Origin of the sequence: Nocardia sp. NPDC004860, from assembly GCF_040609015.1 — a bacterium.
Taxonomy (GTDB): Bacteria; Actinomycetota; Actinomycetes; order Mycobacteriales; family Mycobacteriaceae; genus Nocardia.
Map to the genome: position 1 here is coordinate 1 of NZ_JBEXJI010000016.1, position 115343 is coordinate 115343.

Below are 115343 nucleotides of genomic sequence, written 5' to 3' on the forward strand. Positions count from 1 at the left end.
GCACCGCGATCCGCGAATGGGCGCGCGCTCAGGGGCACCAGGTTTCCTCGCGCGGCCGTATCCCGGCCGAGATCGTCGACGCTTACCAGCGCGCCGAGAATTAACCAGCGCAAATCAGGGCGCTGGAAATTCGCTGGGAGCCGAGAGTCCGCGGGCATCGGCTCTAAGCGCGGGGAGATGGAGCGACATTTCAGGCCAATGGCTCGATCCGGATTTCTCGTGCATCAGGCCGCGCGCAGTAGTGCGGCGCCGCACTCGGGAAGTTCGGCTCGAATCCTTTCCAGTAGGCGTTCGGCGCGTTCGCGATGCGCAGCGGCCGCCTCGGCATCGCCCTGGGCGGCGGCCAGCGCCGCCAGGATCGAGTCCATCGGGCCGAACTCGGTCATCCCCGTCTCGAGGCCGATCAGGGTGCCGCTGTGCGGTGCCAGGTATATGTAGAGCCGCTGAATTGCTGGAGTGTCGCCGAGTTCGATGGCGGCGACCGCCCGCAATGCCGACATGAGGACCGGATAGAAGCCCGCCGCAATCGGATCCGAGTCCTCGTACACGCCGCGTGCGCGCTCGCGCTGTCCGCTCTGCAGCAGCGCGAGCGTGTAGGCCGGGGCGGCGGCCGCCGGCAGGGCCGCATAGGCGTTCGCGAGCCGATCCGTCAGGCTCCCCAGTTCACCCCGCGCCCATCCGGTCGAGAGGGCGCAGAACAACTCCGCCTCCGCGTGATTGGCGACGCCGGAAAGCCGGGTGCGGGTGGTGAACCGCTGGTACAGCTCATCGGCCGCGTCGATGTTCCCGCGCAGCAGTTCCATGGTCCCGGCGAAACAGCTGACCATATCCAGTAGCGGCTGCAGCTGGCCCTCGTCGGCGAACTCCACCGCGGCTGTCGCCCGCCGCCCCGCCTCCCGCAGATCCGCCCGGGCCACCGCCGCCCGGTATCCCAGATAATGCGCCAGCGCCCGGTACTCGGCCAGTCCGGCGGCGGTCGCCAGCCCCTCCAGTTCCTCGACCAGTGCCGAGAACTCCGTGTCGTACTCGAATGCGAGATAGGTCACCGCATTGATGGCGGCACACAGTAATTCGGGATCGCCGGTGCGCCGCGCCGTCTCGAGGGCCAGCCGCGCCAGTCGCCGCCCGGCGGCCGACTCCACCAGTCCCGTCTCGAAGGTCGCCGCGACCAGCAGGCGTACCAGATCGGCATCTGTCGCATCGTTCGAATCAGTCTGTGCCGCAACGGCATTCGAGACGTCATGGGTCGGCGCCGCGGGGCCGGGGGCGTCGCTCACCAGCAGGGCCAGGGTGGACGCGCCGATGCCGTACCGGGTCAGGGCGCCCGCCAGCGCCCGCCGCATGTGCTGATCGGGCCTGCGCCAGTTGCGAATCGCCCAGATGATCGGGGCGCGCCAGCAGGTCAATGCCCGGACCACCAGGTCCGGATCGCCCAGCTGCTCGGCGAGGGTGAGGGCCCGGTCGCGTTCCACGCGGGCCTCCCGATGCCGATTGTCGTAGGCCAGCGCCGCGACCAGCGCGCAGCGGGTGCGCAGCAGTGCGATGCGGTCGCCGGCGGGCGCGTGGTCGGCGTCGTGGCGCGCCAGCCGGTGCAGGTCCACCGCCGACCGCAGCAGCCGCACGCCGGCACTGCCGATCCCGCGGCTGGTGCGCCGCTCGGCCGCCCGCTCCACGTATTCGATCGCGCGCGAGGCGGTTTCGGCGGTCGCGCCGGCGAGGGCGTGCCGGGCCAGCACATCCGGGTCCCGCGCCACCGCCGGATAGGCGTCGGCACGCTGTTCCAGCAGCTCCAGTGCGGCCCAGTGCATCCGGCCCCGGCGCAGCGGCGGTATGCCCAGATACACCGCATCGCGAATCAGCCCATGCTCGAACCGGATACTCCCGCCGCTCCCGGAGCCCACCAGTCCGGCCGCCTCGGCCGCCGCGACCAGATCGATCACGGTGTCCTCGGCCAGCCCCACCGCCGCACTGAGGATCGCCAGATCGACGCTCTCACCCCAGATGGACAGCTGCCGCAGCACCTCGGCGACCCCGTCGGGCAGCTGCGCCACCCGATCCTCGATCAGCTCCCGGATCGAATCCGGCACCTCGTCCAAACTCCCCTGCGCGGCAGCCGCTTTCGCCACCTCCCGGACGAACAGCGGATTCCCGCCCGTCCGCCGGTGCAGCTGTTCCAGCGCCTCGGCCTCGATCCCCGTCAGCCCGGCAGCCGCCGCGGCTCGCCGCGTTCCCTCCACGTCCAGTCCATTGAGCTCCAGCCAGGCGCCCGTATTCTGCGCCAGCGCCGCGACCGTATTGTGCGGCCCTTGCGCAGCCTCCGATCGTCGCATCGTGACCAGCACGAATACCGGCTCGTCCCGCAGCCAGCTCACCACCTGCCGCAATACCTGCAAGGTCTCCGGATCGGCCCGCTGCACGTCCTCCAGCAGCAGCGCCACCGGCGCGGAACCGGCCGCGCGCCTGCATTTTTCCGCGATGACCCGCGCCAGCGTGAACGCGTCCTCGGCCGGCGTCCCCGTTTCGATCGCGCTCGGCCGCGGTGGGCCCGGTGAAATCGACTGGGAGGAGACGGTATCCGGCGGTGCCGCGGCGGGAGTGCCCGGTGCGCGGGCCGCGCTCTCCGAAAGCTGTCCAGCCGCAGCCCGGTTCGGCTCGCTCACGTCCAGGGCGGTGCTGATCTCGGTCCAGGCCCACGCCGTGGGCGCGCCGTCGATCTCCGGGCAGGTCCCGGTCACCGCGGTCCAGCCCGCGGTGTACAGCGTGGCGAGGGTGGCCTCCGCCAGTACGGTCTTGCCGATTCCCGCCTCTCCGGCCACCCAGGCGACCCGCAACTGCCCGGCCCGCGCCGCCTCGGCGGCGTTCAGCAACTCCGACAACTCGGTGAGATACCCGGTAGCGCAACGGAACCCGTCGGCAGCCCCGGGGGCGGTGCTGGTTTTCGCGGTCTCGATGCCCGGGCTGGAGACGGGCGCGGGATCGGCCCTGCTCATGGTGGTGGCAGGGGATGCGGCAGGGCCGGTGGGGCGGCGGTCGTGCGCCGGCAGGGGCGGGGTCTGGGCGAGGCCGGCGGAGTGATTGAGAATCGCTATTTCGAGTTGGCGCAACGCGGGGGAGGGATCCACGCCGAATAGGCCGCCGAGGAATTCGCGGGAGCGCCGGATGGTGGTGAGCGCCTCGAGCTGCTGACCCAGCTGGTACTGCGCCAGGGCGAGCAGCCGGACGATTTCCTCGCGGCCGGGATTGTCCTCGAAGAGCTGGCGGAGTTCGCGGACCACTTCGCCGGAGCGGCCCAATTCCAATTCGGTGCGGGCATTGAGTTCGACAGCGGTGAGGTAGAGATCGGTGAGCCGGTCGGCCTCGGCGACGGACCAGTCGGCCTCGGCGAAGGCCTCCAGCGCGGGACCGTGCCAGAGTGACAGGGCGGCCTCCAGCAGGGCGTTGCGCTCGGTGGGATCGGTGTGGATCTCGGGGTTGCTGACAAGTTCCTGATAGGTCCGCAGCTGCTGTTCGAAATGCCATGCGTCCACGGCGTTCTCGGGGATCTTCAGGGCATACCCGGACGACTCGGACACGATGAAGCGGGAGGGCGCACGCCGCGGGCGGTCGGGTTCGAACAGTCGCCGCAGATTGTGGATGTGCACCTGCAGTACCGCGGTGGCCTTGGGTGGCGGATGCCCGGACCACAGGTCGTCGATCAGCCGTTCGGTGCTCACGACCTGGCCGTGCGCGACGATGAGGCGGCCCAGCACGGCGCGTTGCATGGGCGTGCCCAGGGGCGTGTCGCGACCGTCGACGGACAGCTGCAGGGGGCCGAGCACTCTCAGCTCCGCGCCTGCCATCGGTGTCCTCCTGCGACCGGAAGCGAACTGGTCATTCGCCGCAAGAAGAGCACTATCCCTCAAAAACCTGGAGATGCCAAAAGGTAGCCGAATGGTTGTCGGATAGTTATGGGCGGGTCGCGGCCATAAAGAAGACCGTATGGTACGGAATTCCGTTTCCAATGCTAACGGTGCGAATACCTCACACAACCCGGCCGGAAGTGGATCGCAAGAGTGGGCGGGGAGAATACTTCTGACTGGAAGCAACCTTGAAGTTAAGGGGTGGTTGGTGTGACGAAGCCAGTGGATTTCCCCAGGGGCCTGGGAGAGACCGGCATCGAGCCCGAGAGCACCGGCATGTACGTGGACCGCGACGGCGATATCTGGGAGAAGCAGGACGATGGCTGGCGGCTGATTCTGCAGCGCGGCGTGTCCGTGGACCCGAAGTCCCTCTGGGATTGGACCGAGGGGCACGTCCGCGACTACGCGCCGTTCATGCCGGTCGTCGCCGGGCGCTGACGGTTTCCGCCGCGAGGGTGATCGCGGCGCGGAAATCGACTGCGGCACAAACTATTCGGATACCAGCACGCCGCTCAGATGGTCGTAGGCCACGTGTGCGTGCAGCCGAACGCCGGTGACGAGGGTGTCGTCGTCGGCGTAGAAGTGCGGGTTGTGGTTCATGAAGAGTCCGCGCTCGCCGGGGATCGGCGTGGGCAGACCCGCGGCGTCGAGCTGCGTGTCCTGCACGCCCAGCGTCACGTACAGCCCGCCGTACCTGTTGACGAACTCCGAGACGTCGTCGTATCCGAGCGTGGCCCCCGTCGGCGCCACCCGGTCGTCCCCGGCCACCCGGCGGAAGGTGGGCAGCCCGGCATCCATCCACGCCTGCTCGTTGTGCACGGCGGGCACATCCTGCAGGAAATCCACTGCGGCCGAACAGTTGTAGGCGGCCGCGGTGTTCGTGGCGAGCGTCCGCAGCCGCGGCTGCACCTCGCCCATGTCGTGCTCCACCGCGCAGCGGATGGTGCCCCACAGCGTCAAGGTCTGGCCGATGATATTGAACCGCCCGACGTCCTCGACGTGCCCGATGCTCACTGTGACCGGGTCGAAGGCGCTGATCTGCCGGTAGAGCTGCCCGATGCCCGTCAGGATCGCTCCGGCCGCCGGCATCGGATCGATGCCCATCCACGGTGTGGACCCGTGGACCTGCTGGCCGGTGAGGGTGATCCTGACCAGGCAGGACGCCCCGAACTGGTTCCCGACCCGATATCCGATGTAGCCCTTGGGATATGGGGTGACGTGGAATCCGAACGCCATGGTCGGCGCGGGATCGTCGAGCGCGCCCTCGGCGAGCATCTCACGCGCACCGCCCTTTTCGTTCACCGGCGGGCCTTCCTCGGCGGGCTGGAACACGAAAAGTACGGTGCCCGGTAGTTTTTCGCGGACGCCGGCCAGGACAGTGGCCGCGCCCATGAGCATGGCGGTGTGGCAGTCGTGCCCGCAGGCGTGTGACACCGGGAACGGCCCGCCGGGGTATTGCTGATCGACCACGTGGGAGGTGAACGGCACCCCGCACAGGTCCGGCACCGGCAGTGCGTCGATGTCCGCGCGCAGCGCCACCACCCGGTCGCCTGCCTGCCCGCCGCGCAGCACACCGACCACCCCGTGCCCGGCGATGCCGGTGCGAACCTCGTCCAGACTCGAGGCTTTCAGGTGATCACTGATCAGCGCCGCGGTATTCACCTCGCGATTGGAGAGCTCCGGATGTTCGTGCAGATGCCGCCGCAGGCGCACCACCTGTCCGGCCACCGCATCGGCGCGGGCGTCGAGTTCGTCGTGGATCGCAGGCATCGGGACTCCGTTCGGCCGGTATTCCGACGACGGGGCGAGGGCCGAACCGATCCAAAACAAAGTCGTTACGGCCATTTGCCGTCCGCGCCGAGGCTACTACTGTGGACCTCGAGTTCGCCATCCGTTAGCTGACGCGTCGGCAGGCTCGTTGCGAACCCGAGTCCTTCCGAGCGTCACCCGAAGCCACGAGGTGACCATGACCCAGGGTTGGCCCAGTTCGATGGGGTCGTTCGACTCCTTCGACGATATCTTCAACCGATTCTTCGGATCCGGAATGTCCCGCCAGCCGCCGGTGCAGCGCATCGACCTGAGTCGTTTGCTGAGCGAGAGCGCCAAACAGGTCGTGGACTCCGCCCGGCAGGCCGCCCACGACTGGGGCAGCGCCGAGATCACCCCCGAGCACCTGCTCTACGCGGCCGCCGCCATCGAGCCGTCCCAGAGCATCATCGCCGAAATCGGCAGGGACCCAGAACAATTGCGCAAGCAGATGCGGACCGCCGCGGGCAGCGGCGTCGGCGCGCACGGCCAGGACCATGCCCTGGTCCTGAGCCCCGGCGCCAAGCTGGCCCTGCGCAATTCGCAGCGCAGCGCCGCCGAAGCGGGCAGCAGCTACATCGGGCCCGAGCACATTCTGCTCGGCATCGCGGGCGTGCACGACAGCCCCGCCGCCCAGGCCCTCTCGGGCGCGAAGATGCCCGCCGCCCAGACCGCCAAGGAGCCCTCCGACACCCCGACCCTCGACGAGTACGGCCGCGACCTCACCGCGGAGGCTCGGGCCGGAAAGATCGATCCGGTAGTCGGCCGCGCCGAGGAGATCGAGCAGACCGTCGAGATCCTGTCGCGGCGGCGCAAGAACAATCCGGTCCTCATCGGTGATCCGGGCGTCGGCAAGACCGCGATCGTGGAGGGCCTGGCCCAGCGCATCGTCAATGGCGATGTGCCCGCCACCCTGACCGATCGCCGGGTCATCGCGCTGGACGTGAGCTCGATGGTGGCGGGCAGCAAATATCGCGGCGAATTCGAGGAGCGGCTCACCAAGGTGCTCGACGAGGTGCGCGAGCACTCCGACGAACTGGTGATCTTCATCGACGAGCTGCACACCATCGTGGGCGCGGGCGCCGGTGGCGAGGGCTCCATGGACGCGGGCAATATGCTCAAGCCCGCCCTGGCCCGCGGCGAACTGCACGCCATCGGCGCCACCACCATCGACGAGTACCGCAAGTACATCGAGAAGGACGCGGCCCTGGAACGCCGCTTCCAGCCGGTCATGGTGTCCGAGCCGTCGGTGGCCGACACCATCGAGATCCTGCGCGGGCTCTCCGATGTGTACGAGGAGCACCACCAGGTGCGCTACCTGGACGAGGCGCTGATCGCCGCGGCCGAGCTGTCCGACCGCTACATCACCGACCGCTTCATGCCGGACAAGGCCATCGACCTGGTGGACCAGGCGGGCGCGCGGGTTCGATTGCGTACGCGCACGACGGATCCCAAGGTGCGCGAGCTGGAAGACAAACTGGCGCACCTGAATCGGGAGAAGGACGCGGCGGTCGCCGGCGAGGATTACGAGCGGGCCAACAAGATCAAGGCCGAGATCTCGAAGCTGGAGAAGAAGACCGCCGACGAGGTGGACCGCACCGAGATCCCGACGGTCGGGATCACCGATATCGCCGAGGTGGTGTCGCGGCAGACCGGTATCCCGGTCGCCGACCTCACCACCGAGGAGCGCGCGAAACTGCTGAAGCTGGAACAGGATCTGCACCGGCGGGTGGTCGGCCAGGACGAGGCCATCGTCGCGGTGGCGGAGGCGGTGCGCCGCGCCCGCGCCGGGCTCAAGGACCCCAACCGGCCCATCGGCTCGTTCCTGTTCCTGGGCCCCACCGGCGTCGGCAAGACCGAACTCGCGAAAGCCCTGGCGGAGGCCGTCTTCGGTGACGAGGACCGGCTCATCCGCTTCGATATGAGCGAGTTCCAGGAGAAGCACACCGTCTCGCGGCTGGTGGGCGCGCCGCCCGGATACGTGGGCTACGACGACGCCGCCCAGCTCACCGACAAGGTGCGCCGGCAGCCGTACTCGGTGATCCTGTTCGACGAGGTCGAGAAGGCGCATCCGGACGTGTTCAATGTGCTGCTGCAGCTGCTCGACGACGGCCGCGTCACCGACTCCAAGGGCCGCACGGTGGATTTCAAGAACACCATCGTGATTCTCACCAGCAATATCGGCTCCGATCTGATCCTGTCCGCGAAGGACGGCGACCTGGATTCGATCACGCCGCAGCTGGAGGAGCGGCTGCGCAGGCAGTTCCGGCCCGAGTTCCTCAACCGGCTCGACGAGCAGATCATCTTCCACCGGCTCGACAGGTCCCAGCTGCGCAATATCGTCGGCCTGGTGCTCGACGGCACCAAGCGGCGGCTGCGCGCCCAGGACATCGACCTGGATGTCACGGACCGGGCCATGGACTGGCTGGCGGAGAACGGATATCAGCCCGAGTTCGGCGCCCGGCCACTGCGCCGGACCGTGCAGAAGCAGCTGGACAACGCGCTGTCGAAGAAGCTGCTCGAGGGCGCGCTGGCGCCCGGCGACACGGTGCGCATCGATGCCGACGGCAGCGGTCTGCAGATCGAGGCGATCCACCACACCGGTGGGAAGAAGACCGATGCCGAGATCACCGAGGAATCGGTCATGACCGTCGGCAAGGGCGGCAAGGCCAAGTCCGACAAGCCGGATGCCAAGCACGCCGGCGGAAATGGCCACGGCAAGCACAGCGCGAAGGCGTCGGGCGGCAAGGCGTCCCCCACCAAGCACTGAGCACTGTCGCACACGAAAAGCGCCGCGCCGGAATCGATCCGGCGCGGCGTTCGGCTCGATCGCCTGCGCCGGGACGTCTCACACCAGCCGGGGCCACAGCCCGCGGTCCGTCGGCGCGTTCACATCGAACATGGTCACGGCGAAGCTCTTTGGCGTCGCCGGGCGCGCCCGGCCACCGCTATCGATCGGCCTGCCCGCTCGGGGGCGATCGCACGCCAGTTTGGAATATGCGTTAACTTCTGGTTATGGACCTTGATCGCGACGCCGCGCCGCTGCCCCTGGGCGACCTCGTCGCCGATGGGCCCTTCCCGCCGCATCACCCCGGCTGCTTCGGCTGTGGCCCCGCCAATCCGGCCTCCCCGCAGATCGCCTTCGGGCGACTGGGCGACACCGTGCGTGGCACCTTCACGCTGGACGAGCGGCATCAGGGCGCGCCCGGCGTGGCGCACGGCGGCATCCTCGCCGCGGCCCTGGACGACGCCTGCGGCGCGATCCTGGTCCCGTTGCGCCAGCTCGCGGTCACCGTCAAACTCGACGTCACCTTCTGCGCCCCCGCCCGCCTGCACCGCGATTTCGTGGTCACCGCGGTGCTCGCCGCACGCGAGGGCCGCAAGCTCTTCATCGACACCACGCTGACCGACGGCGACACTGTGATCGCCACCGGCCGGGCGATTTTCGTCGAGGTTGCACCGGAGCACTTCCTGAGTCTCGGTGCGACCCTCGGGGAGATGCCCACCATCGGGCTGTGACTCGGCGCGGCGTTCTTCCTGGTGGAAATGATTCCGGCACGGCGCTTTTCGCGAAATCGAATACGGCTCCGGCGCCGCGCGGGAATGACTCGCGCGGCGCCGGACCGCTCTGCGTGATCGTCAGCCGACGGCGATCATGCGGGCCGCGTTGGCCGATTCGTCGTCCTTCTCCTCGTTGGCCGCCAGTTCGGCGTGCACGCGGTCGAAGTAGCGGTTGATCTCGGCATTGGTGCGCTCGTCGTCCCAGCCCAGGCGCGGGGCGATGAGGCGGGCGATCTCCGGCGCCGCCCGCAGGCCGCGGTCGGGCACCTCGATGGAGATGCGGGTGCGGCGGGTGAGCAGGTCGTCCAGGTGCAGCGCGCCCTCGTGGGTGGCGGCGTAGACGGCCTCGGCGGCCAGATAGTCTTCGGCGCCCGGAATCGGTTGGCCCAGTTCGGGAACCGCGGCGACGAGGTCGAAGATCTCCGCGGTCAGCGAGCCGTAGCGGCCCAGCAGATGCGCCACGGTCTCGACCGGCAGCCCGGCCCGCGCCGCCACGTCGGCGATGGTGTCGACCATGTCCTGGTAGCCGACCGCGCCCAGGATGGGCAGGTTCGCGGTCACCGACGGCGCGACATCGCTGCCGAGGCGCTCAGCGGCGGCGTCCACCACATCGGCGGCCATCACCCGGTAGGTGGTGTATTTGCCGCCCGCGATGACGAACAGGCCCGGGGCCGGTTCGGCCACCGCGTGCTCGCGCGACAGCTTGGACGTCTCCTTCGACGCGCCGGTCATGAGCGGCCGCAGCCCCGCGTAGGTGCCGACGATGTCGGCACGCGTGAGCGGTTCGCGCAGTAGCGAATTGACGTGGTCGAGGATGTACTGCACATCCGCGGCGGTCGCGGTCGGGTGGTTCTTGTCCAGTGACCAGTCGGTGTCGGTGGTGCCGATGATCCAGTGCTCGGCCCACGGGATGACGAACAGCACGGACTTCTCGGTCTTCATGGCGATGCCGGTGTTCAGGTCCAGCTTCTCGCGCGGGACCATGATGTGCACGCCCTTGGACATGCGCACGTGGAACGGGAAGTCCACCCCGGTCATCTTGATCATGTCGTCGGTCCACACCCCGGTCGCCGAGATCACGGTCTTGGCCCGGATGCTGTGCTCCAGACCGGTTTCCAGATCCACGACATTCGCGCCCACGACCTTCTCGCCATCGCGCAGCAGCCCGGTGACCCGGGTGCGGGTCAGCACGGTCGCGCCGTGCTGGGCCGCGGTGCGGGCGATCATCATGGTGTACCGGGCGTCGTCGACCTGCGCGTCGTAGTAGCGGATGGCGCCGGTCATGGCGTCTTCCCGGAGCGCCGGCGCCAATTCCAGTGCGCCGGAACGGCTCAGGTGCCGGTGCATGGGCACCGAGCGCGCGCCGCCCATGGTGTCGTAGAGGGCGATGCCGGCGCCGATGTAGAAGCGCTCGTAGTGCTTCTGCAGCGGGAACAGGAACGACACCGGGTGCACCAGGTGCGGAGCCAGCTTGTTCAGCAGCAGGCCGCGCTCCTTCAAAGCCTCACGGACCAGCGCGAAGTCGTACTGTTCCAGGTAGCGCAGGCCGCCGTGGATGAGCTTGGAGGACCGGCTGGAAGTACCGGCGGCGAAGTCCCGCGCCTCGACCAGGGTGACGGACAGGCCGCGAGCGGCGGCGTCGAGGGCGGCGCCCGCCCCGGTCACTCCACCGCCGATCACGAGAATGTCGATTTCGGTGTCGCCGAGCGAATCAATCGCCCGGGCGCGGTAGGCGGGATCCAGTTGTGCGGACACGAAATACTCCTTGTTATCGGCGTTTCGAAGTTTGTGGGGCACCGGTCAGTCCTCGTCGTCGAGGTCGACCCAGTCGAGGGTGCGCGAGACGGCCTTGACCCAGCGCGCATAGCCGCGCTGCCGCTGCTCCTCGGTCATGGTGGGCTGCCAGTTCTTGTCCTCGTGCCAGTTGGCGACGAGTTCGTCTGTGCTACGCCAGAATCCGACCGCGAGACCGGCGGCGTAGGCGGCGCCGAGCGCGGTGGTCTCGGCGACCACCGGCCGGGAGACCGGCACGCCGAGGAAGTCGGCCTGGATCTGCATGGCGAGTTCATTGGTGGTGACGCCGCCGTCGACGCGCAGGGTGTCGAGCCGCACCCCGGAGTCCTGCTGCATGGCCTCGACCACGTCGCGGGTCTGGTAGCAGATGGATTCCAGCGTGGCCCTGGCGATGTGGGCGTTGTTGCTGAAGCGGGACAGGCCCACGATCGCCCCGCGGGCATCCGGGCGCCAGTAGGGTGCGAACAGTCCGGAGAAGGCGGGCACGAAGTAGACGCCGCCATTGTCGGGCACCTGACGGGCAAGGGCCTCAACCCTTTCCGCGCCCGAGATGATGCCCAGCTGGTCGCGCAGCCACTGCACGGCCGAGCCGGTGACGGCGATCGAGCCCTCCAGCGCGTACACCGGCTTGTCGTCGCCGAACTGATAGGCGACCGTGGTCAGCAGGCCGTGCTCGGAGTGCACGATCTCGGTGCCGGTGTTCAGCATCAGGAAATTCCCTGTGCCATAGGTGTTCTTGGCCTCGCCCGGCCGGAAGCAGACCTGGCCGACGGTGGCGGCCTGCTGGTCGCCGAGCACGCCGGCGATCCGCACCGCGCCCTTGAACGGGCCGCCGGGGTAGGTGGTTCCGAAGCCCGCGGGATTCGACGAGGGTGCGATGCGCGGCAGCATGGCGCGCGGCACCCCGAACACGGCGAGCAATTCGTCGTCCCAGTCCAGGGTTTCGAGGTCCATGAGCATGGTGCGCGACGCATTGGTCGGGTCGGTGACGTGCACACCACCGTGGACGCCGCCGGTGAGGTTCCAGATGATCCAGCTGTCGGAGGTGCCGAAGAGGGCGTCGCCGTTCTCCGCGTCCGCCCGTACGCCGGGGACATTGTCGAGGATCCACTTCAGCTTGCCGCCGGAGAAATACGGCGCGGGTGGCAGTCCGGCGCGTTCGCGAATGAGATCGCCGTGGCCGGCCTTCTCCACCTCGGCCACGATGCGGTCGGTGCGGGTGTCCTGCCACACGATGGCGTTGTAGTAGGGGCGTCCGGTGTGGCGGTTCCACACGATGGTGGTCTCGCGCTGATTGGTGACGCCGACGGCGGCCAGGTCGCTCGCGGTGAGACCGGCTCCGGCCAGGGCGCTCTTGATGACGGTGCGGGTGCGCTCCCAGATCTCGTCCGGATTGTGCTCCACCCAGCCGGCCTGCGGGAGAATCTGCTCGTGTTCGAGTTGATGGCGGGCAACCACATTGCCGCCGTGGTCGAACACCATGAATCGCGTGGAGGTCGTGCCTTGATCGATGGCTCCGACGTACTGCGTCATCACGGTCCTTCCGGGAAGCTCGTCATTGAGTCCGTTTGCGCTGGTGAGACCGGTACCGGTCGCCCGGGCTCCACGTTACGAAGTGGAACGTGCTTATGGCAGAGGGTGCGTTCGACAATGCCGAACGATTTGCTGGTAGGTTACGGACATGCCGGGTCCGATTCAGTCGATCGAGCGCGCCGCGGCCATGCTACGGCTGCTCGCGCGCGGGTCCGGGCGCATGGGAGTGGGGGAGATCGCCGCGGCGCTGGGGCTGGCCAAGCCGACCGCGCACGGCATTCTGCGGACGCTGCACGGGGTGGGATTCGTCGATCAGGATCCCGTGACGGGCAAGTACCTGCTGAGTCCGGCCCTGCAGGACCTCGGGTCCGGGCACCTGGACGCCAATGAACTGCGCTCCCGGGCCATCAACCGCGCCGACGCGCTGGCCGCGCGCAGTGGGGAATCGGTGCGGATCGCCGCGCCGGTGGACGGGGGAGTGGTGGTGATCCACCACGTCTTCCGGCCCGACAATACCGAGCAGGAACTGGCGGTCGGAGAGGAATTGCCGCCGCACGCAACGGCTCTGGGCAAAGTGCTGCTGGCCTATGACGGGGAGCTCGCCGACGCGGCGCGCGACGGCCGGCTGCCCGCGATCACGCACCGCACCCTCACCGATCCGGCGGAGTTGCGGCGGGCCATCTCCGAGGTGCGGCGCACCGGCTGGGCCGGGGATATCGGCGAATATCGTTCCGGTGAGGCGAGCGTCGCCGCGCCGATTCGCTCCCGGGGTGGTTTGGTGGTCGGTGCCATCGGCATCACCGGGCCGGTCGACCGGCTCTGCGACGGGCAGCTGCGGTTCCGGTCCGCGCCCATCGCCCAGGTGCGCGACGCCGCCGCCGCGGTGTCCCGGGATCTCGGTGGCGCGCAATGACTTTCCCGGACAGGAGCAGGCTCGGATGACGCAACGCTATGTGCTCGCCATCGACCAGGGCACCACCTCCACCCGGGCCATCCTCTTCGATCAGCGGGCGCGGCTGACCGGGGTGGCGCAGCGCGAGCACCGGCAGCACTATCCGCGGCCGGGGTGGATGGAGCAGGACGCGCTCGAGATCTGGCGCAATGTGGAGCGCGTCGTGCCTGCGGCACTGCGGGATTCGGGGATCACCCTCGAGCAGGTGGCGGCGGTCGGGATCGCCAATCAGCGCGAGACCACGGTGGTGTGGGACCGGCACACCGGGACGCCGATCGGGCGGGCCATCGTGTGGCAGGACGTGCGCACCGAGGAGCTCGTCGAGCGGCTGCGGAAATCGCCCGGGGCGGAACGGATTCGGGAGCTGTGCGGGCTGCCGCTGGCCACCTACTTCGCCGCGCCGCGGCTGCGGTGGCTGCTGGATCGCACGCCGGGACTGCGGGAGCGGGCCGAGCGCGGCGACGTGCTGTTCGGGACCATGGAGACCTGGCTCATCTGGAACCTCACCGGGGGAGCCGATCACGGGGTGCACGTCACTGATGTCTCCAATGCCGGCCGGACGCTCCTGATGAATCTCTCCACCCTGGAATGGGATCGAGAACTGTTGCGGTTCTTCGATATTCCCAAGGCCATGCTGCCCGAGATCCAGCCCTCGACCGGTGAATTCGGCACGGCACGGCGCGTGCTGCCGGGGGTGCGGATCGCGGCGGCGCTGGGCGATCAGCACGCGGCGCTGTTCGGGCAGACCTGCTTCGCGCCCGGCGAGACCGAATGTACCTACGGCACTGGCGGATTCCTGCTCATGAACACCGGGCGGGAGCTGGTGCGGTCCGAGCACGGACTGCTCACCACCATCGGGTACCAGGTGGGGCCGGAACCGGTGTACGCGCTGGAGGGGCCGATCGCGGTGACCGGCTCGCTGGTGCAGTGGCTGCGGGACAACATCGGGCTCATCGCCAGTGCGCCGGAGATCGAAACCCTCGCGGGCACAGTCGAAGACAATGGCGGCTGCTATCTGGTGCCCGCCTTCTCGGGGCTGTACGCGCCGCACTGGCGCAGTGACGCGCGCGGGCTGCTCATCGGGCTCACCTCGTACATCACCAAGGGGCACATCGCCCGTGCCGTGCTCGAGGCCACGGCCTGGCAGACGCGCGACGTGGTGGAAGCCATGAACGCCGACTCGGGACTGCAGGCCGGGGCGCTGCGGGTGGCGGGCGGGATGACCTCGGACAACCTGCTCATGCAGATCATCGCCGATGTGCTCGACATACCGGTCATGCGTCCGATCGTGGCGGAGACGGTGTCGCTGGGCGCGGCCTACGCGGCGGGCCTGGCGGTCGGTTACTGGCCGGATCTCGAGGGCCTGCGCCACAATTGGCGCGTCGCGGCGCAGTGGCTGCCGCGCATGGACGCGGACCTGCGCGCCGAGGAGTACGACAACTGGAAGCGGGCCGTGCAGCTTACCTTCGGCTGGCTGCGGCCCAACAAGCCGGTGTCCTGACGACGCGGAAGTCGTTGACCTAACGTGGCAGGTATGCGGCTCTACGTCGGTTGCGCAATGTGGACACACCCGGACTGGCAGGAGAAGCCGCTACCCCCGGCAGAACGCCTGCGCACGTACTCCTCCTGGTGCAATGCGGTGGAGGGCAACACCACCTTCTACGCGGTCCCGCAGCGGCGCACCGTCGAATCCTGGGCCCGCCAAACCGATCCCGACTTCCGCTTCGTGATCAAACTGCCCCGCACCATCACCCACGACCGCCGCCTCACCGGCATCGACGACGAGATGGCGGCGTTCCTGGACGCCATCGAACCGCTGGGCCGCCGCCTGCACTCGCTGTGGGTGCAGCTGCCCGCCTCCTTCACCAATCTGCCCGCCCTCGCCGAGCTGCTCGACGGCCTGCCGTCGCACTATCGCTGCGCCGTCGAGGTGCGCCACCCCGCCTTCTTCGAAAACCACCGCGCCACCGCCCAACTCGAACAGGTGCTGACGGCCGCGGGTGCGGAGTGGATCCCGTTCGACACGACCGTCCTGTTCGACGGCCCGCCCGTCAGCGCGGCCGAGTACGAGGCCCGCTCCAAGAAGCCCAACAACCCGCGCCGCGCTCGCGCCCTCACCGAATACCCCATCGTGCGCTATCACGGCCGCGACGATATCGCCACCACCGTCGCGGGCTGGCAGCCCTGGATCGACACCACCGTCGCCTGGCTGCGCGAAGGCCGCTCCCCGACGGTGTTCATCCACACGCCCGACAATGCCTCGGCCCGCACGCTCGCCCGCCGCTTCCACGCCGAGGTCCGTGCCCACCTCCCCGACCTGGAACCCCTGTCGGACCCCCTCCCCACCGACCCCATGACCCTGTTCTGACCGGACCCGCGGACCGTTCGGCGCGGGCCGAAGGATGGCGGCGGGACACTGGACCCATGGAACCGATCAGAGACGGCGATGTGGACATCTCCGGAGCCGCCCGCCTCCTGGCCGACCCGGCCCGGGCCCGCATGCTCACCGTCCTGGCCGACGGCCGCGCCCAGCCGGCCGGCGAACTGGCCCGGGCGGCGGGCGTCACGGCCGCGACCGCCAGCGAGCACCTGGGCAAGCTGGTCGATCAGGGCTGGCTGGCCGTCGAGAAGGCGGGCCGCCACCGCTACTACCGCATCGCACTCCCCGAGGTGGTCCAGGTCCTGGAATCCATGGCCCTGATCTCGCCGGTCCAGCCGGTCCGTTCGCTACGTGGCGCTCGCGCCAACCGCGACCTGAAACTCGCCCGCACCTGCTACGACCATCTCGCCGGAGCCGTCGGGGTAGCGATCTTCGACGCCCTGCACGACGCCGCCCTGCTGAACGTGATCGGCGGCCACTGGACCGCCACCGACCACACCCACCCCCTCCTCGACGAATTGGCCATCACCCCAACCGATCTCCGCCATTTCGGCCGCCGCCCACCGGTCAAGGTCTGCCTCGACTGGTCCGAACGCCGCTATCACCTGGCCGGCGGCCTCGGCGCGCTGATGCTGCGCCGCATGCTCGACAACAACTGGTGCGCCCCCGGAACCACCCCCCGCGCAATGGCATTCACCCCCGCCGGCTGGGCAGCGCTCGACCGGACAGCCGGCATCGACAGGACCGCCATCAGCTCCGACCTCGCCGGAACCGCCGCCCCAGCCCCCGCAACGGTGGTTCCACGCGGCGCCTGAAAGACCGGGCCGCGCACCTCCCGCACGAACACCGGCAGGCGCGCCATCTCCGGGTCGATCGACGCCGGGACGGTCACGGTGGTGGCGGCGTCGCCAGGTCTGCTGCTGGGATCTGTGGCGGCGCGCTCGGGTAAAGGGCTGCTGCCCAAGGGGCTTCGTCGCGAACGTGGTTTCACCGGCGGTGCGATGATCGGCCTGGCGCAGAACTTCGGCTTCTACGGCGAACTCTTCGTGGTCGGCCTGCACCTGCAGCGGCAGGGCCGTTCCTGAATGTGGATGGCACACGGCGGGGCGGGCTCGGCCCGTTCCGCCGTGTGCCACCGGATGCTTCAGCTCACGAGGACGGGGGGTTTGCTGGAGCGCTGGGCTTCGCGGGCGAGCGCGCGGTCGCGCTGCTCCTCGAAGCGGACCACGTCCTTGCGGAGCTTGTCGAGGAATTCGCCGAGCTCGTTGCGGCGCCGGTCGCCGGCGGGGCCGAAGTCGGTGCGCTCGAAGATGTTCCACTGCTTGAGGTTGGGGATCAGCACCTCGTCGAGGTGCTGGCGCAGATCGTAGATGCCGTGCTTGGCCATCAGCACGCCGTTGCGGCGGAAGTTGGGCATGCCCAGGCCGGGCATCTGGAAGCCCACCACGACATTGGTGATGGCATCCATGGCCTGGTCGGGCGAGAGGTCCAGGGCCGCGGCGCACATGTTGCGGTAGAAGAGCATGTGCAGGTTCTCGTCCGCGGCGATCCGCTGCAGCATGCGGTCCGCGACGGGGTCGTCGCACACTCTGCCGGTATTGCGGTGGGACACCCGGGTCGCCAATTCCTGAAATGTCACATAAGCGACGGAATGCATGAATCCGGCATCGGCGTGAATGAACTCGGTGTCCGAGTACTTCCTGATCAGATGCGCGGGGTTGTACCCGTCGGTCATGTGAATCATTCGCGCCTGCTCCAGCGCCACCGGATCCACACCCCGGGTGACCACCAGATAGTCGCGCATCACGATGCCGTGCCGGTTCTCCTCGGCCGTCCAGCGGCCCACCCAGGTACCCCAAGCCCCGTCCTGGGAGAAGTTCTCGGCGATTTCCCGATGATAGCTGGGCAGATTGTCCTCAGTGAGAAGATTGGTCACCATGGCCGCCTTGGCGACCTCGCTGAGCTTCGACTGCTCCGGTTCCCAGTCCACACCCGACATAGCTGCGAAGTTGCGACCGAGATCCCAAGGCACATAGTCGTGCGGGTTCCAGTCCTTGGCCATCGATAGGTGACGGTTCACGTTCTGCTCGGCAATCGGTTCCAGCTCGATGAGCAGCTCCAACTGCGTGAGACTCCTGGCCACGATCCTGTGCCCTCCCTCGAAATGGCTTCGTCGCTGGGGGAATGATGTTAGGAGAGAAATGCTGGAGATCCGGCGATCGCCGCCGCGGCGAGAGGGATCCGTGGAGTTGAAAAGGGATGCCCGCGTGTCGCTCAATGAACCGGATCGGCTCCGCCTCGGATAATCTAGCTCAGTTCGCCGAATATTGGCTTCATACCCCGCCGATGGGTTCACGGCCGGGCCCGCTCGCTAGTTCCAAACAAGTCCTTGAAAGCCATGCGGATCGCACGCTGGTTCGCCAAAGCATTGCTACGGAGAGTGAACATGCAGACGCCCCACCGCCGGCAGTACCCCAGTGTCGTTGTCACCGCGCTCGCGGCGACCACCTCGATCGCGGGCGACGTCGACTCGACGTGGAAGGGACTACTCAACGGGGAGAGCGGGATCGACGTCCTCGAGGACAGCTTCCTCAACGACTTCGGCTTACCGGTCCGTATCGGTGGTCACCTCAAGGTCTCGCCCGCCGGTCAGCTCACCAAGGCCGAGGCCCGGCGCCTGTCCTACGTCGAGCAGATGGCGGTGGTGCTGGGCCGTGAGGTGTGGGCCAATGCCGGCAGCCCCGAGGTGGACCAGGATCGCCTCGGCGTCTCCATCGGCACCGGTCTCGGCGGCGCGGAGATGCTCATGTCCGCCCGCGACAAGCTGGTCAACGGCGGCTATCGCAAGGTGGTGCCGCACACCGTACAGGGCGTGATGCCCAATGGCCCGGCCGCCTGCGTCGGGGTCGAGCTGGGCGCGAGGGCTGGTGTGTCCACGCCCGTTTCGGCCTGTTCGTCCGGTTCCGAGGCGATCTCCAACGCCTGGCGCATGGTCGTCATGGGCGACGCCGACATGGTGGTCACCGGCGGTGTGGAGGGTTCCATCCAGGCGCTGCCGATCGCCGGGTTCTCCATGATGCGTGCCCTGAGCACCCGCAACCACGACCCCAAGGGCGCCTCGCGGCCGTTCGACTTGGACCGCGACGGTTTCGTTTTCGGTGAGGCGGGCGCGCTCATGGTCATCGAGACCGAGGAGCACGCCAAGGCCCGCGGCGCCACCATCCACGCCCGCATCATGGGCGCGGGCGTCACCTCCGACGGCTTCCACCTCGTCGCCCCCGATCCCGAGGGCACCGGCGCGGCGCGTGCCATGTCCCGCGCCATGGAGTACGCGGGCCTGTCCAAATCCGATGTCACGCATATCAATGCGCACGCCACCGCCACGCCGATCGGCGATACCGCGGAGGCGAACGCCATCAAGCAAGCCGTCGGCAATCACGCCGCGGTGTACGCGCCGAAATCCGCCCTCGGGCATTCCATCGGCGCGGTCGGCGCGCTGGAGGCGGTCATAACCGTCCTCAGCGTGCGGGACGGAATCATCCCCGCCACACTGAATTTGGAGAATCAGGACCCCGAGATCGACCTGGATGTGGTGAAAGGCCAGGCCCGGCCGGGTCGCTACGACTACGCCCTGAACAACTCCTTCGGCTTCGGCGGGCACAACGTGGCCATCGCTTTCGGCCGCTACTGATCGCTCCGGCCGTACGCGGGACCTCCATCGGCCGTAGGCGGTGACGCGGGATTCCGGCACCTGCTAGAGTTCCCCAGCCCCCAGCTACTTTCGGGCTTTCGTGTCGATCTTTGTTCGGTGTCACTGCACAGTTCCGACGACTGTGAGTTGAAAAAGGATAGGGAATGATCGGCGAGACCTTCGATGACTATCTGGACGAGCACGGCAACATCAAGATCCCTGACAACCAGACCATGGTCGACCTGGTCGACAAGCACGCCGCGGCCAACGGGGACGAGCTCGCCTACCGCTATATCGACTATTCGCGCGAACGCGACGGCGAGTACCGCGACATCACGTGGAATCGCTTCGGTATCCGGCTGCGCGCCGTAGCCGCCCGACTACAGCAGGTCACGCAGCCGGGCGACCGGGTCGCCATCCTGGCGCCGCAGGGACTCGACTACATCGTGGCCATGTACGCCGCGGTGTACGCGGGCAATATCGCGGTACCGCTGTTCGATCCCGACGAGCAGGGGCACACCGACCGGCTGTACGCCGTGCTCGAGAACTGCATGCCCGCGGCCGTCCTGACGGTCGGTGAGGCGGCCTCCGGGGTGCGCGAGATCTTCAAACACCTACCCGCGCGGCAGCGTCCGCGCATCATCGCGGTCGAGGCGATCCCGGACGGCGTGGGGGAGAGCTGGGTGCGGCCGCATTTACAGATGGACGACGTGGTCTACCTGCAGTACACCTCCGGCTCCACCCGCACCCCGGCCGGCGTGGAGATCACGCACCGGGCCGTCGGCACCAACCTGCTGCAGATGGTCGATGCCATCGGCATCACCGAGAAGGCCCGCGGCGTCACCTGGCTGCCGCTGTTCCACGACATGGGGCTGCTGACGGTCATCCTGCCCGCCATCGGCGGCAAGTACATCACCATCATGTCGCCCAGCGCCTTCGTGCGCCGGCCCTACCGCTGGATCAAGGAGCTGGCCGCCCAGGAGGACGGCGCCGAGATCTTCGCCGCCGCACCGAATTTCGCCTTCGAGCACGCCGCGGCTCGCGGATTGCCCAAGGCCGGTGAGGAATTGGACCTCTCCAATGTCATCGGCCTGATCAATGGCAGCGAGCCGGTGTCGGTGACCTCGATGCAGAAGTTCAACGACGCCTTCGCCCCGTACGGCCTGCCCAAGACCGCCATCAAACCCTGCTACGGCATGGCCGAGGCCACCCTGTTCGTCTCCGCCACCAAGCGCGAGGACGAGGCCCGCACGGTCTGGGTGGACCGCACCCGGCTCAATGCCGGGCAGATGGTCGAGGTCGATGAGTACGCGGAAAACGCTGTGGCCCAGGTGTCCTGCGGCTACGTGGCGAAGTCCCAGTGGGCGGCCATCGTGGACCCGGACACCGGCGCGGAGAAGGCCGAGGGCGAGGTCGGCGAGATCTGGTTGCACGGCGCGAACATCGGCCGCGGTTACTGGGGCCGTCCGGAGGAGAGTCTTGCCACGTTCCACAACAGGCTCACCTCCCGGCAGCCCGCGAGCCGCGCGGAAGGTGCAGCGGCGGACGGGAACTGGATGCGCACCGGCGACTTCGGCGCGTACTACGACGGCGAGCTCTTCATCACCGGCCGCGTCAAGGACCTGGTGATCGTGGACGGCCGCAACCACTATCCGCAGGATCTGGAGTACTCCGCCCAGGAGTCCAGCGCCGCCCTGCGCCCGGGTTTCGTGGCGGCCTTCTCGGTCGCGGGGGATCAGCTCCCGGCCGAGGTGGTCGCGATCGACACCGCCGCGCCCGCCTCCGAGCAGCTGGTCATCGTGGCCGAACGCGCTACCGGCGCGGCCAAGCTCGACCCGGAGCCGATCACCGAGACCGTGCGTGCGGCCATCGCCAAGCGCCACGGCGTCACCGTGCGGGACCTGCTGCTGGTTCCCGCGGGCTCGATTCCGCGCACCTCCAGCGGCAAGATCGCCCGCCGTGCCTGCAAGGCGGCCTACCTGGAGGGCACCCTCCGCGGCGGCCACCGCCAGCAGGCGTTCCCGGACGAGACCGACTGACCGGGTTTCCTCGGCGAGTGGCACACCTCCGGGAGGCCTCGACGGTGTGCCACTCGGCGTTCGGGTCGAGGGGATGCGTCAGTTGTCGAGCTGTACCGAGGTGAGCTGCTCGGCGGGGTGGGCAGCATGCGCGGCCAGGGTGCGGGCGGCGGTATTCAGGCGGGCGCGGGCATCCGCATCGGCAACCAGGCCATCCGGTCCGATACCGCTCTGGAGCACGGTGATGCGGCCGCAGGCCGCCTCGACCAGCTCGGCTCCGACGTAGCCGAGCACCGTGCGCAGGGTGGCCACGGCGGCCTCACCGCGGCCCTCGTAGGCGACGTTCACGTAGGCGACCGGCTTGTCGCTGAGATCGGCATTGCCGACCGTCCACTCGAGCAGGTTCTTCAGGCTGCCCGGGATCATGCCCGCGTATTCCGGGGTGCAGAACAGCACCGCGTCGACCGCGGCGAGCTGCCGGTGCAGGGCCTCGACCACGGGCGGCTCGGGCTCGTCACCGGGGATGAAAGCGGGCAGGTCGAGCAGGCCCTGGTACCGGACGGCCTCGAAGTCGGACCCGGCGTCGGCGGCGATCGAGCGCAGCGCGGCGGTGTTCGTCGAGCCCTCGCGAGTGCTGCCCGAAATCAACAGGATGCGGGGAATAGTCACAACTGCGCCAACATGGCTGGGGCCGGGAGTATTTCGAGGTCACGGGGTCGTTGACTCCTATGCGCCGTCCCACCGAATGGGAGTTGTTGTGACAAGAGGTGTCGCTATCTCTCATAGTGGGTATGGTTCCGTTCGACCGCACTGTCCGGGACAGCTGACGCGGCCCCTCAGGTCCGGTTGTACGACAACTGCATAACGCGAGTGTGTGCAAGAAGGGCAGGCAACGATGACTGCGAACACCAACCGCCTCGACGAGGCGGCGGTCGGTGCCGGATATCCCGGTGCGTTCGAACCCGGCAGGCTGCTGGCCGCCGAACCGATGACCGCACGGATGCTGCCCGGGGTTCCGCTGCCTGCTCGCGCCTGGCGCATCAAGTACACATCGACCACCGCCACCGGGGCTCCGACGCAGGTCAGCGGAACCGTGCTGGTGCCCAACACGCCGTGGCGCGGACCCGGCTCGCGCCCACTGGTCGGGTACGCCGTCGGCACACAGGGTCTGGCGAGCACGGTCGCCGCCGCGTCCTGGCAGCTGCGGTTCGGACTGGAGTACGAATCGGTCTTCCTCCGCGCCGCCCTGCGCCGCGGCTGGGCGCTCGCCATCACCGACTATCCGGGCCTGGGCACTCCGGGTCTGCACCCGTACGTCATGGGCCGCGCCCTGGGCCCGGCTGTCCTGGACAGCATGCGCGCCGCCCGCCGGCTGCCCGAGGCGGACCTGGATCCCGACGGCCCACTGGGCGTCTACGGCTACTCCGAGGGCGGCAATGCCGCGGGCTGGGCGCTGCAGTTGCAGCCCGACTATGCCCCTGACCTGCCGCTCGCCGGCGGCGTGGTGGGCTCGGCACCGGCCGACATGGTCGACATGGTGAAGTTCCTGGACGGCACGCCCTATGCCTTCCTGCTCTTCTACGGTGTGCTCGGCATCGAGGCCGCCTATCCGGAACTGAATGTGCTGCAGCACCTCAAGCCGCAGGGCCGCGCCCTGGCCGCGCTGTTCCGCCACACCCATGTCGCCGCGGCGGCCGTGCTCGGGATCGGTGCGGGTCTGGTCGTGCCCACGAGGGTCTCGACCTTCTGCCACCGGCCCCCGTTCGACGTGCCCGAGGTCAAGGCCCGGCTGCTGGAGAACCGGCTGGGCGGAATCGCGCCCGCCACACCGGTTCTGGTGGCCGGCGGCACCAGCGAGCAGGTCATCCCGTATCCGCAGGCCGTGCGCCTCGCGGAGGAGTGGGAGGCGCTGGGCGCGGACGTCACCATGCACACCATGCGGGGACGTGAACACATCGGCGGCGCAATGGCCTTCGCCGGACCGGCCATGCGGTTCCTCTCCGAGCGTTTCACCGAGGAGGCCGACGCTCCGGTGCTGCTCCGCGGGGCGTGAATCTCACCCCGCGACACCCCAATGCAGGACGCGCGCGGTGAACAGCACCAGCCCGAGCGAGACCACCGCGACGGTCAGCAGGCCGACCACGGCGACCACCAGCGGCCGCCAACCTGTGCGGGCCAGCTCGCGAATATTGGTATTGAGCCCGACGCCCGCGAAGGTGAGCAGGAAGGCCCAGCGGGACACATTGGCCAGATTGGTGACCTGCTGCTTGCTCAGCCAGTGGAAGGTCGCCACCGCGGACACGGCCAGGAAGCCCAGCACGAACTTCGGGAACTTGGACCACACGAACACCGCCTTCGCCCGCAGCCCGGGCGCGATGGCGTCGGCCTCGCCGCGCGCCGCCCAGTAGGCCGCGAAGCCCAGCACCACGAAACCGATGAGGGCATTGCGGGTGGACTTCACCAGTACCGCGATCTTGCCCGCCTCGTCGGAGAACAGATAGCCGGTGGCGGTGGTCTCGGCGGTGTTGTCCACGGCCAGGCCCGCCCACAGCCCGAACTCGTGATCGCTGAGCCCGATGGCGTGCCCGAGCGGCGGCAGCGCGAACAGCGCGACCGCGCCCAGCGCGAGAATGGCCGCGATGGCATAGCCGACATCGGAATTGCGGGCCCGGATCGCGCCCTTGCCCGCGATGATGGCCGACACCCCGCAGATGGCGGTGCCGATGGCCAGCAGCGACCCGAGCTTGCCGGACAGACCCAGCCAACGCGCCACCGCCAGGATGATCGCGCCCGACACGGTCATGTCGACCAGGATCTGAATGAAACTGGTACCGCCCAGCTTCGCCACATCACCGAGCACGAAGCGCGAGCCGAGCGCCACGATGCCGACCTTGAGCCAGAACTCGTAGGTGCCGACACCGGGCCGGAAGATCGGGTGCAGGCCAACGGTATTGGTGATGAGCAGGCCGATCAGGATGGCCCACAGCACATATTCGATATCGGGGACGGTCCAGTGCTGGTGCTTGGCGGCGGCGTTCCACCAGATCTGCGCGTACTTGCCGAGCACGCCGACCGCGATGAGCAGCAGGATGCCCGGGAGGTAGCCGAGCAGGCGGGCAACGGTGAGCGGACCCGAGCTCTCGTCGAAGTCGGTTGCCCCGGAGTCGGTTTCGGCGTTCTCCCCGAAATTCACGGCAGTGTCACTCACGGCGTCACCACGGAATCTTCGGCAGCACGCCGAACACGGCGAGCACCGTCACCACGCCCGAGACGATCACCGACCACCAGTCGGCACCGACCTGGATCTTGAAATCGACACGGCGCCCGAGGGCGTCGGGCCACGACAACCGGGCGGCGGATGTCTCCGGCGCGGGATCGGGACTGTTCACCAGGGGCCTCCAGGTCGAGAAAGCGCAGTACGGCAGGTCTGCACTATGGGGCGTCCGGAGGCTTTCGGACAGCGTTGGAATCGGCCTGATTCCAGCTCGGTCGTTGAGGTCGCGGGCGACCCCGTCCAGGGTGGGCGGCGCGGCGAAACCCGTTGCGCCGGAATCGGGGAGCAGCCGGTCGCGGACCTCGGCGGCGATGCCGGTGCGGGCGCTGCGGCGGTGCAGCAGGTCGCTCATCACCCGGTGCTCATGGACCGATTATGGCCGAAAGTGTTGATTTTGTGGCCGTCGCTCTTTCATGGCGGGATATGCGCAGGTCGTAGCGTCGGACTCGAGCACATCGAGGTGAGGGCGCATCACCAACAACTGGCCGGGCACCGTCACCGGATACCGCCGCGCGACCCGCCGCCTGAACCCCGCCGACTACCGGCTCACCCCGGTCGCCCACGCAGCATCCCAGGAGTAGCAATGCGATTCGACTACGACGTCCTCGTCATCGGTTCCGGCTTCGGTGGCAGCGTGAGCGCCTTGCGGCTGACCGAGAAGGGGTACCGCGTCGGCGTGCTGGAGGCCGGCCGCCGCTTCGAGGACCACGAGTTCGCGAAGACCTCGTGGCGGCTGCGGCAATACCTGTGGGCCCCGGCCCTGGGCTGCTTCGGAATTCAGCGGCTGGCGCTGCTGAACGACACCTTCGTGATGGCGGGTGCCGGTGTCGGCGGCGGCTCGCTGGTCTATGCCAACACCCTCTACGAGCCGCCGGACAAGTTCTACGCGGACCGGCAGTGGGGTCATATCACGGACTGGAAGGACGAGCTCGCCCCGCACTACGACCAGGCCAAGCGCATGCTGGGCGTGACGGCCAATCCGGCGACCACCCCGGCGGATCGCGTGCTGCGGGATGTGGCCGAGCGGATGGGAATCGGCGACACCTACCAGCCCACCCCGGTCGGCGTCTTCTTCGGCGGACCCGGCCGCCGCCCCGGCGAGGACGTGCCGGACCCGTTCTTCGGCGGCGCCGGGCCGGACCGGCGCACCTGCACCCACTGCGGTGAATGCATGACGGGCTGCCGGCACAATGCCAAGAACACGCTGGTCAAGAACTACCTGTACCTGGCCGAAAAGGCCGGTGCCGCAGTGCATCCGCTCACCACGGTCACCGATGTGCGACCGCTGAGGGGCGGCGGCTACGCGGTGGAGACCGTCCGTACCGGGCGCGTGGTCCGCAAGCGGCGTCGCGAATTCACGGCCGAGCAGGTGATCTTCGCCGCCGCCTCGCTCGGGACCCAGCGGCTGCTGCACCGGCTGCGGGACAGGGGCTCGCTCACCGGGATCTCCGACCGGCTCGGCTATCTGTCACGCACCAATTCCGAGGAATTGCTCGGCGTGCGCAGCCGTGACGAGCACGCGGACTACACCAAGGGCGTGGCGATCACGTCCTCGATCCACCCCGACCACGACACCCATGTGGAGCCGGTGCGCTATGGCAAGGGCAGCAATGCTTTCGGCGTGATGAGCACTCTGATGGTCGATGATCAGGGCGATACCCCGCGCTGGCGGCTCTGGTTGCGAGCGGCTCGCCGTCGGCCTCGCGACGCGGTCCGGGTGCACAATTCGCGGCACTGGTCCGAGCGCACCATCGGTCTGCTGGTCATGCAGTCGGTGGACAACTCCATCACCACCTACACCAAGCGTGGGCTGTTCGGCCGCCGCATGACCACCAAACAGGGTGAGGGCCAGCCCAATCCGACCTGGGTCCCCACCGGGCACGAGGTCGCCCGCCGGGTGGCGGACGCCATCGACGGCATCCCCATCGGGGCCGGCTCCAGCATTCTGAAGATCCCCATGACCGGACATTTCCTGGGCGGCTGCGCCATCGGCGACTCGCCCGCCACCGGCGTCGTCGATGCCTACCACCGGCTCTACGGTCACCCGGGCCTGCACGTCATCGACGGCTCCACCATCTCGGCCAACCTCGGCGTCAACCCGTCGCTCACCATCACCGCCCAGGCCGAACGCGCACTCTCGTTGTGGCCCAACAAGGGTGAGCCCGACACCCGCCCGGAGGTGGGTGCGGCCTACCGCCGTATACCCCCGATTCCGCCCCGCGACCCGGTCGTCCCACCCACCGCCCCGGCCGCCCTGCGGCTCCCGCTGGTCGGCTTCAACGAGAGATCGAAGACGCACGCGAACAACTGACCCGACCGTCCGATTCGGCGGCCGAGACCCGACCGGGCCGCTATCAGCGGCCCACGGTAAACCCGCAACGGTCTGCGCGGACCCGACTCCGGATCGCGAGAGGATCTGGAAGCCCGGCGGGGCAGCGGCCGCCCCGTCGCCCCCGCGGCCCGGCTTTCGCCATCGTGGCGTCGGCCGATGCCGCCTCAACGCTCGGCGCGGCACCCGGGAAAGTCGTTGAGCCGCAACGGGGAAAGGGCGGGCGCGGGTGCGCTCGCCCTTTCGCGGCGGTGGAGCGGGTTCGGTCAGAGCGTCAGCAGGCGCGCCTTGGCCTCGTCGTATTCGCGGATGAGGCGTTCGACGACATCGGCGGCCGGGCGGATGGCGTCGACGGCGCCGATGCCCTGGCCGGAGCCCCAGATGTCCTTCCACGGCTTGGCGCCGGGCGTATCCGATTCGCCGGTGCCGAAATCCATGGCGGACGGGTCGGACTGGCCCAGGTTGTCGGGGTCCATGCCGGCGGCGGTGATGCTGCCGCGCAGGTAGTTGCCGTGGACGCCGGTGAAGAGGTTGGAGTAGACGATGTCGCCCGCGCCGGAGTCGACGATCATCTGCTTGTAGCCGGGCACCGCATTGGCCTCGTCGGTGGCGATGAAGGCCGAGCCGATGTAGGCCAGGTCCGCGCCCGCGGCCTGCGCGGCCAGGATGGAGCGGCCGTGCGCGATGGACCCCGACAGCAGCAGCGGGCCGTCGAACCAGGACCGGATCTCCTGGGTCAGCGCGAAGGGGGACTGGGGCCCGGCGTGCCCGCCCGCGCCCGCCGCCACCGCGATCAGGCCGTCCGCGCCACGCTCGACGGCCTTGTGCGCGAACACATTGTTGATGATGTCGTGCAGCACGATGCCGCCGTAGGAGTGCACGGCCTCATTGACATCGGGCCGCGCGCCCAGTGAGGTGATGACAATCGGCACCCGGTGCTCGACGACCGTGGCCAGGTCCTCCTCCAGCCGGTCATTGCTCTTGTGCACGATCAGGTTTACCGCGTACGGCGCCGACGGCTGCTCCGGATTGTCGGCGTCGTGCTTGGCGAGCTCCTCGTTGATCCGCACCAGCCACTCCTTGAAGAGCGACTGCGGCCGCGCGTTCAGCGACGGGAACGAACCCACGATGCCCGCCTTGGACTGGGCGATCACCAGCTCGGGCCCGGACACGATGAACATCGGGGAGGCGACCGCGGGCAGGCGCAGGCGCTCGGACAGGATGGGCGGCAGGCTCATTGACCAGATTCCTTCATCAAGGGGTTACCCGGCGTAGGTTACCGCCGGTAAGAAGCTCAGGCCGCGCGGGTTTCGGCGAGCCGATCGTGGCGGGCGTAGCTGCGGTCCGGATTGTTCACGAGGGCGGCCCGCCGCATCATGCGCTCGGTGGCGCGGCGGCCCAGCCGCTCGCTCAGCCGGGTAGCGCCCGGAATGATCCGGCGCGGCACCTCGAGCACGCCGTTGACGGCGGCCGTGGCCAGCACCGCCGCGAGAAAGACCCGGCTGTAGGGCATCTCCAGGAAGTCGGAGTTGGTCTTGCCCAGCAGGATTCGGCTGTAGGAGACCGCATACATGGTGAAGGCCCAGCGCAATGCGCGGGAACGCAGGCCGGGCCCGTCGAACCCGTACACCGGGCCGAGCGCGGACACCAGCGCCTTGGACAGCCGCCGCGAGTCCTCGTCGGGCAGGAATTCGTAGTCGGCCTGCAGCCACAGCAGCCGCCAGGTATCGGTCTCGTCGGCCGGCAGGATCTCGGGATCGAGCCCGATCACGTGGCCGACATACCGCCACAGGTGATAGACGGCCGCCTTCTCCTTCTTCGAGAACCGCAGCCCGACGGCATTGCACCCGGCAATGGTGGCCAGCGAGAACAACATCAGCGTGCCCGCGGTCAGGGACTGGTTGAGTGGGTGGTCCCACTGCTCGTAATCCCAGTCCGGCCGCCGGTTCATGCCCGCCCGCACCTGCGCGTGCATGATGCGCACCCGCACGGTGTTCGTGAATCCCGGCGCGAACCGCTCCAGTCCGCCCGGCGCGGTCACGTCGATCCACCAGGTCGCGGTCTCGACGACCCGGCGGGGCGCCATGGTCTCGGCCGAGAGCCCGCCGGTGCCGACCAGCACCTTGCCCGCCCGCGAGGCGAGGTAGCCGCCATTGAGCGAGAACATGGACAGGGCCAGGTTGGTCGCCCACGGCCCGACCCGGCCGCTGACCCGCGCGGCCCGGTCCATCTTGTCCTGGTCGAGCCAGAACGGCACCGAATCGATGTGCGCGAAAAAGGCTTTCAGCTCGGCGGGCGCGTCCGGCACCGCGTCGATGCCGCGCTCCAGGGCCGTCTCGAACATGGCCCGGCCCTGCCCGGTCGGCAGTCGCCGGAACATCTCGACCACGGCGTCGGCCAGTGGATCGCCCATCTCGGTGAACTTGCGGTAGGCGGCCTGCTGCTCGGGGGTTGGACGGATATCTCCGGGGGCGAGGATCTTGACCCCGATAGTGAACGGGAACTCCCGGAAGATCACCGGATCGGGCAATTCGGAACGCGTCATCGCGTGCCTCCTGGGTGCGTTCAGAGTTTGGTGAAGGATGTCACCAGAACTTTGGTGATAGTCTTCACCAAACCTTGCGACATGGCAACAGACAGGGCGGAACCGTGGACATACCCCGTGGCCGATACGCCGGTCTCAGCGCTGATGAGCGCCGGAACCAGCGGCGCGAGCGGCTGCGCGAAGTCGCGCTGGAGGTGATCGCCGAGGAGGGTATCGGCGGGTTGAAGGTGCGCGCGCTGTGCGCCCGCGCCGGGCTCAACGATCGCTACTTCTACGAGACCTACAGCCACACCGACCGGCTACTGTACGAACTGGTCGACGAGCAGCTGGCCGAGGTCGTCGCCGCGGTCATGGGCGTCATCGCCGCCGCGCCCGCCGACACCCGGATCCGCCTGCGGGCCGTGATCGAGGCCGGTGTCACCGCCATCGCCGATCATCCCGCCCGCCGCCGGCTGGCCATCGACATGCAGACCACCGACGAATTGCGCCGCCGCCGTATCGAACTCATCGATGTGGTCGCCCAGGTCATGCTCGATCAGGGGCGCGAACTGCTCGGCGACGCCGCCGTCACCGGAGTGCACGCCGCGCTCGCCGCCCGCACGGTCGCCCACGGCGGCCTGGAGATCCTCATCGAGTGGCTGCGCGACGAGCTGGACATCGACCGTGCCCAGCTCATCGACTTCCTGGTGGCCATGATCCTGACCGCGTCCGAGATCACCACCACCGTGCAGCGCGAAATGGCTACTGGCTGAGGCCCTTTTCGGCGGCCCGGATCCCGCGGTGGACGCGCCGTTCGCAGCGCAGCGGCACCCGCGCTGACCACCAGGCACCGGGTCGGCAGGATCCAGGCGATCCTCGATGGTGAATTCGGTTGTGGCCGAGTCGGATCCGGACCGACCCGGCGGGGGTCGAGGCGGCCCGGCGGTCTCCCGGGCGTCAGGGCACGACGATCGTGAAATTGGGATCGGCCTTGTCGAGCAGGCCGGTGAGCCGCTTCCACACCCCGGTATCGCCCTTGGTCTGCAGGCCGTCGAACTTCCCGGTCGCCATCAGCTGCAGCAGGCCGAGCTTGGTGAGGGTGATGTCGAGATCGGCATCCCGCTTGCGGGTGGCCGGATGGTGGATGAGCGCGCCATGGCTCAGCTCCATCCGGTACTCCTCGCCGCTGTCGGTGAAATGCCAAGCGATGCTGAACTTCTCGTCCCACGCCTGGGATCCGACGATGTTCAGCGACAGCGTGTCGAACAGCTGCGTGATGCTCATGGCGAGGGCCACCGCCTGGCCGGCGGTGAGCAGCGTTCCGGTGACGCCCCGGCGGAGTTCCTGTGCGCCGGTGAGGAAACAGTTGCGCCAGGTCGCGTTCTCGGAGCCGAAGCCGAGCCGCTCGAACACCGCCGCCAGGGTCTCCTTGGCCTCGGCGTGGGACGCGTCGGCGAAGACCGCGTGGCTGCCGAGTTCGGCCGCGAAGCGCAGATCGCCCTGCTCCACGAACTCCTTCACCTTGGCGACGGTCGCGTCCACGCCGCCGAGCAGCCGTACGTAGCGGGTGGCCTGCTCCTGCGGCGGGTGCAGCCACAGGTGTGCCGGATTGCCGTCGTACCAGCCGAGATAGCGCTGGTAGACGGCCTTCACGTCATGGCTGACGGAGCCGTAGTACCCGCGGTTGTTCCATTGTGCGGCCAGGTCCGGGGCCAGCGGGAAGTCCTCGGCGATCTCGGTTCCGATCTCGCCCTGGTTCATTCGCCGCACGGTCTGGTCGTGCAGGTAGGCGTAGGTGTCGCGCTGCTGGATCAGGAACTCCACGATATTGTCCCGGCCCCAGGTCGGCCAGTGGTGCGAGGCGAACACGACATCGGTGCGGTCGATGAACATCTCGATCGCCTCGGCGATGTACCGCGACCACATGCGGGCATCACGGACCTGCGCGCCGCGCAGGGTGAGGATGTTGTGCAGGGTGTGGCAGGCGTTCTCGGCCATGCACAGCGCATTGCGGTCGGGCAGCAGGAAGTTCATCTCGGCCGGCGCCTCGGTGCCGGGCGTCATCTGGAAGATGATCCGCACCCCGTCGACCACTTCCTCCTGGCCGGTGGCGGTGATGTCGAGTGTCGGTGCGAGCAGTCCGAATTCACCCGCCGAGGCGACCGGGCCCAGGCCCATGCCGACCAGCCCCTTCGGGTCGCGCGTCAGATTCGCGCCGGAGTAGTACATGCCGCGGCGCAGCATGGCCGTGCCGGCGTACACGTTCTCCGCGATGGCATGTTCCATGAAGTGCTCGGGCGCGATGATCGGCACGGTGGTGTCCTGCTCGACCACACCCAGGACGCCGCCGAAGTGATCGGCGTGCGGGTGGGTGTAGATCACCGCGGTGACCGCGCGGTCGCCGCGATTCTCGCGGTACAGCGCCAGCGCCGCGGCGGCTGTCTCCGCGCTCACGAGCGGGTCGACCACGATGACGCCGTTGTCCGATTCGATCAGCGTCATGTTCGAAATATCCAGGCCGCGAACCTGATACACGCCCTCGCACACCTCGTAGAGCCCGTGCATCGCGGTGAGCTGGGACTGCCGCCACAGGCTCGGCAGGACGGTGGCCGCGCCGTCGGCCTCGAGGAAGTCGAAGGAGTCCGCGTCGTAGGCCACGCCGCCACTCTTCCCCGGAATCACGGCGGGCGAGAGTCGCGCGATGAATCCGCGCTCGGCATTGTCGAAATCGGTGCGATCAACGGGTGCTGCTGCCATGTGCCACCTCACTGTTGGTTTCCGGCTCTCGAGCCAGTACGCGCATCTACAGAACCCGTGCCCGGACACCGTCCACGCCACGTCTTTCGCCAGCCTCACACAGAACTGGTGAATTTCCAGCAATTTGAGATAGGTCTGTTGCACATGGGTATAAAGGATGAATTTGGTGCGATTGCGGAGATTCGGCTATCCAACGGATAACCGGCAGCCCGCCCGCGGTGGCCGCATTGACGCTGGACGAATCCGGACTCACATCTCAGGATGAGACCTGATCTTCATCGATGAGGAGTGGGCATGGTGACCGAACAGCGCGTGGACTGGCTGGCGGGTGGCGTGCGGCGGTCGGTCGCCGCGGACCGGATCGTCGGCGTCGCGTCGGAACTGTTCCAGGCGCGCGGGTTCGACCATGTGGGGATGGACGAGGTGGCGAGCGCGGTCGGCTGTTCGCGGGCGACGCTGTATCGGCACTTTCCCGGCAAGGCCGCGCTGTTCGACGCGGTGATGGCCAAATCGGCGATCGCGGTGGCGGAGCGGGTGGCCGCGGCGGTGCGGCGCTACGAGGGCCCGCGCCGGATCGTGGAGGCGATCCTGGCGTCGGTGGCGGCGGTGCGCTCGGATCCGGTGCTGGCCAAGGGATTCGCGGGCACCCGGGCGGGCGGCAGCGACGGGGCTTTCGCGAGCTCGCCGGAGCTGGGGCGGATCGCCACCCTGCTCACCGGGATCGCCCCGGATGACGAAGCGGCGCAATGGATTGTGCGCATGGTGCTGTCGCTGCTGACCTGGCCGCTGGCCGATGCCGCCAGCGAGCGGCGGATGGTGGAGCGCTTCATTCGCTGAGCTGTGGCAGCGGCAGCAGCGGTGCGTCCGGATCGAGGGTGAGGCCGCGGGCGGCGGCGGTGGCCGCGAGCGCGCCCCAGGCGAAGGCGGTCAGTTCCTCGGCGAGTTCCTTTGCGGTGATGGCGGGTTCGTTGAGCCAGCGCAGCACGCCCAGGCCGATCGCGCCGAGCATGGCGTCCACCGCGAACTGGGTGTGGTCGCCGTTCGCGCCGCGCAGCCGCAGCACGCCGGAGAAGAAGTCCGCGACTGTATCGGACAGTGGGCGGCCGTCCTCGATCAGGCGGGCCGCGCCGAAGGCCGCGACCACATGTGAGCTGACAATGAAGCGAAACAGGTTGGGGCGCTCGTCCACCAGATCGATGTAGGCGGTCAGGGCGGTGCGCAGACCGTCGCGCACCGGTCCGGCGGGGTTCAGGTGCGGGGTGACCCGCTCGACGATGAGCTGCTGGACACTCCCGCTCACCGCGGCCAGCAGTTCCACCTTGTCGCCGAAGAAGCGATACAGCTTGGGACGCGGTATACCAGCGGTTTTCACCACATCGTCGATGGACAGATCGGGGCCGTGGGCGTCGATGGCGCGGATGGTGGCCTCGATGAGTTCGGCCCGGACCGAGGTGCGGTGCGAGTGCCAGCGGTCGTAGCGCGCATCGCCCTTCCTCTCGCCCGGGCGGTGACGCGGGTGGGAGGCCATGCGGCAGATTGTAATTCGATCCGTTACGGCACACCCCTTGTGTGCTGTCTGGGACAATCCTACACTGGGCATCATATCGAACACGCAGTACTAGGTACTTCGTGTTGCATCAAGGATGGTCCAGATGGCGAATGCCCTTCCGGCGCAGGCCTATCCCAAGGCCCGCCGCATCAGGTTCCGATTCGATCAGCGCGCTTCCAGCGACAAGTACTTCGTCGAAAACGACATGGTCTACAGCCATTTCGTGGCCGGCATGTCCGGCGGCTTCCCGGCGGGGGAGGAGTCCTTCATCCGTTCGGTGCGCCGGGTGGCCGACCGGGTCACCGATCCGATGCTCAAGAAGCGGGTGAGCGGTTTCGTCGGGCAGAGGCCATGCACGGCCAGGAGCACCGCAAACTCAATGAAAAGCTGGTCGAGCTGGGCTATCCCATCGCCTGGCTGGACTCCGAGCGGGCCAGGAAGCGCATGCTCTGGATCGAGGAGCGGGTGTCGCCCCAGGTGCACCTGGCCATGACCGCGGCGGCCGAGCACTACACCGCCGTGCTGGCGCAGCGGGTGCTGTCCAGCGACGAGATCCAGGGCATTCCCGGCGATCCGGAAGTGTGGAATCTGCTGAATTGGCATGCGCTGGAAGAACTCGAGCACAAGTCGGTGGCCTTCGACGTCTTCCGCGCGGTCGGCGGCACCGAGCGCACCCGTATCGGGGTCATGCTCGCCATGTACTCGCTGACGCTGCCGCTGACCTACCTGAGCCTGGCGCTGGCCGTCGGGCGTGACCCGGCCGCGCGGCGGCAGCCGATCCGCGTGGCGCGCGAGGCATACCGGTTGTTCACCGGCCCCATCTTCCGCGGGCTCATGCCGGAGCTGGGCGAGTACATGCGGCCCGGCTTCCACCCCGACGACATCGACACCGCCGCACTGCTGTCCCGGTGGCAGCAGGAGCTTTTCGGGGCGGACGGTCAGCTCGTCGACCACGTGAAGTAGTCACCACCCCATTGCAGGAAAGGACCGGCCAATGGCGATCGGTCGGCAGGACAGCACGTCCCTCATGCCCTCTCCGAAGGTGCGGCGCATGCGATTCCGGTTCGGCGAGCCCGAACCGATGGCGCATCAGTTCGTCCAGGGCGACATTCCCCTCACCCATCTGATTGCGGTGCTCTCGGCGGCCTTTCCGCCGGGCGAGGAATCCTTCATCCGCTCGGTGCGCAAATTCTCCGGTGAGATCACCGATCCCGTGCTCAAGAAGCGGGTGGCCGGATTCATCGGCCAGGAGGCGGTGCACGGGCAGCAGCATCGGCGGTTGAACGAGCAGCTCATCGAGAACGGCTTCCCCATCGTCCGCCTGTTCACCTTCGCGCCCGGCGCGCTACGGGAGAAGGGTGTGGTCGCGATCGAGAACGCGGTGCCGCGGCAGGTGCATCTGGCGATGACCGCCGCGGCCGAGCATTACACGGCGACGCTCGCCAAGCGGGTGCTGGGCACCCAACAGATCCAGGACATACCCGGCGATCCGGAGGTCTGGAATCTGTTGAACTGGCACGCTTTCGAGGAGCTCGAGCACAAATCGGTGGCCTTCGACGTGTTCCGGAGCGCCGGCGGGACCGAAATGGTGCGTATCGGCGTGATGGCGGGGATGTATGTCTTCACCATTCCGGCGGTCTCGCTCGGCGTGCTCGCCTCGATCCTCGGTGATCCGCGCAGCTGGCGGCCGTTGCAGGTGGTGCGGCAGTCGATTCGGCTGTACCGCGGGCCGATTGTGAAGGGGCTGCTGAAGGAGATGCGGCCCTATATGCGGCCGGGGTTCCATCCGGACGACATCGACACCAACGCACTGCTCGAACGATGGCGGCGGGAGCTGTTCGGTACGGACGGCGAACTGCTGGACCGCATCGGCTGAGGGGGCGGCATGAGAGCCGGCGGCAAGGATCTCGAACAGTTCCGGGACGAGCATCGATACCAGTCCTACCAAGGGGTTTCGGTGTTCACCCCGGTCTGGGCGGGCTCCAACACCTACTACATCGACAAGCACGGCGATTCGCCGTTCCGTCCGTCCGCGCACGGCGAGATGTATTGGCAGAAACATCATTTCGATCTCGACGTGTACTGCTACACGGTGGGCGCTCCGGCGGCGCCGGAGGCGGTCGTGCTCTCCGAGGAGGTCTCGTGAAACTCAACAGTGTCGATCCGAAGCTGGTGGTCGTCACCGGTGCTGGCAGTGGGATCGGGCGGGCCACGGCGCTGCGGTTCGCGCGCATGGGATCCCGGGTGATCGTGTCGGACATCGACAAGGACGCGGCGCTGTCGACGGTGGCCGTCATCCAGTCGCAGGGTCAGCGGGCGGTCGCCATGCAGCTCGACGTCACCGACCCGCACGCCTGGGCCGCCTTCGCCCGGGACGTGCACGCCGATCACGGGGTGCCGGATGTGCTGGTCAACAATGCCGGAATCCTGGTCAGCGGGGCGTTTCTGGATCTCGAGCCCGAGGATTGGGAGCACCAGCTCAGCGTGAACCTGCTCGGTGTCGTGTTCGGCTGCCGGGCCTTCGGGCGGCTCATGATCGACGAGGGCAAGCGCGGGCACATCGTGAACATCGCCTCGGCGGCCGCGTTCACGCCGACGCCGATCATGTCGGCGTACTCGGTGTCCAAGGCCGGGGTGAAGATGCTCACCGAGTGCCTGCGGCTGGAACTCGCGCCCAAAGGCGTTGGGGTGAGCGCGATCTGCCCCGGCGTGATCAATACCAATATCGCCCGGCACGCGATCGCGGTGGGCGTCGATCCGCGGCTGCTGGAGCGCGGGCAGCAGCTCACCGCGCAGATTCAGGAACTGGCCGAGCGGCTGCCCTTCTCGCCGCTGAGCCCGGATCTGGTGGCGCGGGCCGTGGTGCGCGCCATTCGCTACGACCTGGCGGTGGTTCCGGTGCGCGCCGAGGCGTGGCTGGGCTATTTCATGCTGCGTATCGCACCTGGCATCAATCGCCGTATGACGCAGCCACTTTCGATGGAGAGCATCCAGTCCCTGGGGGAGCTGGCGTTCGGCAGGGGAGGACCCCGTTGAACGGACGCGCCCACCAGTTGAAGGTGCGCGAAGTCATCAGCGAGACCGCCGACGCGGTCTCGCTGATCTTCGATATCCCCACCGACCTGACCCGCCGCTTCGCCTACGCGCCGGGGCAATACCTCACCTTGCGCGTTCCCAGCGAGCGCACCGGTTCGGTAGCCCGCTGCTACTCCCTGTCCAGCAGCCCGTACTGCGACGACCGGCCTACCGTGACGGTCAAGCGCACGCCGGGCGGTTACGGCTCGAACTGGCTGTGCGACAACGTCTCCGCGGGCGACATCCTCACGGTTCTCGAACCGGCGGGCACTTTCGTGCCACGCGCGTGGGACCGCGATCTGCTGCTCTGCGCGGCGGGCAGCGGCATCACGCCGGTGATCTCGATCCTCACATCGGCGCTCGCCATCGGGCGCGGCGATATCGCGCTGTTCTATGCCAACCGGGACCGGGAATCGATCATCTTCGCGAACCGGCTGCAGCAGCTGGCCCGTGGTTACCCCCGACGGCTGACCGTGACCCACTGGCTCGAATCCGAGCGGGGGCTGCCGTCCGCGCGTGTCTTCGCATTGTGGGCGCGTCCCTACCGGCGTCATGACGTCTACGTGTGCGGCCCGGCGGGTTTCGCGTCGTCGGTGGCGCAGGGCCTCGGTCAGCTCCGCATTCCCGGCCGGGCCATCCGCCAGGAGAACTACCGCTCGCTCACCGGCAACCCGTTCGAACGCCACACCCCGGTGGCGTCCGAACCCACGCAGGTCGTGACGACCGCCGGGGGCACGGTCGCCCCCGCGGATGTCGCGACCGTCCGGGTCGACATCGACGGCGAAACCCACACCCTGCCGTGGCCGAGATCCGAGAAACTCCTCGATGTCCTGCTGAGCCACGACATCGACGCCCCCTACGTGTGCCGCGAATCGGCCTGCGCCACCTGCGTCTGCAGCGTCAAGCAGGGCCGCACCCGCATGCTCATGAACGAATCCCTGATCGAGCAGGAACTGGCCCGGGGCCTGACCCTCGCCTGCCAGACCCTGCCCGAATCGGACGACCTCCACATCGCCTTCGACCAGTGAGTGCCCGACGCAAGCCGCGCGTCAGGTCGACGTCAGGTCGATGTCAGTCGCACCGGCGACGGTGATCAGGTGAACATCACCGCCGATCTCGGACTGCGCTACCTGCGCGGCGATCACGTCTTCGCCCAGCTGATCCGCTTCGCCCTGGTCGGCGGCGCCAGCAATATCACCTACCTCGTCCTGTTCCTGATCCTGAACAGCGCCGGTCCCCTGATCGCCAATATCGCCGGTTCGATCCTCAGCACCGTGATCGCCAACGAACTCCACCGCCACCTCACCTTCCGCGCCGCCGGCCGCGTCACCTGGTTCACCGCCCAATGGGAAGGCGGCGGACTGGCCGTGATCGGCCTCCTGATCAGCACGGCCGCCCTGGCCGCCCTCGACTCCTACGCACCCGGCCTGAGCCCCCTCGCCCGCGCGGCCGCCGTCATCGCCCTCACCGCGGGCATCGGTGCCCTGCGCTTCCTGGCCCTGCGCGGCTTCGTCTTCGGATCACCGTCTACCGGATCCCCCACGGAGCTCGAGGCACATTCCACGGAATCCGAAGACGCCCTTCGGTATTCGCGGCCGGGCGGCGACATGCGGCCGGCCTTTCCGATCGGCCCGATAATGGCCTGAACCTGCCGAACCGTCCCGGTCGTCGGCTTTCAGGCGCGGGTGAGTTCGGCTCGGGTGGCGGTGAGCATGGTGGTGATGGCGGCGGGGAGGGCTTGGGCGGGGTCGGGGGCGAAGCGGGGGGAGTGGTTGGAGGGGAAGCGGGGTGGGAGGGCGCCCTCGGTGAGCATGTAGGCCTGGTCCTCCTCGGTGAAGCGGGCGGGGTCTATGCCGCCGATGTGCCAGAAGACGGAGGGCGCGTGGGCCGCGGTGCCGAAGGCGCCGAAATCCTCGCTGCCCGTGATGGGGTGGTCCATGGGCATGACGGGAAGGCCGGCGGCGGTGAGGGTGGCCAGGACCCGTTCGGTGTCGCCGGGGGTGTTCTCGGTGACCGGGAAATGGTCGTAGAACTCGACTTTCGGTTCCTGGAGTGCGCCGGCGGCGGCCGCCTCGGCCTCGGCCATGCGCTGGATGCCCTCGACCATGTGGTTGCGCGAACTGTCGGTGAAGGTGCGCAGGCTGAGCAGGACCTCGGAGGTGTCCGCGATGATGTTGGGGCGGGTGCCCGCGTGCAGGGCGCCGGCGGTGAGGACCGGGCCGGCGGCGGTGGCGGCCTGGCGGGCGGTGAGCGATTGCAGCCGCACCACCAGGGAGGCCGCCATGAGCAGCGGGTCGATAGCCGTGTGCGGCTGGGAAGCGTGGCCGCCCTTGCCCAGGAAGGTGATCCGGACCGAGTCGGAGGCGGCCATCAGGGTGCCGGGCCGGCTCAGGATGATGCCCGCGGGCAGCGGGCTCACATGCTGGCCGAGCACGATGCGCGGATGGGGAAAGCGTTCCAGCAGACCGTCATTGATCATGCCCTGCGCGCCCGCACCGGTCTCCTCGGCGGGCTGGAACAGCGCCACCACCGTGCCGGGCAATGGATTCGCCGACAGTTCCGCGCAGGTGCCGAGCAGTGCCGTGACGTGCACGTCGTGGCCGCACGCGTGCATGACGCCGGGGATCGTGGAGGCGTAGTCGAGCCCGGTCTCCTCCTGCACCGGCAGCGCGTCCATATCCGCGCGCAGCCACACCACCGGCCCGGGACCACTCCGCAGCACGCCGACAACGCCGGTGCCACCGACGTTCTCGGTCACCTCCCAGCCGGGCAGGCCGCGCAGCTCATCGGCCACCAGGCCGGCGGTGGCGTGCTCCTGGCCCGACAGCTCCGGGTGGGCGTGCAGATGGCGGTAGACCTGCTGCCAGTGCTCGGTCATGTGAGACTCTCCTTCGTCGGGGCGGTCGCCGAGACGCGGCGGGCCAGCGTCGCTCGGAACGCGTCGGCGGTTTGCGGGACCACGGCCGCCGCCAGCAACGCCAGCAGCGGTCCGAGGGCCATGGCTTCGAAAGCCGTTGTGTACGAGACGTGATCGGTGATGGCACCGAAGGCGAGCGGGCTCACCACACCCGCCAGCTGCCCGCCGAAGATGATCACCCCGGTGGCCGCGCCGATATAGGCGCTCGGCAGCGACCGCAGCGGCACCGAGAACGCGGGCATGTAGGCCATCCCGGCCACCAGGCTCATCGCCGTGCCCAGCAGGACGAACAGCGGGAAGGACTCGGCGCGCGGCAGGGCGAACAGCATAGCGGCGGTGAAGGCCATGGCCGGCACCACGATCACCCGCGGCCGCCCGCCGATCCGATCGGAGAGCCGGGCGCCCAGCACCACCCCGGCCGCCGCGGCCAGCGTGGTCGGCACCGCGGCGATGGCAATGCCGCCCATGGAGATTCCGCGCTGCTCGTGCAGGAAGGTCGGCGTCCAGGCGGTGACGCCCCACACCAGCACGTCGTAGCCGAAGAAGATGACCGCGAAGCCGATCAGTGCGGGCGAGAGCAGCACGGCGCGGCGTTCGGCCCTCGTGCCGGCGTTCGCGACCGGAATCTCGTCCTGCACCAGCGGTTCCGGCATCCATCGACGCCACGCCAGGATGACCGCCACCCCCAGCACCGAGATGACCCCGAACATCACCCGCCACCCGACCGTGGGCAGCATGACCCCCGCGATCACCGCCGCCAGCAGCAGGCCGGCCGCGTTCGAGGAGTTCGTCCAGCCCGCCGCGGTCGTCCGCTGCTCGGGCAGAGTGCGTTCCGCCAGCGCCTTGATGGCGGCCGCCGGAAAAACACCCTGCACCAAGCCGAACAGGAACCGGATGCCCAGCAGGACCGCGAAAGACCAGGCGACCGCGGTCAATCCGGTGAAGATCGACCAGGCCGTGAGACCTGCGATGCCGACCTTCAAGGCCCCGAACCGATCCGCCAGCAAACCTCCGGGAACCTGGATGAGCGCGTACGCGATGAAGAACACCGACACCAGCAGACCCTGTTGCGTGTGGTCGAGACCCAGGTCCTCGCCGATCGAGGGCAACGCGAAATTGATCACGGTCCGATCGATGTAATCGACCACCCACGCCGCGAACAGCAGCATGATGGTTATCCGGGTGGTGCGTGGCATCCAGGCCCCTTCAAAAGCGGGAGTAGTGGCTGGGTGCCACGTTCGTGCCGATGCCCGAGCATACGGCGCGATTGCCGAGAGCCGCCATGTGAGGCGGTGACGCGCTGATCGCGCGATTGGTGAACGCCCTGCAATTGGCCGGACGGGGTTCGAGAGGCGCGAGTCACTGCCCGCGCCCGTGGCGTGCGGCGCGGCGCTGGGCGTGTCGTAGTCTCGCGTCCGATGAGGGACATGACTATTCACGGGTATGCGGCCGACGGGTACGGGCGGGTCGCGGACGCCTTCCGGCGCAACTTCCAGCACGGGGAGATCGGCGCGGCCGTGGCGGTGTTCGATGGGGACACGCCCGTGGTGGACCTCTGGGGCGGCTGGCGGGATGCGGTCCGGCGGCTGCCGTGGGAGCGGGACACCATTGCCCCGGTGTTCTCGTCGACCAAAGGTGTTGCGGCGCTGACGCTTGCCATGCTGGTGTCGCGCGGGCAGCTGGACTACGACGAGCCGGTGGCGCGCTACTGGCCCGAATTCGCGGCGCGTGGCAAGGCCGAGGTCACCGTCCGGCAGCTGATCGATCACCAGGTGGGCCTCCACATTCTGCGCGATACCCGGATGACCCTGGCCGATCTGTTCGATCTCGATAGCGTCGCCGGCGTCCTGGCGGCGCAGCGGCCGGGGTGGACGCCGGGCACACGGCAGGGCTATCACCCGGTCAGTATCGGGCTGTACATCAATGAGCTGGTGCGCCGCGCCGATCCGGCCGGGCGCAGCATCCGGCGGTTCATCGCCGAGGAGATCTCCGGGCCGCTGGGCGTCGATTTCACGATCGGGCTGGATGCGGATCTCGGGGGTGAGCGAATCGCCCGGCTGGTCCGCACCTCCGGGCTGGACCTGCGCCACGAGCGGAATCTGCCCTGGAATCAGGCGGTTCCGGCGCTGCTGCGCCGGGGCCCGCTCTTCCGGGCGCTGACGGTTCCGGACCTGGGCATGCCCGAGGATTTCGTGCGACCCGAGATCATGTCGGTGGAGCTGCCGGGCAGCAATGGCGTCGGCTCGGCGTGCGGCCTGGCGCGGATCTATGCGGCCGGACTGTCCGGTGAGCTGCCGATCGCGGACGATGTGCGGGCCCGCATCGCCGGCCCGGGACCGGTGCCCGCGCCCGATGCCGTGCTGAAGACCACGACCCGATTCCACCTCGGATTCCGGAAGTCGTGTCCGACCTTCCCGTTCGGTTCGTCCGGTCACCGCGCCTACGGCACGCCCGGTATGGGCGGTTCGCTCGGTTTCGCCGATCCGGAAACCGGGCTCTCCTTCGCCTATGTTCCCAACCGCCTCGGGCTCACCCTCAATGGCGACCGGCGTTGCCTCCGCCTGGCCCGCGCGGCCTTCGGGAAGGCGACACGCCGATCGGGTCCGCGCACTGAACCCCGGCAGCCCGCCGATCGTTGACTGGATAGACCGGCCCCACGCCGGTAGCCATCCAGATGCGGTCCGGTTCTCCCCCTGCGTCCGGACCGGGACCCCGCCGAGGCATCCCCGGCGGGGTCTTTGTGTGGCTAATTACGCTGTGCAACAGCATGTTCCGGCTCGTTTGTGACTTGGGACACGTTGATCGGGCTCGCTCCAACTGGATACCTTGTGTGCGATGTATCGCGGACAAGGCACTGTGAAACGGGGGATCGTGTTCGAGAGAAAACCCGAATTCCGAACCGTGGCCGACCTCATCGCCGAGCGGATCGCGGCACACACCGACCACGTCTTCGGCGTGGGCGGCGCCAATATCGAGGACCTCTACGACGCCCTCCACCGGCACCCCGGCCTCACCGGCATCATCGCCAAACACGAATTCGGTGCGGCCACCATGGCGGACGGCTACGCCCGCGCCACCACCCGCCTCGGCGTGGTGGCGGCCACCTCCGGCGGCGGCGCCATGAATCTCCTCGCCGCCCTGACCGAATCCTTCGACTCCCGGGTCCCGATCCTGGCTTTGGTCGGCCAGCCCCCGACCACCCTCGAGGGTCGCGGCGCCTTCCAGGACGCCAGCGGCCACCCCGGCCGCCTCGACGCCGAGCGCATCTTCACCGCGGTCTCCCGCCACTGCGTCAAAATCACTCGGCCCCAGGACATCTCCGCCGAACTCGACCGTGCCATCGCGGCAGCACTGTCCGGCGGCCCGGCAGTCCTGCTGCTTCCCAAGGACATTCAAGCCACCCTGATCTCGAGCGGCTCCACCCTGGCGGCCGGCCTGCGATACGAGCCCGCGCACGGGGGCCGGGACGAGCCGATTGCGAGCGCGGAGGAAACGCCGGCGGACATCGCGGCGCTGCTTGCCGATGTGCCTGCCGGAAGCCGGGTGGTCGTCATCGCCGGACCCGAGGTCGCGGCGGCCGATGCGCGAGCCGAGCTGGCGGAGGTGGTGCGGGTGCTGGATGCGGCGGTGCTGGTCACCCCGGATGCCAAGGATGCCTTCTCGAATCGGGATGACCGCTTCGCCGGGGTCGTCGGGGTCATGGGGCACCCCCATGCCGCCGGGCTCGTCGCGGCGGCGGAGCTGTGCCTGCTGGTGGGGGCGCCGCTGTCGATGACCGCACGGGCCGGATTGGATGCGGCGCTGGCCGCCTGTCCGCGCGTGGTGTATCTGGGAGCGGAACAGCCGTTCGTGCCGGTCCATGCCGAGGCGCGGGGGCCGCTGGGTGCTTCCCTGAGCGAACTGCGTGCCTCCTTGGCGGAATCAGCCGCCCTGCCCGCTCTCCCGGCGCTGCCCGGTGACACGGCGGCCGCCTCGGAATCGATTGGTGTGCAATCGAATCCAGGTGCGCCGCACGAGCTTGCCGTCCCGCCCGCGTCCGGGCCGGGTGTGCGATATCGCCCGGCCGTCGCGGCCATCGAGGCGGCGCTGGAGCCCGGCACCGATGTGGTCGCGGATGCCGGGAACACCGGCGCCGCGGTCGTGCACTACCTGCGGGTCCCCGAGGACGGGCGGTTCCTCATCGCGCTCGGCATGGGCGGGATGGGGTACTCGTTCGGGGCGGGGATCGGGTGTGCGCTGGGGCGGGGGCGGCGGGCCGTGGTGATCGCCGGGGACGGCGCGTATTTCATGCACGGCCACGAGGTGCACACGGCTGTCGAGTACCAGGTGCCGGTGACCTTCGTGGTGTTCAACAACAACGCGCACGCCATGTGCGTGACGCGGGAGCAGGTCTTCTACTCCGGCGAGTACAGCTTCAACCGGTTCCGCGCGGCGGAGATCGGGGCCGGTGTCGCGGCCATGTTTCCCGAACTGCCCGCCTGGACCGCGCGCACGCTGTCCGACTTCGAGAACGCACTGGACAAGACGCGGGCCACGCCGGGGCCCGCGTTCATCGAACTGCAGTGTGACCCAGACGAAATCCCACCGTTCGCCCCCTTCCTGAAGGAGTCCCTCGCATGACCGAGACCGCCACCGACGCGCCGATCGAAGTCCCGGAGCTGGATATCCCGGGCGTGTACCGCATCGAGACCATGGCCCTCAAGGAGGGCATGCCGCTGGTGCTCGACATGACCCGCGCCGTGTACCCGCACGACGAGATCTACGGGGAGTACTGCACCGTCACCGAATTCATCGCCGCCCCGCCGGACGAGGTGTACGGATACCTGGCCGACACTCGCAGCCTGTGCGAATGGACCTACAGCATGCGGGGTTTCGAGCGCACCGCCGATCCCGAGATCTGGGTGTCGGATGACCGGATCGGCTCGCACACCCGCATCTACACCCGTACGGTCGCCAACCCCGACGCCCGCACCGTGGACTACCACTGCGCCTGGGACCAGGCTGACCACCTGTGGATGATCTACCTGATGCGGGTCGTGGACGCGCAACTCGTGCTGAACAAGCCGGGATCCGTTGTCACCTGGACCAATTGCCGCCACCCGTTCTACGAGGACAACGGCTATCCCGAGACCGAGCCGGAGGGCCGCCCGGTCTGGGTGGGCGACTTCTGGCACCTCTTCGCCGCCGGGCACCTGCTGGAACTGCGCAATCTCAAAGCGATCTGCGAACACCGGCACGCCGCCGGACAGCCGATCAAGCCGGAATGGATGGCCTGACCATGAGTACTGTCAGCCTGCTCGACGTCGCCGGATACCTGCCCGAGAATATCGTCCCCGCAGACTATTTCGCGCAGTACGCGGATCCGGACGAGGTCACCTCGAACATCATGTTCAAGGCCCCCAAGTTCCGCCACCACGTCGCGCCGGGTGAGACGCCCGCCGACATGGCCGAGCGCGCCGTGGCCCCGATCCTCGCCCGGCAGGGCCGGGATGCGGTGCGCGACATCGATGTTCTCATCGTGCACACCCAGCTGCCGGACATCGGCATCGTGGGCAGCGGTGGCGACGTGGCCGCCCGTCTGGGCATCGCGCCGGAGTGGCTGATCGACCTGCACAACGGCGGCTGCGCGTCCTTCGTCTACGGCATGAAACTGGCCCGCCAGATCCTGCTCTCCTCCGCCGCCCGCTCCGCCCTGGTGGTGACCATCCAGAATGTCGCGGGCCAGGTCTTCACCCAGGAGCAGGTGCGTGGCAAGGCGCAGGCCGCGATTCCGGGCGACGGCGCGGGCGCGGGACTGCTGGTGAAGTCCGGCGTTTCGCCGATCCTGGATATCGAGACCCGGCACCTGCCGGAGTTCGCCGGGCAGATGACCGTCATCGCCGACCCGCCGCGCCGCTACTGGGAGGCCGGATCCGGCCAGATGCACGTGGGTTTCACCGAATCCAAGATCGCCAAGGTGCTGCAGCGCGGCAACCGGCTGGTGCCCGAGGTGGCGAACGCGGTGTGCGGTCGCATCGGGGTGTCCGCGCAGGAGCTGGATCTGCTGGTCACCAATCAGCCCAACCGCGCCTTTCTGCGCAACTGGCGCGATGCCCTCCAGCTGCCGCCCGAACGGCACCCGGACACCTTCGAGGACTGCGGAAACCTGTTCGGCGCGGGCATTCCCGTCACCTTCGACCGGGCGGTCGACGAGGGCCGGGTACCGGCCGGGTCGCTGGTGATGTTCGCGGGCTTCGCGCACGCGGGTGATTTCGCCGGGGCCGCCGCCGTCCGCTGGGGCGGGCGCTGAGGGGCCGGCCGCGATGAGTCCGCTGATCACGGCCGGACATCGGCTGCAGCTCAACGAGATTCCCTACGGACCGCCGCCCTCGGTCCAGCAGGCGCTGAGCGCCGCCCTGGCCTCGGCCAATCGCTATCCGGAATTCCTGCCGCAGCGGCTGCCACGGCTGATCGCCGCCCGGCTCGGCTGCGACCCCGATCGCATCGTGGTGGGCGCGGGTGCGACCGGCGTGATCATGCACATCGTCCAGGAATTCGGTTCCGGCGCAGCCGAAGTCGTCATGGCGACGCCCACCTTCGACGGGTTCCCCATCCTGACCAGCATGGCGGGCGGGCGGCCCGTCACGGTGCCGCTCACCGGCGCGGGCCGCCAGGACCTGGCGGCGCTGGCCGCGGCGGTGACCGAGCGGACCCGGCTGCTGGTGGTCTGCAGCCCGCACAATCCGACCGGAACCCTGGTGCCGGCAGGGGAATTCGAGGACTTCCTGCACGAGATCCCGGCGGCGGTCACCGTCGTCCTGGACGAGGCCTACGTGGATTTCGTCGCCGAGGCGGACCGCATCGATGTCTTCGCCCTGCTGGACCGGCACCCGAATCTGCTCGTGCTGCGCACCTTTTCGAAGGCCTACGGCCTCGCGGCCCTGCGGGTCGGCTACGCGCTCGGTGCACCGGAGCTCATCGAGCGCATCGCCCGCTGGCAGCTGCCGTTCGGCATGACCGCGCTGGCCGAGGTGGCGGTGCGGGCCTGCTACGAGGCGGAGGACGAGATCGCGGCCCGGGTGGCGGTGCTGGGCGAGCATCGCGCTCATCTCACCGCCGGGCTGCGCGAGCTCGGCCTGTGCGTTCCCGACAGCTACGCCAACTTCTCCTACCTCACCCTGTCCGGCGCCGAGGCCGATCGGGTGGCAACCGCATTGGCGGGCGCGGACATCCACGTCAAGACCTATCCCACCGGTATCCGCATCACGGTCGGCGATCGCGCGGCCACCGACGCCGTGCTCGCCACGGTCCGCAGTACAGTGCAGTAATGCACGAACATCCGCCTTCCGCACCCGACGGGCAACGGGCCGGAGCGGACGAGGAGATCGACTACGCACTGCTGTCGCTCAATGCCCAGCTGTGCTTCGCGCTGTACTCCACGTCGCGATCCATGACCGCCGCCTACCGGCCGTTCCTGGACGACATGAACCTGACCTACCCGCAGTACCTGGTGCTGCTGGCGCTGTGGGAACGGCCCGGCATCACCATGAAGGACCTCGGTGAACAGGTGCATCTCGACTACGGCACGCTCTCGCCCCTGGTCCAGCGACTGCAGTCGCGCGGCCTGGTCGAGAGTGTCCGCAGCGCCACCGACGGCCGGGCGGTGGTGCTGCACGCCACCGACGCCAGCCGGGACCTCCAGCACGGCGCACAACAGATGATCCGCACCGTGGTGGACCTGGTCGGCGTCCCGATCGAGGACATCGAGACGCTGCGCGACCAGGTCAAGGCCCTGGGCGCCCGCCTCGACGCGGCCGCCGCAGCCGCCCGCGCCCGCTGACCGCGGATCCCTGGACCGCCGACCCCGCCCGGTCACCACGCCGGTGATCGGCGACGGGTACCCGGGCAGTGTTTCCGGTCACGCGAATTTGGCCAGTGCGTCCGCCACGATGGCGTCCAGCCGGGCGTGGTGCGCGCCCTTCCAGTAGGTCTGGCCGCAGTCGACGCACTGGGCGAAGGAGTCGTAGGTCTGGCCCGTGTTGTCGGGCAGGTGGTCGCGGACGGTCTCGCGGTCGGCGGGCCGCAGCGTGCCGTTGCAGGAGGTGCAGCGGGTCCACGGGGCCAGGCGCGGGGCGAAGCGGGACAGCACGTCGTCCAGCTGCTCCGCCGGTTGATGACTGTAAACGTAAGCGCCGGAATAGATTTCGCGGCGGCGCAGCAGGCCGCGATCGCGGGAGAGCAACACCCGGTGCTCGGCCGCGGAGCGCGCTGCCAGCGCGGCGTCGCCGATATCCGGATTCTCGTATGCCGCATCGATTCCCAGCAGGCGCAGCCGCCGGGCCAGGGTGCCCAGGTGGATGTCGAGCAGGAAGCGCAGCGGTTCGGGGCTGATCTGCGGACGGGCCACCGCCGCCACCGTGACGCTCTCGCCGCCGCGTGGAATGTGACCGGCCGCAACCGGTTCCCCGTTCACCAGCAGGGCGCCCACCTCGGTGAGCGGCACACCCGATGACTCCACCACATGCCCCAGCGTCGAGGTGCCGTCCACCCGGACCGGCGAGCCGTCGCGCTGACCGACGAACACGCGCAGCTCGGGCGCGAACTCGACGGTGATTTCCCCTGCGTTCACCAGCCCAGGATCCCAGAAACCGGGCACCGGCGAGCAACTCCATTTCGATCCCGCCCGGCCGGCCGGGCGGCGTGGAAAGTGAAGTGGAGACCGCGCTGCTCGGGCCCAATGGGGCGGGGAAGACGACCACCGTGCGCATGCTGGCCGCACTGCTGCGGCCGACCCGCGGCACGGCAACGGTTTTCGGCCGCGACGTGGCCGGGCAGGCGACGGCGGTGCGGTCGATGATCGGGCTCACCGGGCGGTACGCGGCCGTGGACGAGAACCGCACCGCCGGGGAGAACCTGCGACTGTTCGCGCGGCTGCCCGGGCTGAGCCAGCGGGCGGCACAGGATCGGGCGGCGGAACTGCTGGCGGAGTTCGACCGGCGCTGACCCGGACCGCTTCCCGACCCGCGCCGCGCTGCGGGATCGGGTCATCGACGAATTCGCAGCCTGGGGACTCACGCCGAAGTTTTGGGAATAAGTGTCTGTGCACATATTAAGAAATCGACCTTCTGGATGACAGTCCGGGTTGCCTGCTGATAGATATATGCGTGCAACTCTATCCAGGAGGGCTTTGTGCGCACTCTCGCCGGCATCCTCGGCACGCTCGCGATCATGGGTTCCAGCGTGGGCGCGGCCACCGCTGAACCAGCGGGCAGCACGCCGCTCGACACCCTCGAGGCGTGTCCCGCAGCCTCTCGCGCCGACCCGCCGGTGCTGTTGATCCACGGCACGCATGCCGACGTGGACACCAGCCTCGGACCGGTGCGGCAGGCGCTGCTCGACGACGGCCGCTGCGTGTACGGCCTCGACTACGACTCCGACGAGTCGCTGCCGACGTCGGTGGACTACTTCACCGCCGCCGTGGACCGGATTATCGCGGTGAATCAGGCGAATTCCCTTGATCTGGTCGGCAAGTCACAGGGCGCGTTGATCGCCAGAGCCGTCAGTCTGCAGTTCGTCGGCCGCGCCGTGAATCCGGTCCGGACCGTCGTCGCGGTGAGCGGACCCCAGCACGGCACGAGCATCGCGGGCATCCGGCTGCCGGCTCTTTCCAGCGGTTCCACTGTGCCGCAGGGGCTTCCGTTCCTGTCACCGGCGATGTTCGACATGCTGGCCGGTTCGCCGTACTTGGCCGGGCTGAACAGCGGTCCGCCGGTCGCACCCGGCGTCCGCTATGTCATGACCGCGACCGCGTACGACGAGATCGTCACCCCGTACGCCACGGCGTTCATCGACGCACCCGGCGTCACCAACATCCTGGTCCAGGACGGTTGCTCCGAGGACCACACCGGCCATCTGGCCGGCTCCACCGATCCCCGCACGGTCGACCTGGTGCTGCACGCGCTCGACCCCGACCGCCATCCGACCGTCCGCTGCGTGACGAACGACAACCGAAAGTAGCCGTACCGATGCCGCATTCGAACGTGTACCGCGATGTCGGCGGATCCGTGAGCCGGCGCGCCTTCGGCCTCGGCCTGCTGGGTGGCGCGGCCTTGGCGGCGGTGTCGGCCGTGACTCCCACGGCGCTGGCCGATCCGGCCGCCGGTACGTATCGTCTCACCGCCGACCAGGCATTCCGCACCGCGGACCAGGAGTTCTTCGGCGTCAACGGCGCTCGCATCATCTCCGCCGAGAATGCCCGGCAGTGGCATGATCCCGCCTTCCACGATGCCCTCGCGGCGGTCGGGCCCGGCCTGATCCGGGTGCAGGGCGGCACCACCTCGCAGTGGATCGATTGGCGCACCGGGCTTTTCGACGAACGGGAGAGCGGCGGCTTCGCCGGGCGCAATGACGACAGGCCGCCGCTGACGCTGTCGGACTGGGCCGGAATTCTCCGGCGTACCGGCGCGACACCGGTTTTCGACCTGAATGTGGTCACCTCGACCCTGGACGATCAACTCGACATGCTGCGCGAGGCGCGTCGGCTGGGCCTGCCCGTTCGGTATGTCGAGCTCGGCAATGAGCTCTGGGCGCCGATGGCGGCGTACACCGCGGCCTATCCCACCGGCGCGGACTACGGGCGAGCCATGAACGTCTGGATCACCGCCCTCCGGCGTGAGTTCCCGGACGTTCGTATCGGCGTCTCCGCCGTCGACGATTCCTCGCCCCTTCTCAGCGCCCTGCCGCGGCTGGCCACCTGGAATCGCGGGCTGTACGACACGATTCGCGACGCCGACGCCGCGGTCTTCCATCCGTACTGGATCGTCGATCCGGTCGCGGCCGACATCGCCTCCACGGCCGGTGGCGGCGCGGTGACCTGGAACGCGCTCGCCGAGCAGGTGCTGCGCGACCTGCCGGCGGGCATGCGCGCCTGGGTCACCGAATACAACCAGATGGGCAAGGAGGCGACTCCGCCGCTGGACCGCCTGCCCGCCGTCCAGCAGACCTGGGCCGTCGGCCTCGGCGTCGCCTCCTTCACGCTGCGGGCCCTGCTCGACCCGCGCATGGAGCTGGCGGTCGTGCACTGCGCATTGAACGGCGCCCCGACCACCACGACCGGAGGCGGCGGCACCACCAATCAGGCTGTGCACGCTCTCATCTCGGACGGTTCCGGCGGCTCGCAGCTGTACGGCCGCACCGCGCTGAACTGGGCGCTCACTCCGATCTACCGTTCGATGGCGGACGTCACCACGGTCCGTGCCCTCCACCTCGACCAGGCCGTACGGACTCCCGCGGCGCTCATCTCCCCGCCCTACGCCGGTGCCGCCGAGGCATTCACGGGCGCGGAGTTGGTGACCGGTGGCCGAGTCGCCGCGATCCTGATCAACACTTCCGACCGGCCCCTGCGAATCACGCTGCCGCCCAGCGTGACCGGTGCGCAGGACGTGACCGTCTATACGGCAACCCCGACCGCTGCCCCGGCCTTCGTCCGCGGCGACACCGTCTCCGAAACCCGCGCAACGGTTTCCGGCACCATCGACCTGCCCGCGTACTCGGAGGCAGTGCTCCACCGCGGGTGAGCCCCCGAGGTGAGGTTGCCGGCCGCGGCTACTCGACGGGGCGATTTTCGAAGTCGGCGAGGGTGACTTCGAGCCAGCCGATATAGGCGGCGGTCGAGGCGCGGCCCTGGTCGTGGGCGGCTCGCATGACCTGCCCGGCCCAGCCGGGATCGATGGCGTCGATGGGTGCGAGCGCACCGGTCAGCTCATCGATGCGGGTGGGCGTGCGCACCTGCTCGCGGCGGTAGTCCAGTTCGGTGCGCAGGACCTCGATGGCGAGCTCGCGGCCGAGGGCTCCGGCCAGCAGGAATCGCATCATGAAGTCGGGATCCATGGGCCGGGGCGCGGGCTGGTAGGGGGAGTGGGCCCAGTCCAGCAGGGTCTGCCGGCCGCCGCCGGTGAGCCGGTAGACCTTGGCATCCGGCTTGCCCTCTCGGGCCTCGACCTCGAACTCGACCAACCCGCGCTCGACCAGCTTGCCCAGTGTGCGGTACACCTGCGGCAGGGTCACCCGGTAGCCGACGAACCGGCCGGGCCCATCCATCCATTTGCCGAGGTCGTAGCCCGACAGCGGGCGCAGTGCCAGCAGGCCGAGGATCAGGGTGTCGAGCATGAACCCACCCTATGTGCTCGCGCACCTAGGGCCTCGAGGCGGCGGGCGGCGCGGGCGGATTTCTGTTGACGAGCGGCCAACATAGGCGTAACTATGGGAAACAGATACATAGGTCACTTCCCGAGAGGCTCTGACAATGTCGTCAGCATCCGTGACGGCCGACGACCCTGCGGTCGCATTCGCCCGGCAGTACGCCGAGAAGCTCATGCTGCTCTCGCAGGGCTCGGTCGACAAGAATTTCGATCCGTTCACCGATATCGACTGGGATCACCCCGATTTCGTGGTGACGACCGACGACAAGCGGTGGATCCTGCCGGTTTCGGGCGACATGTTCGCCCGGCATCCGTGGTATCAGGCGCAGTCCGAGGCGCGCAAGATCGCCATCGGGCTGTGGCGCCAGGCCAATATCGCCAAGGTGGGGCTGCAGTTCGAGACGCTGCTCATCGGCGGCATGGTGCAGCACACCTTCAAACTGCCCAATGGCTCACCGGAGTTCCGGTACTGCACCCACGAGGTCATCGAGGAGTGCAACCACACCCTGATGTTCCAGGAGATGGTGAATCGCATCGGGATCGACGTGCCGGGCATGAGTCCGATCCTCAAGCAGCTCACCCATCTGGTGCCGCCGCTCGCCTCGGTCTTCCCGAACCTGTTCTTCATGGCGGTGCTCTCCGGTGAGGAGCCGATCGACCACATCCAGAAGGCGATTCTGCGCGCGGGCGAGGACATTCATCCGATCATGCGCGGTGTCATGGCGATCCACATCGCCGAGGAGGCCCGGCACATCTCCTTCGCCCACGAGTTCCTGGAACATCATGTGCCGCAGACGAACCCGATCGACAGGTTCGTGCTGTCGCTGGCCTTCCCGATCGTCCTGTGGATCGGCGGCCGGGCCATCCTCGTTCCGCCGCGCGCGTTCTTCCGGGAATTCGGGATTCCGCGCTCGGTCCGCAAGGACGTCTTCTTCGGGCTGCCCGACTCCAAGGAGGCCTTCGCGGGCTTCTTCGGTGACGTGCGGTCGCTGGCCAAGAAGATCGGGCTGATGAATCCGGTCGCCAAGCAGGTGTGGAAGGCGCTGGGCATCGACGGCGCGACCACTCGCTACCGATCGGAACCGGATCGCCCGGGCCAGGTCCGCGCGGCCTGACCGGGGTGACGGGCGTGACCGGGGACTTTGGTCCCCACCCGCCCGCGACAGTAGACGTTACCGTAAATAACATGTAATACTCGGTGCGTCCGGACGCCGGTGTCCGGGCGCGACGAGAAGCGAGAACCTCAATGACGCGGCATGTCGACGTACTGATCATCGGGGCGGGTCTGTCCGGAATCGGCATGGCCTGCCATCTGACCCGCGAGCAGACCGGGCGCAGCTACCTGATCCTGGAGCGCCGGACCGCCATCGGCGGGACCTGGGACCTGTTCAAGTACCCCGGCATCCGCTCCGACTCGGACATGTACACCTTCGGCTACGGCTTCCGGCCCTGGCACGGCACCAAGGTGCTCGCCGACGGACCGCACATCCGCCAGTACATCGAGGACACCGCCGCCGAATACGGCGTCACCGACCACATTCGCTTCGGTCGCAAGGTCACCAAGACCGCCTGGTCCAGCGACGAGGGCCGCTGGACCGTCGAGGTGCTCGACGAGCGCACCGGCAAGACCGAGACCTACACCAGCAACTTCCTGGTCGGCTGCACCGGCTACTACGACTACGACAGGGGCTACCGGCCGCAGTTCCCCGGCGAGCAGAACTTCGGCGGGCAGATCGTGCACCCGCAGCACTGGCCCGAGGACCTCGACTACCGCGGTAAGCGCGTGATCGTGATCGGCAGCGGCGCGACCGCCATCACGCTCATCCCGGCCATGAGCACTGACGCCGCGCACGTCACCATGCTGCAGCGCTCGCCCACCTACATCGCCGCGCTGCCCGCCGACGACCCGGTCGCGGTCGGCTTCAAGTTCGCGAGAGTGCCTGCCGCCATTGCCTACCGGGCCGGCCGGGCGCGCAATATCGCGCTGCAGCGGGCCAGCTACCAGCTCTCGCGCACCAACCCCAAGCTGTCGGCCAAGCTCATGCTGGCCGCGGTGCGCGCGCAGGTCGGGCCCGACATCGACATGAAGCACTTCACCCCCAGCTACAACCCGTGGGACCAGCGCCTGTGCGTGGTGCCCAACGGCGATCTGTTCCGGGTGCTGCGCAAGGGCGAGGCGTCCATCGTCACCGACACCATCGAGACCTTCACCGAGAAGGGCATCCGCTTGTCCTCGGGTGAGGAGCTCGAGGCCGACATCATCATCAGTGCAACGGGTCTCACCGTGCAGATGCTCGGCGGCGCGGAGCTGGAGGTGGACGGCGAGGCGCTCGCCACCCGGGATCTGGTGGCCTACAAGGGCGCACTGCTCGGCACCGTCCCGAACATGATGGTGATCCTCGGCTACACCAACGCCTCCTGGACCCTCAAGGCCGATCTGGCCGCCGAATACTTCTGCCGCCTGCTGAACCACATGCGCGACAATGGATTCACCGAGGCCGTCGCCATCCCCGAGGAGGGCGACCGTTCCGAGGCGTCCCTCATGGGCGGCGCCCTGACCTCCGGCTACATCCAGCGCGGCGACGGCGTCATGCCCCGCCAGGGCACCCGCGGCCCCTGGCAGGTCATCAACAACTACTTCCGCGACCGCGCCATGCTCCGCAAGGCCCCGCTGGAGGACGGCGTCCTGCGCTTCCGCCGCAGCACCCGGCAGTCCACCCCGAACCCCGCCGAATCCCGTTCCGCCTGACCCTTTCCCGCGCCGCCGGATTCACGATCAAGCCAGTGATCCGGCCGCTGGCCCTTTCGGCACCGCCGACGGGATCGCAGGATGGTGGCATGATCACCACTCCGCCTTCGTTCCCGGCCATGGTGCGCGAGGAGTTCGCGCCCACGACGACCTACCTGAATGCGGCCAGTTACGGCCTGCTGCCGAAATCGGTTGTGGCGGAGGTGATCGCGGCCGAGGAACAGCGCATGCGCGGCGAGTTCGACATCCCCGGCGTGGACGCGCATGTCGACGCGTGCCGGGCCGCGTTCGGACGGCTCACCGGGTTCGAGGCGGCCCAGGTGGCGGCCGGCGCGCAGGTCTCGCAACTGGTCGGGCTGGTGGCGCAGAGCCTCCGGCCGGGCGCGAACGTGCTGGTGCCCGAGCACGAATTCAATTCGGTGCTCTGGCCTTTCCTGGTCCGAACCGACGTGAACGTGCGGGTCGTGCCGCTGGCGGACCTGCCGGACGCGATCCGGCCCGGCGACGATGTGGTGGCCGCCGCCCTGGTGCAGTCCGCCGACGGTGCGGTGCTGGATGTGGCGGCGACCGTGGCCGCCGCCCGTGCCCACGGCACGCGGGTGCTCTTCGACGTGAGCCAGGCCGCCGGCTGGCTGCCGGTGCGCGACACCGGGGCCGATTGGATCGTGAGTGTCGGCTACAAGTGGCTGCTCGGCCCGAAGGGCACCGCGTTCCTCGCGGGAACGCCTGCGGCACTGGATGATCTGAGCCCGCTCGCCGCCGGCTGGTACGCGGGGTACAACCCCTGGGAGACCGTCTACGACGGCCCGTTGCGGCTGGCGGAGGACGCGCGCCGGTTCGATGTCGGGCCGGTGTGGCCCGCGTGGATCGGGCAGCGGCGGAGCCTGGAGTTGATCGAAGGGGTTGGTATCGACGCCATTCACCGGCACGATGTGGCGCTGGCGGACCGGCTGCGCAAGGGACTCGGCCTGCCCGAGGGCAATTCGGCGATCGTATCGATCGAGGTGCCGGAGCAGACCCTGGAGCGGGTGCGCGAGGCGCGTATCGTCGGCGCCCTGCGGGCCGGGCGACTGCGGCTGGCCTGCCACTTCTACAACACCGAGGCGGACATCGACCGGGCGCTCGAGGTGCTGGCCGGGTAGGCCGGAGGTCAGATCGGCTGGAAGCCGCTGCCGACGCCCTTGCCGGCGTCGACGGCGGCACGGACGGTGTCGAAGGCTACGGCGATGACCGGTGTGTGGACCGGGTTGTCGGCGTTGGTGCAGCTGAAGTGGATGACGCGGGTGTCGCTGATCAAGGGGGCGGAGACCATGCCGACGAGTTGGTCGCCGCTGGTGACGGGGCCGCCGGAGTCGCCGTAGCTGGAGCAGGCCTGTTCGAGGAAGCCGACGGGGCTGGAGGCCAAGACGACGCCGCAGGCGTGGCCACTGGTGCGGCCGTTCTGGCAGACGATGCTCAGCGCCGGTGGTGCGGGGGCGAGGGTGGTGATGGTGCTGCCGTTGACGGCGCGCAGCGGAGTGACCACGGACGGATCGAATTCGATGACGGCATAGTCGAGTTGCTCGTCGGCGTCCCGGACCACGCCGACCACTCCGGCATCGGGGAACTGCTCACCGCGCACCGGGGTCCCCTCCTCGGCGCAGTGGCCGGCGGTGAAGCCGACCAGTCGCCCGGCCGCGTCGTAGCCGATGGTGGTCAGGCTGCATTTGGTGGCGCGGCCCAGGACCAGACCGGACCCGCCGCCGAGCGCGGCTTGCGTGTCACCGGGATCGGCGTGGGCGGCGGGTGCGGCGGACAGCCCCAGCGTCACGCCCACCGCGACCGGTGCGAGCCAGCGGTTCACCTGCATGCCTACCACCTATCCGACTCGACGCGTACGACTTCCGGCTTTCGCTACACGGTAGCCTCCGGGGTCAGCGCAGCCAGATCGGACGCTGTGCGGCGAATGGATCGGACTGGACGTGCGGAGCATCGGACCAGATCATGGTCTCGCGCCGGTCGAGAGTGTAGCGGGGCCAGCCGCCACCCGGGTCCGCGTTGCTGACGAACGACACCCACGCCCGGTGCACGGCATCGGCCAGCGATTGCGGCGGATTGTCGCCCGCCACCGCGGTCACGCCCGGCGCCCCCAGCAGGTCGAAGGCGAACGGCACGTCGAGGCAATGGAACGACATGCCTTGGTACTTGGGCGCATTCGAGGCCCACGTGAACTCGTAGAGCCAGGTCGGCTGGTTGCGCCCGGCCCGCATCTCGGCCAGCCGGTAGGACGGCATGCGAATGACGGCGTCGCTCTGCGCCTGTCCCGCAAGCTGATTCGCGTTCATCCCCGGGTAGGCGAGGCCGAACGCGGCGGTGGTGGCGGCGCCGAAACCGAGCGCGCCCAGCGCCGACGGCAGCGTGGCGTCGGTGACCGGCGGCTGTTCGCCGCTGAGCGAGGCGCCGTTGAACTCCTGCGCGGTGAAGCCGATCATGAGCGGAATATCCTGGTCCGCACCGGATTTCAGGATCTCGGCGCTGGTCGCGGGGATCAGGGTGCCGTCCGCCCAGGGGGCCAGGCCGAGCAGGGTGGCGGCGGTGCTGTCCGGACCGGGTGCGCGCAGCATGTCCTCCATGTCCTGCAACCGCACCTTGCTGACGTCGCGCAGCGCGGCGGCGGTGGCGGGCATGCCGGTGCGCTTGGTGAACAGCTCGGACATGGCCAGCGCGGTGGCGTGATCATTGGGCTGCGTTACCGCACCGGACTCCGAAATGCCCGCGCGGAAAAGGCCTTTCGCGGACGGGGTGTTCATCAGCGCCCACACCGCGCCGCCGCCGGCCGACTGGCCCGCGATGGTCACCCGGGCCGGGTCGCCGCCGAACGCGCCGATATTGTCGCGGACCCAGGTGAGCGCCGCGATCCAGTCCAGAACCCCGCGGTTGTCGGGGGCGTCGTCCAGATGCAGGAAGCCCTCGATGCCGAGCCGATAGCCGGCCGACACCAGCACCACGCCGTCGCGATTGAAGGCCGCGCCGTCGTACCACGGGCTGGCGGGGCTGCCCGCCACGAAGCCGCCGCCGTGAATCCACACCAGCACCGGCAGTTTCGCGGTCCGGTCCGGGTTCGGGGTGAAGACGTTCACGGTGAGGATGCCGTCGCCGGGGATGGAGGGCTCCGGGATGGCGGTCACCTCCGACAGCTGCTTGATCTGCGCGGTGGGGCCGTACTTCGTGCAGTCGCGGGTCTCCACCCAGGGGACCGGGGTCTTGGGCGCGGCGAAGCGCAGATCGCCGATCGGCGGCTGGGCGAAGGGGATGCCGAGGAAGGCGACGCCGGTGTCGCGGCGCTCGCCGCGGACGGGCCCGGAGGTGGTGGTGACGGTGTCGGCCACGTGTGTCCGGTCCGATCCGGAGTTCCCGCTCGAGCAGGCCGCGGTCAGGGCCAGTGCCCCCGCCCCGAGCAGGAGGGTCCGTCGTCCGATCTGTTCCGTGGCCATGCCAACCTCTGATCCACATTTACGTCAACACTTGAAATAATTAACCGACACCCTAGTCTCAACCGCGTGGATCCCGCACCCCCGCCCACCGATGCCGCCGCCATCCGCCGCCGCAATCTGGGCCTGGTCCTGCGTCACCTCGCCGACCACGGTCCCTGCCCCCGCACCGAGGTGGCCGCCGCCACCGGACTCGCCCACGGTTCCGTCACCGCCCTCGTCGCCGATCTCACCGACCGCGGCCTGCTCCGCGAGGACGACGTGCTCCGCTCCGGCACCCGCGGCCGCCCGGGCCGGCCGCTCCGCCTCGAACCGCGCCGCGCCGCGGTGTCCGCGATCCAGATCACCTCCGAACATCTCCGTGTCGCCGTCTCCGATCTCGCGGGCGGCGTCGTGCACCGCGAGGTCGTGCCGCACGATCTGGCCCCCGGAACGCCCGAGGCCATGGCAGACGCCGTCGCAGCCGTCATCGCCCGCATCGGGACGTCCTTACCCGGATTCGCCGCCGCCGAAACGGATTCGGACCCGTACCCCGCGCCGGTGCTCGCCCGGGTCGTGATCGCCATGGCCGGACCCGTGCGCGACGACGCGGCGCAAACCGTCGTGGTAGCACCGGATTTCGGTTGGATGGAACCCGTGCGCCTGCGTGCTCTGGTGGCCGCCCGGCTGCCCGCGCCTGCCGTCACTATCGACGTGGTCAATGACGCGAACGCGGCCGCCCTGGCCGAATTCCATGCCCTGCAGCATGATTCGCGCGGTCTGGTCCTGATCGAGGCCGGCACCGGGATCGGCGGCGGCGTCGTCCTCGACGGCCGCATCCACACCGGCAGCCACGGCATCGCCGGCGAACCCGGACACATCCCGGTCGCCATGGACGGCCCCGCCTGCGTCTGCGGCGCTCGCGGCTGCCTGGTCTGCTTCGCGGGCCCGGAGGCGGTGTTCGAGGCCGCCGGACTCGGGGAACTGTTGCGTCGCAAGGGTTCGCCGCCCGCTCAGGCTGAACTGCTGGGCCTGCTGAGCCGGGCCGACACGCGCGCGGTGGCCGCGCTCGACACCGCCGCCCGGGCCCTCGGTACCGCGATCCTGTCCATCACGGCACTCCTCGACGCCGACGAAGTGGTCCTGGGCGGCCTGCTGAGCGACTGGTTCCGCTGGCTGATCCCGGCCATCGAGTCCCGCCTCGCCGGTCGCCGGGCACTCGCGCCCGCCCTGGCCCTGCGCGTCACCCCGGCGGCCCTCGGCGAGAATGGGATTCTCACCGGCGCCCTCGGCTTCGCCCGCCGCGCAGTACTTTCCGACCCCGCGGTGGTGCCGCCGCTGCCGGCGGCGGCCCGGGCGGGCGCCTGATCAGGCGGGGGCGGTCCCGAGGATCAGCCCGACCAGCACCACGCTGGTCGCGGCGGCGATCGAGCCGGTCGCCCAGCGGCTGAAATGCCGGTTGCCGGTACGGATATTCGTGACGGTCAGCGCCCGGAACTCCCCGAACCGGTTCTCGTGGCCGTCGGCGAACGCGGGATCCCCCAGGTGCAGGTCGGTGCCGAACAGCGGCAGGAAATGCAGAACCCAGTGGGCCCCTGCATCATCGGTGATCCCGACCCGCATCCCGAGGTACCGGCGTACCGGCGCGCAGCGCCCGGCCAGCCGGGCCAGGGGCCCGATCCGGGGCCGGGCCGCCAGGTGAACGAGCAGGGCGGTGACGGCCACCCCTCCCGCCGTCACCGCCATCGCCGCCCGCGAAAGCGGGAGCATTCCCTCGCCGACCAGCGCCACCGCGGTGCCCACGAACCACAGGGGCTGCAGCGCAGGCATTTCCATCGGTCGCGGCGGCGAGGTGATCGTGCCGATCAAACTGGACCTCCGATACCCGGCCATCGGCAGCGGCACCGCCGCGACCTGCCCGAGCGGCCGCCTGCAGCCCCGGCAGGCGCCGGCATCGTGCGCATTGGTCCAGCCGCAGCGCGAACATCGGAGGGTGGAATCGGTGGTCATGGAGATCTCCTCCCCGGGATCTCGAAAGGTGGTGCCGGTCAGCGGATTCGCTGATCAGCTGTGGACCGGGGTCGCCGGGTGCGGCGGCGCCGGTGTGAATTCGGTGCGCAGGTCTCGCTGCGCGGACCGAACCCACAGCAGCACAACGACTTCGCGCAGGGTGAGGTCCAGCTCGGCGGCCAGCAGCTCGGCCACCGCCAGCGCCTGGTCGGGATCGTCCGGGCTCGGATCGCTCAGGATCTCGTCGAGCACCAGGCCGCGGCAGGCCGCTTCCTGGGTGAGCAATCGATCCGGGAGCCAGCTGAGCACCCAGCTATCGGTGGAAGGTGTTGTGCGAATGGCCATCTCGGGCGACTTGTCGCTGCGGACCGTCCAGGGGGTGAATTCGAGGGCCATGAGGTCGGGAACCTCCTCGAAGAGTGGTTGTAGCACCAAGGATACTGGAGTGCTTCGATGGCACATAGCCAGAAGAACTGCTCAAGACAGATACTGAAAAGGCAACTGTTGCTTAGAAATAAGCGCATCGGCGTACAAGTATCCTGGATATCGTAGATATCAAGCGGTTTGGGCGCTGTCGCGCTGAGCGTTGCCGTATTCGAATCACAGATTTGCCGGCCCAGCTGATATCCGCCATGGTCGTTTCGCCCGTTCAGCCTGACCTGTAAAAGAATCGGCAGACTCGTGCTGGATCTACGATGGCGAAGATGACACATCGTGCTTACGATGGGCTTCGCGTGACACGTCTGAGCAATGCGGATCATGATGGGAGACGAGCATGTCTGGCTCGGCCTCGGACGGCGAGCAGATCGGCGCGGCAGTCAAGCGACTCCGCCGGCAACGCAATCTCACCCAGGAGGCGCTCGCCGATCGGGTCGGCTGCTCGCGCAGTCTGATTCAACAGATCGAGAACGGCAGACGCGTTCCACCCCGCCCCCAGCGCGAAAAGCTGAGTGCGGCCCTGGGTGAACGCCTGCCCGGCCTCGACGACGAGACCGAGGCCGAGCGTGTCATCAGCGACCTGCGCATCCGCTTCGAGATCCTCTCGACCGAGAAGCCCGACCTGGCCGCCCGCGTCCTCGCGCTCGCCCAGAGTCTGTCCAACCTCGACGACATGGGTGAGCAACTCGTGCCGCTCCGGGAGATCGCCGAGCGCCAGCTGGTCCGGGCCGAGGAGGTGCTGGTGCAGATTCCCTCGGGCAGCGTCGTTGTGCCGGAATGGAATACGGTCCTGGACTGGCTGACGGTGCTGGATCGCGCGCAGCAGCGGATCTGTGCGATCCACACCGCAGAACTGGGCGCGATCGGCGGCGATGTCGGCGTCGAATATCACCGGGCGATCCTCGCCAAGGCCCGAGCCGGTGTGTCGGTGCAGCGTGTCTATGTGCTGGACGACGTTGTGAATGTGACGCCCTATGAGGACAAGCTCTGGCAACAGGTCAAGGCGAACGTGGAAACCACCCTGGTGAACCGGGAGTTCGCTCCCAACGCACAGGGCATGCTCATCGTCGACGACAGTTACGTGCTGGCGGGCGACTACGATTTCCGCCGCCGCGAGCGTGACTCCAGCCGGTTCTCGTCACTCTGGCACGATGTCCAGACCGCCCACCGCAAGTTCAAGCACCTCCGTGATCTCAGGGCGGACGGAATGGCGCTCGTCGTCAACGATCTGGTGGAGCGGACGGGACTGATTCGGTTCGAGCACCTGGACCAGGAGGACTGCCGCGACCGTTTCCGTGCGGCCCTGCGTCAGGCGTGGAACGACGGGCAGCCCGGATCTGAAGGCGCGCCCAGATGAGCCGAGGGTTCGCGGTGTCGCCGCCGCTGGACCCGGTCGACGTGGCGGACCGTTCCGACCAGCGCAAGCATCTGGCGCGGAACTACCTCGACAGCGAGAGCCGGTTCGCCGGGACGGACGGCCGGATCTATCGCGGGATCATCGACGCGTATCACGGTGAAACCGGGCTGCCCATGGACCGGAACGCCACGGCGGCCCTGAATTCCGCGTGGGCCGAGGTGATGGCCGGTCATGGCGCGGCAGGCGGTGGAAATCTCACCGATGGCCGGGACGGGTCGCCCTACGCCAAGAAGCAGCCGGAGGTCCTGCGCCGGTTGGCTGCCGAGCGGCTGTTCGCCCGGATATCCCAACCGATCGACGGAAGGCCGGGAGTCGACATCGATCCCGGCGAGGTGATCGTCAGCCCCTACTCGAGCACCGTCCTGCTGGAGGAGGCGATCGCCACGCTGGCTCGGCCCGGTGGCGTCCTGGTCTGCCCGGAGGGCTACTACAAGAGCGTGGCCGGGCACATCGCCAAGTTCGGCATGCGGATGGCGACCAGCAGTGTGACCGCAGGCAGCGACTTCCGGATCGACCCGGTATCGCTCGAGCGGACGCTGAAACATCATGCGGCGCAGGGAAACCTGTGTGGGGTCCTGCTGACCCTGCCCGGCAACCCGGTGGTCGCCGACTACACCGTCGAGCAGTTGCTCGAGATCGGCCGGGTACTCGTCGCCGCCGATGTGCCGGTGATCTGCGATATGTCGTTCGACCTGCTGGTCGAGGGGCACATCCCGATTGCGTCGATCGTCGTCCCGACGGCCGATGGTCCGGTCCGCCTGTATGACCGGGTCCTCAGCATCACCGGTAATTCCAAGGCGTTCAATGCCTTCGGGCCGTGCAAGCTGGGTGCGGCCTGTTCGGGAGACCAGCAGTGGCTGGCCCGGGTACGCGAGCGACTGCGTGTCGCCTTCCAGCGTGAGACCACACATCTGGCCCGTGCCACGATCGAGGGCACCTCGGACGGCTACCTGATCCGGAACCGCGTGCTGCTGCGGGAGCGGATGGATTCCGCGCGTCGGCTGGTGGCCGGGATCAATGCCGGATTCGGCACCGAACTGCTGCGGCCGCTGGGCAGCCGCGACGGCATGTTCCTCACGATCGAATTCGATGCCGGGGTGATGTCGGCGGCGGCGGTGCGATCCAGCGCGGACCTGGAGGATCTGCTGCTGATGGCGGCCGGTATCGACTGCGTGGCGCTGGACCGCACCGGATCGCATCGAATGGGCGTGCGGCTCAATGTGACAACGCCCCGGCGCGCCACCGGTGAGGCGGGGCCGGACCTGGTCGTCGAACTGTTCGACCGCATCGAACGGCTGCTCCAGCGGATCGACGCCGGCATGACGTATGCCGGCGCCCTGCTGGAACGACGGATTCCGGCTCGTTCCCCGCGCGTCTCCACCGTCGGCGTGCTGCGCGAAACCGCCGCCCACGAATTGCGTGTCGCCTCCACGCCGGACGATGTGACGGCGCTGGTCCGCAGCGGGCTGAAGGTGGTGGTGGAGCAGGATGCCGGGCGGTGGGCCCGGTTCGACGACGCCGACTATCGGGCCGCCGGCGCCTCGGTGGTGCCGGGACCCGAGTGTGTCTTCGCCGTCGCCGACCTGGTCGCCTGGGTGAAACCGCCTGCCTACGACCTGGATACGATGCCGACCCGGACCGGGCAACTGCTACTCGGGTTCCAGGATCCGGTGAAACGCCGCCGGTCCATTCACCGGCTGAGCCAATACGGGGTGGAGTCGGTGGGCTTCGAGCACATGCCACCGGATCTCGAGACGGCTCACCTCGATCCGCTGACCGCCATGAGCCGGATCGCCGGTGAGGTGGCCTACCGCGAGGGCCGTGAGCGCCTACGCGAGCAGGATCCGGACTGTGCGGTGCGCGCGCTGATCATCGGATGTGGACAGGCCGGGCTCGCCGCCATCGACGCCGCGGTTCGCTGTGGTGACGCGTCGCCGGCCGCCATCGGTCGCCGAGCCGAGCAGCGCGCCGCCGCGTCGGCCCGGGGCGCGAATCGCTTTCTCCTCGATCCCGATCCGGACCGGGTCGCGGACTACATCCGTTCCGTCCGTCCGAATCTGGTGGTGTGCGCGGCCGGACGGCGCGGGACGGCCGCACCGGTGCTGCTGGACCGGTCGGGTCTGGCGGCCTTGCCGAACGGTGCCGTGGTGGTCGATCTGACGGCCAAGTCGGGTGGCAACTGCGTGGTGACCCGCGTGGACGGCACGGTGACGCTGGCCAACAACGTCACCGTGATACATCGCTCGAACTTCCCGTCCGCGCGTCCGGATGTCGCGAGCCGTGCGTACGGTGCGGCCGCGGCCACCGCGATCCTGGGGTACAGCGCGGCCCCCAGGGCAGATGGAAGGGATGTCGTCCCAAGCCTTTTCGAGGGCGGTGCGGAACAGGGTGCGGCAATCGCTGGTATCGAGATGAGCGAACTGTGACAACGGCGGGGTCGCGATCAGCGCATTGATCTGCGCGCTGACTGTGGCGGGCAGTCGCCGAGGCGGTGTGGCGGGCAGTCGCTGAGGCGGTGTGGATCGGTCAGTCGCCGGTGAAGGTCATGCCGGTGAACCGGGTCCAGCACTGCCGGAGATAGAACTCCATGTCGATGGACGGGTCGATGAGCCAGCGCGATTGCAGACCGTCGGCCAGGGCCATGAACGCGGTGGCCATCACCTCGGCGTCGACGGACTCCGGGATGCCGCCCGCCCGCTGGATGCCGCGGATGAGCTCGGCGAAGCCGGCGGTGCCGAGTTCGTAGTGCAGGCGCATGTACTCGTGGGCGGGATGGTTCGGATCGGCGGCGGCCGCCTGCATGTGGGTGAACAGCTCGATGAGGCCGGGCACCTGGCTATTACGGCGAATGAGCCGGATGAGCGCCTCGGGCGTGGGGTCGCCGATGGCGGCCACGTCGATTTCGTCGCGTTTGCGCAGGACCGCGACGAACAGCTCCTCCTTGGAGCCGAAGTAGTGCAGCAGCCCGCTCTGGCTCAGGCCGACCGCCTCGGCCAGCTCGGCCACCGAGGTGGCCAGGAATCCGCGCTCGGCAATGGTGTGCAGCGCGGCCTCCAGGATCTGCTCCCGTCGTTCGATGCCTTTCCCGTAGGGGCCTCGTTTCGCCATCGGTCGAGTTTAAGCGGACTCTGAGAGTTGCTTGTCCACCAAAACCGAGCGCTGTACGGTTTTGCCCATGCGATTCCGCCGCCGCAACCTCGCCCTGGTCGTCCTGGCCGTCTCCGCCGCCCTCACCGCGAGTGCGGCCCCGGCCTTCGCCCGGCCGGCACCGCCCGCGCGGATCGCGCCGCTCGGCCCGGACTTCCTGTGGGGCGTGGCGGCCTCGGGCTTCCAGTCCGAAGGGCATGCGCCGGACAGCAATTGGTCCCGCTACGCCGCCTCCGGAAAAACCGATGACCCGTACGGGGATTCGATCGACTTCGCCGACCGCTACGAGTCCGATATCGAGCTGGCGAGACAGCTGGGCGTGAAGGTGTACCGGATCGGCATCGAATGGGCGCGGGTTCAGCCCCGGCCGGGCATGCCGACGGCATGAACGTGATCGGCTACCACTACTGGAGCCTCACCGACAACTACGAATGGGGTTCCTACACACCGCGATTCGGGCTCTACACGGTGGACGTCCTGACCGACGCCACCCTCACGCGCCGCCCCACCGACGCGGTCCCGGCCTACACCGAGATCACCCGTGCCGGCGGCGTCCCCGCCGACTACCGCCCGACCCGCGAGCCCAAGACCTGCTCGCTGGTCGACGCCCCCGCCAGCTGCACCGATCCGGTGACGCTGCCCCGCTGACCACCCGGCGGCTCGCCGGATCGGCCGTGCGACACCGTGTCAGGTGCTTCCCCCTGACCGGCCCGACCCGCGCATCGGGTGTCGACCCATCGGTCCGATCCGGCGATGCACCGTATGCCGCCCCCTGACCCCGGACATCGGTGTCAGCGGGCGGTTTCCGGGTTCAGCGCAGTGCGGGCACGACCTCGCGCTCGAAGAGCTCCAGCCCGGAGGTGTCGTAGGCGGTCTCCGGGAAGTAGTGGATGGAGTAGCCGAGCCCGAGATCCTTGACGTGCGAGAGCCGTTCGACGATCTGCTCGGGGGTGCCGACGGCGGGGGAGTCGCGGAACAGATCCTTCACGTGCCGGGCCGCGCCCTCGGCTCCGACGAAGGGGGTCAGGCGGGCCTCCAGCTGGGACAGGCGGTCCTGCACCTCGGCCTCGGTCGCGCCGACCAGGGTATTGAAGTTGGAGCTCCGGGTGATGGCGTCGAATTCCGTTCCGACCGCGGCACAGTGGGCGCGCAGCAGGTCCGACTTCTGGGTGAAGGTCTCCGGATCGCCCGCGAAATTGGTGTACTGGGCGTACTTCGCCGCGATGCGGAGCGTCACCTTCTCGCCGCCGCCCGCGATCCAGATCGGAATTCCGCCCTCCTGCAGGGGAAGCGGGCGCACGATCGCGCCGTCGACCTGGTAGTGCTTGCCGTCGAGAGTGGCCTTGCCGGTGGTCCACGCCTGCTTGAAGATCTGCACGCCCTCGTCCAGGCGGCCCAATCGCACACCGGCGGAGGGGAATCCGTAACCGTAGGCGCGCCATTCGTGCTCGTACCAGCCGCCGCCGATGCCCATTTCCACCCGGCCGCCCGAGATGAGATCCACGGTGGCGGCGACCTTGGCCAGGTAGGCGGGGTCCCGGTAGCTCATGGCGGTGCACATCTGGCCCAGCCGGATACGCGTGGTGCTGGCCGCCAGCGCGGACATGAGCGACCACGCCTCGTGGGTGGCCTCCTCGGTGGGGACCGGCACGGTGTGGAAATGGTCGTACACCCACAGTGACTCCCAGACGTCCCCCGAATCCGCGCGCTGCGCCAGGTCCCGCATCACTCCCCACTGTGCGGCGGGATCGATGCCGACCAGGTCGAGCCGCCAGCCCTGCGGGATGAAGATGCCGAAACGCACTAGATGTCTCCTCTGTTCGAATCCGGTGTGGTCACCTCGGCCGGGCCGAGCACCTTGCGCAATGCCGTTGCGACGGTCTCGAGTTCGGCCGGGTCCAGTCTGCCCCCGAAACGCTGCTCGATGCCGGTCAGATAGTGCGGCGCGGCCTCACGGAAGCGGCGGCGGCCCGCATCGGTAATGCTCACGAACGCCGAGCGGCCGTCGTCCGGATTGGATTCACGCCGAACCAAACCGTGCGCCTCCATCTCGGTCACCAGGCGGCTGACCCGGGTGCGGCTCAGCACCACCCGCTCACCCAGGTCGCTCATTCGGAGCCGGTGTGGCCCATCGAGTTCCAGCAGCACGTCGTACCAGCTCAGCGGCAGTCCGGTGGCGCGGCGCAGGGCGGCGTCGAGCTCGGGCACGAGTTTCGCGTGGACCTGCAGCAGGGCGGCCCAGGCGTGGACGGCCGGATGGGATCGGGAAGCGGACACCGGCCCATCATAACCAGTTGCGTGCACGCGCACGTAAGTAGTAGCGTGCACACGCACATATTTTTCGGAAAGGAATTCCCATGACCGCGCTCATCACACGCGACGAACTCGCACAGGAGATCGAGGCCGGTTCGGTCATCGTGCTCGACGCCCTCGGCGGCGAGTACTACGCCAAGGCCCACCTGCCCGGCGCGCTCGCGCTGGTCGAGGCCGAGGTGGAAAGCCGTGCGCCGCACCTGCTTCCGGACCGCGACGCGGCCATCGTCACCTATTGCTCCAACGCCGCCTGCCCCAACAGTCAGAACGTGGCCACCAGGCTGGAGCGGCTGGGCTACACCAATGTCCGCAAGTACCGCGACGGCATTCAGGATTGGACCGAGGCGGGCCTGCCCGTCGAAAGCTGATCGCGCGCACCGGAACTCGGCCGCCCCCCGTCGCGATGCGCGGCGGGGGAGCGGCAGATTGTCCCAGACGCGCTACGATGCCCCGGTTAGTTCGATCTCCGACGGAGGGGGCTCACCGGTGAGCACGATCCAACTGACCACACCAGACGGCACCATCGACGCCTATGTCGCCACTCCGGCCGGACCCGGGCCCTGGCCCGGCGTCGTGGTGCTGCACGACATGGTGGGTGTCAACGACGACATGCGGACCGTCGCCGGCCGCCTGGCCGACAACGGGTATCTCGCCATCGTCCCGAATCTTTTCGCGCGCGGCCGGGTTCGGTGCGTGCCGAGCGTGATCCGGGAGCTGCTGTCCAATGGGAACGGCACCACCGTCCGCGACATCCTCAGCGCCCGCGCTCATCTCATCGCCGATCCGAACTGCACCGGCCGGGTGGCCGTGGTCGGCTTCTGCCTGGGCGGCGGGTTCGCACTCCTGGCCGCCACCAAGGGTTTCGACGCCGCGGCCCCCTTCTATCCCTCCGGCCGCGGCAACTACGAGGACATTCTGCGCGGTTCCTGCCCCATCGTCGCCAGCTACGGCGCCCTCGACCCGGCCAATCCCGGCCGCGGCCCGAAACTCGAACGCGTCCTGACCGACTACGGCATCGACCACGACGTGAAGACCTACCCCGGCGTCACCCACGCCTTCGCCAACCTCACCCCCGCCGAACCGGTTATCCGGGTCGCGGGCCTGGGCTACAACGAGGAAGCCACCGAGGACGCCTGGCGGCGCATCTTCGCCTTCTTCGAGACCCACCTGCGCTGAGCCCGGTCCGGCTCCGACTGCTCAGTCCCTGACGGTGATCGACAGGCGCGGGCGGGTGGGGTTGTCGGGGGAGACGCGTTCCCAGACGGCGTCGAGCATGGGGGCCAGCAGGAGTTCGCCGAATTGGCGGATCAGGACGGCGACTATCTGGGCGGATTCGGGCTTGTCGGTGGAGGCCAGGCCGGCCTCCCGCAGGCCGGCGACCTCGCTGCGGGTCAGGTCCACGAGGGCGTCCAGGAGGTGGATGCGGGTTTCCGAGGGTTCCAGCAGCGAGCGGCGGATGTAGTTCACGACGGCCGGGTTGTCGTGCAGCATCCGGCGGACCGCTTCGTCGCGGGCCGACGCGACTTCGGCGTGCGTGCCGGTGGGAGGAATCGAGGCGACGGTCTGGGCGAAGTAGTCGACGACCAGCTTGTCGACGGCGTCGCGCAGGCCATCCTTGGTCTTGAAATGGTGCTGGACGAGCCCGAGGGTGACGCCGGCCTCGGCGGCCACCGCGCGCAGCGAGACCCGGGAGTCGCCGTACTGGGCGAACAGGTCCATGGCGGCATTGCGGATACGGGCCTTGGCGGTCAGGTCGTCATTGGTGGCTCGTGGATTCAGCATCGCCCCTCAACTCGTCGATTGCGTCCGCCGATTTTACGTCGAGTGGTAGCGGTTTCCGGTCAGGCGCTGAGCTGGCGTTATCATTGACCGGCTTACAATACAACCGTATCGTTCGCTGGATGGAGGAACCAACGATGCGGCCCCTGACCGGGTGGAGCCGCACTTCTTCCCGGGTGCGCTGGCGACGTTCGGGACCGACGGCACCCACGAGGCCTTCCGGAAGGCGTTCGCCGACAAGACCATTGCCGAGCTCGAAGCCATCGCTGCTCGGGACGACCTGCCGCTCAACGGCATCCGACGCAACAACGGAGAGTGACACCGATGTCCGTACTGTTCCCCGACTACCGCCCCACCTGGGAGACGGACCAGCACCGCGAGCTGCGCAAGCACGCGGCGGAGTTCTTCCGCAAGGAGTCCGCGCCCAACCGCGAGCGCTGGACCAAGCAGCACATGGTCGATCGTGAGTTCTGGAACAAGGCCGGTGACGCCGGTCTGCTCGGGCTGGACCTGCCCGAGGAATTCGGCGGCGCGGGCGGCGATTTCGGCCTGCAGGCCGTGGTCCAGGAGGAGCTGGTCTACGCGCACGACAATGGCTTCGGCTTCTCGGTGCACTCGCCGATCGTGTCGCACTACGTCTATCACTACGGCAACGAGGAGCAGCGCCGGAAGTGGCTGCCGGGCATCATCAGCGGTGAGCTGGTGCTGGCCATCGCCATGACCGAGCCGGGCACCGGTTCGGACCTGCAGTCGGTGCGCACCACCGCCATCCGCGAGGGCGACCACTACGTCATCAACGGCTCGAAGACGTTCATCTCCAATGGCACCCACTGCGACCTGCTGGTGATCGTGGCCAAGACCGACCCGTCCCAGGGGGCGGCCGGCGTCTCGCTCATCGTGGCCGAGACCAAGGATCTGCCGGGCTTCGAGCGCGGCCGGGTGCTGGAGAAGATGGGCCAGCACGCCCAGGACACTCGCGAGCTGTTCTTCTCCGACATGCGCGTCCCGGTCGCCAATCTGCTCGGCGCGCAGGAGGGTCTGGGCTTCTATCAGCTGATGGAGCAGCTGGCCCGCGAGCGCCTGATCATCGCCAGCCTGTGCTCGGCCCTGGCCGAGGCGGCGGTGCTGGAGGCGCTGCGCTACTCCAAGGAGCGCGAGGCGTTCGGCCGCCCGATCGGCAAGTTCCAGCACAATGCCTTCACCCTGGCCGAGGTCAAGACCGAGGCGCTGGCCATCAAGACGCTGGTGGACTACGCGATTCAGCAGTACATCGACGGCAAGAACGATCCGTCGACCGCGTCCATGGCCAAACTGTTCGCCGCCGAGACCGCCGACAAGGTGGTCGACAAGTGCCTGCAGCTGTTCGGCGGCTACGGCTACATGATGGAGTACCCGATCGCGAACATGTACACGGGTTCGCGGGTGAACCGCATCTATGGCGGCACCAGCGAGATCATGAAGGAGATCATCTCCCGCTCGCTGTGACGCGGAGGTGATACGACAGTGGCGGCGGCCCGAATTCTGGCCGCCGCCACTGTTTCCGAGCCTCGTGCCTGCCTGATCAGGCTGCGCGGGCGCGGCTCACAATGCCCAGGCAGAGAGCGCACCCGGCCGCGAGGACACCGAACATGGCCGGATAGCCGATGCCGGTGCTGTCGTGGCAGATCGCCATGACGGCCGGGACACCGAAGCCGAGGTAGCTGACCGCGTAGAACACCGCGGTCAGTCCCGCGAGGTCGTCGGGCCGGGCCATGCGCTCGATCTCGAGCAGGCCCGCGACCAGGCCGCTGCCGAAGCCCGTACCCAATGCGATGGCGGTCAGCACGGTCAGCCACATGGTGAGGGTGGCGGAAGCCGCTGCGGCCAGCACCATTCCGGTGATCACCAGGCTCAGTGCCAGGACCGGCAGGCGCAGCGAGCCCGGCCGGTCGATGCGGCGGGCGACGGACTGGATGCCGAACCCGCAGCCCAGCGTGATGACCGTGATGAGGGCCGAGAAGGCGATGGGCGCGCCGTGCACCTTGGGCATCATGAGCGTCGGCATGATGGCGTAGGCCGCCGCTGACGAGGTGAACAGCCACAGGCACACCGGCAGCGCCACGGTGCGGAAACGGTGGTGCGCGGCGGCGGGGACCTTCAGATCGTCCAGCAGCCGGACCGGATTCGCCTGCGGGGCAGTGGTTTCCGGGGCGCGGAACAGCAGCGCCGCCGCCAGCAGGCACAGCGTCACATTGATCAGGTAGGCGAGGGTGTCCGGCCACGGAGCCCACTGGGCCAGCACCCCGGCCACGCCCGCGCCCACGCCGAAGCCGCCGGTGAGGCTCATGGCCGAGCGGCGCGCCCCGGTGCCCGAGGCGGTCTCGGCCGTGAACGGCGGCTGCGAGAGTTCCTTGAGCCAGCTGCTGCCCACCGCCATGGCCAGGCCCAGCGCGATGCCGCACAGCACGCGTCCGGCGGAAAGCATGGGGACGGAAGCGGATCCGAAGGCCAGCAGGGTCGAGCCGGTGGCCGCGATGAAGGGCGCGGGCCGCATCAGCGGCCGACGGCCGTAGCGGTCGGAGAGCGGGCCGCCGATGAGCAGCGCGGGGACGATGCCCAGCACGTATTCGAACAGCAGCAGATCCACCGTGGTGACGGGCAGCCCGTCCCGCTTGTACATGACCAGCAGCGGCGTGAATTCATTGCCGCCCCAGGCAATCGCGAAGATCGCCGCGGCCACGCCGAGCCACGCCCTGGGATGGGTGCCGATACCGGTGGTGCGGGTGCCGACGGCTGTCAGCGTCGCCATCACAGTCCTCTCAGGGTCACGCCGTGCACGTCGGTGAGGTGCTCGGCGAGTGCTTCGGCGAAACCGGCGGCGTCGGCGGCTTCGATCAGATCGGCGAGCCGGGTGTGCTGCTCGATGATCCGGTGCGGATGGGTCTCGCCCCGGTGCAGCGCAACGCTGTTCATCCGGCGCTGGCGCTCGCGCAGCGAGTCGTAGAAGCCGATGAGCAGCGGATTGTCGGCGGCCACCACGTACTCGCGATGGAAATCGGCGTCCACGATGGCGAATTCGTCGAGGTTGCCCGCGTCGGCGAGTTCGCCCTGGCGGTCCAGGGATTCGCGCAGCCGGGGGATCAGCCCCGCGCGGGCGATACGGGTGAGCGCGTCCACCGCGCCGGTTTCCACGATGTAGCGGGCATGGATCACATGCTCGGCCTCGCGCGAGGGCACCGGCACCACCAGCGCACCGCGCTTGGGGTAGAGCCGCATCCAGCCCTCGGTCTCGAGCCGGAGGAAGGCCTCGCGGACCGGGGTGCGGGAGGTGCCCAGCTCCCCGGCGATCTCGTTCTCGCTGACCAGCTCGCCGCCCGGCAGGTCGCCGCTCAGGATGCGTTCCTTGATTTCGCGGTAGGCCCGCTCGGCGGCGGAGAAGGTCTTGGACACAACTTGCATACTAGAGGTGACATGGGATGATTTGCCCGAATGTGGCGGGTTTCACCCGGGGGCTGAAAGAGTTGCGCCGCAACCCTCTCACCCATAATGATTCACGTTGTTGGCAATACGTCAGTAAGTTGCCCTATTTCCGGGACGAGGAGGTCCGCATGGGGAACGATGCCCCGCCGCTGAACGAGGTCGTGAACGGTGGTCTGGAGTTCACGATTCCGATCGCGCACAAGATGGGGGTGCGGGCCGACGAGGTGCGCCCCGGTTTCGCCGCCACCACGGTGCCGGTCGAGGGCAATGGCAATCACTTCGGCGTCATGTACGCCGGCGTGCTGTTCACCGTCGCGGAGATCCTGGGCGGCGCGATCGCCATCGCCAGCTTCGACACCGCCAAGTACTACCCCCTGGTGAAGGATCTGCACATCTTCTTCCGCAAGCCCGCCGCCACCGATGTGCGCGCCGAGGCCACGCTGTCGGAGGAGCAGATCGCGCGCATCACCGAGGAGGCCGCGGCCAAGGGCAAGGCCGACTTCACTCTCGAGGCCGTGGTGACCGATGCCAATGGCGTGGTGGTGGCCGAGACCCAGGGTCTGTACCAGTTGCGCGCCCACGGCAAGTGAGCCGAAACGACCGAGCCCCGGAGGAGAACCTCCGGGGCTCGGTCGTTCTCGCGGGCGTGTCAGGCGATGATGATCCAGCCCTTGCAGCCGGTGCCGGCGCTGCCCGGCCACTCCGAGCCGGAGACCTCGAAGGGGATGACCCCGGGCATCGGGGTGCCCAGGTCGATCTGGGTGGTCTGGGCGCCGTAGGTGTCGGGCAGCGGGGTGCGCTGCCCGTTCATATCGATTTTGGCGTCGTCGGTGAAGTTGTTGGAGGTGGTGATCTCCAGCGTGGTCGGCGTGAACGAGTGGGCCAGCAGGGTGGTCTGGGCGCAGCGGCCCTTGGAGTAGTCGAGCGTGATCCGCTGCGGGGCCGCGTCGGCGGACGCGGGGGCGGCGAAGGCGCCGGAGACGGCGCAGGCGAGCGTGGCCAGGGCGATGCGGCGGAGGTACACGGTCTTCACGAACAGAACCCCTTTTCCTGTGGTCACGACGGTGAATCCCCCCGATCGACGACGATCATGCCGTGACCGAGCCTTCGGCACGCGGCGGACGCGCGGAAGAATCCGCGCGGATCAGCGGATGCGCAGCGGCAGGTTGCGGTGACGGCGCACGAAAATGCTCGGAAACCACTGCGGCGGGGCGTCTTCGACGAGGGTGAATCCGGCGGTGCGGTCCAGCAGCGCGGTCAGGGCCGCGGTGGCCTCCAGTTTGGCCAGCGCCGAGCCGATGCAGAAGTGGATGCCGCGCCCGAAGGCGAGATTGTTGGCCCCGCTGCGGCGGTCCAGGTCGATGGCGTCGGGATGCTCGAAGCGGGCCGGATCCCGATTGGCCGCACCCCACAGCAGCAACACGTGGCTGTCCGCGGGAATCTCGGTGCCGCCCAGCGCGGTATCGATGGTGACGTGCCGATGATGGCCCCGGAAGGGCGATTCCAGCCGCAGCGCCTCGTCGAGGAACGCGGGCAGCAGCGCGGGTTCGCGGCGCAGCTCGTCCTGGAGTTCCGGGCGGGTGGCGAGCAGGCGCGCGGCGTTGGCGATCAGCCCGGCGGTGGATTCGCCGCCCGCGCCGACGAGTTGGACCAGGATGAGCACCGCCACCGCGTCGGTGATGTCGCCGGCCGTGCAGGCGCGGGCCAGTACACCGAGCAGGTCGTCGCCCGGATCCTCTCGGGCGGCGGCGAACCTGGTGTGCAGGTGGGCGGCCAGCTCGGTGGCGGCGGTGACCAGCTGCCCGAAGCGTTCGGCCTCGACGACCCCGCCCAGCATCTCGGTGCTGTCGTAGGCCCACGTGAGCAGTTGCGGCACATCCGCGTCCGGCAGCCCGATGATGTCGGCGACCAGCGCCAGCGGCAGCCGGTCGGCCATGCCGGTCGCCCAGTCGATGCGATCGCCGTGCAGCTGCTCGGCCCACAACCGGTCCACCAGCTCGGCGGCGGTGGTTCCGAGCCCGCGAATCCGCTTGGCCAGCAAGGGCTGGACCAGTTTCCGCTGTGTCTGGTGGCCGGGATCGTCCTCGGTGGCCAGCACGTGGATGGCCTGGCCGCCGCCGTCCATGTCGAAGGTGGCGGGCGGCCTGCCCTGCTGCCGCAGCAGCGCGCCGGTGAGGTGTGAGGAGAACTCGGCGGGCCGATTCACCGCCTCGGTCACCAGATCCCATGAGGTCACCAGGTAGAAGTCGGTGCCCGGGATGCGGTACACCGGCGATTGCTCGCGCAGTCGCCGGTACAGCGGATAGGGATCGTCGAGGTGCGCGGGGTCGAACAGGTCGAGCGCGTCGGGTGAGGTCCGGGTCATGCGCCCACGGTTTCCGGCGCTGAACCGACTGTCAACGGCCGTCTCGCCGTGAGACGGCCGCCGCGCGGTGACCCACTCGTATGCAGGGGTTTTGCGCGCATCTCGAGACTCCGGGCCTCCGTACCGGACAGCCGATTAGTATCGAACGGTTACGCGATAACGCTGCTGGCCCAGGAGGCTCGGGTGATCGTGCGCGACCGGAAGTGGATGGGATGGGGAGCCGGGACGGTGCTCTCGGTGGTGGCCCTGCTGGTGACGGTCTTCGCGGTGAACGGACCGGTGGCGCGGGCCCGGCCGGCTGCCGCCGACACCGTCGCCATCGACAGCGGCAGCCTGCATGGCGTGCTCGCCCCGGACTACCGGCTCTTCAATGGAATCCCTTACGCCGCACCGCCGGTGGGCGCGCTGCGCTGGCGACCGCCCGCACCGGTGCCGCCGTGGCCGGGCGTCCGCGAGGCCCGCGACGCCGGGCCGAAATGCGCACAGGCCACGGGCGTGGGCGGCCTGCGCTCGACCGATGAGGACTGCCTCTACCTGAACGTCTGGACCCCGCCCACCCTGCCCGCCGACGGCCGCGGCCTGCCGGTCATGGTGTGGATTCACGGCGGCGGCCTGCAGACGGGCACCGGAAGCATGTACGGCGCAGCGCCTCTGGTGTCGCAGCCCGATGGCGACAGCATCGTGGTCACCATCAACTACCGGCTCGGGACGTTCGGCTTCCTGGCCGCTTCGGCACTGGACGAGGGCGACGGCTCGGGGGACTACGGGCTGATGGATCAGCAGGCCGCGCTGCGCTGGGTGCAGCGCAATATCGCGGTGTTCGGCGGCGACCCGAACCGGGTGACGGTGGATGGTGAATCGGCGGGCGGGGTTTCGATCTGCGCGCAGCTGGCCACGCCCTCCTCGGCGGGGCTGTTCCAGGCGGCCATGATGCAGAGCGGCTTGTGCACCGGGCAAGCCCTCGCCGCCGCCGAGGCCGAGGGTGATGCCTGGGCGGACGGAGCCGGATGCCCGGGAGCGGACGCGGTCTGTCTGCGCAGTCTTCCGGCGGACGTGCTCGTCGATCGCGCGCCGGAGTCGGCGGATGTGGTGTACGGCAACGACTTTCTCCCGCGCGATCCCATTTCCGTGCTGAAAGCCGGTGGGATTAGCCATGTTCCGACCTTCATCGGCTCCAACCATGACGAGATGGCGCTGTGGGTGTGGATGGATTACGGCATCCCGCTCGGCGCCAGGATGACCGCCGCGGACTATCCCACCCTGCTCACCTCCCGGTTGGGCGGCATGGGCCGGGCGCAGGTCGATCGGATCATAGTGGAGTACCCCCTCGGCGACTACGCGCAACCGGCGCTGGCGCTCATCCGGGCCTGGACCGACAAATTCGTCTGTACGCTGGTCGACCAGGTCGGCGACTTCGGCCGCCAGAACCCCACCTATGTCTACGAATTCGACGACCGGACCGCCCTGGCCCCGCCCAGCACCTTCCCGATGGGCGCCTACCACGCCGCGGAACTCCCCTCCCTCTTCGACCTCGTGCAGGCCGGCCCGCTCCTGCACGTCGCCATGACCCCCGGCCAGCAGCGCCTGCAGGACGAAATGCGCCGCTACTGGACCCGCTTCATCACCGCGGGCACCGCGGATCCGCAAGGGTTGCCCGCCATCCCGCAATACACCACGGCCGCACCGTCATTCCTCTCCTTCCGCCCCGCCGGCAACCAGTTCTCCGATGCCTTCTACGCCGACCACCGCTGCGAGTTCTGGAGCACACTCGGTTGACCTGCCGTGCAGGTACATTCGAGGCGTGACGCTCGGTAAGGGGGAGCCGTGGGCGGGGCTCGGGGCGGTGGGCCCCGAGTCGGCGGTGCGGCGGGCGGCATTGGCCGCGCGGTTACGGGCGGCGGTGCTGGACGCGCACGCCGAGGCGGTGCGCGCGGGGACCGTCGCGGAAGGCGCGGTGGGGCCCGGGAATCGGGACCTGATCGAACTGCTCGCCCTGCAACGCCGGATCGCCGTGATCGCCGAACAGCTGGATGCGGATTCGGCGACCTCGGTCTCGTACGGCGAGGTGGCTTCCGTCTCGCTGCGCGAGGACGATTGGGTGTGGAGGTACCGCGCGCGGAGGGAAGGTAATGCGATGAGTGTCAGTCTGGCCAAAGGCGGCAATGTCTCGCTGTCGAAGCAGGCGCCGAATCTGGCGAAGGTGGCCGTCGCCCTGGGGTGGGACGTACGCAGTACCACCGGAGCCGATTTCGATCTCGATGCCAGTGCCCTCGCCTGCGGGCCGAATCAGCGTGTCGTCTCCGACAGGCATTTCGTGTTCTACAACAACCTGCGGTCCCCGGAGGGCACCATCGAGCACACCGGCGACAACCTCACCGGTGAGGGTGAGGGCGACGACGAGGTGATCACCGTGGATCTGGCGGCCATGCCGCCGAGCATCACCAATATCTTCTTCCCCGTATCGATCTACGAGGCCGAGACCCGGCGCCAGGCCTTCGGGCAGGTGCGCAATGCCTACATCCGGGTCGTGGACGCCGTCACCGGGTCGGAGCTGACCCGCTTCGACCTCACCGAGGACGCCTCGACCGAGACCGCCATGGTGTTCGGCGAGCTGTACCGGCACGGCCCCGAGTGGAAGTTCCGGGCCATCGGACAGGGCTACGCCTCCGGATTGGCCGGAATCGCACGGGATTACGGGGTCAACGTCTAGACGCGCACCGGGAGCGGCACCGGGCGCTTGGGCACCCGCCGGTCACCGGAGGAGATGCCGCGCAGGCGGCGCATCACCCACGGCCCCAGCGCGGTTGCCGCCCATTGGAATTCGGCCGCGATCGAGCGCAACGCCCCGTGCTCGGGCAGATCCGGGATCAGCGGACGGGTCCAGGCGTCGTTCGCACCGGGCAGCCGCAGCGCCTCGGCCACGGCGTCGGCGATGCGCTGGTGCCCGAGTGGGCTGGCGTGCAGCCGGTCCGCGTCCCACAGGCGGGGATCGGTCACCACGGCATGGTGGCCGGTCTCAACCACCAGAACCCCGTGCCGCTGGGCCGCCGACCGCAGCCGGTCGTTGATCGCCGCGATCCGGCCGCGAATCGGCCGGGCCAGCGGAATCGTCTCGGCCACATCGGGAAAGGTCAGCGTCGCCACCACCGCGCCGGTGGCGGTGAGCGCGGCGAACATGGCCTCGACGTGCCCGGCGATCTCGTCCGGGTCGAAGTTCGGGCGCAGCAGATCGTTCATGCCGGCCAGCACGGTGGCCAGATCCGGGCGCAGCGCCAGCGCCGCGTCCAGCTGGTCGTCGCGGATCTGGTGGGCCAGCTTGCCGCGCACCGCCAGATTGGCATAGCGCAGTTCGGGATTCGTGAGGGCGAGACGCTCGGCCAGCCGGTCCGCCCACCCACGCAGGCCGGTCAGGTCGTCGCCATCGCCCACGCCCTCGGTCTGACTGTCGCCCAGGGCGACGTATCGGGTGTACCTGCCATCGGTCATGGCGGATCGGCCTTTCGGTGACTGTTCGTGGATCATCCCAGGAAATCGGCCGGCACGGGCGTCGGGTCGAACTCGTTCACGAGCCCGCCGCTTGGCGTTCGGCCGCTGCTGCCTCCTGTTCGATTTGCGCGATGGCCTCGGCCTGGATTCGCTCGAACTGCGCGGCCATTGCCTCGGCGAGCGCCTGCGCGCCGGAGAGCGGACGCACCATCACCATGAACTCGTCGATCCGGCCGTCGGCGTCGAAGTGCAGGAAGTCGCATCCGGTGATGCGCTTGCCCGCGACCGTGGTCTCGAAGACCAGTGCGTGATCGCTGCTGTCCGCCGCGCCGATCTCCTTGATGTAGCGGAAGTCCTCGAACACCCGCATGACACCGCGCAGGATGGCCGCGGTGATGGCCTTGCCCGGGTAGGGCTTGAAGGCGACCGGGCTGGAGAACACCACATTGTCGGCGAGCAGGGCCGCCATGGCCGCCTCGTCACGGGCCTCGACGGCCTTGCGGAAGGGGTGCATGATTCCCTCGTTTCCTATAGTCAAATCATTGTCCACTATATTCGAACAGTAGCGCGCATCTCTTCAGAGTGTCCAGGTCATGCATATTCAATAAGTTGACTATTGAATCGCTGTTGAACCCGCGCCCGCAGCGGCCGCGCATCACCGGGCCAATAGACTCGCCGGGTGCGACATAGGCAGGTCGATGGCTCCATGGACCTGACGCAGCTGCGGACCTTCCTGGCCGTCTACCGGGCCGGGTCGATCACCGCCGCCGCGGGTCAGGTCGGCCTCTCGCAGCCGACGGTGACCACCCAGCTGCAGGCGCTGGAACGCCAGGTGGGACGGCCGCTGTTCGAGCGGCTGCCGCGCGGTGTCGCCCCGACCGCGGCCGCACACGATCTGGCCGCGCGGGTGGCCGCGCCGCTGGACGCCCTGGAGTCGGTGATCGGCGACGGCTCCGAGGCGGGCGTGACAGCCGTGGAACCGCCGGTCCTGCTCGGCGGTCCGGCCGAATTGCTGGCCACCCTCGTCCTGCCCGCACTCGCACCGCTGGTCGCGGACGGCGTCCGGCTCGCGGTGAGCACCGGCCTGGCCGACGACCTGCTCACGGATCTGCGACTCGGAAAACTGGACCTGGTCGTCTCGACCATTCGCCCGCGAGGCCGGACCGTGCTCGCGGAAACGCTCGCCGATGAGGAGTTCGTACTGGTGGCCGCGCCCGAGGTGGCCGCCCGCGCGGATCTGGAACGCTTGCGCGCCAATGACTTCGGCGGAGTGCCCCTGGTGACCTACGCCCCGGATCTGCCGATCGTCCGCCGCTATTGGCGGCACGTCTTCGACACCCGGCTGGAAGCCGACCCCGGCCTGGTGGTCCCGGACCTGCGCGCCGTCCTCGCCGCGGTGGTGGCGGGCGCGGGCGTCTCGGTGCTCCCGAGCTACCTGTGCACCCGCGAATTGGCCTCGGGCGCCGTCGAAAAGCTCTGGGACCCGCAGGACGCGCCGATCAATACCGTCTTCCTGGCCCGCCGGGTGGGTGGCCCCGTCCGCCCGCACGTGGACCGGGTGCGCGCTCGCCTGCTCGCGGCCGCGCGCGAGTGGCACGACTGCCCGGACTGACGACAACGGCCCGGTCCCCAGGGGACCGGGCCGTCGTGCCACGTCGGGCGGAATCCGTACCGCCTACTTCTCGACGAGACCGTACTGGGTGAGCAGTTCGCCGATCTCGTTGTTGCCGAGGCGCTTCGCCAGCGCGCGCCAGAGCAGGTCCGGGCCCGGGAGGTCGATGGGATCGCCGTCGCGGAGGCGACTCATGGCGGCCAGCAGGGTACGGACGTCGTAGGTGGAGTTGAAGACCTCCGGGACGCCGCGTTCGATGTCGAGCAGCCGGTACGCCGCCTCCATGCCGGTGCGCACCGAGTACTCGGTGGTGAAGATGCAGTCGCGGCTGGTCTCGGCGAACTGACCGATGAAGGCGAAGTTGACCGAACCCTCCGGGACCACGTCCGGGCGGTCACCCGCCTTGCGGGGCATGAAGAAGGCGGTCACGTAGGGCATCATGACCGGCACGCACTTGGCGCCGCTCGCGGCCAGCTCGGGGATGTCCGCTTCGGGAACGCCCAGGTGGTACAGCCACTCCTGGGTGATCTCCGCACCGGTGCACTCCTGCATGGTCTTCTTCACGTAGTCGCCGGGCTTGTCGACGAACAGCGAGTACACCCAGACCACGATCTGGTCCTTCGGCTGCTGCTTGAAATGCGGCTGCCGGTTGACCGTCCAGCTCATCAGCCAGTTCGAGTCCTTCGCGGTGACGATGCCGCCGGTGACGACCTTGCCGCTGAAGGGATCCCGCTTGCAGATCTTCTGAATGTATTCGGGGATGCGCTGATCCAGCGTGGTGACGGTGGCCGACTCCCACTTGGTCTCGGGAATGTGTGAACCGAATACGTCCGGATGGCCGAAGGCCTTGTCCTTGGCGGCGATTCGGCGCCACAGATCCCACGCCGGGGCCGGACCCGCGTCGACCTTTGCGGGCGTGTGGTGGTCGCCCTCGTCGGAGTTCTCGGTGAGCGAGCCGATGGTCATCAGCAGCAGATCTTCCGGCCCGAGGTCGACGCCGCCCTCGACCCCCTCCGAGATCCAGTGGATCCGGGTGGCCTGCTTGCGATCCGCGGTGAGGTCGAAGTCGACATCGGTGACGGTGGTGTCGAACTTGAAGGTGACGCCCTGGTCCAATAGCCAGCGGTAGAGCGGCAGCACCAGCGACTCGTACTGGTTGTACTTGGTGAACTTCAGGGCCGAGAAGTCCGGCAGGCCGCCGATGTGGTGGATGAACCGGTGCAGGTACAGCTTCATCTCGAGGGCGCTGTGCCACTCCTCGAAGGCGAACATGGTGCGCCAGTACATCCAGAAGTTGCTCGCGAAGAAGTCCTTCGAGAACACCTCGTCGATGCGCTTGCCCTCCATCTCCTCACGGGTGGCGAGGAAGATCTTGGTGATGTCCTGCTGCGCCCTGTCGTTCAGTGTGAAGAGGTTCTTGGTCTGGGCGCTCTGACCGCGGTTCACGGTGGCCCGCTCGAGGGAGAAGTTCGGGTCGTCCTTGTTGAGCCAGTAGAACTCGTCGAGCACGCTCGCGTCCTCGACCTCCATGGACGGGATGGTCCGGAAGAGGTCCCAGAGGCACTCGAAGTGGTTCTCCATCTCGCGGCCACCGCGAATGACGAAGCCCTTCTCGGGTTCCCGAATGCCGTCCAGCGCGCCGCCCGGCAACTTCAGCTCTTCCAGAATGGTGATCTTGCTACCGGGCATCTGGCCATCACGGATGAGGAAGGCCGCCCCGGAGAGCGAGGCCAGGCCCGACCCCACGAACCAGGCCGTCTTGTCCTCGACGCCCGCCGGCTTGCGCGGCCGCGCGAAGGCTTCGTAATTGCCACTGCTGTAGAACATGAGAACTCCCGTCTCGAATCACGCCGTGTACTTGTAGAACCCTTCCCCGGTGGCGATGCCGAGCTTGCCCTGGTCGATGTAGTTCTCCTTGAGCCACTTGGCGATTCGCTGGGCGTTCTCGTCGCCGTGGGCCATGATGTTGTAGGGCGTGGTCAGGCCGATGATGTCGAGGATCTGGAAGGGTCCGGCCGGCGCGCCGGTGCCGATGCGCCAGGTGTTGTCCACCGCCTCGGGCTCGGCGTAGCCGCCCTCGGCCAGGTTCATGGCCGCGTCCAGCAGCGGCACCAGCAGCGAGTTCAGGACGTAGCCGGCCTTCTCCTTGTGCAGCTCGATGGGCACCATGCCGATGGCGGTGGCGAAGTCCACGACGGCCTGGAAGACGGCCGGATCGGTGTCGGGGGTGCCCATGATCTCGGCGGTGTTGAAGTGCCACACCTGATTCGCGAAGTGCAGCGCCAGGAACCGGTCCGGGCGGCCGGTGAAGTCCTTCATGGCGCTGGGCAGCAGCGTGGAGGAGTTGGTGGCGAAGATGGTGCGCTCGGGCGCGAGCTTGCCCAGCTTCTCGTAGGTGTCCTGCTTGATGGCGAGCACCTCGGGAACCGCCTCGATCACCAGGTCGGCGTCGGCGACCGCCGCGGCCAGATCGGAGCTCAGCGCGATGCCCGCCGCGGTCGTCTCGGCCTTGCCGTCGCCCGCGCCCGGCACCTGCGCGCGGTAGGTGGCGGCCAGCTTGTCGAAGCGACCGCGCGCCGCGGTCAGCACCTCATCGGTGATGTCGTACGCGGTGACGTCGAATCCGCGGAACGCGGTCTGGAATGCGATCTGGGAACCGAGAACTCCGGTGCCGAGCACGGTGACCTTGCGGATGTCGATGCTCATTGTCATTGCCTCCCTTGGGATGTGAAGAATCCTGCGATTATCTGTGCGATCTGCGCCCGCAGATCCGCCATGGCGTCGTGGCCGGGATGCGCTCCGGTGGACGGTTGCACCAGCGCCAGGTGCAGGACCGCGAAGATGCTGCGCCCCGCCAGCCTGGCCTGCTCTTCCCAACGCGCCGAGGCGGTTTCGTCGCCGGGCGGCGTGCCGATCCCGTCGCGGCGCGCGTGGGCGATGAGCCGCTCGGCGATCATGGACTCCAGCCCGGCCACCAGGGCCAGGCCCTCGGAGCGGTAGGTGTCGGTGGGTGAACCGAACAGGAGCTCACGCTGATAGACGATGGTGTTCTCGGGCCGCTGCTCGGCCGCGCGCAGGAGCGGGCGCAGCAGGGCCGTCACCGCCTCGACGGCATCGGTCTGCGTGCGGGCCGCGGCGGCGCCGTCCGCCAGCGCGGTGCGTAATTCCTCGTTGTAGACCATCAGCAACAACTCACCCTTGGTGGCGGCGTAGCGGAACAGTGTCCCGGCGGCGATATCCGCCCGATCAGAGATTTGCTGAGTGGTAACTCTATCGAATCCGTGCTCAGCGAAAAGGGCGGCGGCCGCCTCGAAGATGCGTGACTGCTTGTCGTGCATCTTGCGCTGGCGTCGGCCGAAGTGCACCGGTTTGGCCTGCGTGACCATCGGACACCTCCAACCCGGATCGGAAAACTGAGTGGACTCAAAAATGAGCGTACTCCGAGTTATCGATTGTGCAACCCCGCTGGGCCGCCGGATCCGCCTGGGCCGACCACCGGATCCGCCTGGGCCGACCACCGGATCCGCGTGGACCGACCGCCGAATCCGCCTGGGCCGCCCGCCGGATCCGCGTGGACCGCCCGCCGGATCTTTGTGGACCGACCGCCGGTAGTCGCGATCCAGCTCACGGCCGCGTAATCCGTTACCGCGCAGTGTTTTCGACATGGCTGTGCAGCTGTTCTCGAGCCGCGCCGGGGTGTCGCCGAACGAGCCGGCGGGGTCTGCCGGGCGTATGTTGGTCGGATGGCCACGCATCTCACCCACTGGGGCGTTTTCGAGGCGAGCAGCGACGGGGACCGGCTCACCGCGGTCCGACCCTGGCGAGGTGATCCGGAACCCACCCCGCTGATCGAGAATGTGGCCTCGGCCCAACATCACCCGGCGCGCATCTCGCAGCCCTATGTGCGAAAGGGCTGGCTCGAGAACGGTCCGGGACCCGCGGCGCGCGGCGCCGACGAGTTCGTGCCGGTGTCCTGGGACACCGCGCTGGATCTGCTGGCCGGTGAATTGTCCAGGGTGTACCGCGAATTCGGACCGACCGCGGTGTACGGCGGCTCCTACGGCTGGGCCAGCGCCGGGCGATTCCACCACGCGCAGAGCCAGGTTCACCGCTTCCTGAACTGCCTCGGCGGGTATGTCTCGCACCGCAACAGCTACAGCCTGGGCGCGTCGACGGTGTTGCTGCCGCACATCCTCGCGGATATGGGCACGATCACGTCGCGCGCAACGACGAAATCGGTGCTGGCGAAGCATTCGAGGCTGGTGGTCTCGTTCGGGGGACTGTCGCCGAAGAACACAGCGGTGTCGCCGGGCGGAGTCTCGCGGCACAACGGTCGCGGTTGGATCGAGACGGCGCGGAAGAACGGCTGCCGGTTCGTCACCGTCTCGCCGCTGCGCGACGATATTCCGGCCGAAGCGGAAGCCGAATGGATCGCCGCCCGGCCCGGCAGCGATACCGCCCTGATGCTCGCGCTCGCCCAGGTGCTGGACGCGGAAGGCTTGGCGGACACCGCTTTCCTGGACCGCTACACCGTCGGCTACGAGCGCTTCGCCGGCTATCTGCGCGGTGCGGTCGACGGCGTCGTCAAGGATCCGGAGTGGGCCGAGCCGATCACCGGCATTGCCGCGGAACGGATTCGCACGCTGGCGCGGGAGATGGCGGGCACGCGCACGCTGGTCACGGTGAGCTGGTCGCTGCAACGCGCCCGATACGGCGAGCAACCGCTGTGGCTCGGTGTGGTCCTCGCCGCCATGCTCGGCCAGATCGGTTTGCCCGGTGGCGGATTCGGCCACGGCTACGGGTCGGCCGCGAATGTCGGTCTGGCCGTGCGACTCACGTCACCGCCGCGCCTGCCTCAGGGCGTCAACGGCGTCGATGACTTCATTCCGGTCGCGCGCATCGCGGACATGCTGCTGAACCCCGGCGCGCCTTACGAATACAACGGCGAGCACCGGATGTATCCGACTATCCGGCTGGTCTACTGGGCCGGCGGCAATCCTTTCCATCACCACCAGAACCTGGCCCGGCTGCGCACCGCGTTCGGCCGGCCGGACACGGTGGTGGTGCACGATCCGTTCTGGACGGCCACCGCCCGGCACGCCGACATCGTGCTCCCGTCGACCATGACGATCGAACGCGACGACTACGGCTCCGGCGAGGGCGACCGCTTCCTGTTCCCGATGCCGGCCCTGACCCGCCCGCACGGCGAGGCCCGTGACGACTACTGGATGTTCGGTGAGCTGGCCGAAAGATTGGGCTTCGGAAAGGAATTCACCGAGGGACGGACAACGCGGGAGTGGCTGCGCCACCTCTACGACGAATGGCGCGAGCGGCTGCACGACCGCGGTCACGAGGTGCCGGACTACGACTCGTTCTGGGCCGGGGAGTCGATAGACCTGCCCATCGAGGCCGAGGAGCACATCGCGTTCGCGGACTTCCGGGCCGACCCGTCGGCGCACCCGCTCCGCACCCCGAGCGGCCGGATCGAGATCTTCTCCGAGACCATCGCGGGCTTCGGCTACGACGATTGCCCGGGACATCCGGTCTGGCTCGAGCCCGACGAGTGGCTGGGCAGCCCGCTGGCGGCGCGGTTCCCGCTGCAGCTGGTGGCCAACCAGCCCCGCACCAAGCTGCACAGTCAGCTGGATATCGGCGCGCACAGCCAGTCCACGAAAATCTCCGGCCGTGAACCGGTCCGGCTGCATCCCGACGACGCCGCCGCCCGCGGCCTCGCCGCGGGTGACATCGTCCGGATCTTCAATGACCGCGGCAGTTGCCTGGCCGGACTGGATATCAGCGACGCGGTACGTCCCGGAGTCGCCCAGCTGTCGACCGGCGCCTGGTACGACCCCGACCCGGCCGACCCGGCCTGCTGCCGCCACGGAAACCCGAACGCGCTGACCGACGATCGCGGCACCTCCCGCCTGAGTCAGGGCTGCACCGGTCAGCTGTCCCTGGTGGAGATCGAGCTCCATACCGGCCCGGTCCCGCCGCTGACCGTCACCGGCCCGCCCGCGATCACCGGTTCCTGAGCGCGTTGTTTGCCGTGAGGGCCTCGATCACGGTGCGAGCCGCATTCGACGGCGTGCGCTCGACTGCGTGGCCGACGCACAGTTTCCAGGGCAGCGGCCGGGGTGCGAATTCGGAGTGGGGCACGCCGGGGGAGAGCAGCGCGACGGACTTCGGGATGAGGACCATCCCGAAGTCCTTGGCGGCCAATTCCAGTGCGAAGGCCTGGTCGGCCACCTCGATCACGGGAACGCGGCCCGGAAACAGCTCGTCGGCGATGGTGCGGATGCCCCAGCCCGGCGGGAAGTCGATGTAGCGAACGCCGTCCAGGTCGGCGGCCCGGAACGGACGCCCCGCCAGCGGATGGTCCGGCCCGGTGCAGAGCACGAGGGTCTCCTCGGCGATGAGATGCGTGGTGATGCCCGGAAATTCGCTGCTCATGCCGGCCAGCAGCGCCAGCTCGAGCGAATTGTCGCGCAGCCCGGCCACATTGCCCGCGACACCGGAAATGCTCTGCCGCATCTGCAGGGTCACCGCCGGAAACCGCTGGTGCAGTTGGGCGATGATGCCCGCCAGGTCGAGATTGTGGATGTTCATGAGATTGCCGACCACCACCTCGCCGCGGATCTCGCCGCGAGCGGCGTCGATGGCGTCCACGATGTCGCGCCGGGCGCGTAGCAGCGTCCGGGCGGGAGCGACCATGGCCCGCCCCGCCTCGGTGAGTTCCAGGGTGCGCGGCGTGCGGTCGAACAGGCGCACCCCGAGTTCGTGTTCGAGCTTGCCGACGCTGGTGGAGACCGCCGATTGGACCAGATTGAGAGCGCGGGCCGCGGCGGTGAAGGACCGATGGTCGCAGCAGGCCAGGAAGCATTCGATCTGACGCAACTCCATACTCCGAGCCTACCGATGCCATCTACTTCAGAGATGGCAGTATCGAAAACCATCGCTTTTGTTGATCCATCGCCGCACCCACCATGGACTGGTGACTGATTCGATGACCGTGGCCCCCGCCCGGCCCGCGCTCGACACCGCGACCGCGCCCGGCGCAGCGCTGACCCGGACGACGGTGCTGGTGTTCGCGGTGACTGCGGGCTCCTCCGCGGCCGGCAACTACTATCTGCAACCCCTGCTGCACCAGGTGGCCGGGGATCTGAGCATCTCCACCGCGACCGCGGCCCTGCTGGTCAGCGCCGCGCAGATCGGCTATCTGTGCGGCCTGGCCCTGCTGGTGCCGCTGGGCGACTTCCTGCGCCGCCACCGTATGGTCCCGGTGCTGCTGCTGGCCTCGGTTGCGGCCCTGCTGGTTTCGGCCTTCGCGCCCGATTTCGCGGTGCTGTTCGCGGGGGTGGTGGCCACCGGTGTCGCGGCCTCGGCCGCGCAGGTGGTGGTGCCGTGGGCCTCGGCGCTGGCCGATCCGGCCCGGCGGGGGCAGGTGGTCGGCACGGTGATGAGCGGACTGCTGCTGGGAATCCTGTTGTCGCGGGTACTGTCCGGGGCGGTGGCGCAGCTGGGCGGCTGGCGGGCGGTGCTGCTGGTGGCGGCCGGACTGCAGGTGGTGATGGCGGTGAGCGTGTACCTGCTCGCGCCCGCCACGCCGCGGGCGGCCACGGGCGAGAGCTACCCGCAGGTGCTGGCCTCGATCGTGGGTCTGATCCGCCGGCACGCGGTGCTACGGCAGCGCATGATGCTGGGCTTCATCCTCATGGCCTGCTTCTCGGCGGTGTGGACGGCCATCGCGTTCCTGCTGTCCGGGTCGCACGGAAGTGATTACCACTATGGCGAATTCACCATCGGTCTGTTCGGTCTGGCAGGTGTGGTCGGGGCGCTCGGCGCGCCCGTGGTCGGGCGGATGGCCGATCGCGGGCACCTGCGCCGCGTCACCACGCTGACCTGGCTGGTGCTGCTGGCGAGCTGGGCGCTGATGGCCTGGGGCGGGCACAGCGTGGTCGCGTTGATCGCCGCGCTGGTGATCTTCGACTTCGGCATCCAGGGTGCGCATCTGACCAATCAGAGCGCCATCTACACCCTCGATCCGGCCGCGCGCAGCCGCCTGACGACCGCGTACATGGTCACCTACTTCCTGGGCGGTGTGGCCGGTTCGGTGACCGCCGGGGTGGCCTACGAGGCGGGCGGCTGGGCGCTGGTGTGCGAGATCGGTGTCGCCGCAACCATGCTGGGCCTGCTGCTGTGGGCGGTGTTCGCGCTCCGCCCACAGCGCGCGGGGGTGCGTCAGCCCATCATGCCGGCGGGCAGCTGACCGGACAGGGCAATCGCCTCGGCGAGCAGGTCCGCCGCCGAGAGCAATTGCTGCCGCGTGTGTTCCGAGGTGATGAAGAAGCGGAGCCGCTCCTTGCCCACCGGGACCGCCGGGGCCGAAATGGCCCCGGCGTACACGCCGTGCTGGAGCAGGTGGGCCGAGACGAATCCGGCCCGGATCTCGCCCGGCACGATCACCGGCAGGATCGGGGTGCTTTGGGAGTCACCGAGATTCAGCTCCCGCTCCCGCAGCGCGGCATCGAACAGGCGCGCGTTCTCCCACAGCCGGGTGACCCGCTCCGGCTCGGCCTCCAGCACCTCCAGCCCGGCCAGGGCCGCGGCGATGCCCGAGGGCACGGGCCCGCCGGTCAGCATGGCCACGCCGGGCGCGCTCGACTTCATCGCCCCGATGAGATCGGCGTCGGCGGCGATGAACCCGCCGACGCTGCCCAGCGCCTTGGACAGCGTGCCCATCCAGATGTCCACATCGGCGCCGGCCATGCCGTAGTGCTCGCGGATGCCGTGCCCGGTGGGTCCGAGGACGCCGAGCGAATGGGCCTCGTCCACCATGACCGCACAGTCGAATTCCCGTGCGACGGCGGCCAGTTCGGCAACGCGTCCGACGGTGCCGTCCATGGAGTAGTGGCCTTCGATGACCACCATCGCCCGATCGAATCCGGAGCGCGACATCTTCAGCACCGACCGCAGCGAGTCCGGGTCATTGTGCCGGAAGTTGATCCGGCGGCAACCCGCCCACTGCGTGCCCGACACCACGCTGCCGTGAATCAGGCTGTCGCAGAAGGCCACATCGCCCTCGCGTAGCAGGAACCCGATGACTCCCGCATTGGTGAGATAGCCGCTGGTGGTCACCATGGCGTCGCCCACGTCGTAGATCCCGGCCAGCCGCTGTTCGAGTTCGCCGTAGAGCGGGATCTCGCCGGAGACGATCCGGCTGGCCGACGCGGACGCGCCGTACTGGTCGAGCGCGTCCTTGGCGGCCCGCACCACCCGGGGGTGGCTGGACAACCCGAGGTAGTTGTAGGCGCTGAAGTTCACCAGGTCGGTGTCCAGGGCCCGGATCACGGTGTCGTTCGGGCCAGTTCGTGGCAGGAACACCGGGTTCGGCATCCCCGACTGCCCGTAGAGGGCGCCGATGGCGGCCCGCTTCACCACGGCCGCGGCGACATCGGGGTGATCGGCGAACTGACGGCCGGGACCGCGCGGGGTGCGCGCGGCCGCGGTCCGGCCCGGCGCTGCGATCCCGGTGGACACCGGGTGCGGCGCCGCGGTGCCCGTGGCCGTCGTCTCCTTGATCCCGTTGCTCGCCAGGAGTTTCCGAGCCAGATCGCGTGCGGACTCGGTCATGCCGGCACCGCCTGGCCGGTCGCCGCCGCGTCGCCGCCGACCAGGAGTTCGGCCGCGCGGGCGCCGGCCTGCTGGAGGGTGAAGGACCGGCCGACCTTCATGGACATCAGGTCCACGCCGAGCGTCTTGCTCACCAGCGCACCGAATTCCACCGCCATCAGCGAGTCCAGGCCCAGTTCCGGTACCGGCACGGTCAGATCGATGGAGTCGGCGTCGACGCCCATGACCACCGCCAGCTGCTCGGCCAGCATGTGCGCCACCACGTCGGCGCGCTTCTGCTCGTCGAGCTCGCGCAGCGCCGCCACCAGATGCGACGCGGCCGAATTGTCCTCGACCGCGGCGGCGATACGTTCGGCGGTGCGCCCGGTCATGGCGTACCAGGACACCGTGGCGGCCACGCGGGACCAGTCGATGGGAATGATGGACGCCTGATGGTGGATGCCGAGTTCCAGTGCCTTCTCCAGGTATTCGGCGCCCTCCTCCATGCTGATCGGATCGAATCCGGCGGTGCGCAGGTAGCGGGACACGTACTCGTCCTCGGCCATCCCGCCGCCGGACATGTGGCCCCAGCCGACCGACAGCGCGGTGCCGCCCTGCCGCGCCACCACGTCCGCGGTGGCATCGAGTGCGAGATTGGCCGCGGTGTAGGCGTATTGGCCGATGCTGCCGAAAATGGCGCTGCCGGAGGAGAACAGCACGAACATGTCGAGCTCGGCCCCGGCGGCCTCGATGCCGCGCCGCAGCGCGATCACGCCCTCGGCCTTGGGCCGGTACACGGTGGCGAGGCTGTCCCGGCTCATATCGGGTACGCGCTTGTCGTCGAGGCTGCCCGCGGTGTGGAAGACGCCGCGCAGCGGGTGCTCGGCGGTGTGCGCCCGCGCGATCACCGCGGTCATGGCATAGGCGTCGGTGACATCCACCCGCTCCTCGACCACCTCGACGCCCTGTTCCTGCCAGAGTGCGAGCTGGGTCCGGGCGGCCTCGGTCCGCGGGCCGCCGCGCCCGAGCAGGGTGAGCCGCCGGGCGCCCAGCCCGACCAGCCAGCGGCCCATGGCCAGGCCGAAGGCGCCGAAGCCGCCGGTGATCAGGTACTGCGCCGCCGGATCCACGGTGGCCGCCGGAATCATCGGGCGCACCTGCGGCGCTTCGGATTCCAGGCTCACCGCGATGCGGCCGAAGTGCGCCGACCGGGCCACGTCCTCGAAGGCCTTGGCCACGTCGGCGGTGTCGTACAGCTCGTAGGGGAGGTACCGGTAGATCCCGGCGGCCAGCTTCTCGTGCACGCCCCGCACGAGTTCTCCGGTGGGCCTGCGCTTGAACGCGAGCATGCGGTCCAGGTCGAAGGAGTGGTAGGAGAGGTTCTTGTCGAAGTACCCCAGGTCGAGCACGCCGCCGGTGTAGATGTCGGCCTTGCCGATCTCCACGATGCGCCCGAACTCGGCCACCGCCTTGAAGTTCCGGCGCAGGATCTCCCCGGGCGCGGTGCTGATCACCACGTCCACGCCCCGGCCGTCGGTGAGGCCGAGGACGTCGTCGGCGAAGTTGAGCGAGCGGGAGTCCAGCGCGTGGTCCGCGCCCTGCGACAGGACGTAGGCCCGGCGCTCGTCACTGCCCGCGGTGCCGATCACGGTGGCCCCGTGCAGTTTCGCGATCTGCACCGCCGCCGAGCCGACGCCGCCCGCCGCGCCGTGCACCAGCACCACATCGCCGGCCCGCACCCGCGCCAGCTCCAGCAGCGAATGCTCGGCGGTGGCGAACGCCACGGTGCTCGTGCACTGGCCGACCTCGGTGCTGTCGGCGACCCGGGTGATCAGGTCCGCGTCGGTGGTGTGGAAGCGGGAGATCATGGCCTTGGAGGTCAGGAACACCCGATCGCCGACGGCCACATTGTCGACGTCCGCACCGATGCGGACGACGACGGCGTCGGCCTCCATGCCGGGTTCGGTGCCGTAGAAGGTGCCCGTCATCTCGCGCTCACCGAGCACGCCGATGACCTTGAGCGGGTCCTTGTAGCCCAGGCCGATGGCCAGGATCCGCACCTCGACCTCGGCCGGCCCCGGGGCGCGCCGGTCGCAGCGCCGCCACGCCAGCCGGGACAGCACCCGCGACCTCGGCAGCTCCAGACGGAAATTCGCCTCCGGATCGGTGAGCGGTTCGGCCCGGTCCAGGGCTTCGAGCCGGTCGGGCAGGGTGGCGGCGACCACGGTCACCCAGCGCAGGCCGTTGCGCAGCACCACCTCGTCGGAGTGGTCGTAGGTGAAGGCGCCCGCGATGGCGAGCTCGGCGGCCAGATCCGCCTCGGCCACCTCGGGATCCACGTCGATCAGCCGCCAGCGCAGCCGCGACTGCTCATTGAGCAGCACCCGGCGGGCGCCGGCGAGGGCGGCGTGCGCCGGGTCGGGCGCGGCATCCTCGTCCGGGTGCGCGAAGGCGCGCTCGGTGACCAGGGAGACGTGGATGGAACCGTCACCGGTCATGGGGATTTCGTCGCCGCGCTGCTGCAGCCAGTCCTCGAGGAAGCCCTCGATCGTCACCGCGATCCGGCGCAGCGTCCAGAGCGCGTCCAGGTCGGTGTATTCCGAACCCGCCACCAGGACGACGTGCGTGCGCTCGACGCCGCTCAGCGCCACGATCTGCTGAAGCCGTTCGCGCACCACGGCTTCCAGGTCCTCGCGGGTCGGATCGCCGACCGCGAGCACCTCACCGTGTGCTGTCGTGCCCGCGATGAAACCGGCGCGCGGACCGGCCTCGGTGGCGAGGTCGATGGCCAGGGTGTATGCCGCCTCCGGTGACGGCAGCGCGCTGGTGTCCACGGGTTCCCGCATGTCCCAGCGGTTTTCGTAGAAGTAGTCCGTGAGCCGTTGCAGTGCACCGCGATCCGGGTTGATGGCCCCCAGCCGCAGCCCGATGATCCGCATGACCACGTTCCGCTCGGCGTCGAGCAGGTCGTAGTCGCAGGTCAGATTGTCACCATTGTGCAGCCGCGCCACCACGGTCACCTGGTCGGGGATGGGCGCGAACACCCGCACCCCCTCCACCGCGACCGGAACCAGCGCGCCCCGTTCGGCATTCGGCGCGGCGGCGAGGACCGCGCCGAAGCACTGCACGGCCGCGTCGACGACGGCCGGGTGGGCGAGGTGGCCGCTGTCGCGGGCGATGGCGCCGTCCAGCGTGGCGACCACGGTATTGCCGGACACCCGCAGCTCGGTGGCGCGGCGGAAGGCCGGGCCGTAGTCCAGGCCGCGTGCGGCGAAGGCGGTGTAATAGGCGTCCGGGTCGATGGCGAGCATCTCCTCGAGCGCCGGCAGGTCGGGCTTGCTCGGCTCGTACACGCCCTCGACCAGCCGGCCGGTGGCATTGATGGTCCAGTTGATGCTCGCGGGCTCGCGGGAGCGAATCGTGAACCGCCGCGTGGATTCCTCCACGTGCAGCTCCACCACCGGCGCCATGCCCTCGTCCACCACCAGCGGCGCGAGGAAGCGGACATCCTCGACGGCCACCCGGGTGGACTCGGTGCGCAGCGCCGCCGCGCTCAGCGCCGCGTCCAGATAGGCCGCGCCGGGCAGGATCCGGGAGCCGCCCACCACATGGTCGGCCAGCCACGGCAGATCGCCCACGCTGAGCTGGATGCGCCAGGCCGTGGTCGGGTCCTCGAGCGTCGGATCGCCGAGCATGCGGTAGCCGCCGGGGGTGCCGTACTTGAGCTGTTGCACGCCCAGCAGTTCGACGCGCAGCCGGGTGCGCTGCCATGGATAGCGCGGCAGGTCCACGTGCGGCGTGACGACCGCGCCGAAGAGGGCGTCGATATCGAGCACGCCCGCGGTGTAGAGGCCCGCGACGGTCTGCCGGATGCTCTCGTCGTCGGCCTGCTTGCGATCGAGGGTGGCGACGGTGGTGCCGGTCTCGCCCGCCCCGATGAGGATCTCGCGAATGTTGGCTCCCAGCACCGGATGCGGGCCGACCTCCAGGAACACCCGGCTGCCCGCGCCCACCAACTCGGTGACGGCGTCGGCGAAGCGCACCGGCTGCCGCACATTGGCGCACCAGTACTCGGCATCCCAGTCGCCCGCGCCGACGCGGGTGCCGGTCACGGTGGACCACAGGGGAATTCGCGGATCGGCGAGCGCCAGATCGGCCAGCTCCGTGCGCAGCTCGTCGAGGATGGGGTCCATCAGATAGCTGTGGTAGGGCACCTCGACCTGTAGTCGGCGCGCGAAAACGCCCTGCTCGGTGAGGGATTCGGCGATCTCGTCGAGCCGCTGCTCATTGCCGGCCAGGGTCACCGCGCTCGGGCTGTTGACCGCCGCGATGCTGACCAGCTCATCGCCCTCGATCAGCTCCAGGGCCGCGGCCTGCGGCAGGCCGATGGCGAGCATGCCGCCCGAACCGGCCGTGGTGGCCTGCAACCGCGCCCGGTGATAGCTGACCAGCAGCGCGTCCCGCAGCGAGAGCATCCCGGTGACGTAGGCGGCCGACACCTCGCCGACGCTGTGGCCGACCACGGCGGCGGGCCGGATCCCGAGCTCCTCGAGCAGCGCGACCAGCGCCACCTGGATCAGGAAGTTGGCGGGCTGGGCGATCGCCGTCGAGGTGACCCGCGATTCCTCCTCGGGCCGCACCAGTTCCTCGACGATGGACCAGCCCGAGATCTCCCGGAACACGCCGTCGATCCGCTCGGCCGCGGCGGCGAAAGTGCCACCGGCGGTGAGCAGTTGGCGGCCCATGGCCCACCACTGCGGTCCCATGCCGGTGAAGACGAAGACCGGCTCGGGCACCTTGCGGGTGATCACCTTGGCGGTGCGGCCCTCGCCATTGGCGAAGGCCACCAGCGCCCGCACCAGCTCGGCGTCGTCACCGAAGGTCAAGCCGGCGCGCACGGGGTGATGGTGGCGGCGCGTCCACGCCGCCTCGGCCAGCCGGGCGGGTTCGGCGCCCGCCGCGATCAGTTCGGCGAAGCCGCGTGCCAGGTCGCGAGCGGCCTGGTCGTTGCGGGCCGAAATCGGCAGTACCCCATGGTGTCCGGGCTCACGGGCGGGCGCCTCCGCCGCGATGTACTCCTGGAGGATGGCGTGCGCGTTGGTGCCGCCGTATCCGAAGCCGTTGACCGCGATGGTCATTCGCGTCTCCGGCGCGATCGGCTGGGCCTCCAGCTGCAGCGCCAGACCGAGCTCCTCGAAGGGGATGTCGGGGTTGGGCTCGTCGAGCCAACCCTGCGGGGCGATCGTGCGATGGGTGATGGCCAGCGCCGACTTGATGACACTGGCGATGCCGGAGGCCGCCTCGGTGTGCCCGAGCTGCGCCTTCACCGAGCCCACGCCCAGCGGTCCGGTGCGCTCCGCGACCCGTCCGTAGGCGCGGCCGATGGCCCGCAGCTCGAGCGGATCGCCGACCGGCGTGCCGGTCCCGTGCGCCTCCACATAGGTGACCTCGTGCGGCGCGATGCCCGCCCGCTCGGTCACCGACTTCGCCAGGGCCTCCTGCAGATCGGCATTGGGCACGGTGATGGCGGTGGTGCGCCCGTCCTGATTGGACCCGGTCGCCTTGACCACCGCGTAGATCCGGTCCCCGTCGCGCTCGGCGTGTTCGAGCCGCTTCAGGACCACCATGCCCGAGCCCTCGCCGCGCCCGTAGCCGTCCGCGCTCGCGTCGAAGGGCTTGCTGCGGCCGTCGGCGGCCAGGAAGCCGCCCTTGCACATGGACACGAACGTCTCGGGCTGCAGCATCAGGGTGACGCCACCGGCCAGCGCCACGGTGCAGTCGCCGTTCTCCAGCGCCTGGCAGGCCAGGTGGAAGGCCACCAGCGACGACGAGCACGCGGTGTCCACCGTCAGGGCGGGGCCGATCATGTTGAGCGCGTACGCGATCCGGTTGGAGATCATGGTGTACGACGCGCCCGCCGGGGTGTGCATGTCCACCCAGGGCAGCGTCGCATTGGTCAGGGACGTGCCCATCTGGTCGAGGGTGAAGGCCCCGACGTAGACGCCGATCGGCGCACCCGAGACGCGACCGGCGATGCCCGCGTCGTCCAGTGCCTCCCAGGCGACCTCGAGCACCAGCCGCTGCTGGGGGTCCATGGCGGCGGCCTCGCGCGGTGAGATGCCGAAGAACTCGGGGTCGAAGGCCCACGGATCGCCGGTCATGAAGGCGGCGCGCTTGGTGTACATGCGCCCCGGCGTGCGCTTGTCCGGGTCGTAGAAGCGGCGGTAGTCCCACCGATCGGACGGGATCTCCACGACCCCGTCGCCCTTGTTGATGATGAAGTCCCAGAACGATTCCGGTGAATCGATACCACCGGCGTAGCGGCACCCGATTCCGACAATGGCAATGTCAGACACTACGTCTCCTCGGCAAAACAGAAGCGAACCTGGTGATCCCCCCCGAGGCAATGCGAAGCCGCCCGGCTCGTGATCCACGATCCGGGCGTCCGCTGCCGACGTCAGCCGGCGCTGACGCGCGTCGGCGGACGCAGCAGGAAGTTCATGTCCGGACCACTACTCCCGATTCGGGTCCGGCCGACCTGCTCGAAATTGACCGCCTCGTAGTAGACGACGTTCTCGTCCTTGCAGATTCCGCACAGCGCGCGCCCGTGCGCATCGGATTCGGCGGTGAGCCGGGCCAGTAGCGCGCGGCCCACACCCGCCCGCTGCGCCTGGGGTTCCGCGCCCAGATAGACCAGATAGTTGTGCGGTTCGGCGGGTGCGGTGCGGGCGATGGCGGCATCCACCTCCATGCCGCGCTTGGTCGCGCCGGCGCCCATGGCCCACAGCAGCTGGGGGCCCGAAATGGCTTCCCGCCATGCCGGATTGCGGTAGCCGTCCGGAATCCACAGCGACACGCCGGCGATCCGGTCGTCCACCTCCGCCACCAGCGCGCCGTCGGCGGGCAGGTAGCGGTGTTTGATCAGAACGCGAAGCATGCCGGGCGCGCGCCGGCGGCGGACGACGGGATCGGGGAAGACGTAGTCCTCGATCGGGTCGTCGGACTCGAAGGCCAGGGCGAGCACCCGGACCATGTCCTCGATGTCGGCTTCGGTGGCGCGGCGAACGACCGGTGCATCCGACTGAACCAAAACAGTCCCTTACATTTTCATGCCCGTCGGCGCCCGACCCCGATGACGGACAGTCTGCTGGTGTCCAGTGGTGCCTGCGTGTCCCCTACTGAACGATAGCCCCGCAGGCTACTGTCGAGTAGGGTACTCGTAAGTTACTGATCATGCGACCGATTCGTGTTGTGGCATAAAACGATTCACCGGGGGATGGCCTGACGCTGTGACATGTCCTAAGGTTCGCGCGCGTAAAAGCGATATCGCTTCGTTTCGTCCGGGTGACCCATGGTTCCCATAAAGTGGGAGCGTGGCCGCACTTCTAACCCAAGGGCAGACCGGTGAACTGGGCGTCGCGGATATCACCGTGACGGTGCACTTCAGCGCGGGTATCGATCTGGCCGCGCTGCTTCTCACCGATCGGGGCGCCGTCCGCGACGACAACGACCTGATCTTCTACAACCAACCCGCGGGCCCCGGCATCCAGCTGGTGCCCGGGCAGAACGCCGTCGCCGTCAGCCTGGCGTCGGTACCGCAGGGGGTGGCGCACATTCGCATCGTGGTCACCCTGGACGACCGCGACGGCCGCCTCGGCGACTATCCCGCACCGCACATCGGCATCGCCGACGAACACGGAATCCCGTTGTACGAGTACGTTATCGACGGTCTCGGCAATGAGTCGACGGTGGCGGCGGTGGATCTGGACCGCGGCGCCGACGGCTGGTATGCCCGGGCGGTCGGCTTCGGCCATCCCGGCGGCTTCGCGGCACTGCTCGCCGATCACGGCGTGTCGATCAGCACCTCGCCGCAGCCGGCGCGCTCGGCCGCGCCCGTCATCGCGCCGGTGCTGCGGGTCGGCGACACGGTCGCGCTGCGGCGGCAGGGCGCCGACCTGAGCTTCGTCAAGATGGGGCTGGGCTGGGATCCCGTCCACGTGCAGCACAAGTGGGGTTCGCGTCCGGTCGAGATCGATCTGGACGCCTCGGCCCTGGTGTACGCCGGGCACGATCTGGTGGACGCCGCGTACTACGGCCAGCTGGTGACCAAGGACGGCGCCATCCGGCACTCCGGCGACAACCTCACCGGTGAGGGCAAGGGCGACGACGAGGTCATCACGGTCGACCTGACCCGGGTCGGCTCGCACGTCACCGCCATCGTCTTCGTCATCACCTCCTACGCGGGGCACACCTTCGAGCGGGTGCGTAATGCCTTCTGGCGCTTGATCGACGGCACCAACAGCGCCGAGCTCACCCGGTCCAACCTGAGCTCGGGCGGCCCGCACACCGGCATGGTGGTGGCGAAAGTGCATCGCGAGGACGGCATCTGGAAGGTGCAGGCGCTCGGTCACCCGATCCAGGCCGGACATCCGGTCGAGGCAGCGTCGCAGGTCGGTAAGTTCCTCTGAGTTCCGGACCTCGGCCGGTTCACCCGGCCGAGTTTTCCGGCGAGTGGCCGGTATGCCGCGGGTGAACAGGTTCAACCGGGTTACGGGGCCTGATTCCCGGTTCGGTTCGCGGCGGGGCGCGTCCGATCCGGGCGCGCCCCGTTTCCGGCGGGCGTCGTGCTCTCAGGAGACGGTGATGAACCGGCCCAGCTGCGGGACGGCCTCGCCCGGATGCTTGGCCTGGAAGCCCTCCCCGATGGCCTGCAGGGCCCACTCGCCGTTCGCGCGGAAGACCTTGGCCATGGCAATCGCCGTGAACGGCATGCCACCCGCCAGCGCGTATCGCGCCAGCTCGGCCTGCGTGGTGTCGTCCACCAGCCGGCAGTAGGCATTGCTGACCTGCTCGAAGGTGTGGCCCTGATACGAGGTGACGATGAACAGCAGCGTGTTCACCTGGCGTGGCACCCGGCTGAGGTCGACCAGGATCACCTCGTCGTCCCCGGCGGCGCCCTCACCGGTCAGGTTGTCGCCCGAATGCCGGATGGAGCCGTCCTTGGACGTCAGCTGCCCGTAGTACGCCACGTCCACCAGGTGCCGGTCGGCGAACATGGCCACCCAGGCGTCCAGGTCGATGTTCACCGGTCGCCGCCCGAACAGACCGCCCTGCCGGGCGGGATCCCAGCCGAGCCCCATCCGAATCCGGGTCAGCGCGACACCGCCGTCCTTGCGCAGGGTGACGCGCTGGCCCTTGGACAGGTTCACCGGTCGCCCGCGTGAGAGTCCGCCGTCACCTGTCGGCGGCGCGGGGTTCGGGGGCGGCGGGACCTGATACGCCGAATTCTGCTGGGGCTGAGCAGGATACGGTGAAGTCGGCGGTGGTTGAGTGCTATACGGCGAGTTCGGCGGCGGCTGAGTGGGATACGGCGAGTTCGGCGTGACGTAGGTCGGCTCGACCGGCGGCGGGTAGGCCGTGGGGGACGGCGGCGGGGGCGGCGGAGCGTTGCGGGTCTCGGCGGGCGGCGCTTCCTCGACGGTGACCCCGTGGTCGGTGACCAGGGCCGCGAAGCCGCCCGCATAGCCCTGGCCGACCGCGCGCACCTTCCAGTTGCCGTAGCGCCGGTACAGCTCGACCGCGATCACGATCGATTCGCTCTGCAGATCCTCGATCTTGTACTCGTACAGCGGATTCCCGTGTTCATCGGAGACCAGCGCGATCGGCGGCGCGATGCGGCCGAAGGTGGACCCGGCCTCGTCGAGCGTGATCACCGCCCGGATCTGGGTGATGTCGGCGGGCACCTGGGTCAGCGCCACCGACAGTTCGGCGGGCTGCCCCGCCTCCCCGTTCCGCAGCCGCACCCCGGGCCCGGCCGGCTGGTTGTAGAACACGAAATCCGCGTCCGAGCGCACCTTCCCGTGCTCGGTCACCAGCAGCGCGGACAGCGCGGCGACCGCCGCGACCCGGACGGAAACCACCACCTCCGGCGCGGTGAGCGGTCCGTTCTGACCCTTCACAAGCGTTGTGGACAAGGCCGATCCTCCCGTATCGAGACGCCCACTTGCCACTGTAGGAGACCGGGGTGCCCTCAGCAGCCGAGCTGATCGGCCAGGTCGAGGAAATCCACGGCATTGATATCGAATTCGTCCGAGAACTCCGCATCGCCGAGTTCGGGATCGCCGTACTCCAGCGGGCGCGTGATGAACGCCGTCCGGAATCCGAGCTCGCCGGCCGCCCGGATGTCGTACTTGTGGCTGGCCACCATCATGATCTCGGCGGGTTCCAGCCCCAGGTACCGCGCCGCGAGCCGGTAGGTCCGCGGATCCGGCTTGAACACCCCGGCCATCTCCGCCGCGAACACGGCATGCCACGGCAGCTCGCCGTGCCGCGAAATCTCCACCACGGCACTGACATCCGCGTTCGACAGCGTCGCCAGCGTGAACCGTCCCCGCAACCGCCGCAGCCCCGCCACCGTATCCGGCCACGGGTCGAGCCGAGCCCAGGCCCGGGCCAGCTCGTCCCGCTCCGGCACCCCGATCGAGATCCCCCTCGCCTCGAGCAGCGGGTCCAGCGTCTTCCGGTACACCGAGGCCACGCTCACCCAGGGCCCCTGCTCCGGCCGCTGCGACGTCGCCGCGAAATACGCGGCCCGCCACTCGTTCACGAACGCGCCCCAGTCCGCTCCCGGCCGCTCACCTGCGAGCGCGGCCTCGGCCGTCCGCCGGATGGTCGAATGGAAATCGGTAGCGGTCCCCTGCACATCGAACAACAGCGCCTTCGGGCTCAATACGTCCACAGCCGAAGACTAGGCGAGTTGTTTGTCATAGTTCCGACGGCCGGGGACGGTTCTAGGCTGAGCCCATGGAGACGGGTAGGGCGAGCAGGACGGCGTTGGCTACCGCGTATGCGCGGGCCCATCACCAGCTTTCGGGGGAGCCTCGGGTGTTCACCGATCCGCTGGCGGCGCGAATTCTGGGGATGACGGTGGATCGGATCGGGGATCTGGATACCGCGACCCTGGATCGGCCGGGCGGGAACGATCCGCGGCAGCGGGTGCGGCGGTATTTCCTGGCGGCGCGGGCTCGGTTCGCCGAGGAGGTGGTGGCCGCGGCGGTGGCCGACGGGACCACGCAGGTGGTGATTCTGGGGGCGGGGCTGGATACGTTCGGCTATCGGAATCCGTATCCCGGTCTGCGGGTGTTCGAGGTCGACCATCCGGACACGCAGGAGTGGAAGCGTGAGATGCTCGCACAGGCCGGGATCGAGATTCCGGAGTCGCTCACGTTCGTTCCGGTGGATTTCGAAACCGGAACGCTGGCAGGGGGATTGGCTGCCGCCGGGTTCGATCGGGAGCGGTCGGCGGTGTTCGTCTGGCTCGGTGTGGTCATGTATCTGACCCGGGCCGCCATCGAGGAGACCCTGCGGTTCATCGTGGGTCAGGGGCAGCCGGTGCATGTCGTGCTCGACTACCTGAGCGGGGGGAACACGGACGAGGAGCGCGCCGAGGTGCGGGCGCGGGCCGAGCGGATCGCGGCGCTGAACGAGCCGTGGCTGAGTTACTTCGAACCCGAGGAGATCGAGAACCTGCTGCGCTCAGTGGGTTTCGAGACGGTCGAGCTGCGGTCGCTGTCGGGATTGTTCGAGGAGTACCTCGGCGAACCGCTGGCCGATCTGCCGCCGGGGAGGGGCCGCGCGCCGCTGCTGCACGCGGTTCGCGGGCCGGTCGGGGACTGAAGATTGCCTGAAACTCCGTGCCGGGCCCGCTGAGCGGGCGCGCGGGCGCTCGATACTCGGGGACATGGGCAAGTCTGCGGAGTGGATGCGTACCGCGCGGGTGCTGCGCCGGACCGGGTTCGGGGCGACCGGGTCCGAGATCGACGCGGTCCCGGATGTGGCGGGCTACCTGCGCGCCGCGCTGACCGCCGACCCCGAGGCCGATCCGGGCGCGCGGGCCACCCCCGTGCCGGAGCTGGTTCCGCCCGCCCCGCTCGGCAAGGGCGCGACGGCCGAGGCCCGCAAGCAGTACCAGGCGCAGATCACCGGTCAGCTGGACACGCTGACCTGGTGGTGGCTGCGGCGCATGGCGGCCGTCCGGGTCCCGGTCCGGGAGAAGCTGACCCTGCTGTGGCACAACCACTTCGCCACCTCGGCCACCAAGGTGCGCAATGCCGCCGAGATGGCCACGCAGAACCGGACGCTGCGGGCCGGCGGCGCGGGTGACTTCGCCGCGCTCGCCTACGCCATGCTCACCGATCCGGCCATGCTGCGCTGGCTGGACGGTGTCGCGAATACCGCGAAGGCGCCCAACGAGAACCTGTCCCGCGAGTTCATGGAGCTCTTCGCGCTCGGCCACGGCAATGGGTACACCGAGACCGATGTCCGCGAGGGCGCCCGGGCCCTGACCGGCTGGACCATCACCGGTGGTGCGGCCACCTTCGACGTCGAACGCCACGACCGGGGCTCGAAAACCGTGCTGGGCGTGACGGGTTCACTGGACGCCCGGTCGTTCTGCGATGCCGTGCTCGCCCGCCCGGAGTCACCGCGCTTCGTGGCCGGGCGACTGTGGCAGCAGCTGGCCTCCGACGATCCGCCCTCCGATGCCGCCCTGAACCGCCTCACCGCCGCCTACGGTCCCGGCCGGGACCTGTCCGCCCTGGTGACCGCGGTCTGCACCGATCCCGAATTCACCACTGCCCGCGACACCGTCGTCCACGGGCCGGTGGAATGGCTGATCGCCGCCGTGCGGGCCTTCCAGATCCCGCTGACCGCGGACGCCGATGCCCGCGCCCTCGCCGGGACGCTGCGCAAACTCGGCCAGCTGCCCTTCTATCCGCCCACCGTCGGCGGCTGGCCGCGCGGGCAGGGCTGGATGTCGAGTGCCGCCGCGCAGCTACGGCTCACGGCGGCACTGGATCTGATGAAGCAGGCCGACCTGTCGCCGATCACGCGGGCGGGCCGGGGCGACCGCCTGGACGCCACCGCCTACCTGCTCGGCGTCGGTTCCTGGTCCGAGCGCAGCGCCGCCGTGCTCGCGCCCGCCGTCGATCAGCCGCCCCGGCTGGCCGCGCTCGCCATCAATACGCCCGAATACCTCACCAGCTGAAAGCCACACCGCCATGCCACAATTCAGTCGCAGACAGTTCCTGGTCGGCACCGGCGTGCTGAGCGCGCTCGGCGTGGCCGGCGCCTCCGTGATCACCTGGGACGAGCTGCAGCAGCGCGCCGTCACCACCCCACTGGCCGCCGGTTCCGGAATTCTGGTGGTGCTCACCCTCTACGGCGGCAATGACGGCATCAGCACCGTGATTCCCTACGCGGACAACGCCTATCACGACGCGCGCCCCGAGCTGTCCTACCGTCCCGAGGAAGTCCTGCACCTGGATGACCAACTGGGCTTCAACCCGGCCTTGAAGGGCCTGTCCGGCCTGTGGCGCGACCGCACCCTCGCCATTGTGCGCGGGGTCGGTTATCCCGAACCCGACCACAGCCACTTCCGTTCCATGGACATCTGGCAGACGGCCTCACCCGACGAGCCGGTACAGACCGGATGGATCGGCCGCTGGCTGGACGCGACCGGTGACGATCCGGTCCGCGCGGTCAATATCGGGCCCGTCCTGCCCCAGCTCGCCCTGGGGGCGAAACACACTGCGGCAGCGCTGGATCCAGCGTCCGCGCCGCTGTCCGACGACCTGGCGGCGGTCCTGTCCGGCCTGGCCGCCGCCGACGCCTCCGACAGCCCGGCGCGGGCCCGGGTCTGCACCGGCTACCAGGCCGAACAGACTGTCCGGCAGACTTTTTCGTCCCTGAAGTCGCCCGGGAAGACGGCCGCGAACCCCCTGACCGCGCAGCTGGACCTGGTCGCCCAGTGCGTCAAGGCCGGTGTCCCCACCCGGGTCTACTCGGTCAGCCTGGGCGGCTTCGACACCCACGCCGACGAACGGCACACCCAGGAGCAATTGCTGGGCCGCCTGGACGAGGCGGTCACCGCCTTCCTGAAGGACCTCTCCACGCATCCGCGCGGCCGCGATGTGGTGCTGATGGCCTACAGCGAATTCGGCCGCCGGGTGGCCGCCAATGCTTCGCAGGGCACCGATCACGGCACCGCGGGACCCGTCTTCCTGGCCGGGGCGTCGGTGGCGGGCGGCTTCCACGGCGACGAGCCCAGCCTCACCGACCTCGACAATGGCGACCTGAAGGTGACCGTCGACTTCCGCGACGTCTATCACGAACTGCTGCACCGGGTCCTCGCCACCGACCCCACCCCGGTGGTCGGTTCCGGTCGCCGTGACCTCGGCCTGCTCTCCGCCTGACCGCGGCGTGCCCGGAATGTCGGCCCCGCCACACCCGTACGTGTTGCCGACCGGCCCGGAACGCGGTATTCAGTTCGCTCGTGTGGGAAGGCGAATCGAGGCTGAGAGTAGGAACCGGTGCGCGCCGATGTTTCTGCGGTGGGCCGGGCGAAAAACACGCATGGCCGCCGCCACCCACGGATCCGACTGCTGCCCCAGCTGCTGGCCGCGGCGGCGGAGGGTAATCCGTCCGGGATCGCACTGCGCGCGGGCGCGCAGTCGCTGACATATGCCGAGCTCGACGAGCGATCCACCCGCCTGGCGCGGGTGCTGGTGGCTCGGGGGCTGGGTCCGGGCGACCGGGTGGTGCTGGCGCTGCCGCGTTCACCCGAGGCGGTGGTCGCGGTCTGGGCGGTGGCCAAATCGGGCGCGGCCTTCGTGCCGGTCGACCCCGGCTATCCGCCGGATCGGGTGGCGCACATGCTCGCCGACGCGGGCGCGCGTTGCGGGCTCACCCTGGCCGCACTCCGCGACCGGCTCGGCGCTGCCCTCGACTGGCTCGAACTCGACGCGCCCGACTGCGCCACGCTCGTGGCCGACGCCTCGGCGGAATCCCTGCACTTCACCGAACGCACCCGCCGCCTGCACGGCGGGGACATCGCGTATGTCATCTACACCTCCGGCTCGACCGGGGCCCCGAAAGGCGTGGCCGTCACGCATTCCGGCCTCGCCGGGCTCTGTGCCGAGCAGTCCCGCCGCTTCGCCGTCACCGCCGAGTCCCGTACCCTGCACTTCGCCTCCCCGAGCTTCGACGCCGCCGTGCTCGAACTGCTGCTGGCCGTCGGAGCCGGCGCGACCATGGTGCTCGCGCCCGCGGACTGCTATGGCGGTGGCGAACTAGCGGACCTGCTGCGCGCCGAGCGGGTGACGCACGCCTTCCTGACCCCGGCCGCTCTGGCCGGACTGGCGGCGAGCGGGCTGCCCGACCTGGCGGTGGTGGTCGCGGGCGGCGAGGAGTGCCCGCCTGATCTGGTCGCACGCTGGTCGCCGGGACGGTCCCTCTTCAATCTCTACGGCCCGACCGAAACCACCGTCGCCGCGACCATCAGCGCCGCGCTGACCAGCGCGGACACCGTCGATATCGGTGGACCGATCGCCGGGGTGACCGCGCTCGTCCTGGACGCCCGGCTCCGGCCGGTGCCGACGGCGGTGGCCGGTGAGCTGTACCTGGCCGGGCCGGGCCTGGCACGCGGGTATCACGAGCGTCCCGGGCTGACCGCCACCCGCTTCGTGGCGCACCCGGATGGCAAGGGGGAGCGCCTCTATCGCACCGGTGATGTGGTGCGCTGGATCAGCGGCCGGGGCGGCGTCCCGGCGCTGCAATATCTGGGCCGCAACGATTCGCAGGTGCAGCTCCGGGGCATCCGGGTGGAGCTCGATGAGATCGACGCCGTCCTGTCCGCACATGAATCCGTGGCCTTCGCAATCACTCTCGTGCGCCGCCTGCGCAGCGGGGCCGATGGTGTGGTGTCGTACGTGGTGCCCGCATCGGACGCGATCGTGGATACCGCGAGCCTGGCCGAGTATGCGCGGCAACAGCTTCCACGTCATGCCGTCCCGGCGGCCCTCACCGTGATCAACGCCGTTCCGCTGACTCCGTCCGGCAAGCTGGATCGGGCCGCCCTGCCCGAGCCCACCGTCGCCGTGCGTTCGTACCGGCCGTCGTCGACCGCCACCGAGCGTGCCGTGGCCGCCGCCTTCACGGAACTGCTCGGAGTGGGCCGGATCGGCGCGGCCGACGATTTCTTCGAGCTCGGCGGAAACTCCCTGCTCGCCATCCGATTGGCCGGACGCCTGGGTGCGGATCGGGGCACCCGGGTGCCCGTGCAGTTGATCTTCGAGCATTCGACGGTGGCCGAGCTGGCAGCGGTCGTCGACGGGCTCGACGCCGGCGACCGGCCACCGCTGACGGCGCGGTCGCACCGCGCGACCCGGGTGCCGCTGTCGCCGGCACAGCAGCGCCTGTGGTTCCTGGCGCGCCTGGACCCGGGATCGGCGACCTACAACATCCCGTTCGCACTGCGCCTGTCCGGCGAACTCGACACGGCGGCTCTGGAACTCGCCGTGCGTGATCTGCTCGACCGGCACGAGGCGCTGCGGACGAGCTATCCCGAGCATCACGGCACCGGCCATCAGGACATCCGGTCCGCCGCCGCGGTCCAGTGGGATCTGGCGCCGGTCGACATCGCCGAGTTCGAGGTGAGGCCGCGGCTGACCGCATTGGCGGCCACGGGATTCGACGTCACCGCCGAGGTTCCGGTGCGGGTGCGGCTGTTCCGGATCGCCGACCACGAGCATGTGCTGGCCGTCGTGATCCACCACCTGTCCGCGGACGGCTTCTCGATGGTCCCGTTGACCCGCGACCTCATGACCGCCTACACCGCCCGCACCCGCGGCACGGCCCCCGACTGGCCGCCACTGCGTGTGCAGTACGCGGACTACGCGATCTGGCAGCGCGAATTGCTGGGCGCGGCATCGGATCCCGGCTCACTGCTGGCCACTCGACTGCGGTACTGGCGCGAGGCGCTGGCGGGCCTGCCCCCACTGCTGGACCTGCCCACCGATCGCCCGCGCCCGCCGGTCGCGTCGCATCGCGGTGCGGCCCGGCACTTCCGGGTGGACGCCACCCTGCACCGGGCGCTGGAGGAACTGGCCCGTGCCCGCGGCGTCTCGGTGTTCATGCTGCTACATGCGGCGCTGGCGGTCGTGCTGGCCCGGCTGGCCGGGACCACGGATGTGGCGGTGGGCGCGCCGGTCGCGGGCCGCGGCGAACCCGAACTCGACGATGTGGTCGGCATGTTCGTCAATACCCTGGTCCTGCGCACCCGCATCGACCCGGCGGAGAGCTTCGCCCGCCTGCTCGACCGGGTGCGCGCCATCGACCTGACCGCCCTCGCCCATGCCGAACTGCCCTTCGAACGGCTGGTGGCCGACCTGGACCCGCCGCGCAGCCGGGCGTATCACCCGCTGTTCCAGGTGGCTCTGTCCTTCCAGGAATTCGGCGCTCAGGTGCTGCGGCTGCCCGGTCTGACGGTCACCGCGGCCGATCTCGGTGAGACCTTCTCACCCGTCGATCTGCAATTGACCGTCGTCCCGCAGCGCGACGCCGAAGGTGCTGCGGGACTGAACTGTTCGTGGCGGTACGCCGTCGATCTGTTCGACGATCCGACCATCGCCCGGCTCGGCGCGCGGCTGACCGCGCTGCTCGCTGCGGTCACCGCCGACCCGGAGCGGGCGGTCGGGGACCTGCCGCTCACCGAGGCTGCCGAACTCGCGACCTTCGTGACGGCCGGGCCGAATCACGCGGTGCCACACAGGTTCATGTTCGACGCGTTCACGGACCAGGCCCACCGAACACCCGACGCGATTGCGGTGACCGGAGAAGGTGCCGCACTGACCTACGGTGAGCTCGCCGAGCGATCGAATCGCCTGGCACGCACGCTGATCGGGCTGGGCGTCGGCCCTGGTGCCAGGGTCTGCGCCACGCTGGATCCCGGCCCCGATCTGGTGGTATGCCTCTACGCCGTCGTGCAGGCCGGTGGCGCGTTCATGCCGATCGACCCGGGCCAGCCCGCCGACCGGATCGAGGCCATGCTGGCCGCGGCCGCGCCGGTGTGCACGGTGACGGCCGATCTGCTGAATTCCGCTGAGCTGTCCGGGTTCTCCGCCGATCCGGTGACCGACGCCGATCGGTTGCGGCCGCTGCGCGATCAGGACCTCGCCTATGTGATCTTCACATCCGGGTCCACCGGCCGCCCCAAGGCCGTCGGCGTCCCACATGCCGCCCTCACCGGCTACATAGCGTTCTTCACCGCCGAATACCAGCTGACCGAACGCGATACCTATCTCCAGTTGGTGCCCGCTACTTTCGACGCCTCGCTGATCGGTGCCACGGTCCCGCTTGCCGTGGGTGCGCACCTGGTGATCCCGTCGGGTCCGGGCCGCACCGATCCCGGGCACCTGGCCGATCTCATGGCCCGCCACCGGGTGTCGGCCTTCCTCGCCGTGCCGTCTCTGCTGCGCGCGCTGCTGGACCATGCTCCGGCGGGAGCCTTCGGGGCACTGCGTGTGGTGTGGGCCGGTGGTGAAGCCCTGCCCGCCGAGCTGATCGCGCGGTTCACCGCCGCCGGCCCGGCCCGGCTGCACAACCTGTACGGGCCCACCGAGGCCACCATCTCCGTGACCGGCGCCGAGGTCACGCACGTGGGCGACGCACCGGTGTCCATCGGTGCGCCGCACTGGAATTCGCGCGCCTACGTCCTCGATTCCCGGCTGCACCCCGTGCCCGTGGGCACGCCCGGGGAGCTGTACGTCGCGGGTGCTCAACTCGCCCGCGGTTACCTCGGACAGGCGGGCGCCACGGCGGATCACTTCGTAGCCGATCCCTTCACCACTACGGGGGAGCGCATGTACCGGACCGGCGACCTGGTCCGGCGTACCCATCGCGGTGGCCTGGAATACCTGGGCCGCACGGACTTCCAGCTCACGCTGCGCGGCCTGCGCATCGAACCCGGTGAGGTGGAGGCCGCACTGCGCGCGCACCCCGCCGTCGCCGAGGCCGTCGTGGCGATCCGCCGGGGCCGGCTGGTGGGATATCTGCGCACCGGCGAGGCCGGCGCGGACCTCTCCGACGTGCTCGCGACGGCCCGAAAGCGGCTGCCCGGCTATATGATTCCGGCCCAGCTGACCGTGATCCAAGCCTTCCCCCTCGGACCGACGGGCAAACTGGACCGGTCCGCGCTACCCGATCCCGAACTCCCGGTGCGGGAATACCGTGCCCCGGAGACACCCGAAGAACTGGTCATTGCGCAGGTGCTCAGTGCGGAACTGGGCATCGATCGGGTCGGCCGCGAGGACGACTTCTTCGTGCTCGGCGGAAACTCACTGTCCGCCATCCGGGTTCGCGCCGCCCTGGCCGACCGGCTCGGCCTTCCCGTGCCGCTCACTCACCTCTTCGCCCATCCACAGGTGCGGGAACTCGCCGCCGCGCTGCGGCCGGATTCGGCCCCGACCGGCGCAGAACCCGACCCCTCGGCCGACACGGCCCTGGCCCCGGAAATCACCGCCGCGGGCCTCCCCGCGCCGCGCCCCGGCGAGCCCGCCGCCATTCTGCTCACCGGTGCGACAGGATTCCTCGGCGTCTTCCTGCTGCGGGAGCTGCTCGACCGAACCTCCGCCACCATCCACTGCCTGACACGCGCCCGCGATGCCTCCGCCGCCCGCGACCGGATCTCCGCGAACGCCACCCGCTTCGGCATCGACATCTCCGCCGACATCCATCGAATCGCCGCTGTCCCCGGCGATCTCACCCGACCCTTGCTCGGCCTGACCCCGGCGGAATTCACCGAACTGACCCTGCGGATCGACGTGATCTACCACAACGCCGCCCTCGTCAACCACCTCGAGCCGTATGCCCGTATGCGCGACGCCAACGTCGGCGGCACGGTGGAGGTCCTGCGACTGGCCACCACGGGTCGCTGCAAGCCGGTCCACTACATCTCGACCGTCTCGGTCGCCGACGTCGCGCTCCCGCACGGTCTGCCGGGCTACGTCGCTACGAAATGGGTTGCCGAACACCTCGTCCGGACCGCCGCCGAGCGCGGCCTGACCGCTCGCGTCTACCGCCCCGGCCTGATCACCGGCGATTCCCACACCGGCGCCGCCGGCACCGACGACGCCTGGTGGACCATGCTGCGCGCCATGCTGGTCCTCGGCCTCGCACCCGAGCTGCCGGACGCCGAGGTCGCCATGTTGCCCGTCGACCAGGCGGCCGCGGCCATCGTGGCCGCGGCATCCGAGCCCTCGGGGCCCGGCACTGTCGGCTTGCTGCCGGGAAGGACTTTGTCCCTCAAATCCATTCGCGACGAACTCCTGGGCCGGGGCTATCGAATCGACCTCGTCGACCCGGCCGAATTCACGACCGCGCTGCTGACCGCGGCCGAACAACCCGGAGCCGATGACCTGCTGGTGCGGGCGGCCGCACTCACCGTCAACTATTCGACCGAGATCACCGGGGCCCCGAGCGATCCGGACTCCGCCTGTCCCGGCGCCGACCAGGTGACCCTGAAGCGCTACCTCGACTACTACGTCGCCACCGGCTTCCTCCCACCGCCGCCGCTGTGACCCGGATCGCGCGCCCGGAATCAATGCCCGTCGCCTGCGTTGGCACTGACCATGACTGCGGCACTGCGGGCGATCCGCTTCTCCATCCTGGACCGCTCCCGGGTGCGCCTGGACCAGCCGCACCCGGAGGCCCTGCGCGAGACCGTCGAGTTCGCCCGGCTCGCCGAGGAGTGGGGCTACTACCGCTTCTGGGTCTCCGAACACCACAGCGTGCCCGGCGTGGCCGGGTCCGCGCCGACGGTCCTGGCCGCCGCCATTGCCGCGGCCACCTCCCGCATCCGCGTCGGCACGGGCGGCGTGATGCTGCCCAATCATCAGCCGCTGATCGTCGCCGAACAGTTCGGTGTCCTGGAATCGCTGTATCCCGGCCGCATCGATATGGGCCTGGGCCGCTCGGTCGGCTTCACCGGCGGCGTGCGCCGCGCCCTCGGCCACGACCGGCGCGACGCCGAGGACTTCGACGCCCAATTGTCCGAGCTGCTGGCCTATTTCGCGGGTGGCCGCCAGGGGGTGCACGCCTGGCCCGCGGAGGGCCTGCGGGTGCCCGCCTTCCTGCTCGCCACCGGTTCCGGGGCCGAGCGTGCCGCTCGCTTCGGCCTGCCCCTGGTCATTGCGCCCGTGTCCGGTGTGGACGCCATGGTGGAGGCGATCGAGCGGTATCGCACCGGCTTCCGACCGGGCCCCGGCGGCGACGAACCGTATGTCGTCCTCTCCGGCTCGGTCGTCATCGCCGACACCACCGAGCAGGCCCACCGCCTGCTCCTGCCCGAGGCCTGGTCGGCGGCCTGGTCCCGCACCCGCGGCGAATTCCCGCCCCTGAGCCCGCCCGAGCTCATCGAGCGCGAACCCATGACCGATCGCCAGCGCGAGCTGTTCGAGGCAGCCCTGCGCGGCCACATCCACGGCACCGAATCCGAGGTCCTCGCCGACCTCGACCGCCTGGTGCGCCGCACCGGGGCCGACGAATTCCTGGTCCACACCAGCACTTACGACCGCACCGCCCGCTTGGAGTCGCACCGCCGGCTCGCGAACGCGGTAGGACTGCGCGCCGACGCGGAAGGTCGGCGCGCCTCAGTGTGAGCCGTGCCAGACGCCGTCATGCGCGCGGTGGGTGGACAGGTAGGCCGTGCCGGTGAGCAGCGTGTCGTAGAAATCCAGGTCGATGTGCTGGGCCTGGAGGTAGTTCATGATCCAGACCGTGGGCACCGTGCCCGGGAACTTCCCGAAGGTCTCGTCGATGTAAGTCGCTTGGAGAGCGACGAATTCGCGGAAGCGGCGGTCCCACGGCGCGGCGGCGCCGCGAACGCCCGGGGTGTCGGCGAAGGGCCCCGGCGTGGCCGGGTGGTACGGCCCGCCCGGCCCGAACTTGCGCTCGGCCAGCGCCTCGACCGCGGCGGCCATGGACTCGTGGTGCGGACGGCAGAACGCCTCGAACACCCCGGGCAGCCCGGTGGGATTGGGGAACGGCCACTCCGGATCGGCGTCATAGCGGAACCCCAGGCCCGGGACTTCCGGATCGCCGGACGCCCCCAGCACGGTGAGCCGGTCGATGCCGTCGAAGGTCCACCCGCCCAGGCCCATGGCACCGAGCAGCAGATGGCCGTTCACCACCGCCGCCATGAGCTCCGCGGTGGCCTCGGTCAGCGAGTACTGCTCGATGAAGCTGAGCGGGATCGGATCGGTGAAACGCAAACGGTCCCGGTACTTTTCGACGCCCGGGATCTCGCGCTTGTTGATGTCGTCGTACAGCGCGAACCCGTTCTGGACGAAGAACCCGATATTGGCCAGCAGCTGCTGTGCCACATCCGCGACCGGAATCACCAGCAGCGAGCCGGGGTGATTGGCGATCCAGGTGTTGTGGCCCTCCAGGTACGGCTCCTGGCGCGGAATGTGAATGCGCTTGTCCGACAACCGGATCACCCGCGCCAGCAGCGCGTTCAGCTGGTCCTCGGCCGCACCTTCGCCCTCGGCGTAGGTCGCCGTCGGTGGGGCGTCGCGGGTCGGCAGGAAGTAGGTCCCGGAGTCGTCGGTGAAGAAGAACTCGCTGGTGTGGAATCCGGCCGCCGAGGCAAAAGTGCGTCCCGTCGCCGACCCGCTGTAGTTCGGCCACGCGGGCGCGTATCCGGGATGGTGGCTGATCCCGAAATGCCAGCCGGTCCAGCCCGCGACGGTATTGAGCACCACCGCCCGCTCCAGCTCGCTCAGGGCGCGTGGGGCGTGCTTGCTGGTGAACGCCAGCGGGCCCGCCGGGATACTCCCGCCCAGCGGAAATCGCCGGGAGCGCCGCCCGTAGATGGCATCCAGCAGCGGGAACCGCGCCAGTTCACGCAGCGCGTCCCGTTCGCCATCCCCAAGAGTCAAGGGCGGCAATCCCATAGAGCTCGTATCCGGCATGGTTCTCCTAAGGTGAACGGAAGGTGAACGGAACTTGACCAAAAGGTCGATGGTGGGCCATAATTGCCGCTCTGTGCCTCGCAACCCGCGAGGTTTGTGCAATCGGTATTACGCCGGCGCAACTCCGGAAGGAGGGCTGTCATGGCTTTCATCAACTTCTCTCGTAACCCGCTGACCGTGCTCTCGGTCCTCGCAGAGCGTTCCCGCTCGGCGCTGACCGCTCAGGAGCGGGCCAATCTGCGGTCCACGCGTGCCCGCGCCGCGATCTTCAGCGCCGCGCTGGGCGCCCACAGCACCCGCTGAGCCCGGGCTGCGCAAGGCCACCGGGCCGACGCCCGCTGTCTCGAAACATTCGGGGCGGCGGGCGTTTTCGTTATTCGGCCGGCCGCCAGCGGAGCTCGCAGCCAGGCCGGTGGTCTGGTTCGCGCGCTCCCTGGCGTGCCACCTGTCGACTCCCAATCGACCGTCATAGCCGAAAAGTATCAGGTCGGGATCGGGAATTTGTGACCGGTCTCACGCTTGAAACCGACGTAACGTCAGGTTTTAGCGTGGGTAGAGCACACCGAAAGGGAGGCGCGATGGGTGAGCGGACCTGGCGGGTCGGGGAATTGGCCCGGGAGACCGGGGTGACCGTACGGACGCTGCATCACTACGACCGGCTCGGGCTGGTGACGGCGTCCTCGCGCACCGGTGGCGGGCATCGCTGCTACGGCGAGGCGGACGTGCGGCGGCTGCATCGCGTGATCGCGTTGCGGGACTTCGGGTTCACGCTCGAGGAGATCGCGGGCGTGGTCGCCGACGCTCCGGATCAGGACCCCCGGGACCTGGTCCGCCAGCAGCTCGAGGTGCTCGACCGCCGGATCGCACAGGCCCTGCGCCTGCGCGCCCGCCTGCTCGGTGTGCGCGACGGCCTCGACCGCATGGCCGAGCCGTCGGCACTGGAGTTCCTGCGATTGATCGAGGAGATGGTGGCCATGAATCAGCCCATGACACTGGAGGAATTCACCCGGCTCGCCCAGCAGCGCGAGGCCCGCATGCGGGAGCTCACCGAGGAACAGCGCGCCGAGTTGTTCCAGCGCCGCGAGGCCGCCTTCGCCGCAGTGAGCGCCGAGGATGTCGAGCGCATGCAGGAGGAGCGGCGACGCTACCTGCCGCCCGGCTTCGAACCCGGTGGCGCGCAGGGGTAGTCGCGTCGGCGAGTGTGGCCCCGGTGTCCGGCCGGGGCCACGCTTTCCGCGAACTCGGGACCCGATCGATCCGCGACAGCCTCGATCGAGCCCTCGGCAAGGTGCTGCAATCCGAACTCGGCGCGTACCTGGAGACGGCTGCCCGCCGCCGTGCACAGGACTGAACCGCGCTGTGCCCCGGTGATCAGCGGAGGGCGGCGCGGGCCCCGGCGGCCTCGAGCCTGATCCGGGCCGCCTCGGCGGCATCCTTGTCGACCTTCTCCAGGACCGCCTTGGGGGCCGCCTCGACCAGGTCCTTGGCCTCCTTGAGGCCGAGGCCGGGAATGATCTCCCGCATGGCCTTGATGACCTGAATCTTCTTGTCCCCGAAGGATTCCAGGATGAGATCGAACTCGCTCTGCTCGTCCGCGGCCTCGGCCGGCGGCGCGTCCGCCACGGCCTGGACGGCCACGGGCGGCGCGGCGGTGACACCGAACTCCTCCTCGAACGCCTTCAGGAACTCCGAAAGCTCCAGCAGCGTCATACCTTTGAAAACGTCGAGCAACTCGACAATGGTCATCTTGGCCATGATGTACCCCTTGCAACGCTGACCAGGCGATACGAACAAGTCTAAGCGGGCGGGGCCGCCAAGGTCATCAGATATTCGCGTTCCCCGCGTGTCAGCGGGCGTGGCGCGCCGCCGTCGATGGCGACCAGCGTGGAAGTGGCGGAGAGATACAGGTATTCGGCGTCGCGGACCTCGTGGGCCAGGGTGAACGAGGTGGTGCCGATGCGTTCCACGACCGAGGTCACGGTGACCGGCGCGGCCCGGAAGAGCAGCGGCATGCGATAGGCCAGGCGCTGGCCCGCGACCACCACCCGCCACGGGGCGCCGCCGGATTCGTGGCTAGCCGGCAGAGATTCGTGGCTACCCGGCAGGGATTCGTGGCTACCCGCGAGAGACTCGTAGCGGCCCAGCAGATCCGAGCGGGCCTCATCCAGGTACTGGGCGAACACCACATTGTTGAGGTGCTGCTGCGCGTCGATGTCGGTGCGGCGCAGCTGGATGTCGTAGGTGTGCATCAGGCTCCCAGATCCTTCAGCAGGTGGCACTGATCCTCGGGCAGTGGGCGCGACCTCTGGGTGGCCGGGTCGAAGGCGACCATGGTGCACACGGCCGTGGAGTACACCACGTCCTCGTCCCGGATCTCCTGCTGCAGCGCGAACGACGAGGTGCCGATCTTGGTCACCCAGGTCTCCACCCGCACCGGTTCCTGGCGGTAGCGCAGCGGCGTCAG

Annotated in this window: 94 protein-coding genes and 5 pseudogenes (1 of these 99 running past the window's edge); 56 read left to right on the top strand and 43 right to left on the bottom strand. The window is 69.1% G+C overall.

Annotation, left to right across the window (positions count from 1 at the left end):
- The coding region (locus ABZV44_RS26120) for a histone-like nucleoid-structuring protein Lsr2 (RefSeq protein WP_354841812.1) at window positions 1-104 on the top strand (104 nt) is incomplete at its 5' end.
- 120 nt (window positions 105-224) lie between these two features.
- Here ABZV44_RS26120 and ABZV44_RS26125 read toward each other — a convergent pair.
- Window positions 225-3839 carry a BTAD domain-containing putative transcriptional regulator gene (locus ABZV44_RS26125; protein ID WP_354841367.1) on the bottom strand — a complete coding sequence of 1205 codons (3615 nt, stop codon included), beginning with the start codon at window positions 3837-3839 and terminating at the stop codon, window positions 225-227.
- A gap of 270 nt (window positions 3840-4109) precedes the next feature.
- Here ABZV44_RS26125 and ABZV44_RS26130 point away from each other — a divergent pair, with 270 nt between their 5' ends.
- Window positions 4110-4337, top strand: a complete 228-nt coding sequence (locus ABZV44_RS26130) for a hypothetical protein (protein ID WP_354841370.1) — start codon at window positions 4110-4112, stop codon at window positions 4335-4337.
- A 51-nt stretch (window positions 4338-4388) separates the two neighbouring features.
- Here the strand turns inward: ABZV44_RS26130 and ABZV44_RS26135 are convergent, their stop codons facing one another.
- The gene (locus tag ABZV44_RS26135; RefSeq protein ID WP_354841373.1) at window positions 4389-5669 is read right to left on the bottom strand and encodes an amidohydrolase; all 1281 of its coding nucleotides are present in this window, start codon (window positions 5667-5669) and stop codon (window positions 4389-4391) included.
- Between the two features lie 196 nt (window positions 5670-5865).
- Between ABZV44_RS26135 and ABZV44_RS26140 the strand changes: the two genes are divergently transcribed.
- Window positions 5866-8475: an ATP-dependent Clp protease ATP-binding subunit gene (locus tag ABZV44_RS26140; RefSeq protein ID WP_354841375.1), complete on the top strand. Its 2610-nt coding sequence runs from the start codon at window positions 5866-5868 to the stop codon at window positions 8473-8475.
- Window positions 8476-8720: 245 nt separating this feature from the next.
- Window positions 8721-9224, top strand: a complete 504-nt coding sequence (locus ABZV44_RS26145; RefSeq protein ID WP_354841377.1) for a PaaI family thioesterase — start codon at window positions 8721-8723, stop codon at window positions 9222-9224.
- Window positions 9225-9344: 120 nt separating this feature from the next.
- Here ABZV44_RS26145 and glpD read toward each other — a convergent pair whose 3' ends face one another.
- Window positions 9345-11021, bottom strand: a complete 1677-nt coding sequence (gene glpD / locus ABZV44_RS26150) for a glycerol-3-phosphate dehydrogenase (protein ID WP_354841380.1) — start codon at window positions 11019-11021, stop codon at window positions 9345-9347.
- A 45-nt stretch (window positions 11022-11066) separates the two neighbouring features.
- Window positions 11067-12593 (bottom strand): glycerol kinase GlpK, encoded by a 1527-nt coding sequence (glpK, locus tag ABZV44_RS26155; RefSeq protein ID WP_354841383.1) that lies wholly within the window; start codon window positions 12591-12593, stop codon window positions 11067-11069.
- A 148-nt stretch (window positions 12594-12741) separates the two neighbouring features.
- On the opposite strand from glpK (ABZV44_RS26155), the gene ABZV44_RS26160 reads away from it, so the two are divergent.
- From ABZV44_RS26160 to ABZV44_RS26180, 5 genes are all read left to right on the top strand, one after another.
- On the top strand, window positions 12742-13506 hold the full coding sequence (locus tag ABZV44_RS26160; protein ID WP_354841386.1) for an IclR family transcriptional regulator: 765 nt from the start codon (window positions 12742-12744) through the stop codon (window positions 13504-13506).
- Between the two features lie 25 nt (window positions 13507-13531).
- Window positions 13532-15046: a glycerol kinase GlpK gene (gene glpK, locus ABZV44_RS26165; protein WP_354841389.1), complete on the top strand. Its 1515-nt coding sequence runs from the start codon at window positions 13532-13534 to the stop codon at window positions 15044-15046.
- A gap of 33 nt (window positions 15047-15079) precedes the next feature.
- The gene (locus ABZV44_RS26170) at window positions 15080-15913 is read left to right on the top strand and encodes a DUF72 domain-containing protein (protein ID WP_354841391.1); all 834 of its coding nucleotides are present in this window, start codon (window positions 15080-15082) and stop codon (window positions 15911-15913) included.
- Window positions 15914-15969: 56 nt separating this feature from the next.
- The gene (locus ABZV44_RS26175; protein WP_354841394.1) at window positions 15970-16740 is read left to right on the top strand and encodes a winged helix-turn-helix domain-containing protein; all 771 of its coding nucleotides are present in this window, start codon (window positions 15970-15972) and stop codon (window positions 16738-16740) included.
- An 81-nt stretch (window positions 16741-16821) separates the two neighbouring features.
- On the top strand, window positions 16822-17010 hold the full coding sequence (locus tag ABZV44_RS26180) for a hypothetical protein (RefSeq protein WP_354841396.1): 189 nt from the start codon (window positions 16822-16824) through the stop codon (window positions 17008-17010).
- Window positions 17011-17069: 59 nt separating this feature from the next.
- On the opposite strand, the gene ABZV44_RS26185 is transcribed toward ABZV44_RS26180, so the two are convergent.
- The gene (locus ABZV44_RS26185) at window positions 17070-18068 is read right to left on the bottom strand and encodes an acyl-ACP desaturase (RefSeq protein ID WP_354841399.1); all 999 of its coding nucleotides are present in this window, start codon (window positions 18066-18068) and stop codon (window positions 17070-17072) included.
- Between the two features lie 303 nt (window positions 18069-18371).
- Here ABZV44_RS26185 and ABZV44_RS26190 point away from each other — a divergent pair, with 303 nt between their 5' ends.
- Both ABZV44_RS26190 and fadD32 read left to right on the top strand, forming a co-directional pair.
- Entirely contained in the window at window positions 18372-19616 is a 1245-nt protein-coding gene (locus ABZV44_RS26190; protein ID WP_354841402.1) for a KasA/KasB family beta-ketoacyl-ACP synthase, read from the top strand.
- A gap of 167 nt (window positions 19617-19783) precedes the next feature.
- Window positions 19784-21655 (top strand): long-chain-fatty-acid--AMP ligase FadD32, encoded by a 1872-nt coding sequence (gene fadD32, locus ABZV44_RS26195; RefSeq protein WP_354841815.1) that lies wholly within the window; start codon window positions 19784-19786, stop codon window positions 21653-21655.
- A gap of 78 nt (window positions 21656-21733) precedes the next feature.
- Here the strand turns inward: fadD32 and ABZV44_RS26200 are convergent, their stop codons facing one another.
- Window positions 21734-22303, bottom strand: coding sequence for an NADPH-dependent FMN reductase (locus tag ABZV44_RS26200; protein WP_354841404.1), 570 nt, complete (start codon window positions 22301-22303; stop codon window positions 21734-21736).
- A gap of 226 nt (window positions 22304-22529) precedes the next feature.
- Here ABZV44_RS26200 and ABZV44_RS26205 point away from each other — a divergent pair, with 226 nt between their 5' ends.
- Window positions 22530-23687, top strand: a complete 1158-nt coding sequence (locus ABZV44_RS26205) for a lipase family protein (RefSeq protein ID WP_354841407.1) — start codon at window positions 22530-22532, stop codon at window positions 23685-23687.
- A 3-nt stretch (window positions 23688-23690) separates the two neighbouring features.
- On the opposite strand, the pseudogene ABZV44_RS26210 reads toward ABZV44_RS26205, so the two are convergent.
- Window positions 23691-24737 (bottom strand): annotated as a pseudogene (locus tag ABZV44_RS26210) (YeiH family protein); the annotation flags it as partial.
- 109 nt (window positions 24738-24846) lie between these two features.
- Window positions 24847-25260, bottom strand: coding sequence for a hypothetical protein (locus ABZV44_RS26215; protein WP_354841409.1), 414 nt, complete (start codon window positions 25258-25260; stop codon window positions 24847-24849).
- Window positions 25261-25491: 231 nt separating this feature from the next.
- On the opposite strand from ABZV44_RS26215, the gene ABZV44_RS26220 reads away from it, so the two are divergent.
- Window positions 25492-27219, top strand: a complete 1728-nt coding sequence (locus tag ABZV44_RS26220) for a GMC family oxidoreductase (RefSeq protein WP_354841412.1) — start codon at window positions 25492-25494, stop codon at window positions 27217-27219.
- Window positions 27220-27503: 284 nt separating this feature from the next.
- On the opposite strand, the gene ABZV44_RS26225 is transcribed toward ABZV44_RS26220, so the two are convergent.
- Window positions 27504-28475 carry a nitronate monooxygenase family protein gene (locus tag ABZV44_RS26225; protein ID WP_354841415.1) on the bottom strand — a complete coding sequence of 324 codons (972 nt, stop codon included), beginning with the start codon at window positions 28473-28475 and terminating at the stop codon, window positions 27504-27506.
- A 56-nt stretch (window positions 28476-28531) separates the two neighbouring features.
- Window positions 28532-29782, bottom strand: a complete 1251-nt coding sequence (locus tag ABZV44_RS26230; RefSeq protein WP_354841418.1) for an oxygenase MpaB family protein — start codon at window positions 29780-29782, stop codon at window positions 28532-28534.
- 104 nt (window positions 29783-29886) lie between these two features.
- On the opposite strand from ABZV44_RS26230, the gene ABZV44_RS26235 reads away from it, so the two are divergent.
- On the top strand, window positions 29887-30534 hold the full coding sequence (locus ABZV44_RS26235; RefSeq protein WP_354841421.1) for a TetR/AcrR family transcriptional regulator: 648 nt from the start codon (window positions 29887-29889) through the stop codon (window positions 30532-30534).
- A 184-nt stretch (window positions 30535-30718) separates the two neighbouring features.
- Here the strand turns inward: ABZV44_RS26235 and ABZV44_RS26240 are convergent, their stop codons facing one another.
- The gene (locus ABZV44_RS26240; protein ID WP_354841425.1) at window positions 30719-32518 is read right to left on the bottom strand and encodes an alkyl sulfatase dimerization domain-containing protein; all 1800 of its coding nucleotides are present in this window, start codon (window positions 32516-32518) and stop codon (window positions 30719-30721) included.
- A 294-nt stretch (window positions 32519-32812) separates the two neighbouring features.
- Here ABZV44_RS26240 and ABZV44_RS26245 point away from each other — a divergent pair, with 294 nt between their 5' ends.
- On the top strand, window positions 32813-33355 hold the full coding sequence (locus ABZV44_RS26245; protein ID WP_354841428.1) for a helix-turn-helix domain-containing protein: 543 nt from the start codon (window positions 32813-32815) through the stop codon (window positions 33353-33355).
- Here the strand turns inward: ABZV44_RS26245 and ABZV44_RS26250 are convergent.
- A complete protein-coding gene (locus tag ABZV44_RS26250) occupies window positions 33345-34046 on the bottom strand; it encodes a TetR/AcrR family transcriptional regulator (protein ID WP_354841431.1) in 702 nt (233 codons plus the stop codon). The two genes, ABZV44_RS26245 and ABZV44_RS26250, sit on opposite strands and share 11 nt — an antisense overlap.
- Window positions 34047-34170: 124 nt before the next feature.
- Here ABZV44_RS26250 and ABZV44_RS26255 point away from each other — a divergent pair.
- From ABZV44_RS26255 to ABZV44_RS26280, 6 genes and pseudogenes are all read left to right on the top strand, one after another.
- Window positions 34171-35030 (top strand): annotated as a pseudogene (locus ABZV44_RS26255) (metal-dependent hydrolase).
- A 31-nt stretch (window positions 35031-35061) separates the two neighbouring features.
- A complete protein-coding gene (locus ABZV44_RS26260) occupies window positions 35062-35943 on the top strand; it encodes a metal-dependent hydrolase (RefSeq protein WP_354841434.1) in 882 nt (293 codons plus the stop codon).
- Window positions 35944-35961: 18 nt separating this feature from the next.
- Window positions 35962-36213, top strand: a pseudogene (locus tag ABZV44_RS26265) (hypothetical protein); the annotation flags it as partial.
- Window positions 36210-37103 (top strand): SDR family NAD(P)-dependent oxidoreductase, encoded by an 894-nt coding sequence (locus tag ABZV44_RS26270; protein ID WP_354841437.1) that lies wholly within the window; start codon window positions 36210-36212, stop codon window positions 37101-37103. The pseudogene ABZV44_RS26265 and the gene ABZV44_RS26270, both read left to right, overlap by 4 nt.
- Entirely contained in the window at window positions 37100-38170 is a 1071-nt protein-coding gene (locus tag ABZV44_RS26275) for a ferredoxin--NADP reductase (protein WP_354841440.1), read from the top strand. The genes ABZV44_RS26270 and ABZV44_RS26275 overlap by 4 nt, the downstream gene beginning before the upstream one ends.
- Window positions 38171-38239: 69 nt before the next feature.
- On the top strand, window positions 38240-38788 hold the full coding sequence (locus ABZV44_RS26280; RefSeq protein WP_354841442.1) for a GtrA family protein: 549 nt from the start codon (window positions 38240-38242) through the stop codon (window positions 38786-38788).
- Window positions 38789-38817: 29 nt separating this feature from the next.
- Here ABZV44_RS26280 and ABZV44_RS26285 read toward each other — a convergent pair whose 3' ends face one another.
- Window positions 38818-40020, bottom strand: a complete 1203-nt coding sequence (locus tag ABZV44_RS26285) for an amidohydrolase (protein ID WP_354841445.1) — start codon at window positions 40018-40020, stop codon at window positions 38818-38820.
- Entirely contained in the window at window positions 40017-41255 is a 1239-nt protein-coding gene (locus ABZV44_RS26290; protein WP_354841448.1) for an MFS transporter, read from the bottom strand. Before ABZV44_RS26290 ends, ABZV44_RS26285 begins: the two co-directional genes overlap by 4 nt.
- Window positions 41256-41486: 231 nt before the next feature.
- Between ABZV44_RS26290 and ABZV44_RS26295 the strand changes: the two genes are divergently transcribed.
- The 6 genes from ABZV44_RS26295 to ABZV44_RS26320 all read left to right on the top strand — a co-directional run bounded on the left by ABZV44_RS26295 (window position 41487) and on the right by ABZV44_RS26320 (window position 47878).
- Window positions 41487-42698 carry a serine hydrolase domain-containing protein gene (locus ABZV44_RS26295; protein ID WP_354841451.1) on the top strand — a complete coding sequence of 404 codons (1212 nt, stop codon included), beginning with the start codon at window positions 41487-41489 and terminating at the stop codon, window positions 42696-42698.
- Window positions 42699-42930: 232 nt separating this feature from the next.
- A complete protein-coding gene (locus ABZV44_RS26300) occupies window positions 42931-44679 on the top strand; it encodes a thiamine pyrophosphate-binding protein (protein WP_354841454.1) in 1749 nt (582 codons plus the stop codon).
- Window positions 44676-45335: an SRPBCC family protein gene (locus tag ABZV44_RS26305; RefSeq protein WP_354841457.1), complete on the top strand. Its 660-nt coding sequence runs from the start codon at window positions 44676-44678 to the stop codon at window positions 45333-45335. Before ABZV44_RS26300 ends, ABZV44_RS26305 begins: the two co-directional genes overlap by 4 nt.
- A gap of 2 nt (window positions 45336-45337) precedes the next feature.
- Window positions 45338-46348, top strand: a complete 1011-nt coding sequence (locus ABZV44_RS26310; RefSeq protein WP_354841460.1) for a 3-oxoacyl-[acyl-carrier-protein] synthase III C-terminal domain-containing protein — start codon at window positions 45338-45340, stop codon at window positions 46346-46348.
- Window positions 46349-46361: 13 nt separating this feature from the next.
- Window positions 46362-47366 carry an aminotransferase class I/II-fold pyridoxal phosphate-dependent enzyme gene (locus ABZV44_RS26315; RefSeq protein ID WP_354841462.1) on the top strand — a complete coding sequence of 335 codons (1005 nt, stop codon included), beginning with the start codon at window positions 46362-46364 and terminating at the stop codon, window positions 47364-47366.
- Entirely contained in the window at window positions 47366-47878 is a 513-nt protein-coding gene (locus ABZV44_RS26320) for a MarR family transcriptional regulator (RefSeq protein ID WP_354841464.1), read from the top strand. Before ABZV44_RS26315 ends, ABZV44_RS26320 begins: the two co-directional genes overlap by 1 nt.
- Before the next feature lie 78 nt (window positions 47879-47956).
- On the opposite strand, the gene ABZV44_RS26325 is transcribed toward ABZV44_RS26320, so the two are convergent.
- On the bottom strand, window positions 47957-48667 hold the full coding sequence (locus ABZV44_RS26325) for a Mut7-C RNAse domain-containing protein (protein ID WP_354841467.1): 711 nt from the start codon (window positions 48665-48667) through the stop codon (window positions 47957-47959).
- Window positions 48668-48765: 98 nt separating this feature from the next.
- On the opposite strand from ABZV44_RS26325, the pseudogene ABZV44_RS26330 reads away from it, so the two are divergent.
- The 3 genes and pseudogenes from ABZV44_RS26330 to ABZV44_RS26340 form a co-directional block, all read left to right on the top strand.
- Window positions 48766-49029 (top strand): annotated as a pseudogene (locus tag ABZV44_RS26330) (ATP-binding cassette domain-containing protein); the annotation flags it as partial.
- A 198-nt stretch (window positions 49030-49227) separates the two neighbouring features.
- Window positions 49228-50055 carry a hypothetical protein gene (locus ABZV44_RS26335; protein ID WP_354841470.1) on the top strand — a complete coding sequence of 276 codons (828 nt, stop codon included), beginning with the start codon at window positions 49228-49230 and terminating at the stop codon, window positions 50053-50055.
- A gap of 8 nt (window positions 50056-50063) precedes the next feature.
- A complete protein-coding gene (locus ABZV44_RS26340) occupies window positions 50064-51614 on the top strand; it encodes a hypothetical protein (RefSeq protein WP_354841473.1) in 1551 nt (516 codons plus the stop codon).
- A 28-nt stretch (window positions 51615-51642) separates the two neighbouring features.
- On the opposite strand, the gene ABZV44_RS26345 is transcribed toward ABZV44_RS26340, so the two are convergent.
- On the bottom strand, window positions 51643-52206 hold the full coding sequence (locus tag ABZV44_RS26345; protein ID WP_354841476.1) for a PadR family transcriptional regulator: 564 nt from the start codon (window positions 52204-52206) through the stop codon (window positions 51643-51645).
- A gap of 136 nt (window positions 52207-52342) precedes the next feature.
- Here ABZV44_RS26345 and ABZV44_RS26350 point away from each other — a divergent pair, with 136 nt between their 5' ends.
- The 3 genes from ABZV44_RS26350 (at window position 52343) to ABZV44_RS26360 (ending at window position 56129) form a co-directional block, all read left to right on the top strand.
- The gene (locus tag ABZV44_RS26350; RefSeq protein WP_354841479.1) at window positions 52343-53353 is read left to right on the top strand and encodes a diiron oxygenase; all 1011 of its coding nucleotides are present in this window, start codon (window positions 52343-52345) and stop codon (window positions 53351-53353) included.
- A 131-nt stretch (window positions 53354-53484) separates the two neighbouring features.
- Entirely contained in the window at window positions 53485-54987 is a 1503-nt protein-coding gene (locus tag ABZV44_RS26355; RefSeq protein WP_354841482.1) for an NAD(P)/FAD-dependent oxidoreductase, read from the top strand.
- Window positions 54988-55076: 89 nt separating this feature from the next.
- Window positions 55077-56129 (top strand): aminotransferase class V-fold PLP-dependent enzyme, encoded by a 1053-nt coding sequence (locus ABZV44_RS26360; protein ID WP_354841485.1) that lies wholly within the window; start codon window positions 55077-55079, stop codon window positions 56127-56129.
- An 8-nt stretch (window positions 56130-56137) separates the two neighbouring features.
- On the opposite strand, the gene ABZV44_RS26365 is transcribed toward ABZV44_RS26360, so the two are convergent.
- Together ABZV44_RS26365 and ABZV44_RS26370 are read right to left on the bottom strand one after the other, a co-directional pair.
- Window positions 56138-56836 (bottom strand): hypothetical protein, encoded by a 699-nt coding sequence (locus ABZV44_RS26365; protein WP_354841488.1) that lies wholly within the window; start codon window positions 56834-56836, stop codon window positions 56138-56140.
- Window positions 56837-56900: 64 nt separating this feature from the next.
- Window positions 56901-58460, bottom strand: coding sequence for a carboxylesterase family protein (locus tag ABZV44_RS26370; RefSeq protein WP_354841491.1), 1560 nt, complete (start codon window positions 58458-58460; stop codon window positions 56901-56903).
- A 66-nt stretch (window positions 58461-58526) separates the two neighbouring features.
- Here ABZV44_RS26370 and ABZV44_RS26375 point away from each other — a divergent pair, with 66 nt between their 5' ends.
- Window positions 58527-59804 carry an ROK family transcriptional regulator gene (locus ABZV44_RS26375; protein WP_354841494.1) on the top strand — a complete coding sequence of 426 codons (1278 nt, stop codon included), beginning with the start codon at window positions 58527-58529 and terminating at the stop codon, window positions 59802-59804.
- On the opposite strand, the gene ABZV44_RS26380 is transcribed toward ABZV44_RS26375, so the two are convergent.
- Together ABZV44_RS26380 and ABZV44_RS26385 are read right to left on the bottom strand one after the other, a co-directional pair.
- Window positions 59805-60446 carry a hypothetical protein gene (locus tag ABZV44_RS26380; RefSeq protein WP_354841497.1) on the bottom strand — a complete coding sequence of 214 codons (642 nt, stop codon included), beginning with the start codon at window positions 60444-60446 and terminating at the stop codon, window positions 59805-59807.
- Between the two features lie 54 nt (window positions 60447-60500).
- The gene (locus tag ABZV44_RS26385) at window positions 60501-60878 is read right to left on the bottom strand and encodes a hypothetical protein (protein ID WP_354841500.1); all 378 of its coding nucleotides are present in this window, start codon (window positions 60876-60878) and stop codon (window positions 60501-60503) included.
- Between the two features lie 343 nt (window positions 60879-61221).
- Between ABZV44_RS26385 and ABZV44_RS26390 the strand changes: the two genes are divergently transcribed.
- Entirely contained in the window at window positions 61222-62241 is a 1020-nt protein-coding gene (locus ABZV44_RS26390; RefSeq protein WP_354841503.1) for a helix-turn-helix domain-containing protein, read from the top strand.
- The gene (locus ABZV44_RS26395; RefSeq protein WP_354841506.1) at window positions 62238-64727 is read left to right on the top strand and encodes an aminotransferase class I/II-fold pyridoxal phosphate-dependent enzyme; all 2490 of its coding nucleotides are present in this window, start codon (window positions 62238-62240) and stop codon (window positions 64725-64727) included. The genes ABZV44_RS26390 and ABZV44_RS26395 overlap by 4 nt, the downstream gene beginning before the upstream one ends.
- A gap of 100 nt (window positions 64728-64827) precedes the next feature.
- Here the strand turns inward: ABZV44_RS26395 and ABZV44_RS26400 are convergent, their stop codons facing one another.
- Window positions 64828-65409, bottom strand: coding sequence for a TetR/AcrR family transcriptional regulator (locus ABZV44_RS26400; protein ID WP_354841508.1), 582 nt, complete (start codon window positions 65407-65409; stop codon window positions 64828-64830).
- Window positions 65410-65476: 67 nt separating this feature from the next.
- Between ABZV44_RS26400 and ABZV44_RS26405 the strand changes: the two are divergent.
- Window positions 65477-66096, top strand: a pseudogene (locus ABZV44_RS26405) (family 1 glycosylhydrolase).
- 163 nt (window positions 66097-66259) lie between these two features.
- Here the strand turns inward: ABZV44_RS26405 and ABZV44_RS26410 are convergent.
- Together ABZV44_RS26410 and ABZV44_RS26415 are read right to left on the bottom strand one after the other, a co-directional pair.
- Entirely contained in the window at window positions 66260-67252 is a 993-nt protein-coding gene (locus ABZV44_RS26410; protein WP_354841509.1) for an LLM class F420-dependent oxidoreductase, read from the bottom strand.
- The gene (locus ABZV44_RS26415; protein WP_354841511.1) at window positions 67252-67725 is read right to left on the bottom strand and encodes a MarR family transcriptional regulator; all 474 of its coding nucleotides are present in this window, start codon (window positions 67723-67725) and stop codon (window positions 67252-67254) included. The genes ABZV44_RS26410 and ABZV44_RS26415 overlap by 1 nt, the downstream gene beginning before the upstream one ends.
- A gap of 80 nt (window positions 67726-67805) precedes the next feature.
- Between ABZV44_RS26415 and ABZV44_RS26420 the strand changes: the two genes are divergently transcribed.
- Both ABZV44_RS26420 and ABZV44_RS26425 read left to right on the top strand, forming a co-directional pair.
- The gene (locus ABZV44_RS26420; protein ID WP_354841513.1) at window positions 67806-68129 is read left to right on the top strand and encodes a rhodanese-like domain-containing protein; all 324 of its coding nucleotides are present in this window, start codon (window positions 67806-67808) and stop codon (window positions 68127-68129) included.
- A gap of 118 nt (window positions 68130-68247) precedes the next feature.
- Entirely contained in the window at window positions 68248-68937 is a 690-nt protein-coding gene (locus ABZV44_RS26425; RefSeq protein ID WP_354841515.1) for a dienelactone hydrolase family protein, read from the top strand.
- A gap of 21 nt (window positions 68938-68958) precedes the next feature.
- Here the strand turns inward: ABZV44_RS26425 and ABZV44_RS26430 are convergent, their stop codons facing one another.
- Window positions 68959-69543 carry a helix-turn-helix domain-containing protein gene (locus ABZV44_RS26430; protein ID WP_354841517.1) on the bottom strand — a complete coding sequence of 195 codons (585 nt, stop codon included), beginning with the start codon at window positions 69541-69543 and terminating at the stop codon, window positions 68959-68961.
- Window positions 69544-69694: 151 nt separating this feature from the next.
- On the opposite strand from ABZV44_RS26430, the gene ABZV44_RS26435 reads away from it, so the two are divergent.
- Together ABZV44_RS26435 and ABZV44_RS26440 are read left to right on the top strand one after the other, a co-directional pair.
- Window positions 69695-69859 carry a hypothetical protein gene (locus ABZV44_RS26435; protein WP_354841519.1) on the top strand — a complete coding sequence of 55 codons (165 nt, stop codon included), beginning with the start codon at window positions 69695-69697 and terminating at the stop codon, window positions 69857-69859.
- A 5-nt stretch (window positions 69860-69864) separates the two neighbouring features.
- On the top strand, window positions 69865-71025 hold the full coding sequence (locus ABZV44_RS26440; RefSeq protein WP_354841522.1) for an acyl-CoA dehydrogenase family protein: 1161 nt from the start codon (window positions 69865-69867) through the stop codon (window positions 71023-71025).
- 76 nt (window positions 71026-71101) lie between these two features.
- On the opposite strand, the gene ABZV44_RS26445 is transcribed toward ABZV44_RS26440, so the two are convergent.
- Together ABZV44_RS26445 and ABZV44_RS26450 are read right to left on the bottom strand one after the other, a co-directional pair.
- Window positions 71102-72328: an MFS transporter gene (locus ABZV44_RS26445; RefSeq protein WP_354841525.1), complete on the bottom strand. Its 1227-nt coding sequence runs from the start codon at window positions 72326-72328 to the stop codon at window positions 71102-71104.
- Complete coding sequence (locus ABZV44_RS26450; protein ID WP_354841528.1) at window positions 72328-72978, bottom strand: GntR family transcriptional regulator; 651 nt, start codon at window positions 72976-72978, stop codon at window positions 72328-72330. The genes ABZV44_RS26445 and ABZV44_RS26450 overlap by 1 nt, the downstream gene beginning before the upstream one ends.
- A 149-nt stretch (window positions 72979-73127) precedes the next feature.
- Between ABZV44_RS26450 and ABZV44_RS26455 the strand changes: the two genes are divergently transcribed.
- A complete protein-coding gene (locus ABZV44_RS26455; RefSeq protein ID WP_354841531.1) occupies window positions 73128-73589 on the top strand; it encodes a YiiD C-terminal domain-containing protein in 462 nt (153 codons plus the stop codon).
- 59 nt (window positions 73590-73648) lie between these two features.
- On the opposite strand, the gene ABZV44_RS26460 is transcribed toward ABZV44_RS26455, so the two are convergent.
- Both ABZV44_RS26460 and ABZV44_RS26465 read right to left on the bottom strand, forming a co-directional pair.
- Window positions 73649-74059, bottom strand: coding sequence for a hypothetical protein (locus ABZV44_RS26460; RefSeq protein WP_354841533.1), 411 nt, complete (start codon window positions 74057-74059; stop codon window positions 73649-73651).
- A gap of 84 nt (window positions 74060-74143) precedes the next feature.
- A complete protein-coding gene (locus ABZV44_RS26465) occupies window positions 74144-75364 on the bottom strand; it encodes a cytochrome P450 (protein WP_354841535.1) in 1221 nt (406 codons plus the stop codon).
- A 183-nt stretch (window positions 75365-75547) separates the two neighbouring features.
- On the opposite strand from ABZV44_RS26465, the gene ABZV44_RS26470 reads away from it, so the two are divergent.
- Together ABZV44_RS26470 and ABZV44_RS26475 are read left to right on the top strand one after the other, a co-directional pair.
- Window positions 75548-77140, top strand: coding sequence for a carboxylesterase family protein (locus ABZV44_RS26470; protein ID WP_354841538.1), 1593 nt, complete (start codon window positions 75548-75550; stop codon window positions 77138-77140).
- A gap of 358 nt (window positions 77141-77498) precedes the next feature.
- Window positions 77499-78074: a TerD family protein gene (locus ABZV44_RS26475; protein ID WP_354841817.1), complete on the top strand. Its 576-nt coding sequence runs from the start codon at window positions 77499-77501 to the stop codon at window positions 78072-78074.
- Here the strand turns inward: ABZV44_RS26475 and ABZV44_RS26480 are convergent.
- Window positions 78071-78850, bottom strand: coding sequence for an SGNH/GDSL hydrolase family protein (locus tag ABZV44_RS26480; RefSeq protein WP_354841540.1), 780 nt, complete (start codon window positions 78848-78850; stop codon window positions 78071-78073). The genes ABZV44_RS26475 and ABZV44_RS26480 overlap by 4 nt on opposite strands.
- A gap of 76 nt (window positions 78851-78926) precedes the next feature.
- On the bottom strand, window positions 78927-79364 hold the full coding sequence (locus ABZV44_RS26485; RefSeq protein ID WP_354841543.1) for a nuclear transport factor 2 family protein: 438 nt from the start codon (window positions 79362-79364) through the stop codon (window positions 78927-78929).
- 165 nt (window positions 79365-79529) lie between these two features.
- Here ABZV44_RS26485 and ABZV44_RS26490 point away from each other — a divergent pair, with 165 nt between their 5' ends.
- On the top strand, window positions 79530-80462 hold the full coding sequence (locus ABZV44_RS26490) for a LysR family transcriptional regulator (RefSeq protein WP_354841545.1): 933 nt from the start codon (window positions 79530-79532) through the stop codon (window positions 80460-80462).
- A gap of 63 nt (window positions 80463-80525) precedes the next feature.
- Here ABZV44_RS26490 and ABZV44_RS26495 read toward each other — a convergent pair whose 3' ends face one another.
- The 3 genes from ABZV44_RS26495 to ABZV44_RS26505 are packed head-to-tail and all read right to left on the bottom strand — an operon-like array spanning window position 80526 to window position 83848.
- Window positions 80526-82289 (bottom strand): oleate hydratase, encoded by a 1764-nt coding sequence (locus ABZV44_RS26495; RefSeq protein ID WP_354841548.1) that lies wholly within the window; start codon window positions 82287-82289, stop codon window positions 80526-80528.
- 18 nt (window positions 82290-82307) lie between these two features.
- On the bottom strand, window positions 82308-83168 hold the full coding sequence (locus tag ABZV44_RS26500) for a 3-hydroxyacyl-CoA dehydrogenase (protein ID WP_354841551.1): 861 nt from the start codon (window positions 83166-83168) through the stop codon (window positions 82308-82310).
- A 2-nt stretch (window positions 83169-83170) separates the two neighbouring features.
- Complete coding sequence (locus tag ABZV44_RS26505; RefSeq protein WP_354841554.1) at window positions 83171-83848, bottom strand: helix-turn-helix domain-containing protein; 678 nt, start codon at window positions 83846-83848, stop codon at window positions 83171-83173.
- 357 nt (window positions 83849-84205) lie between these two features.
- On the opposite strand from ABZV44_RS26505, the gene ABZV44_RS26510 reads away from it, so the two are divergent.
- Window positions 84206-86494, top strand: coding sequence for a molybdopterin-dependent oxidoreductase (locus tag ABZV44_RS26510; RefSeq protein WP_354841557.1), 2289 nt, complete (start codon window positions 84206-84208; stop codon window positions 86492-86494).
- On the opposite strand, the gene ABZV44_RS26515 is transcribed toward ABZV44_RS26510, so the two are convergent.
- A complete protein-coding gene (locus ABZV44_RS26515) occupies window positions 86481-87362 on the bottom strand; it encodes a LysR family transcriptional regulator (protein ID WP_354841560.1) in 882 nt (293 codons plus the stop codon). The genes ABZV44_RS26510 and ABZV44_RS26515 overlap by 14 nt on opposite strands.
- 91 nt (window positions 87363-87453) lie before the next feature.
- Between ABZV44_RS26515 and ABZV44_RS26520 the strand changes: the two genes are divergently transcribed.
- The gene (locus tag ABZV44_RS26520) at window positions 87454-88728 is read left to right on the top strand and encodes an MFS transporter (protein ID WP_354841563.1); all 1275 of its coding nucleotides are present in this window, start codon (window positions 87454-87456) and stop codon (window positions 88726-88728) included.
- Here ABZV44_RS26520 and ABZV44_RS26525 read toward each other — a convergent pair.
- From ABZV44_RS26525 to ABZV44_RS26535, 3 genes are all read right to left on the bottom strand, one after another.
- On the bottom strand, window positions 88701-90092 hold the full coding sequence (locus tag ABZV44_RS26525; protein WP_354841566.1) for an aminotransferase class I/II-fold pyridoxal phosphate-dependent enzyme: 1392 nt from the start codon (window positions 90090-90092) through the stop codon (window positions 88701-88703). The genes ABZV44_RS26520 and ABZV44_RS26525 overlap by 28 nt on opposite strands.
- Window positions 90089-96427: an SDR family NAD(P)-dependent oxidoreductase gene (locus ABZV44_RS26530; protein ID WP_354841569.1), complete on the bottom strand. Its 6339-nt coding sequence runs from the start codon at window positions 96425-96427 to the stop codon at window positions 90089-90091. Before ABZV44_RS26530 ends, ABZV44_RS26525 begins: the two co-directional genes overlap by 4 nt.
- A gap of 101 nt (window positions 96428-96528) precedes the next feature.
- On the bottom strand, window positions 96529-97161 hold the full coding sequence (locus ABZV44_RS26535) for a GNAT family N-acetyltransferase (RefSeq protein WP_354841572.1): 633 nt from the start codon (window positions 97159-97161) through the stop codon (window positions 96529-96531).
- A gap of 283 nt (window positions 97162-97444) precedes the next feature.
- Here ABZV44_RS26535 and ABZV44_RS26540 point away from each other — a divergent pair, with 283 nt between their 5' ends.
- Window positions 97445-98539 (top strand): TerD family protein, encoded by a 1095-nt coding sequence (locus ABZV44_RS26540; RefSeq protein ID WP_354841575.1) that lies wholly within the window; start codon window positions 97445-97447, stop codon window positions 98537-98539.
- 162 nt (window positions 98540-98701) lie between these two features.
- Here the strand turns inward: ABZV44_RS26540 and ABZV44_RS26545 are convergent, their stop codons facing one another.
- Together ABZV44_RS26545 and ABZV44_RS26550 are read right to left on the bottom strand one after the other, a co-directional pair.
- Entirely contained in the window at window positions 98702-100045 is a 1344-nt protein-coding gene (locus tag ABZV44_RS26545; RefSeq protein WP_354841578.1) for a TerD family protein, read from the bottom strand.
- 56 nt (window positions 100046-100101) lie between these two features.
- Complete coding sequence (locus ABZV44_RS26550; protein WP_354841581.1) at window positions 100102-100809, bottom strand: haloacid dehalogenase type II; 708 nt, start codon at window positions 100807-100809, stop codon at window positions 100102-100104.
- A 65-nt stretch (window positions 100810-100874) separates the two neighbouring features.
- Here ABZV44_RS26550 and ABZV44_RS26555 point away from each other — a divergent pair, with 65 nt between their 5' ends.
- The 5 genes from ABZV44_RS26555 to ABZV44_RS26575 all read left to right on the top strand — a co-directional run bounded on the left by ABZV44_RS26555 (window position 100875) and on the right by ABZV44_RS26575 (window position 111565).
- Entirely contained in the window at window positions 100875-101747 is an 873-nt protein-coding gene (locus ABZV44_RS26555) for a class I SAM-dependent methyltransferase (RefSeq protein WP_354841584.1), read from the top strand.
- Window positions 101748-101811: 64 nt separating this feature from the next.
- The gene (locus tag ABZV44_RS26560; protein WP_354841587.1) at window positions 101812-103116 is read left to right on the top strand and encodes a DUF1800 domain-containing protein; all 1305 of its coding nucleotides are present in this window, start codon (window positions 101812-101814) and stop codon (window positions 103114-103116) included.
- A gap of 13 nt (window positions 103117-103129) precedes the next feature.
- On the top strand, window positions 103130-104323 hold the full coding sequence (locus tag ABZV44_RS26565; protein ID WP_354841589.1) for a DUF1501 domain-containing protein: 1194 nt from the start codon (window positions 103130-103132) through the stop codon (window positions 104321-104323).
- A 138-nt stretch (window positions 104324-104461) separates the two neighbouring features.
- A complete protein-coding gene (locus ABZV44_RS26570) occupies window positions 104462-110485 on the top strand; it encodes an amino acid adenylation domain-containing protein (RefSeq protein ID WP_354841592.1) in 6024 nt (2007 codons plus the stop codon).
- A 51-nt stretch (window positions 110486-110536) separates the two neighbouring features.
- Entirely contained in the window at window positions 110537-111565 is a 1029-nt protein-coding gene (locus tag ABZV44_RS26575) for an LLM class flavin-dependent oxidoreductase (RefSeq protein WP_354841594.1), read from the top strand.
- Here the strand turns inward: ABZV44_RS26575 and ABZV44_RS26580 are convergent.
- A complete protein-coding gene (locus ABZV44_RS26580; protein WP_354841820.1) occupies window positions 111557-112861 on the bottom strand; it encodes a hypothetical protein in 1305 nt (434 codons plus the stop codon). The genes ABZV44_RS26575 and ABZV44_RS26580 overlap by 9 nt on opposite strands.
- A 159-nt stretch (window positions 112862-113020) precedes the next feature.
- Here ABZV44_RS26580 and ABZV44_RS26585 point away from each other — a divergent pair, with 159 nt between their 5' ends.
- From ABZV44_RS26585 to ABZV44_RS26595, 3 genes are all read left to right on the top strand, one after another.
- Entirely contained in the window at window positions 113021-113182 is a 162-nt protein-coding gene (locus ABZV44_RS26585) for a hypothetical protein (protein ID WP_354841596.1), read from the top strand.
- 275 nt (window positions 113183-113457) lie between these two features.
- Window positions 113458-114066: a MerR family transcriptional regulator gene (locus tag ABZV44_RS26590; protein WP_354841599.1), complete on the top strand. Its 609-nt coding sequence runs from the start codon at window positions 113458-113460 to the stop codon at window positions 114064-114066.
- 23 nt (window positions 114067-114089) lie between these two features.
- A complete protein-coding gene (locus tag ABZV44_RS26595) occupies window positions 114090-114230 on the top strand; it encodes a hypothetical protein (RefSeq protein WP_354841601.1) in 141 nt (46 codons plus the stop codon).
- Between the two features lie 20 nt (window positions 114231-114250).
- Here the strand turns inward: ABZV44_RS26595 and rplL are convergent, their stop codons facing one another.
- The 3 genes in view from rplL to ABZV44_RS26610 are tightly spaced (at most 41 nt apart) and all read right to left on the bottom strand, a layout consistent with a single transcriptional unit that may run on beyond the window.
- The gene (gene rplL, locus ABZV44_RS26600) at window positions 114251-114634 is read right to left on the bottom strand and encodes a 50S ribosomal protein L7/L12 (RefSeq protein WP_354841604.1); all 384 of its coding nucleotides are present in this window, start codon (window positions 114632-114634) and stop codon (window positions 114251-114253) included.
- A gap of 41 nt (window positions 114635-114675) precedes the next feature.
- Window positions 114676-115128, bottom strand: a complete 453-nt coding sequence (locus ABZV44_RS26605) for a thioesterase family protein (RefSeq protein WP_354841606.1) — start codon at window positions 115126-115128, stop codon at window positions 114676-114678.
- On the bottom strand, window positions 115128-115343 hold the 3' portion of the coding sequence (locus tag ABZV44_RS26610; RefSeq protein ID WP_354841609.1) for a thioesterase family protein. The gene runs 168 nt beyond the window's last position; only the last 216 of its 384 coding nucleotides appear in the window; its start codon lies beyond the right edge, outside the window; its stop codon occupies window positions 115128-115130. Before ABZV44_RS26610 ends, ABZV44_RS26605 begins: the two co-directional genes overlap by 1 nt.

Bases quoted from the DNA above. Each gene is read 5' to 3' on its own strand.
- ABZV44_RS26125 (WP_354841367.1), bottom strand. From the start codon at position 3,839: ATGGCAGGCGCGGAGCTGAGAGTGCTCGGCCCCCTGCAGCTGTCCGTC.
- ABZV44_RS26135 (WP_354841373.1), bottom strand. From the start codon at position 5,669: ATGCCTGCGATCCACGACGAACTCGACGCCCGCGCCGATGCGGTGGCC.
- ABZV44_RS26140 (WP_354841375.1), top strand. From the start codon at position 5,866: ATGACCCAGGGTTGGCCCAGTTCGATGGGGTCGTTCGACTCCTTCGAC.
- ABZV44_RS26145 (WP_354841377.1), top strand. From the start codon at position 8,721: ATGGACCTTGATCGCGACGCCGCGCCGCTGCCCCTGGGCGACCTCGTC.
- glpK (WP_354841383.1), bottom strand. From the start codon at position 12,593: ATGACGCAGTACGTCGGAGCCATCGATCAAGGCACGACCTCCACGCGA.
- ABZV44_RS26160 (WP_354841386.1), top strand. From the start codon at position 12,742: ATGCCGGGTCCGATTCAGTCGATCGAGCGCGCCGCGGCCATGCTACGG.
- glpK (WP_354841389.1), top strand. From the start codon at position 13,532: ATGACGCAACGCTATGTGCTCGCCATCGACCAGGGCACCACCTCCACC.
- ABZV44_RS26170 (WP_354841391.1), top strand. From the start codon at position 15,080: ATGCGGCTCTACGTCGGTTGCGCAATGTGGACACACCCGGACTGGCAG.
- ABZV44_RS26175 (WP_354841394.1), top strand. From the start codon at position 15,970: ATGGAACCGATCAGAGACGGCGATGTGGACATCTCCGGAGCCGCCCGC.
- ABZV44_RS26190 (WP_354841402.1), top strand. From the start codon at position 18,372: ATGCAGACGCCCCACCGCCGGCAGTACCCCAGTGTCGTTGTCACCGCG.
- ABZV44_RS26205 (WP_354841407.1), top strand. From the start codon at position 22,530: ATGACTGCGAACACCAACCGCCTCGACGAGGCGGCGGTCGGTGCCGGA.
- ABZV44_RS26215 (WP_354841409.1), bottom strand. From the start codon at position 25,260: ATGAGCGACCTGCTGCACCGCCGCAGCGCCCGCACCGGCATCGCCGCC.
- ABZV44_RS26220 (WP_354841412.1), top strand. From the start codon at position 25,492: ATGCGATTCGACTACGACGTCCTCGTCATCGGTTCCGGCTTCGGTGGC.
- ABZV44_RS26225 (WP_354841415.1), bottom strand. From the start codon at position 28,475: ATGAGCCTGCCGCCCATCCTGTCCGAGCGCCTGCGCCTGCCCGCGGTC.
- ABZV44_RS26230 (WP_354841418.1), bottom strand. From the start codon at position 29,782: ATGACGCGTTCCGAATTGCCCGATCCGGTGATCTTCCGGGAGTTCCCG.
- ABZV44_RS26240 (WP_354841425.1), bottom strand. From the start codon at position 32,518: ATGGCAGCAGCACCCGTTGATCGCACCGATTTCGACAATGCCGAGCGC.
- ABZV44_RS26245 (WP_354841428.1), top strand. From the start codon at position 32,813: ATGGTGACCGAACAGCGCGTGGACTGGCTGGCGGGTGGCGTGCGGCGG.
- ABZV44_RS26250 (WP_354841431.1), bottom strand. From the start codon at position 34,046: ATGGCCTCCCACCCGCGTCACCGCCCGGGCGAGAGGAAGGGCGATGCG.
- ABZV44_RS26260 (WP_354841434.1), top strand. From the start codon at position 35,062: ATGGCGATCGGTCGGCAGGACAGCACGTCCCTCATGCCCTCTCCGAAG.
- ABZV44_RS26285 (WP_354841445.1), bottom strand. From the start codon at position 40,020: ATGACCGAGCACTGGCAGCAGGTCTACCGCCATCTGCACGCCCACCCG.
- ABZV44_RS26290 (WP_354841448.1), bottom strand. From the start codon at position 41,255: ATGCCACGCACCACCCGGATAACCATCATGCTGCTGTTCGCGGCGTGG.
- ABZV44_RS26295 (WP_354841451.1), top strand. From the start codon at position 41,487: ATGACTATTCACGGGTATGCGGCCGACGGGTACGGGCGGGTCGCGGAC.
- ABZV44_RS26305 (WP_354841457.1), top strand. From the start codon at position 44,676: ATGACCGAGACCGCCACCGACGCGCCGATCGAAGTCCCGGAGCTGGAT.
- ABZV44_RS26310 (WP_354841460.1), top strand. From the start codon at position 45,338: ATGAGTACTGTCAGCCTGCTCGACGTCGCCGGATACCTGCCCGAGAAT.
- ABZV44_RS26315 (WP_354841462.1), top strand. From the start codon at position 46,362: ATGAGTCCGCTGATCACGGCCGGACATCGGCTGCAGCTCAACGAGATT.
- ABZV44_RS26320 (WP_354841464.1), top strand. From the start codon at position 47,366: ATGCACGAACATCCGCCTTCCGCACCCGACGGGCAACGGGCCGGAGCG.
- ABZV44_RS26340 (WP_354841473.1), top strand. From the start codon at position 50,064: ATGCCGCATTCGAACGTGTACCGCGATGTCGGCGGATCCGTGAGCCGG.
- ABZV44_RS26345 (WP_354841476.1), bottom strand. From the start codon at position 52,206: ATGCTCGACACCCTGATCCTCGGCCTGCTGGCACTGCGCCCGCTGTCG.
- ABZV44_RS26350 (WP_354841479.1), top strand. From the start codon at position 52,343: ATGTCGTCAGCATCCGTGACGGCCGACGACCCTGCGGTCGCATTCGCC.
- ABZV44_RS26355 (WP_354841482.1), top strand. From the start codon at position 53,485: ATGACGCGGCATGTCGACGTACTGATCATCGGGGCGGGTCTGTCCGGA.
- ABZV44_RS26360 (WP_354841485.1), top strand. From the start codon at position 55,077: ATGATCACCACTCCGCCTTCGTTCCCGGCCATGGTGCGCGAGGAGTTC.
- ABZV44_RS26365 (WP_354841488.1), bottom strand. From the start codon at position 56,836: ATGCAGGTGAACCGCTGGCTCGCACCGGTCGCGGTGGGCGTGACGCTG.
- ABZV44_RS26370 (WP_354841491.1), bottom strand. From the start codon at position 58,460: ATGGCCACGGAACAGATCGGACGACGGACCCTCCTGCTCGGGGCGGGG.
- ABZV44_RS26380 (WP_354841497.1), bottom strand. From the start codon at position 60,446: ATGACCACCGATTCCACCCTCCGATGTTCGCGCTGCGGCTGGACCAAT.
- ABZV44_RS26390 (WP_354841503.1), top strand. From the start codon at position 61,222: ATGTCTGGCTCGGCCTCGGACGGCGAGCAGATCGGCGCGGCAGTCAAG.
- ABZV44_RS26395 (WP_354841506.1), top strand. From the start codon at position 62,238: ATGAGCCGAGGGTTCGCGGTGTCGCCGCCGCTGGACCCGGTCGACGTG.
- ABZV44_RS26400 (WP_354841508.1), bottom strand. From the start codon at position 65,409: ATGGCGAAACGAGGCCCCTACGGGAAAGGCATCGAACGACGGGAGCAG.
- ABZV44_RS26420 (WP_354841513.1), top strand. From the start codon at position 67,806: ATGACCGCGCTCATCACACGCGACGAACTCGCACAGGAGATCGAGGCC.
- ABZV44_RS26430 (WP_354841517.1), bottom strand. From the start codon at position 69,543: ATGCTGAATCCACGAGCCACCAATGACGACCTGACCGCCAAGGCCCGT.
- ABZV44_RS26440 (WP_354841522.1), top strand. From the start codon at position 69,865: ATGTCCGTACTGTTCCCCGACTACCGCCCCACCTGGGAGACGGACCAG.
- ABZV44_RS26445 (WP_354841525.1), bottom strand. From the start codon at position 72,328: ATGGCGACGCTGACAGCCGTCGGCACCCGCACCACCGGTATCGGCACC.
- ABZV44_RS26450 (WP_354841528.1), bottom strand. From the start codon at position 72,978: ATGCAAGTTGTGTCCAAGACCTTCTCCGCCGCCGAGCGGGCCTACCGC.
- ABZV44_RS26455 (WP_354841531.1), top strand. From the start codon at position 73,128: ATGGGGAACGATGCCCCGCCGCTGAACGAGGTCGTGAACGGTGGTCTG.
- ABZV44_RS26465 (WP_354841535.1), bottom strand. From the start codon at position 75,364: ATGACCCGGACCTCACCCGACGCGCTCGACCTGTTCGACCCCGCGCAC.
- ABZV44_RS26475 (WP_354841817.1), top strand. From the start codon at position 77,499: ATGAGTGTCAGTCTGGCCAAAGGCGGCAATGTCTCGCTGTCGAAGCAG.
- ABZV44_RS26480 (WP_354841540.1), bottom strand. From the start codon at position 78,850: ATGACCGATGGCAGGTACACCCGATACGTCGCCCTGGGCGACAGTCAG.
- ABZV44_RS26485 (WP_354841543.1), bottom strand. From the start codon at position 79,364: ATGCACCCCTTCCGCAAGGCCGTCGAGGCCCGTGACGAGGCGGCCATG.
- ABZV44_RS26495 (WP_354841548.1), bottom strand. From the start codon at position 82,289: ATGTTCTACAGCAGTGGCAATTACGAAGCCTTCGCGCGGCCGCGCAAG.
- ABZV44_RS26500 (WP_354841551.1), bottom strand. From the start codon at position 83,168: ATGAGCATCGACATCCGCAAGGTCACCGTGCTCGGCACCGGAGTTCTC.
- ABZV44_RS26505 (WP_354841554.1), bottom strand. From the start codon at position 83,848: ATGGTCACGCAGGCCAAACCGGTGCACTTCGGCCGACGCCAGCGCAAG.
- ABZV44_RS26510 (WP_354841557.1), top strand. From the start codon at position 84,206: ATGGCCACGCATCTCACCCACTGGGGCGTTTTCGAGGCGAGCAGCGAC.
- ABZV44_RS26515 (WP_354841560.1), bottom strand. From the start codon at position 87,362: ATGGAGTTGCGTCAGATCGAATGCTTCCTGGCCTGCTGCGACCATCGG.
- ABZV44_RS26525 (WP_354841566.1), bottom strand. From the start codon at position 90,092: ATGACCGAGTCCGCACGCGATCTGGCTCGGAAACTCCTGGCGAGCAAC.
- ABZV44_RS26555 (WP_354841584.1), top strand. From the start codon at position 100,875: ATGGAGACGGGTAGGGCGAGCAGGACGGCGTTGGCTACCGCGTATGCG.
- ABZV44_RS26560 (WP_354841587.1), top strand. From the start codon at position 101,812: ATGGGCAAGTCTGCGGAGTGGATGCGTACCGCGCGGGTGCTGCGCCGG.
- ABZV44_RS26565 (WP_354841589.1), top strand. From the start codon at position 103,130: ATGCCACAATTCAGTCGCAGACAGTTCCTGGTCGGCACCGGCGTGCTG.
- ABZV44_RS26575 (WP_354841594.1), top strand. From the start codon at position 110,537: ATGACTGCGGCACTGCGGGCGATCCGCTTCTCCATCCTGGACCGCTCC.
- ABZV44_RS26580 (WP_354841820.1), bottom strand. From the start codon at position 112,861: ATGGGATTGCCGCCCTTGACTCTTGGGGATGGCGAACGGGACGCGCTG.
- ABZV44_RS26585 (WP_354841596.1), top strand. From the start codon at position 113,021: ATGGCTTTCATCAACTTCTCTCGTAACCCGCTGACCGTGCTCTCGGTC.
- ABZV44_RS26590 (WP_354841599.1), top strand. From the start codon at position 113,458: ATGGGTGAGCGGACCTGGCGGGTCGGGGAATTGGCCCGGGAGACCGGG.
- rplL (WP_354841604.1), bottom strand. From the start codon at position 114,634: ATGGCCAAGATGACCATTGTCGAGTTGCTCGACGTTTTCAAAGGTATG.
- ABZV44_RS26605 (WP_354841606.1), bottom strand. From the start codon at position 115,128: ATGCACACCTACGACATCCAGCTGCGCCGCACCGACATCGACGCGCAG.